Origin of the sequence: Escherichia sp. MOD1-EC6842 (genome assembly GCF_002965705.1) — a bacterium.
Lineage (GTDB): Bacteria > Pseudomonadota > Gammaproteobacteria > Enterobacterales > Enterobacteriaceae > Escherichia > Escherichia ruysiae.
Genome location: NZ_PTRF01000001.1, coordinates 1 through 114,530, shown reverse-complemented (window position 1 = coordinate 114,530; position 114,530 = coordinate 1). Strand labels below are relative to the sequence as shown.

112 protein-coding genes, 1 tRNA gene and 4 pseudogenes (1 of these 117 running past the window's edge) are annotated in these 114,530 nt (G+C 51.5%); 33 read left to right on the top strand and 84 right to left on the bottom strand.

Going from position 1 to position 114,530, the window contains the following annotated elements:
• From A7Z29_RS00590 to hyaA, 10 genes are all read right to left on the bottom strand, one after another.
• On the bottom strand, window positions 1-1,274 hold the 5' portion of the coding sequence (locus A7Z29_RS00590) for an AppA family phytase/histidine-type acid phosphatase (RefSeq protein WP_024212534.1). The gene continues 37 nt to the left of window position 1, outside the view; only the first 1,274 of its 1,311 coding nucleotides appear in the window; the start codon lies at window positions 1,272-1,274; its stop codon lies beyond the left edge, outside the window.
• Window positions 1,275-1,361: 87 nt separating this feature from the next.
• A complete protein-coding gene (cbdX, locus tag A7Z29_RS00585) occupies window positions 1,362-1,454 on the bottom strand; it encodes a cytochrome bd-II oxidase subunit CbdX (protein WP_000270307.1) in 93 nt (30 codons plus the stop codon).
• A 13-nt stretch (window positions 1,455-1,467) separates the two neighbouring features.
• On the bottom strand, window positions 1,468-2,604 hold the full coding sequence (gene appB, locus A7Z29_RS00580) for a cytochrome d ubiquinol oxidase subunit II (protein ID WP_032225462.1): 1,137 nt from the start codon (window positions 2,602-2,604) through the stop codon (window positions 1,468-1,470).
• Window positions 2,605-2,615: 11 nt separating this feature from the next.
• Window positions 2,616-4,160, bottom strand: coding sequence for a cytochrome bd-II oxidase subunit 1 (gene appC, locus A7Z29_RS00575; protein ID WP_000263590.1), 1,545 nt, complete (start codon window positions 4,158-4,160; stop codon window positions 2,616-2,618).
• A gap of 134 nt (window positions 4,161-4,294) precedes the next feature.
• Window positions 4,295-5,152, bottom strand: coding sequence for a hydrogenase expression/formation protein (locus tag A7Z29_RS00570; protein ID WP_105289674.1), 858 nt, complete (start codon window positions 5,150-5,152; stop codon window positions 4,295-4,297).
• A complete protein-coding gene (gene hyaE, locus A7Z29_RS00565; protein WP_105289673.1) occupies window positions 5,149-5,547 on the bottom strand; it encodes a hydrogenase-1 operon protein HyaE in 399 nt (132 codons plus the stop codon). The genes A7Z29_RS00570 and hyaE overlap by 4 nt, the downstream gene beginning before the upstream one ends.
• The gene (gene hyaD / locus A7Z29_RS00560) at window positions 5,544-6,131 is read right to left on the bottom strand and encodes a hydrogenase 1 maturation protease (RefSeq protein WP_085460595.1); all 588 of its coding nucleotides are present in this window, start codon (window positions 6,129-6,131) and stop codon (window positions 5,544-5,546) included. The genes hyaE and hyaD overlap by 4 nt, the downstream gene beginning before the upstream one ends.
• Window positions 6,128-6,838: a Ni/Fe-hydrogenase b-type cytochrome subunit gene (gene hyaC, locus A7Z29_RS00555; protein WP_001156753.1), complete on the bottom strand. Its 711-nt coding sequence runs from the start codon at window positions 6,836-6,838 to the stop codon at window positions 6,128-6,130. Before hyaC ends, hyaD begins: the two co-directional genes overlap by 4 nt.
• 18 nt (window positions 6,839-6,856) lie before the next feature.
• Window positions 6,857-8,650, bottom strand: coding sequence for a Ni/Fe-hydrogenase large subunit (gene hyaB / locus A7Z29_RS00550; RefSeq protein ID WP_105289672.1), 1,794 nt, complete (start codon window positions 8,648-8,650; stop codon window positions 6,857-6,859).
• Window positions 8,647-9,765 carry a hydrogenase 1 small subunit gene (gene hyaA, locus A7Z29_RS00545; protein ID WP_010344442.1) on the bottom strand — a complete coding sequence of 373 codons (1,119 nt, stop codon included), beginning with the start codon at window positions 9,763-9,765 and terminating at the stop codon, window positions 8,647-8,649. The genes hyaB and hyaA overlap by 4 nt, the downstream gene beginning before the upstream one ends.
• A gap of 405 nt (window positions 9,766-10,170) precedes the next feature.
• Here hyaA and A7Z29_RS00535 point away from each other — a divergent pair.
• The 3 genes from A7Z29_RS00535 to tusE all read left to right on the top strand — a co-directional run bounded on the left by A7Z29_RS00535 (window position 10,171) and on the right by tusE (window position 11,544).
• Window positions 10,171-10,258: transfer RNA gene (locus A7Z29_RS00535), tRNA-Ser, on the top strand.
• 206 nt (window positions 10,259-10,464) lie between these two features.
• A complete protein-coding gene (gene yccA, locus A7Z29_RS00530) occupies window positions 10,465-11,124 on the top strand; it encodes an FtsH protease modulator YccA (RefSeq protein ID WP_000375136.1) in 660 nt (219 codons plus the stop codon).
• A gap of 90 nt (window positions 11,125-11,214) precedes the next feature.
• Entirely contained in the window at window positions 11,215-11,544 is a 330-nt protein-coding gene (tusE, locus tag A7Z29_RS00525) for a sulfurtransferase TusE (protein WP_000904442.1), read from the top strand.
• Here the strand turns inward: tusE and yccX are convergent.
• A complete protein-coding gene (gene yccX, locus A7Z29_RS00520) occupies window positions 11,541-11,819 on the bottom strand; it encodes an acylphosphatase (RefSeq protein ID WP_105289671.1) in 279 nt (92 codons plus the stop codon). The two genes, tusE and yccX, sit on opposite strands and share 4 nt — an antisense overlap.
• A gap of 93 nt (window positions 11,820-11,912) precedes the next feature.
• Here yccX and rlmI point away from each other — a divergent pair, with 93 nt between their 5' ends.
• Both rlmI and hspQ read left to right on the top strand, forming a co-directional pair.
• Window positions 11,913-13,103 (top strand): 23S rRNA (cytosine(1962)-C(5))-methyltransferase RlmI, encoded by a 1,191-nt coding sequence (gene rlmI, locus A7Z29_RS00515; RefSeq protein ID WP_105289670.1) that lies wholly within the window; start codon window positions 11,913-11,915, stop codon window positions 13,101-13,103.
• Between the two features lie 57 nt (window positions 13,104-13,160).
• Entirely contained in the window at window positions 13,161-13,478 is a 318-nt protein-coding gene (hspQ, locus tag A7Z29_RS00510; RefSeq protein WP_001295356.1) for a heat shock protein HspQ, read from the top strand.
• A 44-nt stretch (window positions 13,479-13,522) separates the two neighbouring features.
• Here hspQ and A7Z29_RS00505 read toward each other — a convergent pair whose 3' ends face one another.
• The gene (locus A7Z29_RS00505) at window positions 13,523-13,936 is read right to left on the bottom strand and encodes a CoA-binding protein (protein WP_105289669.1); all 414 of its coding nucleotides are present in this window, start codon (window positions 13,934-13,936) and stop codon (window positions 13,523-13,525) included.
• A gap of 172 nt (window positions 13,937-14,108) precedes the next feature.
• On the opposite strand from A7Z29_RS00505, the gene A7Z29_RS00500 reads away from it, so the two are divergent.
• The gene (locus A7Z29_RS00500) at window positions 14,109-14,771 is read left to right on the top strand and encodes a DUF2057 family protein (RefSeq protein WP_105289668.1); all 663 of its coding nucleotides are present in this window, start codon (window positions 14,109-14,111) and stop codon (window positions 14,769-14,771) included.
• Between the two features lie 95 nt (window positions 14,772-14,866).
• The gene (mgsA, locus tag A7Z29_RS00495; RefSeq protein ID WP_000424180.1) at window positions 14,867-15,325 is read left to right on the top strand and encodes a methylglyoxal synthase; all 459 of its coding nucleotides are present in this window, start codon (window positions 14,867-14,869) and stop codon (window positions 15,323-15,325) included.
• 31 nt (window positions 15,326-15,356) lie between these two features.
• Here the strand turns inward: mgsA and helD are convergent, their stop codons facing one another.
• The gene (helD, locus tag A7Z29_RS00490) at window positions 15,357-17,411 is read right to left on the bottom strand and encodes a DNA helicase IV (protein ID WP_105289667.1); all 2,055 of its coding nucleotides are present in this window, start codon (window positions 17,409-17,411) and stop codon (window positions 15,357-15,359) included.
• Window positions 17,412-17,533: 122 nt separating this feature from the next.
• On the opposite strand from helD, the gene A7Z29_RS00485 reads away from it, so the two are divergent.
• Window positions 17,534-17,980, top strand: a complete 447-nt coding sequence (locus A7Z29_RS00485) for a YccF domain-containing protein (protein ID WP_001261238.1) — start codon at window positions 17,534-17,536, stop codon at window positions 17,978-17,980.
• A gap of 9 nt (window positions 17,981-17,989) precedes the next feature.
• The gene (yccS, locus tag A7Z29_RS00480) at window positions 17,990-20,152 is read left to right on the top strand and encodes a YccS family putative transporter (RefSeq protein ID WP_000875049.1); all 2,163 of its coding nucleotides are present in this window, start codon (window positions 17,990-17,992) and stop codon (window positions 20,150-20,152) included.
• On the opposite strand, the gene sxy is transcribed toward yccS, so the two are convergent.
• Window positions 20,115-20,744, bottom strand: a complete 630-nt coding sequence (sxy, locus tag A7Z29_RS00475; protein WP_000839139.1) for a CRP-S regulon transcriptional coactivator Sxy — start codon at window positions 20,742-20,744, stop codon at window positions 20,115-20,117. The genes yccS and sxy overlap by 38 nt on opposite strands.
• A 217-nt stretch (window positions 20,745-20,961) precedes the next feature.
• Here sxy and sulA point away from each other — a divergent pair, with 217 nt between their 5' ends.
• A complete protein-coding gene (gene sulA, locus A7Z29_RS00470; RefSeq protein WP_000288697.1) occupies window positions 20,962-21,471 on the top strand; it encodes an SOS-induced cell division inhibitor SulA in 510 nt (169 codons plus the stop codon).
• 355 nt (window positions 21,472-21,826) lie between these two features.
• Window positions 21,827-22,879 carry a porin OmpA gene (gene ompA, locus A7Z29_RS00460; RefSeq protein WP_024165063.1) on the top strand — a complete coding sequence of 351 codons (1,053 nt, stop codon included), beginning with the start codon at window positions 21,827-21,829 and terminating at the stop codon, window positions 22,877-22,879.
• 75 nt (window positions 22,880-22,954) lie between these two features.
• Here the strand turns inward: ompA and matP are convergent, their stop codons facing one another.
• The gene (gene matP / locus A7Z29_RS00455) at window positions 22,955-23,407 is read right to left on the bottom strand and encodes a macrodomain Ter protein MatP (RefSeq protein WP_000877169.1); all 453 of its coding nucleotides are present in this window, start codon (window positions 23,405-23,407) and stop codon (window positions 22,955-22,957) included.
• Between the two features lie 185 nt (window positions 23,408-23,592).
• Here matP and A7Z29_RS00450 point away from each other — a divergent pair, with 185 nt between their 5' ends.
• A complete protein-coding gene (locus A7Z29_RS00450; RefSeq protein ID WP_105289666.1) occupies window positions 23,593-25,353 on the top strand; it encodes an AAA family ATPase in 1,761 nt (586 codons plus the stop codon).
• Between the two features lie 68 nt (window positions 25,354-25,421).
• Window positions 25,422-25,940, top strand: a complete 519-nt coding sequence (gene fabA / locus A7Z29_RS00445; RefSeq protein ID WP_000227927.1) for a bifunctional 3-hydroxydecanoyl-ACP dehydratase/trans-2-decenoyl-ACP isomerase — start codon at window positions 25,422-25,424, stop codon at window positions 25,938-25,940.
• A gap of 68 nt (window positions 25,941-26,008) precedes the next feature.
• Here fabA and rmf read toward each other — a convergent pair whose 3' ends face one another.
• From rmf to rlmKL, 6 genes are all read right to left on the bottom strand, one after another.
• Complete coding sequence (gene rmf / locus A7Z29_RS00440; RefSeq protein WP_000828648.1) at window positions 26,009-26,176, bottom strand: ribosome modulation factor; 168 nt, start codon at window positions 26,174-26,176, stop codon at window positions 26,009-26,011.
• 255 nt (window positions 26,177-26,431) lie between these two features.
• Window positions 26,432-26,995, bottom strand: coding sequence for a membrane integrity-associated transporter subunit PqiC (pqiC, locus tag A7Z29_RS00435; RefSeq protein WP_000759125.1), 564 nt, complete (start codon window positions 26,993-26,995; stop codon window positions 26,432-26,434).
• Window positions 26,992-28,632, bottom strand: a complete 1,641-nt coding sequence (pqiB, locus tag A7Z29_RS00430) for an intermembrane transport protein PqiB (protein ID WP_000445527.1) — start codon at window positions 28,630-28,632, stop codon at window positions 26,992-26,994. The genes pqiC and pqiB overlap by 4 nt, the downstream gene beginning before the upstream one ends.
• Window positions 28,633-28,636: 4 nt before the next feature.
• The gene (gene pqiA / locus A7Z29_RS00425) at window positions 28,637-29,890 is read right to left on the bottom strand and encodes a membrane integrity-associated transporter subunit PqiA (protein WP_105289665.1); all 1,254 of its coding nucleotides are present in this window, start codon (window positions 29,888-29,890) and stop codon (window positions 28,637-28,639) included.
• A 188-nt stretch (window positions 29,891-30,078) separates the two neighbouring features.
• Window positions 30,079-31,986, bottom strand: a complete 1,908-nt coding sequence (locus tag A7Z29_RS00420) for an ABC transporter ATP-binding protein (protein ID WP_000053066.1) — start codon at window positions 31,984-31,986, stop codon at window positions 30,079-30,081.
• A gap of 11 nt (window positions 31,987-31,997) precedes the next feature.
• Window positions 31,998-34,106, bottom strand: a complete 2,109-nt coding sequence (rlmKL, locus tag A7Z29_RS00415; protein WP_001086527.1) for a bifunctional 23S rRNA (guanine(2069)-N(7))-methyltransferase RlmK/23S rRNA (guanine(2445)-N(2))-methyltransferase RlmL — start codon at window positions 34,104-34,106, stop codon at window positions 31,998-32,000.
• Window positions 34,107-34,203: 97 nt separating this feature from the next.
• On the opposite strand from rlmKL, the gene ycbX reads away from it, so the two are divergent.
• Window positions 34,204-35,313 (top strand): 6-N-hydroxylaminopurine resistance protein YcbX, encoded by a 1,110-nt coding sequence (gene ycbX / locus A7Z29_RS00410; protein ID WP_000224255.1) that lies wholly within the window; start codon window positions 34,204-34,206, stop codon window positions 35,311-35,313.
• Here ycbX and zapC read toward each other — a convergent pair.
• Window positions 35,310-35,852 (bottom strand): cell division protein ZapC, encoded by a 543-nt coding sequence (zapC, locus tag A7Z29_RS00405; protein ID WP_001220665.1) that lies wholly within the window; start codon window positions 35,850-35,852, stop codon window positions 35,310-35,312. The two genes, ycbX and zapC, sit on opposite strands and share 4 nt — an antisense overlap.
• Before the next feature lie 173 nt (window positions 35,853-36,025).
• Window positions 36,026-37,036, bottom strand: coding sequence for a quinone-dependent dihydroorotate dehydrogenase (gene pyrD, locus A7Z29_RS00400; protein ID WP_010344456.1), 1,011 nt, complete (start codon window positions 37,034-37,036; stop codon window positions 36,026-36,028).
• 225 nt (window positions 37,037-37,261) lie between these two features.
• Between pyrD and ssuE the strand changes: the two genes are divergently transcribed.
• Genes ssuE through ssuB form a run of 5 tightly spaced genes read left to right on the top strand, consistent with a single transcriptional unit; the run spans window position 37,262 to window position 41,498 of the window.
• A complete protein-coding gene (ssuE, locus tag A7Z29_RS00390) occupies window positions 37,262-37,837 on the top strand; it encodes an NADPH-dependent FMN reductase (RefSeq protein WP_105289664.1) in 576 nt (191 codons plus the stop codon).
• Window positions 37,830-38,789, top strand: a complete 960-nt coding sequence (ssuA, locus tag A7Z29_RS00385) for an aliphatic sulfonate ABC transporter substrate-binding protein SsuA (protein WP_001244251.1) — start codon at window positions 37,830-37,832, stop codon at window positions 38,787-38,789. Before ssuE ends, ssuA begins: the two co-directional genes overlap by 8 nt.
• Complete coding sequence (gene ssuD / locus A7Z29_RS00380) at window positions 38,786-39,931, top strand: FMNH2-dependent alkanesulfonate monooxygenase (RefSeq protein WP_000056005.1); 1,146 nt, start codon at window positions 38,786-38,788, stop codon at window positions 39,929-39,931. Before ssuA ends, ssuD begins: the two co-directional genes overlap by 4 nt.
• Window positions 39,932-39,942: 11 nt before the next feature.
• The gene (ssuC, locus tag A7Z29_RS00375) at window positions 39,943-40,734 is read left to right on the top strand and encodes an aliphatic sulfonate ABC transporter permease SsuC (protein WP_000235208.1); all 792 of its coding nucleotides are present in this window, start codon (window positions 39,943-39,945) and stop codon (window positions 40,732-40,734) included.
• Window positions 40,731-41,498, top strand: coding sequence for an aliphatic sulfonates ABC transporter ATP-binding protein (gene ssuB / locus A7Z29_RS00370; RefSeq protein ID WP_105289663.1), 768 nt, complete (start codon window positions 40,731-40,733; stop codon window positions 41,496-41,498). Before ssuC ends, ssuB begins: the two co-directional genes overlap by 4 nt.
• A 102-nt stretch (window positions 41,499-41,600) precedes the next feature.
• Here the strand turns inward: ssuB and pepN are convergent, their stop codons facing one another.
• Window positions 41,601-44,213 carry an aminopeptidase N gene (gene pepN / locus A7Z29_RS00365; protein ID WP_105289662.1) on the bottom strand — a complete coding sequence of 871 codons (2,613 nt, stop codon included), beginning with the start codon at window positions 44,211-44,213 and terminating at the stop codon, window positions 41,601-41,603.
• Window positions 44,214-44,478: 265 nt separating this feature from the next.
• Here pepN and pncB point away from each other — a divergent pair, with 265 nt between their 5' ends.
• The 4 genes from pncB (at window position 44,479) to aspC (ending at window position 50,299) form a co-directional block, all read left to right on the top strand.
• Window positions 44,479-45,681: a nicotinate phosphoribosyltransferase gene (gene pncB, locus A7Z29_RS00360; RefSeq protein WP_010344462.1), complete on the top strand. Its 1,203-nt coding sequence runs from the start codon at window positions 44,479-44,481 to the stop codon at window positions 45,679-45,681.
• A 168-nt stretch (window positions 45,682-45,849) separates the two neighbouring features.
• Window positions 45,850-47,250: an asparagine--tRNA ligase gene (asnS, locus tag A7Z29_RS00355; protein WP_000117892.1), complete on the top strand. Its 1,401-nt coding sequence runs from the start codon at window positions 45,850-45,852 to the stop codon at window positions 47,248-47,250.
• A gap of 603 nt (window positions 47,251-47,853) precedes the next feature.
• Entirely contained in the window at window positions 47,854-48,924 is a 1,071-nt protein-coding gene (gene ompF / locus A7Z29_RS00350; protein ID WP_000977930.1) for a porin OmpF, read from the top strand.
• 184 nt (window positions 48,925-49,108) lie between these two features.
• Window positions 49,109-50,299, top strand: a complete 1,191-nt coding sequence (aspC, locus tag A7Z29_RS00345; protein WP_032225483.1) for an aspartate transaminase — start codon at window positions 49,109-49,111, stop codon at window positions 50,297-50,299.
• Window positions 50,300-50,520: 221 nt separating this feature from the next.
• Here the strand turns inward: aspC and gloC are convergent, their stop codons facing one another.
• The 7 genes from gloC to cmoM form a co-directional block, all read right to left on the bottom strand.
• Window positions 50,521-51,168: a hydroxyacylglutathione hydrolase GloC gene (gloC, locus tag A7Z29_RS00340; protein ID WP_105289661.1), complete on the bottom strand. Its 648-nt coding sequence runs from the start codon at window positions 51,166-51,168 to the stop codon at window positions 50,521-50,523.
• Between the two features lie 26 nt (window positions 51,169-51,194).
• Window positions 51,195-51,743 (bottom strand): YcbK family protein, encoded by a 549-nt coding sequence (locus tag A7Z29_RS00335; protein ID WP_001516120.1) that lies wholly within the window; start codon window positions 51,741-51,743, stop codon window positions 51,195-51,197.
• 180 nt (window positions 51,744-51,923) lie between these two features.
• Window positions 51,924-53,771 carry a L,D-transpeptidase gene (gene ldtD / locus A7Z29_RS00325; RefSeq protein ID WP_000926032.1) on the bottom strand — a complete coding sequence of 616 codons (1,848 nt, stop codon included), beginning with the start codon at window positions 53,769-53,771 and terminating at the stop codon, window positions 51,924-51,926.
• 255 nt (window positions 53,772-54,026) lie between these two features.
• Window positions 54,027-58,487 carry a chromosome partition protein MukB gene (gene mukB / locus A7Z29_RS00320; RefSeq protein ID WP_105289660.1) on the bottom strand — a complete coding sequence of 1,487 codons (4,461 nt, stop codon included), beginning with the start codon at window positions 58,485-58,487 and terminating at the stop codon, window positions 54,027-54,029.
• Window positions 58,487-59,191, bottom strand: a complete 705-nt coding sequence (mukE, locus tag A7Z29_RS00315) for a chromosome partition protein MukE (protein ID WP_010344468.1) — start codon at window positions 59,189-59,191, stop codon at window positions 58,487-58,489. Before mukE ends, mukB begins: the two co-directional genes overlap by 1 nt.
• On the bottom strand, window positions 59,172-60,494 hold the full coding sequence (mukF, locus tag A7Z29_RS00310) for a chromosome partition protein MukF (RefSeq protein ID WP_001288859.1): 1,323 nt from the start codon (window positions 60,492-60,494) through the stop codon (window positions 59,172-59,174). Before mukF ends, mukE begins: the two co-directional genes overlap by 20 nt.
• The gene (gene cmoM / locus A7Z29_RS00305) at window positions 60,491-61,276 is read right to left on the bottom strand and encodes a tRNA uridine 5-oxyacetic acid(34) methyltransferase CmoM (RefSeq protein WP_010344470.1); all 786 of its coding nucleotides are present in this window, start codon (window positions 61,274-61,276) and stop codon (window positions 60,491-60,493) included. The genes mukF and cmoM overlap by 4 nt, the downstream gene beginning before the upstream one ends.
• A 135-nt stretch (window positions 61,277-61,411) precedes the next feature.
• Between cmoM and elyC the strand changes: the two genes are divergently transcribed.
• Window positions 61,412-62,191, top strand: a complete 780-nt coding sequence (gene elyC / locus A7Z29_RS00300; protein WP_000899558.1) for an envelope biogenesis factor ElyC — start codon at window positions 61,412-61,414, stop codon at window positions 62,189-62,191.
• On the opposite strand, the gene A7Z29_RS00295 is transcribed toward elyC, so the two are convergent.
• From A7Z29_RS00295 to A7Z29_RS00230, 14 genes are all read right to left on the bottom strand, one after another.
• Complete coding sequence (locus A7Z29_RS00295; protein ID WP_105289659.1) at window positions 62,168-63,061, bottom strand: YcbJ family phosphotransferase; 894 nt, start codon at window positions 63,059-63,061, stop codon at window positions 62,168-62,170. The two genes, elyC and A7Z29_RS00295, sit on opposite strands and share 24 nt — an antisense overlap.
• A gap of 152 nt (window positions 63,062-63,213) precedes the next feature.
• Entirely contained in the window at window positions 63,214-63,960 is a 747-nt protein-coding gene (gene kdsB, locus A7Z29_RS00290; RefSeq protein WP_000011598.1) for a 3-deoxy-manno-octulosonate cytidylyltransferase, read from the bottom strand.
• Window positions 63,957-64,139: a protein YcaR gene (gene ycaR, locus A7Z29_RS00285; RefSeq protein WP_000350069.1), complete on the bottom strand. Its 183-nt coding sequence runs from the start codon at window positions 64,137-64,139 to the stop codon at window positions 63,957-63,959. Before ycaR ends, kdsB begins: the two co-directional genes overlap by 4 nt.
• Before the next feature lie 51 nt (window positions 64,140-64,190).
• Window positions 64,191-65,423, bottom strand: coding sequence for a crosslink repair DNA glycosylase YcaQ (gene ycaQ, locus A7Z29_RS00280; RefSeq protein WP_032225488.1), 1,233 nt, complete (start codon window positions 65,421-65,423; stop codon window positions 64,191-64,193).
• A 35-nt stretch (window positions 65,424-65,458) separates the two neighbouring features.
• The gene (lpxK, locus tag A7Z29_RS00275; protein WP_032225489.1) at window positions 65,459-66,445 is read right to left on the bottom strand and encodes a tetraacyldisaccharide 4'-kinase; all 987 of its coding nucleotides are present in this window, start codon (window positions 66,443-66,445) and stop codon (window positions 65,459-65,461) included.
• Window positions 66,442-68,190, bottom strand: a complete 1,749-nt coding sequence (gene msbA / locus A7Z29_RS00270; protein ID WP_000551251.1) for a lipid A ABC transporter ATP-binding protein/permease MsbA — start codon at window positions 68,188-68,190, stop codon at window positions 66,442-66,444. The genes lpxK and msbA overlap by 4 nt, the downstream gene beginning before the upstream one ends.
• A gap of 36 nt (window positions 68,191-68,226) precedes the next feature.
• Window positions 68,227-70,491 (bottom strand): ComEC family protein, encoded by a 2,265-nt coding sequence (locus A7Z29_RS00265; RefSeq protein ID WP_105289658.1) that lies wholly within the window; start codon window positions 70,489-70,491, stop codon window positions 68,227-68,229.
• A 206-nt stretch (window positions 70,492-70,697) separates the two neighbouring features.
• Window positions 70,698-70,982 carry an integration host factor subunit beta gene (ihfB, locus tag A7Z29_RS00260; protein ID WP_000167328.1) on the bottom strand — a complete coding sequence of 95 codons (285 nt, stop codon included), beginning with the start codon at window positions 70,980-70,982 and terminating at the stop codon, window positions 70,698-70,700.
• 159 nt (window positions 70,983-71,141) lie between these two features.
• Window positions 71,142-72,815, bottom strand: a complete 1,674-nt coding sequence (gene rpsA, locus A7Z29_RS00255; RefSeq protein WP_000140327.1) for a 30S ribosomal protein S1 — start codon at window positions 72,813-72,815, stop codon at window positions 71,142-71,144.
• A gap of 110 nt (window positions 72,816-72,925) precedes the next feature.
• Window positions 72,926-73,609, bottom strand: a complete 684-nt coding sequence (cmk, locus tag A7Z29_RS00250; protein WP_000125014.1) for a (d)CMP kinase — start codon at window positions 73,607-73,609, stop codon at window positions 72,926-72,928.
• 172 nt (window positions 73,610-73,781) lie between these two features.
• Entirely contained in the window at window positions 73,782-74,546 is a 765-nt protein-coding gene (gene ycaL, locus A7Z29_RS00245; protein ID WP_010344473.1) for a metallopeptidase YcaL, read from the bottom strand.
• Window positions 74,547-74,714: 168 nt separating this feature from the next.
• Window positions 74,715-75,998: a 3-phosphoshikimate 1-carboxyvinyltransferase gene (gene aroA / locus A7Z29_RS00240; protein WP_105289657.1), complete on the bottom strand. Its 1,284-nt coding sequence runs from the start codon at window positions 75,996-75,998 to the stop codon at window positions 74,715-74,717.
• A 70-nt stretch (window positions 75,999-76,068) separates the two neighbouring features.
• Window positions 76,069-77,157: a 3-phosphoserine/phosphohydroxythreonine transaminase gene (serC, locus tag A7Z29_RS00235; protein WP_105289656.1), complete on the bottom strand. Its 1,089-nt coding sequence runs from the start codon at window positions 77,155-77,157 to the stop codon at window positions 76,069-76,071.
• Window positions 77,158-77,354: 197 nt separating this feature from the next.
• The gene (locus A7Z29_RS00230; RefSeq protein WP_000642857.1) at window positions 77,355-78,047 is read right to left on the bottom strand and encodes a DUF421 domain-containing protein; all 693 of its coding nucleotides are present in this window, start codon (window positions 78,045-78,047) and stop codon (window positions 77,355-77,357) included.
• A gap of 129 nt (window positions 78,048-78,176) precedes the next feature.
• Between A7Z29_RS00230 and ycaO the strand changes: the two genes are divergently transcribed.
• The 3 genes from ycaO (at window position 78,177) to pflB (ending at window position 83,537) form a co-directional block, all read left to right on the top strand.
• Complete coding sequence (gene ycaO, locus A7Z29_RS00225) at window positions 78,177-79,937, top strand: 30S ribosomal protein S12 methylthiotransferase accessory factor YcaO (protein ID WP_105289655.1); 1,761 nt, start codon at window positions 78,177-78,179, stop codon at window positions 79,935-79,937.
• 405 nt (window positions 79,938-80,342) lie between these two features.
• Window positions 80,343-81,200 (top strand): formate transporter FocA, encoded by an 858-nt coding sequence (gene focA / locus A7Z29_RS00220; protein ID WP_000642546.1) that lies wholly within the window; start codon window positions 80,343-80,345, stop codon window positions 81,198-81,200.
• Window positions 81,201-81,254: 54 nt separating this feature from the next.
• Entirely contained in the window at window positions 81,255-83,537 is a 2,283-nt protein-coding gene (gene pflB / locus A7Z29_RS00215) for a formate C-acetyltransferase (RefSeq protein WP_001292809.1), read from the top strand.
• A gap of 318 nt (window positions 83,538-83,855) precedes the next feature.
• Here the strand turns inward: pflB and ogrK are convergent, their stop codons facing one another.
• The 28 genes and pseudogenes from ogrK to A7Z29_RS00085 form a co-directional block, all read right to left on the bottom strand.
• Window positions 83,856-84,074 (bottom strand): prophage transcriptional regulator OgrK, encoded by a 219-nt coding sequence (gene ogrK, locus A7Z29_RS00210; RefSeq protein ID WP_000468308.1) that lies wholly within the window; start codon window positions 84,072-84,074, stop codon window positions 83,856-83,858.
• Window positions 84,075-84,155: 81 nt separating this feature from the next.
• A complete protein-coding gene (locus A7Z29_RS00205; protein ID WP_001747944.1) occupies window positions 84,156-85,319 on the bottom strand; it encodes a phage late control D family protein in 1,164 nt (387 codons plus the stop codon).
• Entirely contained in the window at window positions 85,319-85,798 is a 480-nt protein-coding gene (locus A7Z29_RS00200) for a phage tail protein (RefSeq protein ID WP_105289654.1), read from the bottom strand. Before A7Z29_RS00200 ends, A7Z29_RS00205 begins: the two co-directional genes overlap by 1 nt.
• Before the next feature lie 14 nt (window positions 85,799-85,812).
• The gene (locus A7Z29_RS00195) at window positions 85,813-88,260 is read right to left on the bottom strand and encodes a phage tail tape measure protein (RefSeq protein WP_105289653.1); all 2,448 of its coding nucleotides are present in this window, start codon (window positions 88,258-88,260) and stop codon (window positions 85,813-85,815) included.
• The gene (locus A7Z29_RS00190) at window positions 88,253-88,372 is read right to left on the bottom strand and encodes a GpE family phage tail protein (protein ID WP_049804398.1); all 120 of its coding nucleotides are present in this window, start codon (window positions 88,370-88,372) and stop codon (window positions 88,253-88,255) included. Before A7Z29_RS00190 ends, A7Z29_RS00195 begins: the two co-directional genes overlap by 8 nt.
• 32 nt (window positions 88,373-88,404) lie before the next feature.
• Entirely contained in the window at window positions 88,405-88,680 is a 276-nt protein-coding gene (locus A7Z29_RS00185; RefSeq protein ID WP_021540560.1) for a phage tail assembly protein, read from the bottom strand.
• A 56-nt stretch (window positions 88,681-88,736) separates the two neighbouring features.
• Entirely contained in the window at window positions 88,737-89,255 is a 519-nt protein-coding gene (locus A7Z29_RS00180; RefSeq protein WP_001251408.1) for a phage major tail tube protein, read from the bottom strand.
• Between the two features lie 12 nt (window positions 89,256-89,267).
• Window positions 89,268-90,458, bottom strand: coding sequence for a phage tail sheath protein (locus tag A7Z29_RS00175; RefSeq protein WP_021534010.1), 1,191 nt, complete (start codon window positions 90,456-90,458; stop codon window positions 89,268-89,270).
• A gap of 129 nt (window positions 90,459-90,587) precedes the next feature.
• Window positions 90,588-91,115 (bottom strand): tail fiber assembly protein, encoded by a 528-nt coding sequence (locus tag A7Z29_RS00170; RefSeq protein WP_001620995.1) that lies wholly within the window; start codon window positions 91,113-91,115, stop codon window positions 90,588-90,590.
• A gap of 3 nt (window positions 91,116-91,118) precedes the next feature.
• Window positions 91,119-91,571, bottom strand: a pseudogene (locus A7Z29_RS23995) (phage tail fiber protein); the annotation flags it as partial.
• 44 nt (window positions 91,572-91,615) lie between these two features.
• Window positions 91,616-91,826 (bottom strand): annotated as a pseudogene (locus A7Z29_RS23990) (s domain protein); the annotation flags it as partial.
• Between the two features lie 1,452 nt (window positions 91,827-93,278).
• A pseudogene (locus A7Z29_RS23985) lies at window positions 93,279-93,899 on the bottom strand (phage tail protein); the annotation flags it as partial.
• A gap of 10 nt (window positions 93,900-93,909) precedes the next feature.
• On the bottom strand, window positions 93,910-94,440 hold the full coding sequence (locus A7Z29_RS00160; protein ID WP_001285334.1) for a phage tail protein I: 531 nt from the start codon (window positions 94,438-94,440) through the stop codon (window positions 93,910-93,912).
• Entirely contained in the window at window positions 94,433-95,341 is a 909-nt protein-coding gene (locus A7Z29_RS00155; protein WP_097743826.1) for a baseplate assembly protein, read from the bottom strand. Before A7Z29_RS00155 ends, A7Z29_RS00160 begins: the two co-directional genes overlap by 8 nt.
• Window positions 95,342-95,345: 4 nt before the next feature.
• Window positions 95,346-95,693: a GPW/gp25 family protein gene (locus A7Z29_RS00150; protein WP_001532465.1), complete on the bottom strand. Its 348-nt coding sequence runs from the start codon at window positions 95,691-95,693 to the stop codon at window positions 95,346-95,348.
• Window positions 95,690-96,325, bottom strand: coding sequence for a phage baseplate assembly protein V (locus A7Z29_RS00145; protein WP_001093748.1), 636 nt, complete (start codon window positions 96,323-96,325; stop codon window positions 95,690-95,692). Before A7Z29_RS00145 ends, A7Z29_RS00150 begins: the two co-directional genes overlap by 4 nt.
• A gap of 66 nt (window positions 96,326-96,391) precedes the next feature.
• Window positions 96,392-96,844 carry a phage virion morphogenesis protein gene (locus A7Z29_RS00140; RefSeq protein WP_001001786.1) on the bottom strand — a complete coding sequence of 151 codons (453 nt, stop codon included), beginning with the start codon at window positions 96,842-96,844 and terminating at the stop codon, window positions 96,392-96,394.
• A complete protein-coding gene (locus A7Z29_RS00135; protein ID WP_001774102.1) occupies window positions 96,837-97,304 on the bottom strand; it encodes a phage tail protein in 468 nt (155 codons plus the stop codon). The genes A7Z29_RS00140 and A7Z29_RS00135 overlap by 8 nt, the downstream gene beginning before the upstream one ends.
• Entirely contained in the window at window positions 97,267-97,530 is a 264-nt protein-coding gene (gene lysC, locus A7Z29_RS23550) for an Rz1-like lysis system protein LysC (RefSeq protein WP_223364218.1), read from the bottom strand. Before lysC ends, A7Z29_RS00135 begins: the two co-directional genes overlap by 38 nt.
• Window positions 97,412-97,837, bottom strand: coding sequence for an Rz-like lysis system protein LysB (gene lysB / locus A7Z29_RS00125; protein ID WP_032152948.1), 426 nt, complete (start codon window positions 97,835-97,837; stop codon window positions 97,412-97,414). Before lysB ends, lysC begins: the two co-directional genes overlap by 119 nt.
• The gene (locus A7Z29_RS00120; protein WP_000736597.1) at window positions 97,825-98,250 is read right to left on the bottom strand and encodes a DNZ54_00345 family protein; all 426 of its coding nucleotides are present in this window, start codon (window positions 98,248-98,250) and stop codon (window positions 97,825-97,827) included. Before A7Z29_RS00120 ends, lysB begins: the two co-directional genes overlap by 13 nt.
• Window positions 98,251-98,264: 14 nt before the next feature.
• Window positions 98,265-98,762 carry a glycoside hydrolase family 24 protein gene (locus A7Z29_RS00115; protein WP_001144101.1) on the bottom strand — a complete coding sequence of 166 codons (498 nt, stop codon included), beginning with the start codon at window positions 98,760-98,762 and terminating at the stop codon, window positions 98,265-98,267.
• Entirely contained in the window at window positions 98,762-99,043 is a 282-nt protein-coding gene (locus tag A7Z29_RS00110; protein WP_000123123.1) for a phage holin family protein, read from the bottom strand. The genes A7Z29_RS00115 and A7Z29_RS00110 overlap by 1 nt, the downstream gene beginning before the upstream one ends.
• Before the next feature lie 3 nt (window positions 99,044-99,046).
• Entirely contained in the window at window positions 99,047-99,250 is a 204-nt protein-coding gene (locus A7Z29_RS00105; protein WP_000846409.1) for a tail protein X, read from the bottom strand.
• Window positions 99,250-99,759, bottom strand: a complete 510-nt coding sequence (locus tag A7Z29_RS00100; protein WP_000988633.1) for a head completion/stabilization protein — start codon at window positions 99,757-99,759, stop codon at window positions 99,250-99,252. Before A7Z29_RS00100 ends, A7Z29_RS00105 begins: the two co-directional genes overlap by 1 nt.
• 99 nt (window positions 99,760-99,858) lie before the next feature.
• Entirely contained in the window at window positions 99,859-100,602 is a 744-nt protein-coding gene (locus A7Z29_RS00095; RefSeq protein ID WP_048228336.1) for a phage terminase small subunit, read from the bottom strand.
• A gap of 3 nt (window positions 100,603-100,605) precedes the next feature.
• Entirely contained in the window at window positions 100,606-101,679 is a 1,074-nt protein-coding gene (locus A7Z29_RS00090; protein WP_001248553.1) for a phage major capsid protein, P2 family, read from the bottom strand.
• A gap of 58 nt (window positions 101,680-101,737) precedes the next feature.
• The gene (locus tag A7Z29_RS00085) at window positions 101,738-102,592 is read right to left on the bottom strand and encodes a GPO family capsid scaffolding protein (protein WP_001543014.1); all 855 of its coding nucleotides are present in this window, start codon (window positions 102,590-102,592) and stop codon (window positions 101,738-101,740) included.
• A gap of 173 nt (window positions 102,593-102,765) precedes the next feature.
• Between A7Z29_RS00085 and A7Z29_RS00080 the strand changes: the two genes are divergently transcribed.
• Both A7Z29_RS00080 and A7Z29_RS00075 read left to right on the top strand, forming a co-directional pair.
• Entirely contained in the window at window positions 102,766-104,538 is a 1,773-nt protein-coding gene (locus tag A7Z29_RS00080) for a terminase ATPase subunit family protein (protein WP_000156861.1), read from the top strand.
• The gene (locus tag A7Z29_RS00075) at window positions 104,538-105,572 is read left to right on the top strand and encodes a phage portal protein (protein ID WP_042036491.1); all 1,035 of its coding nucleotides are present in this window, start codon (window positions 104,538-104,540) and stop codon (window positions 105,570-105,572) included. The genes A7Z29_RS00080 and A7Z29_RS00075 overlap by 1 nt, the downstream gene beginning before the upstream one ends.
• A gap of 1,082 nt (window positions 105,573-106,654) precedes the next feature.
• Here the strand turns inward: A7Z29_RS00075 and A7Z29_RS00070 are convergent.
• The 8 genes from A7Z29_RS00070 to A7Z29_RS23450 form a co-directional block, all read right to left on the bottom strand.
• Complete coding sequence (locus A7Z29_RS00070; protein ID WP_105289651.1) at window positions 106,655-108,931, bottom strand: replication endonuclease; 2,277 nt, start codon at window positions 108,929-108,931, stop codon at window positions 106,655-106,657.
• The gene (locus A7Z29_RS00065) at window positions 108,921-109,196 is read right to left on the bottom strand and encodes a DUF5405 family protein (RefSeq protein ID WP_000027667.1); all 276 of its coding nucleotides are present in this window, start codon (window positions 109,194-109,196) and stop codon (window positions 108,921-108,923) included. Before A7Z29_RS00065 ends, A7Z29_RS00070 begins: the two co-directional genes overlap by 11 nt.
• Window positions 109,193-109,417 carry a TraR/DksA C4-type zinc finger protein gene (locus A7Z29_RS00060; protein ID WP_001113264.1) on the bottom strand — a complete coding sequence of 75 codons (225 nt, stop codon included), beginning with the start codon at window positions 109,415-109,417 and terminating at the stop codon, window positions 109,193-109,195. The genes A7Z29_RS00065 and A7Z29_RS00060 overlap by 4 nt, the downstream gene beginning before the upstream one ends.
• Window positions 109,417-109,707: a DUF5405 family protein gene (locus A7Z29_RS00055; protein WP_000789844.1), complete on the bottom strand. Its 291-nt coding sequence runs from the start codon at window positions 109,705-109,707 to the stop codon at window positions 109,417-109,419. Before A7Z29_RS00055 ends, A7Z29_RS00060 begins: the two co-directional genes overlap by 1 nt.
• Window positions 109,704-109,949 carry a hypothetical protein gene (locus A7Z29_RS00050; RefSeq protein ID WP_105281591.1) on the bottom strand — a complete coding sequence of 82 codons (246 nt, stop codon included), beginning with the start codon at window positions 109,947-109,949 and terminating at the stop codon, window positions 109,704-109,706. The genes A7Z29_RS00055 and A7Z29_RS00050 overlap by 4 nt, the downstream gene beginning before the upstream one ends.
• Window positions 109,950-109,963: 14 nt before the next feature.
• A complete protein-coding gene (locus A7Z29_RS00045) occupies window positions 109,964-110,176 on the bottom strand; it encodes a DUF2732 family protein (protein ID WP_000557709.1) in 213 nt (70 codons plus the stop codon).
• 63 nt (window positions 110,177-110,239) lie between these two features.
• Entirely contained in the window at window positions 110,240-110,740 is a 501-nt protein-coding gene (locus A7Z29_RS00040; protein ID WP_000217671.1) for a hypothetical protein, read from the bottom strand.
• On the bottom strand, window positions 110,737-110,907 hold the full coding sequence (locus A7Z29_RS23450; protein ID WP_001157772.1) for a hypothetical protein: 171 nt from the start codon (window positions 110,905-110,907) through the stop codon (window positions 110,737-110,739). The genes A7Z29_RS00040 and A7Z29_RS23450 overlap by 4 nt, the downstream gene beginning before the upstream one ends.
• 100 nt (window positions 110,908-111,007) lie before the next feature.
• Here A7Z29_RS23450 and A7Z29_RS00035 point away from each other — a divergent pair, with 100 nt between their 5' ends.
• Window positions 111,008-111,202, top strand: a complete 195-nt coding sequence (locus A7Z29_RS00035) for a hypothetical protein (protein WP_001064716.1) — start codon at window positions 111,008-111,010, stop codon at window positions 111,200-111,202.
• On the opposite strand, the gene A7Z29_RS00030 is transcribed toward A7Z29_RS00035, so the two are convergent.
• Window positions 111,180-111,644 carry a hypothetical protein gene (locus A7Z29_RS00030; RefSeq protein WP_001248439.1) on the bottom strand — a complete coding sequence of 155 codons (465 nt, stop codon included), beginning with the start codon at window positions 111,642-111,644 and terminating at the stop codon, window positions 111,180-111,182. The two genes, A7Z29_RS00035 and A7Z29_RS00030, sit on opposite strands and share 23 nt — an antisense overlap.
• Window positions 111,645-111,653: 9 nt before the next feature.
• On the bottom strand, window positions 111,654-112,010 hold the full coding sequence (locus A7Z29_RS00025; protein ID WP_001100582.1) for a Cox family DNA-binding protein: 357 nt from the start codon (window positions 112,008-112,010) through the stop codon (window positions 111,654-111,656).
• Window positions 112,011-112,113: 103 nt separating this feature from the next.
• Between A7Z29_RS00025 and A7Z29_RS00020 the strand changes: the two genes are divergently transcribed.
• The 3 genes from A7Z29_RS00020 to pflA all read left to right on the top strand — a co-directional run bounded on the left by A7Z29_RS00020 (window position 112,114) and on the right by pflA (window position 114,331).
• Window positions 112,114-112,413, top strand: coding sequence for a helix-turn-helix domain-containing protein (locus tag A7Z29_RS00020; protein ID WP_024164825.1), 300 nt, complete (start codon window positions 112,114-112,116; stop codon window positions 112,411-112,413).
• A 93-nt stretch (window positions 112,414-112,506) separates the two neighbouring features.
• On the top strand, window positions 112,507-113,502 hold the full coding sequence (locus A7Z29_RS00015) for a phage integrase (protein ID WP_000023391.1): 996 nt from the start codon (window positions 112,507-112,509) through the stop codon (window positions 113,500-113,502).
• A gap of 31 nt (window positions 113,503-113,533) precedes the next feature.
• Window positions 113,534-114,331 (top strand): pyruvate formate lyase 1-activating protein, encoded by a 798-nt coding sequence (gene pflA, locus A7Z29_RS00010; RefSeq protein WP_000067977.1) that lies wholly within the window; start codon window positions 113,534-113,536, stop codon window positions 114,329-114,331.
• A 122-nt stretch (window positions 114,332-114,453) separates the two neighbouring features.
• On the opposite strand, the pseudogene A7Z29_RS23980 reads toward pflA, so the two are convergent.
• A pseudogene (locus tag A7Z29_RS23980) lies at window positions 114,454-114,530 on the bottom strand (hypothetical protein); the annotation flags it as partial.

The window sequence follows — 114,530 nt, the reverse complement described above, 5'->3', positions numbered from 1 at the left end:
GCTTCATTCACTATTTGCGTAAAATCCGCCAGTGAACACATGCCCTGCGCGTTTCTCTCCTCACATTCTGCCAGTGTCAGTTTTACCTCTCCAGGCGGCGTTTTTAGCGATAGCGGCGTTTTATCACGCATCTGCTGCAAGGTCTGGAATACCAGCGAAACCTGAATCCATTGACTGTTATCACTTAGCCGCCGCCAGCGTTCAAATACCAGTTCACCACCCGGCGGGGTGTTATCCGGTTGACCCGGCAGCGTCCAGTTAAGCTTCAGTGCCCCCCCCAGATTCGCCAGGTTGGTATCATGCCCGGCAATAAACAACAGTGAAGTCGGCAGCGTAATTCCATAGTTCGATTTTTGCGGGTTGTTTGGCGTCAACGCCGTCAGAACTAAATCCAACAGCGGTGTGGCACGACGACGAGCCACATCCGGGGTACGTTGCAGCAAATAAAACTGCGCATTATGCAGGCTTAACAAGGTGTTCCACTGATGTGAATCAGTAATTCGTCCCCAGCCAGGCTCCGGCATTCCCTGTGCTTGTTGCAGGAGAAATATCTCCGTCAGCATGGATGCGAGGCTTACCGCACCCGTTAATGAGACGTTATCAGCACTCACCTTGAGTTCAGAGGGCAATGCCTGCGTGAACGAACAGCTTTCGTCTTGTTTCTCTCGTTTGAGGCACAGACTTGATTGCGGAAAATTGAGTACCCGCTCCAGTTCGTGAAATGCCGTTTGCCGATGATCGGTAAAATCAACGAGAGAGCCGCCTGCCCTGCTGAGAATCGCCTCAGTCACGTTCACTTTATCCAGTTGGCAAACACCGGTTTTCAGGGGATTAAATAACGGATCGGGACGGGAAGTGTCTGACTGAGTATGTACGGTTATTGCACAGTCGGGAGCCAGCCCGGCAGCAAAGGCTTCGCCTGTTTTACGAGTGCGCTCGTCAACATCGGCAATAATCGCGACCTGCCCAGCTTTCGGGCAACCATTTTTTGCCAGCAAACCGTCAGCCACCAGGCGTTGGCGTTGGTAATGTCCGAGATAAGAGATCAGTTCACCGCCTCGTGGTGTCAGCCAACCCAGTTTCACCGGCCAGCCAGGCCAGGTGTCTGGAGTAACGTCCTGCATGATTTGCGTAGATTTGGTGGGTGCTCGCACACCATGACGGCTGACAATCACCACACTTTCCAGCTTCAGTTCCGGCGCCCCCTGAGCAAATGCAGGTAGCGGAGTTAACGGAAGCAAAAGAGAAAAAAAGGGGATCAAAATCGCTTTCATCGCCAGGTTTCCGTTTTTCATGTTTCGCATTATTGCCTGATGCGACGTTGATGCGTCTCATCAGGCCTACGTTTGTTGTGCGTCAAATCAACCTTTCAGACGCGGTTCCAGCCATACCAACACCACGGTGGAGAGTGAACACATCAACAAAATTCCGACGAACCACAATAAATACCACATTGATCATCCCTCCTTAGTACAGCTCACTATCGTGACGGCGAAGCGTTTCAGTTGTCATGCGCCCCCACATTTTGTAGTAGCTCCATACAGTGTAGAGCAACACAATAGGCAAAAATATCAGCACAATTACTAACATAATGCTCAACGTCAGCTGACTGGAGGTGCTGTCCCACAGCGTCAGGCTGGAGATCGGACTGATGCTCGAAGGCATGACAAACGGAAACAGCGTGATGCCCGCCGTGAAGATAACGCCAAATTGCATCAATGAGGCCAGCAGAAATCCCCAACCGGGGCGACCCCGATAAATAGCCATCACCGTCAGTAATGGGCAGAAAAAACCCAGCAGCGGGAAGATCCACAAAATCGGCGATTCAACAAAATTATTCATCCAGGCACCGGGCAGTACTGTAACCAGTTTCATTAACGGATTGGACGGGCCGTTAACATCCTGGGCGAGCAATACAAAGCCATCAATACCCACCCACAGCCAGTACCCCGCCAGCAAAAAGCACAGCATGACCAACAGCGCAGCGCGTTTGGTCGCCAGTTGCGAACGCAGGTGAATAGCTCCGACCGTTTTTAGTTGCAACCAGACGCCACCTTGTAAAATCACCATGCCCAGACTGAGCAAACCACACAGTAATGGGAACGGTGTCAGCAATTGCCAGAAAGAACCGAGGTACTCCACGCGTAATTGCGGCGTGAAGACAAACGGCACGCCAAGTAACAAATTGCCGAACGCGATACCGAAGACTACCGGCGGCACCAGACTGCCGATGACCAGACCGGCATCCCACATTTTACGCCAGCGCGCATCAGCGATTTTTCCACGATAATCAAAAGCCAGCGGGCGAAAGAACAGCGAGCACAGCACCAGAATCATCGCCACATAAAAGCCGGAAAACGCCGCTGCATAGACTCTGGGCCAGGCGGCAAATAATGCACCGCCCGCAAGAATCAACCAGACCTGGTTGCCTTCCCAGTGTGCGCCAACGCTGTTAATCAATACCCGACGTTCATCATCATTACGCGCCACCAGCGGCAACAGACAGCCAATCCCCATGTCAAATCCATCGGAGATCATAAAGACCACCAGGATGACGCCAATCAGCAGCCACCAGATGAAGCGCAATGTTTCATAATCAAACATGATTCTCTCCTTTACCCCTGTTGCTGCGTCGGTTGTTCACTCTGCATCGCGCTCGGCCCCAGACGGGCATATTTCTGCATCAGGTAGACTTCGGCGATTAAGAACAGGGTATAAAGCCCTACGATCATGATCAGTGAGAAAGCCAGTTGTCCCGTGGTTAACGCGGAGTGCGCGGAGTATGTCGGTAAGATGTCCTGAATCGCCCACGGCTGACGACCAAACTCGGTCATAAACCACCCGGCTTCAATGGCAATCCACGGCAGTGGCAAACTCCAGAGCGCCATTTTCAGCACCCAACGATGCTGGTCAATTTTGCCACGCAGCGTCTGAACGAGCGCAATCAGCATCACCAGTAACAGCAGCGAACCGCAGCCCACCATGATGCGGAAACTCCAGAACACCGGAGCAACCTGTGGAATAGCGCCACGCATTGCTGCCTGATACTGCGCCGGTGTGACATGATTCATATCCGGCGCATAGCGGGAGAGCAACATGCCGTAACCAAGGTCGCTTTCCAACTCCCGGAATGCCTGCAACACATGCGGCTCCCGGTTACCTTGCGAGATCTCCTGCATCAGCAGCCAGGCCATACGTCCGCGTTGCAAGCGTGGATAGGTTTCAGCCATCAAATTTTTCAGCCCCGGAACGGGCTTATCTAATGAGTGAGTGGCGAGGATCCCTAACAGTGCGGGAATTTTGATGGCAAAGGCATTACGTTCTTGATCCTGTTCCGGCCAGGCAACGAGATGGAACGGCGCAGGTGCGGGTTCGGTTTGCCACTCCCCTTCCATTGCGGCCAGTTTTACCGGCTGAACGCGTGCGACTTCATAAGCAGAACTGTCTCCAAGTTGCAGCGCGCCGATTATCGCCAGTGTGCCAAAGACCGAACCGATGGCGAACGAACGTAGCGCAACATCACGCTCCCGTCCGCGCAGTAAATACCAGGCGCTGATCGCCATAATAAACATGGCTCCGGTCACATAGCCCGCCATCACCGTATGGACAAATTTCACCTGGCTGACAGGGTTAAAAACCAGATCGCTGAAACTGGTCATCTCCATACGCAGGGTGTCGATATCGAAATGCGCGCCGGTCGGGAACTGCATCCACCCGTTGGCATTCAAAATCCACAATGCGGAGATATTGGAACCGAATGCCACCAGCCAGGTCACCAGCAGATGCTGGTATTTATTCAGCCGTTGCCAGCCGAAGAAGAACAGACCGACAAAGGTGGATTCGAGGAAAAAGGCCATTAATGCTTCCATCGCCAGCGGTGCGCCAAAAATGTCGCCCACATAGTTGGAATAGAATGACCAGTTAGTACCAAACTGAAACTCCATTGTCAGGCCAGTGGCCACGCCGAGAGCGAAGTTGATACCGAAGAGCTTACCCCAGAAACGCGTCATATCGCGGTAGACTGTTTTGCCGGTGACCACGTAAATGGTTTCCATGATAGCCAGCAAAAAAATCAGCCCCAGGGTAAGGGGCACGAATAAAAAGTGGTACAGCGCGGTCAGTGCAAACTGCCAGCGCGATAAATCAATAACATCCCACATGCGAACTCCTGTAGGCGAAGAGAGGGAAATAACCCTTTAATAGTAGATCTCCCTTTTTATCCTTACAGTTTGTAGGTGGTCGTATTCGCTGATTGCGATATTCATAAGACTGAAAGCGACATTTGCCGCCGTTTTCACTGTTGCTCGTTTTCCACCAGCCACTGACACACCTCGCCCAACCGCTGCGCAGAATCAGCCAAATCTTCCGGCGCTGCCAGCACAACTTCCGGTATAGGGCAGATTTCATAACTCTCAAGCAGCGGACCTTTTAGGGTGTCCGTGCAACGTAAATGCCAGACATGGCGTAACCCGGTGGCGTTGATATAGCTCTCGCCATAGCCAATGGTGCGAATCTGAATATTCCCCTCCCCGCAAAGGCGCGACAGAAAAAGTCGGTCAGCCTCGCTGATGGGCAATTGCGTCAGGTTAATACTGTGCGGCTGCGTGTCAGGGTTACGCACATGCGCCAGCAATTCATGAGCCAACGGCAGTCCGTTCATCAGGCCATCGATGGGTGGCGGTAACAGCGAATCTGTCGGCAAGACGTTTTGCGTTGCCGCCTGCCACAAAGGCAGCGGCGCGCAGCCAGTCTCCAGACGGTCTTCCAGTAACTGCTCTCCGCGACGTCTGCGCACTCGCCATAATCCGCAAAAAATTGCCTCCTGAATTTCACTTTCACTGCCATCAACGTGTTGGATGCGAACTGACACTTCCCCTTCCCCGAGAAGCGTATTAATAAAGTGGCGATCGTAAGCGTTGAGATTGAACAGATCGACTGCCAGTACCTCGCCCAAAGGGGGGATACGTTGGCTTAGCTGTTGTTGCAGTTCGTTTAACAGCACAATCACCTGCGGGCTATGAGCACATTGCTCCAGGGCCGCCATGCTCGGTTCATCATTCACCTGGCAGGTGATCGGCAGCGGATTCATACTGAAACTGTCGTCATCAGGTTGCGTTCCTGGCCCCAGTAAATGGAAAAAAGTGTCACTCATGAGGCACGCTCCTGTTGCGGTTCGACAAGCCCACGCATCAGGTTTATCAGCTCCGCCCACGGGTGAATACCATTCAGCACGCCGCGATAGCTACCGCCGGTAAACACCAGTGTGGCGGGAAAGCGAAAAATACCAAAGCGATCGCCGATGGCTTCGCTTTGCTCAAGGTCAGCTACCGCCACCTGCCATGTAAAGTCTGGAAATTCGCGCAATAATTCGCCAATTATTATCGGATTATCACCGACCTCCGGCGTGCGTTTCGGATCGCTGCTTAACAGCACTACGCCGTCTGGTGCCTGCGATAACCAGTCATCAAGGCTGGATTCTGTGACAGGTGTCCAGCCGCGCGCCAGCATACGCTGCCACAACGCATTAAAAGGAGAGTCATTGATCATCCCTGCTCCTCCAGTCTCATCCGGTACTGGCGTAAGCGAACGCCTTCATAATTTTCCATCGACAGACAGTCATAGTTGAGACAGCGTGATTCCTCTGCCAGATGCGGCACGATTCCCCACTCTGCCAGTTGCGCCAGCGCCAACTGTTCTGCTGCTGGCAGTTGTTCACGTGCCAGTTCGCTCAGGCTGCCACCGTAGTCGTCGAGCATTGCCGGTTGCAGCCCGACCAGGGCGATTTGTTCAGGCAAATGTCCACGAATATCCGCCAGCGCCAGCACTTCGGAGAAACTGTTCTGGTGCAGACTCATTTTCTTTGCGCTAAGGTATGCCGGAATGCGCTCTCCGGCATATGTCCGTAGCGTTCCTGGCTCCAGCCCATAATCAATGGCATCGAGGATCAACAAGTGACTGGCGCTTTCAACGTAGCCCAACAAATTCAGCCCCTGAGTGCCGCCATCGACAATCTCCACGTTTTCGGGCCAGTGATAATGTGCATATAGCCGTTCCGCCACCCGCACACCGAAACCTTCATCGGCCCATAGCAGGTTGCCCAGCCCCATCACCACCACGCGCTGCTCGCTCATGAACGCTCCTTGTTGCTTTTGACTTTAAAAAACTTGTGGCTGCGGTAACCGTTCACCATCGTGGAGATCACCGTGTCATCAGACATGATGTCTTCACGCAGCGCCATATAGACATGACCGATCACAAACGCACCAATTAGCCACATCCCCAGCCGATGCCAGCTGTGAATGTCCAGCGAGTTGCCGCCCGTCCAGTAGAAAAACTCCACTACATAACGGAACGGCGCGAAAATGGCATACTGGCTGTGTTCGCTGAACAGCGCAAAACCGGTGACGATCATAAAGACCGACATCAGGAAATAGCCGAACATCGCCGCCTGGGCGATGGGGTTATGACCGATGTCGGCACTCGGGCGTTTTGCCAGAAACAGATACCAGCGGATTTCATACCACACGCCCAGCCACCAGCTTTTACGCCATACCGGCACAATGAAAAGCTCGCGTGAATAGCGATTACCCACGAACGCCCAGTAAATCCGCATCAGCAATATCACGGTAAAAATCATTCCGGCGCTGAAGTGAATTAACCTGATGTAGCCCATATAGAACAGATACGTCGCCTCGCCGCTGACCGAAGGCAGCGGCTTACCGATAAAGTAACCGGTGACCATCAACACCGCCATGCATAACACCGTCAGCCAGTGCCAGATACGGACTGGCGCTTCAAAGACATAGTGGCTGACAACGTTGTCGCTTTTCTCTTGCATGATGATTCTCCTTCGCTGTTAACGCACCTGCACGGAGATAAGCTCGCGACCGTCGTCGCCCAGCACGTGTGTTGAACAGGCGAGGCACGGGTCAAAGCTGTGCAGAGTACGCAGGATCTCCAGCGGTTGCTCGGGGATCGCCATTTTGGTGTTCATCAGCGCCGCTTCATATGCGCCAATCTGCCCTTTGGGATCGCGCGGGCTGGCGTTCCAGGTGGTCGGCACCACGCACTGGTAGAGATCAATCTTGCCATCGCGAATGGCGGCCCAGTGACCTAACGCCCCGCGCGGCGCTTCGGTAAAGCCGACGCCACGGCACTCTTTCGGCCAGGTCGCAGGCTCCCATTTTTCAGTGGAGGCAGTGGCAAGATTGCCGTTTTTCAGGTTGGTAATCAACTTGTCGAAGAAGTATTGCAACTTACTTGCGGCCCACTGCGCTTCGTGCGCGCGGCACAGAATGCGGCCTAACGTCGACTGGATGCCAGAAAGCGGTAGGTTCAGCGCCGACATCATGCGATCGACCGACTCAACGGTCGCAGCATCGCCTTTGTGGTAGGCGATTAACGTGCGCGCCAGCGGCCCTACTTCCATCGCGTTACCGCGCCAGCGTGGCGCTTTGATCCACGAGTAACGTTCCTGTTCATTCAGTTGCTGAATGTTGGTATCGCTGCCTTTGACATCGCCAGGGTTGTACCACGGGTCGGTAATACCATCAAAAGGATGACGCCCAACCTGATCGTTGGGATACCGATACCAGGCGTGATCGACAAACTCCTGCACCTGCTGCGGATCAACCAAATCCACTGGCAGCACATTGTTGAAGTCGCCATTGATTACCGCACCACCTGGCATCAGCAGACTTTTCTCGCCAAAGTCGTTGGCAATATCCGGGAATGCGCCGTAGCTAAGGACGCATTTATCAGAAAGACCAGTGCCGATTTCACTCCACGGTTTGTTGAACTGACCGATGGCTAAGGCGTCGGGGATCATCACGTTGTTAATGAAGTCCGCCGTGCGGGTAATGATCGACTGAACCAGGTTCAGGCGTTCCATATTGACCGCCCCGACCGCGCCGCTTTCGTCAATGTTAATGGCGCACGGCATCCCGCCGACAATCCAGTTCGGATGCGGGTTTTTACCACCAAAAACGGCGTGAATTTTGACGATCTCCCGCTGGAAATCGAGGGCTTCGAGATAGTGGGCAAAGCCCATCAGGTTGGCTTCCGGCGGCAGTTTGTACTGCGGGTGCCCCCAGTAGCCATTGCGGAAGATCCCCAACTGCCCGCCTTCAACAAATTTCTTCAGGCGGTTTTGTACGTCGAAGAAATAGCCAGGGGATGATTTCGGCCACGAGGAGAGGCTTTGCGCCAGTTCTGACGTTTTCCGTGGGTCGGCTTTCAGCGCATCTAACACATCTATCCAGTCCATCCCGGCGAGCTGATAGAAGTGCACCAGATGGTCGTGGCACCAGAGCGTCGCCAGCATAATATTACGGATGATATTGGCGTTGTCCGGCACTTTAATGCCGATGGCATCCTCAATTGCATAGACCGAAGCCAGAGCGTGTACGCCAGTGCAGACGCCGCAGATACGCTCAACGAACGCCCACGCATCACGCGGATCGCGGCCTTGCAGGATGATCTCCAGCCCGCGAAACATAGTGCCGCAGGAAACAGCATTGGTGATCACATTCTGATCGTTAATATTCACTTCGCAGCGCATATGACCTTCGATGCGCGTAATCGGGTCGACCACCAGGCGGCGTCCGGCATTGTTGATGGTGTATCCCTGAGTTTCGTACTGAGTGCTCATGCCTGTTTATCCTCGTTGCCCGGCTGTTGTTCGGCTTCTGCAAGTTGCTGGTTATGACGTCTGCGCTGGTCAACGGCGCTGGCGACTGCATGTACGCCAACAGCCGCAGCCACGACACCAAGCGCGGTTAAGCCCACGGTATCGGCGGTAGAGTGCGTTCCCATCTGCGGAATATCGACCACGCGGCTATAGAACGAACCGCGATCCCAGAAACCATTTTCAGAACAGCCCAGGCAGCCATGACCAGACTGGATTGGGAAAGAAACGCCATCATTCCAGCGTGTGGAGGAACAGGCGTTATAGGTGGTAGGCCCTTTGCAGCCCATTTTGTACAGGCAGTAACCTTTACGCGCGGCGTCATCATCCCAACTCTGGACGAACTCTCCGGCATCAAAGTGAGCGCGGCGATAGCATTTATCGTGGATTCGCTGACCGTAGAACATCAGCGGACGCCCCATTCTGTCGACATCCGGCAGACGATCGAATGTCACCATGTAAGTAATGATGGCGCTCATCACATCCGGGATCGGCGGGCAGCCGGGCACTTTAATGATCGGTTTGTCGGTGATGACTTTGTCGATGGGGGTGGCCTGCGTCGGATTGGGTCGGGCGGCTTGCACACAGCCCCAGGACGCACAGGTGCCCCAGGCAATAATTGCACTGGCTCCGGCAGCTGCACGTTTGAGTTTCTCAATAAACGGTCGACCGCTACTGATACAGAACATCCCCTGCTCGCCCAGCGGCGGGTTACCTTCTACTGCGAGGATATATTTGCCGTTGTATTGCGTGATGATGTCTTCAAAGACTTCCTCTGCCTGAGTGCCTGCGGCAGCCATCAGAGTATCGTCGTAGTCGAGAGAAATAAGGGAAAGAATGACATCCTTCGCCAGCGGATGAGCAGAACGGATAAAAGATTCGGTACAGCAGGTGCATTCAAGACCGTGGATCCACACCACTGGAATGCGCGGTTTATTCTCCAGCGCCCAGGCAATCTTTGGTGCCATCCCCGCGCCTAATCCCAGCGACGTAGCAGCCAGACTGCAATATTTAAGAAAACTTCGCCGGGTAACCCCCTGACGTCGCATAGCCTGGTAAAAGGTTTCCTCGTTATTCATATAGCACGTCTCTTCTCCTTGCGACACCGACTGGAGTGCCGGGCGCTTTTGGTCGGCAAGCGACGTCCCTGGAGCAAGGCAAACCATCGCTTCACGAGAGAGACAGAAAACGAAAGCTCATCCTTCTGCACTGGCGCACGTCGCCAGAAAGTATTGTTAATAAAGCGTAGTGAAACTTTTGCACAAAACAACACAGAGTGTGTGGATTTATCTTTTAGCGATAAAAATGAACCTTATTTTCCTTAAGGCTTGCCGCAGGAAGGTTATGAAGCGATTTTTATGGCGATGGAATGCGCAAATTGCTGTTATTTCACGCAATCAACACGATTTTGTCTGTTTTTCAGGCAAACAAACACATTGGGGGTTTACACGACGCATCGGGATGTTTATAGTTCGCGTCATTCCGGAAGTGTGGCCGAGCGGTTGAAGGCACCGGTCTTGAAAACCGGCGACCCGAAAGGGTTCCAGAGTTCGAATCTCTGCGCTTCCGCCAAATAAGATAAGGGGTTAGCTAAATGCTAACCCCTTTTTCTTTTACCTGTCAAAATCGCCATGCCGTTATGCCATCCCAATGACTTAATCTGTCTTTGCTAAACCTGTTCCAGATCAAATGCGTAAAGATGGGTAAAACCTCTGGGTAGCTTTCGGCAATATCATTATGCTGCTTTATTAATTACACCTGTCATAGAGAGTGACTCCATGGATCGTATAGTTAGTTCTTCACATGACCGTACATCGCTACTTAGCACCCATAAGGTGCTGCGTAATACCTATTTCTTGCTGAGCCTGACGCTGGCCTTTTCTGCGATTACCGCGACGGCCAGTACGGTTCTGATGCTACCATCTCCGGGTCTGATTCTGACGCTGGTAGGTATGTATGGTTTGATGTTCCTGACCTATAAAACGGCGAATAAGCCGACCGGGATTATCTCCGCGTTCGCCTTTACCGGTTTTCTGGGTTATATCCTCGGACCAATTCTGAACACTTACCTGTCTGCCGGAATGGGCGACGTAATCGCTATGGCGCTGGGCGGCACAGCATTAGTGTTCTTCTGCTGCTCTGCGTATGTGCTGACTACCCGCAAAGATATGTCGTTCCTCGGCGGTATGCTGATGGCGGGTATTGTGGTGGTACTGATTGGAATGGTAGCGAATATCTTCCTGCAACTGCCTGCCCTGCATCTGGCAATCAGTGCGGTATTCATTCTGATCTCCTCTGGCGCAATTCTGTTTGAAACCAGCAACATCATTCATGGCGGTGAAACGAACTACATTCGTGCCACGGTTAGCCTGTATGTTTCGCTGTACAACATCTTCGTCAGCCTGCTGAGCATTCTGGGCTTCGCCAGCCGCGATTAATCTCACCCGCTAACACTTTCATAGCCTCGCTTTATGCGGGGCTTTGTTTTTTGTTACACTGCCGCCAGTCTGATTAAGGTAGTAATAATTATGCTGATCTTCGAAGGTAAAGAGATAGAAACGGATACCGAAGGCTATCTCAAAGAAAGCAGCCAGTGGAGTGAACCGCTGGCAGTGGTGATTGCAGAGAACGAAGGGATTTCGCTGTCGCCAGAACACTGGGAAGTGGTGCGTTTTGTGCGTGATTTCTATCTGGAATTCAATACTTCTCCGGCGATTCGTATGCTGGTAAAAGCGATGGCGAATAAATTTGGCGAAGAAAAAGGTAACAGCCGCTATTTATACCGACTGTTTCCGAAAGGTCCGGCAAAGCAAGCCACCAAAATTGCTGGCCTGCCTAAACCGGTAAAATGTATTTAACGGATACGAAAATCGGTTAATTCCCCCGAGGGATGATGCGGCTCGCTAAGCACCCGTTCTACACGCGCAGAACGCGGGCCGCCACTTTTTAACCACTGCATTAATTTTTCCACCTGCCCTTCTTCACCGCTGGCAACCACTTCCACGCTGCCATCGTCAAGATTTTTGGCATACCCGGTTAAGCCCAGTTTTTTCGCTTCGTACTGCGTGGTATAGCGAAAGCCTACCCCCTGAACTCGCCCGAAAACCCAGGCAATTATGCATACTTTCGACATCACCGCTCTCCTTATTCTTATAGCTGCGTTGCAAATCCATGGAAAACTCCGGACAATGGCGCCCATTTCTTTGCATCGACAGAATAGTAAATTATGAGTGTACGTTTAGTGTTAGCCAAAGGGCGCGAAAAATCATTACTTCGTCGCCATCCGTGGGTCTTTTCCGGGGCCGTTGCCCGCATGGAAGGTAAAGCCAGCCTCGGTGAAACCATCGATATTGTTGATCATCAGGGAAAATGGTTAGCACGCGGCGCTTATTCGCCGGCTTCGCAAATCCGCGCTCGCGTCTGGACTTTCGATCCTTCGGAATCCATCGACATTGCCTTTTTCACCCGACGCTTACAACAGGCGCAAAAGTGGCGCGACTGGCTGGCGCAAAAAGATGGCCTCGATAGCTATCGTTTAATTGCCGGTGAGTCTGATGGCCTGCCGGGTATAACTATCGATCGTTTCGGTAATTTTCTGGTGCTGCAACTGCTGAGTGCTGGCGCAGAATATCAGCGAGCGGCATTGATCAGCGCCCTGCAAACGCTATACCCGGAATGTGCGATTTACGATCGCAGCGACGTCGCGGTACGTAAAAAAGAAGGGATGGAGCTGACCCAGGGCCCCATCACCGGCGAGTTGCCGCCTGCCCTGCTGCCGATTGAAGAACACGGTATGAAGCTGCTGGTGGACATTCAGCACGGGCACAAAACGGGCTACTACCTGGATCAGCGTGACAGCCGCCTGGCAACCCGCCGCTACGTTGAAAATAAACGCGTACTGAACTGTTTCTCCTATACCGGTGGTTTCGCGGTATCGGCATTAATGGGCGGTTGCAGCAACGTTGTTAGCGTTGATACCTCCCAGGAAGCACTGGACATTGCACGGCAGAACGTTGAGCTGAACAAACTGGATCTGAGCAAGGCAGAGTTCGTGCGTGATGACGTCTTTAAATTGCTGCGAACTTATCGCGATCGCGGGGAGAAATTTGACGTTATCGTGATGGATCCGCCGAAGTTTGTTGAGAACAAAAGCCAGTTGATGGGCGCCTGCCGGGGCTATAAAGACATCAACATGCTGGCGATTCAGTTACTGAATGAGGGCGGTGTTCTCCTGACGTTCTCCTGTTCAGGCCTGATGACCAGCGATTTATTTCAGAAAATCATCGCGGATGCCGCAATTGATGCCGGTCGTGATATACAATTTATAGAGCAGTTCCGTCAGGCAGCCGATCATCCGGTGATCGCTACCTACCCGGAAGGGCTATATCTGAAAGGGTTTGCCTGTCGCGTCATGTAACTTGAAATGTGGAATTTTACCCTTATATCAAAGGTGAAGATTTCCCGGGAGGTGACTATGATTGCCAGCAAATTCGGTATCGGCCAGCAGGTCCGCCATTCCCTGTTAGGTTATCTCGGAGTGGTCGTGGATATCGACCCGGTTTATTCGCTCTCTGAACCGTCGCCTGATGAGCTGGCGGTGAACGATGAGCTTCGCGCCGCTCCGTGGTATCACGTGGTGATGGAGGATGACAACGGCCTACCGGTTCATACCTACCTGGCTGAAGCCCAGCTAAGTAGCGAATTGCAGGATGAACATCCTGAACAGCCATCCATGGATGAGCTGGCGCAGACCATCCGCAAACAACTCCAGGCGCCGCGTCTGCGTAACTAACCCCCATACAAATACCCGGAAGGCAAAAACCTTCCGGGTATTTTTTATTTAACCAGCCCCAGGCGAGGGATCTCAATTGCCGGGCAGCGATCCATGACTACCTGTAACCCGGCATCACGTGCCAGTACAGCCGCTTGCTCATTAATCACCCCTAGCTGCATCCATAAGGTTTTCGCACCAATGGCGATAGCTTCCTGCGCCACGCCCCACGCGGCTTCCGAATTCCGGAAAACATCGACCATATCGACTTTTTCCGGAACCTCTGCCAGCGTGCCGTAGCCCTGCTGACCCAGCAGCGTTTTACCGGCGACTTTAGGTGAGACCGGAATAACGTGATAGCCCTGATCAAGCAAGTATTTCATCACACGATAACTTGGACGGTCGGGTTTATCACTTGCCCCTACCAGCGCAATGGTATGAGTGGACGTTAAAATGGCTGCAATATCGGTCTCTTTCATCATTTCCTCCAGACTATTTATCAAAGTGTACGACAATCCCAACATACCAACCATGCAGCTAATACGAATGAATGAGAGCAAAAGCGGAAAACATGTCTATATGTTAGTAAGTATGATTAAAGAAAAATTTTGATACATTATTATTCTGGCGGTCATTAGACAGGAGCTATCTATGAAAACCGGCATTTTGACCACCTTGATTGCATTATGTTTGCCGGTATCCGTTTTTGCCACCACGCTACGGCTGTCCAGCGATATTGATCTTCTGGTACTCGACGGCAAAAAGGTTTCAAGCTCTCTGTTACGCGGAGCGGATAGCATTGAACTGGATAATGGACCGCATCAGTTAGTGTTTCGCGTCGAGAAGACTATCCATCTTTCCAGTAGTGAAGAACGGCTTTATATCTCCCCGCCGCTGGTCGTCAGTTTTAATACACAGCTCATTAGCCAGGTGAACTTTCGCCTGCCACGCCTGGAGAATGAACGGGAGGCCAATCATTTCGACACAACGCCGCGCCTTGAATTGTTAGATGGCGATGCGACGCCGATTCCGGCAAAGCTGGATATTCTGGCTATTACTTCAACCGCAAAAACGATTGATTATGAAGTCGAGGTCGAGCGTTATAACAAATCCGCGAAACGCGCTTCTCTACCGCAATTTGCCACCATGATGGCAGATGACAGTACACTGCTCTCTGGTGTTTCCGAACTGGATGCCATCCCACCACAGTCCCAGGTGCTCACTGAACAACGGCTGAAGTATTGGTTTAAACTGGCAGATCCGCAAACGCGCAATAACTTCCTGCAATGGGCGGAAAAACAACCATCTTCCTGAGATTTTTGTGCCTGTGCGCAGGCTTTTTCGGTCTTTATCTTGCAGCGATAAGTGCTTACAGTAATCTGTAGGAAAGTTAACTATGGATGTAAATTATGGAACTGACGACTCGCACTTTACCAGCGCGGAAACATATTGCGCTGGTGGCACACGATCACTGTAAACAAATGCTCATGAGCTGGGTGGAACGGCATCAACCATTACTGGAACAGCACGAGCTTTATGCGACGGGCACCACGGGTAACTTAATTTCCCGCGCTACCGGTATGAATGTTAACGCCATGTTGAGCGGCCCAATGGGCGGTGACCAGCAGGTGGGCGCACTGATTTCGGAAGGAAAAATTGATGTGCTGATTTTCTTCTGGGATCCATTAAACGCCGTACCGCACGATCCTGACGTGAAAGCGTTACTGCGACTGGCGACGGTGTGGAACATTCCGGTCGCTACCAACGTGGCAACGGCAGATTTCATCATCCAGTCGCCGCATTTCAACGACGCGGTCGATATTCTGATCCCCGATTATCAGCGTTATCTCGCAGAACGCCTGAAGTAATATTGCACAGGTGGCAAACGCCACCTGTTTCTTACGGTTTTCTCGCCACCGGCACATCCAGATTTTTCAATATTTCCACAAAGGGAGAGGGATTCTCTTTGTTAAACAGTGCCCATACCCGATGGCGTGCGCGGGTCAGCGCCACGTACATTAACCGCCGTTCTTCAGCGTCCGGGAAATCCTCAACCGGTGGCAGTAGCGCCTCTTCCATAATCGACTCCCGCGCCGCAGCCGGAAAACCATCACTCCCCTCCTGCAAGCCAACGATGATGACGTAATCCGCCTGTTGCCCTTTGCTGGCATGAATAGTCATAAAGTCGATTTGCAACTTCGGCCAACGTGTTGCCGCTTTTTCCAGGCTGGCAGGCCTCATGTGGTGATAACGCGCCAGAACCAGAATGCGCTCTTCCGGTTTGGCATAACCAGAGAGCTTATCCAGCAAAGCGTCAAGCTGGCTCTCATCCAATAACGTGACGGCTTTTTTGTCTCCATTGGTTAAGCTATTTAGCGGCTTTTTCAGCTGGCTTGGGTTCTGCTGAATAAACCGGTTTGCCACCTCACCGATACGACTGTTAAAACGGTAAGTCGTGTCTAAATCACAGCGATCGCCTTCACCAAAGTTTTCATGGAAAGCCGTGGTGAGCGACAGTTGCGCGCCACTGAAGCGGTAAATCGCCTGCCAGTCATCGCCAACGGCAAACAACGTCGTCTGGCTGTTTTGCTTGCGTAATGCCGCTAACAACGCTGCGCGCTGCGGCGAGATATCCTGAAATTCATCAACCAGAATATGCTTCCAGGGGCTGATAAAGCGACCTTTCTCCAGAATCACAATCGCCTGGTGAATAAGACCCGAAAAATCGACGGCGTTTTCTGCCTTCAGCGCACCTTTCCAGGCTTTTAATAACGGTGCCATCAACTTGATACGTTTACTGAACAGATCGCGAATCTCTTCGGGCGCGCTGGCAATCATTTCTGCCTGTGCACCGCCGTGCATCCGCATCAGACTTACCCAGCGATCGAGGCGTGAGGCAAGACGACGCTGTAATTTTTCATCATCCCAGAAGTTACCTTCTGGCACTGACCACTGCATTTCTTCCGTCAGCCATTGCCGCCAGCCCTTCGCCTGCGCTTTCTTCTCGCTGCATTGCTTGCGCCACTCAGCAATAAAGAGTTCATGTCGGGCAGCGGTGTCATTTTCCAGTTTGCTGACTGTGGGTACTTTTTTGCTACATTGCTGAATAATATGTAGCGCCAGTGAATGAAACGTGCGTGCGGTAATGTCTTCGGTATGTAGCCGGTCGCGAATACGCTCGTCCATCTCTTCAGCGGCTTTGCGACCAAACGCCAGCAATAAAATTTGCTCAGAGGACGCTTCACCACGCGCCAGCAGCCAGCCTGCACGCGCTACCAGCACCGATGTTTTACCGCTTCCTGCGCCTGCCAGCACTAACAGAGAATGTTCGCCATTAACGACTGCCCGAGCCTGCGCCGGATTAAGCGGTGAAGATTCAACCTGACGGAAAAAATCCGCATACTCATTAAGCATGGTTTCGGTATACGCCTGATTATGCTGCAACCGAGCGCCTTCAATATCTTTCAACCAGGCCTGACATTTGCGCCACGCCTCACGGCAGTTATCGAATTCTTCCAGTCGATTAACTGGCAACGGCAACGCCGACAAAGCCTGGCGGATTTGTTGCTGCACGCCAGAAGTTTGCTCCCGCGTCAGCCATTTATTATCGTTGGTGCGTGCGGCGATAAGATCCAATTGCTGCTGTAATACGCCAGCCGCAATTTCGCTCATCTCCTCGCTCCAGCGCCGCCAGTGAGCATCAAGATGGCGGTGAAAACGCTGCGTCTCACCCCATTCGGTGCCGTGCAGACGCACGACTTTTTCATCAGGCAGTACAAATTCCAGCTCACCCCATACCAGACCGCGCTTGCAGTGAATTGCCAGTAATTGATTGAAAGGAATGAGATATTCGTGACGATCGCCGGAGACTTTTATCCCGGCATTGAGGATCACCGCCCGATCATAAGGGTGCTGTGCCAGACGTTTGCCAAGAGTTGTCGCTTTCAGTTCCATGACTCTGTAGATCCACACGATGTTATTTCTTATCAGTGTAACCGTCAGAGAAAACGTGCTCCAGCCCAAAAAAACGTTACAATTGCCGCCCATTACTGAAAACCACAGTAAAGCGAGGTTTTATGCGTACCGTTTTGAACATTCTGAACTTTGTGCTTGGCGGATTTGCCACCACTCTGGGCTGGCTGTTGGCAACCCTGGTCAGTATTGTGCTGATTTTTACCTTACCGCTGACACGATCCTGCTGGGAGATCACCAAACTGTCTCTGGTGCCTTACGGCAATGAGGCCATTCATGTCGATGAACTGAATCCGGCAGGTAAAAATGTACTGCTGAATACTGGCGGTACGGTACTGAATATTTTCTGGCTGATTTTCTTTGGCTGGTGGTTATGCCTGATGCACATTGCGACAGGTATCGCACAATGCATTTCCATCATTGGCATTCCGGTTGGCATTGCGAATTTTAAAATTGCCGCTATTGCACTGTGGCCAGTCGGTCGCCGCGTAGTTTCTGTGGAAACAGCTCGTGCTGCGCGTGAAGCCAATGCGCGACGTCGTTTTGAATAATCTAACATTATGGCTTTTATGCTAAGTCCTTTGCTCAAACGCTATACCTGGAACAGCGCCTGGCTGTATTACGCGCGTATTTTTATTGCGCTTTGTGGAACCACAGCGTTTCCGTGGTGGCTGGGTGATGTAAAACTGACGATTCCGCTGACACTGGGAATGGTGGCAGCGGCGCTAACCGATCTCGACGACCGACTGGCTGGGCGTCTGCGTAACCTCATCATTACGCTGTTCTGCTTTTTTATTGCCTCGGCCTCGGTAGAACTCCTTTTCCCCTGGCCCTGGTTATTTGCCATTGGCTTAACGCTCTCCACCAGCGGTTTCATTTTGCTTGGCGGTTTGGGTCAACGCTATGCAACAATCGCCTTTGGTGCGTTGCTGATCGCCATTTACACCATGCTGGGGACGTCTCTCTATGAGCACTGGTATCAGCAGCCGATGTATCTGCTTGCTGGTGCCGTCTGGTACAACGTTCTGACGCTTATTGGTCATCTACTGTTCCCTGTCCGCCCATTGCAGGACAATCTGGCGCGTTGCTATGAACAACTGGCGCGTTATCTGGAACTGAAATCACGCATGTTCGATCCTGATATAGAGGATGAAAGCCAGGCACCGCTGTACGATTTGGCTCTCGCCAACGGGCAACTGATGGCGACACTGAATCAGACGAAACTCTCGTTGCTGACTCGCCTACGCGGCGATCGTGGTCAGCGGGGAACACGTCGCACATTGCATTATTACTTTGTGGCGCAGGATATCCACGAACGTGCCAGCTCTTCCCATATTCAGTATCAAACGTTGCGGGAACATTTTCGCCACAGCGACGTGCTGTTCCGTTTCCAGCGACTGATGTCAATGCAGGGACAGGCCTGCCAGCAACTGTCACGCTGTATTTTGCTGCGTCAGCCTTATCAACACGATCCGCATTTTGAACGCGCTTTTACGCATATTGATGCTGCGCTTGAGCGGATGCGCGATAACGGCGCGCCCGCCGATTTACTCAAAACACTGGGATTTTTGCTGAACAATTTACGTGCCATTGATGCCCAACTGGCAACAATTGAATCAGAACAGGCTCAGGCGCTGCCCCATAATAATGACGAAAATGAACTCGCAGATGACAGCCCGCACGGGTTGAGCGATATCTGGCTGCGTCTTAGCCGTCACTTCACGCCGGAATCCGCCCTCTTCCGTCATGCGGTAAGAATGTCACTGGTCTTGTGCTTCGGCTACGCCATCATTCAGATAACCGGGATGCATCACGGGTATTGGATCTTGCTGACAAGTTTGTTTGTCTGCCAGCCAAACTATAACGCCACGCGCCACCGCCTGAAATTAAGGATTATTGGTACGCTGGTGGGTATTGCGATTGGCATTCCTGTGCTGTGGTTTGTGCCGTCACTGGAAGGGCAACTGGTGCTGCTGGTCATTACCGGTGTTCTCTTTTTTGCCTTCCGTAACGTGCAATACGCTCATGCAACGATGTTCATTACGCTTCTGGTGCTACTGTGCTTTAACTTGCTGGGTGAAGGTTTTGAAGTGGCATTGCCTCGCGTAATCGATACGCTAATCGGATGTGCCATTGCATGGGCAGCGGTAAGTTACATCTGGCCAGACTGGCGGTTTCGTAATCTGCCCCGAATGCTTGAGCGCGCAACCGATGCTAACTGCCGTTATCTCGATGCTATTCTCGAACAATACCACCAGGGGCGCGATAACCGTCTGGCATATCGTATTGCTCGTCGCGATGCACACAATCGTGATGCAGAGCTGGCGTCGGTGGTGTCGAATATGTCCAGCGAACCGAATGTCACACCGCAAATTCGCGAGGACGCGTTCCGGTTACTCTGCCTTAACCATACGTTTACCAGTTACATTTCTGCCCTCGGAGCACACCGTGAGCAGTTAACTAACCCTGAAATTCTGGCGTTTCTTGATGACGCAGTTTGCTATGTGGATGACGCGCTACATCATCAACCTGCCGATGAAGAACGCGTCAATCAGGCATTAGCTGACCTGAAACAACAGATGCAGCAACTTGAACCACGGGCAGACAGCAAAGAACCTCTGGTTGTACAGCAAGTCGGATTATTGATTGCATTACTACCAGAAATTGGTCGTCTGCAGCGCAGAATTACTCAAGTTCCGCAGGAAACTCCTGTTTCGGCGTAAGAGAATCTGCCCATTCTGCAAGCTCCTGGCGGCGTGCTACCGGGAGCGCAGCTTCATGAATACCGAGAATTGCGCCTTCAAGCATAAATAAGATTTTTTCTGTCACCAGACTGTTTTGTTGCCGCAGTCGCAGCCAACACATTTTCGCCCCAAGAATACGTAACGCCCGTACATCCTTAATCCCCACTTCCCCGAGAATAGCCTCAAGATGGTAAGACATATTGGGTAAATCTTTCAGCCGTTGCCGGATATTGCGCGTACTTTTCTCTTGAAGCGCGGCGTCCAGAGAAAATTTCGACAGGCGCACCAGCTTTTGTTGATTTCGCCATAGGCTTTCATCGACCCGGTAGTAATTGAGGGTAACAAACCGCCCACACTTTTTATATGTCAGCCATACTGGCGGATGTTTTACACAGTATTGTGCACTTTGTTCACAAGCCCGAAGATACAACTCGCCATCAGAAACCATTGCAAATACCGTGTCATCAACGGTCAGACTGTAACTACCAAACAATGATCGGTATTCAATGGTGCCCAGCGTAGCCAGGTATTCTTGTGACTTATAGATCCGCTTATAAGAGAGGCTTTTCATAAAATTCCTTTTAAAATCATAATATAAAAGAATGATTCACATTAACGGATCCGTTAAATACGAAAATAGGCAACTTATTATCAAGGGGCAAGATTAATTTAAGTTTTCAGGTCACGAACGACAAAATTTGCGAGGCTCTTTCCGAAATTAGGGTTGATCTTTGTTGCCACTGGATGTACTGTATATTCATACAGTAACTCACAGGGCTGGATTGATTATGTACACTTCAGGCTATGCACATCGTTCTTCGTTGTTCTCATCCGCAGCAAGCAAAATTGCGCGTGTCTCCACGGAAAACACTACAGCTGGGCTAATTAGTGAAGTTGTCTATCGCGAAGATCAGCCCATGATGACGCAACTGCTGCTTTTGCCATTGTTGCAGCAACTCGGTCAGCAATCACGTTGGCAACTATGGTTAACACCAAAACAAAAACTGAGTCGTGAATGGGTTCAGGCTGCTGGGCTACCTTTAACGAAAGTGATGCAGATAAACCAGCTTTCCCCTTGCCACACGGTGGAATCAATGGTTCGCGCTTTACGCACGGGAAATTACAGCGTGGTGATCGGTTGGTTAGCAGATGATCTGACAGAAGAAGAACATGCAGAGCTTGTGGATGCCGCTAATGAAGGTAACGCAATGGGGTTTATTATGCGTCCAGTAAGCACAACCTCTCACGCCACGAGACAACTTTCCGGGGTAAAGATTCACTCTAATTTGTATCATTAAGTAAATTTAGGATTAATCCTGGAACTTTTTTTATCGCCCGTCTGATGATTTCACTCATGGCTAACTTTCCCTGCGGAGGCTTGTCTGAAGCGGTTTCCGCGATTTTATGCTGTAAAGTGTCGTTAACAAAAAAGGTTAAACGCGCCTTATACAAATCTTTTTTTTCATATGCCTGACGGAGTTCACACTTGTAAGTTTTCAACTACGTTGTAGACTTTACATCGCCAGGGGTGCTCGGCATAAGCCGAAGATATCGGTAGAGTTAATATTGAGCAGATCCCCGGTGAAGGATTTAACCGTGTTATCTCGTTGGAGATATTCATGGCGTATTTTGGATGATAACGAGGCGCAAAAAATGAAAAAGACAGCTATCGCGATTGCAGTGGCACTGGCTGGTTTCGCTACCGTAGCGCAGGCCGCTCCGAAAGATAACACCTGGTACACTGGTGCTAAACTGGGCTGGTCCCAGTACCATGACACTGGTTTCATTCCTAACAATGGTCCGACCCACGAAAACCAACTGGGTGCAGGTGCTTTTGGTGGTTACCAGGTTAACCCGTATGTTGGCTTTGAAATGGGTTACGACTGGTTAGGTCGTATGCCGTACAAAGGCGACAACATCAATGGCGCATACAAAGCTCAGGGCGTTCAGCTGACCGCTAAACTGGGTTACCCAATCACTGACGATCTGGACATCTACACTCGTCTGGGTGGTATGGTATGGCGTGCAGACACCAAGGCTAACGTACCTGGTGGCGCATCCTATAAAGACCACGACACCGGCGTTTCTCCGGTATTCGCAGGTGGTGTTGAGTACGCGATCACTCCTGAAATCGCTACCCGTCTGGAATACCAGTGGACCAACAACATCGGTGACGCACACACCATCGGTACTCGTCCGGACAACGGTCTGCTGAGCCTGGGTGTTTCCTACCGTTTCGGTCAGGGCGAAGCAGCTCCGGTAGTTGCTCCGGCTCCGGCTCCAGCTCCGGAAGTACAGACCAAGCACTTCACTCTGAAGTCTGACGTTCTGTTCAACTTCAACAAAGCAACCCTGAAACCGGAAGGTCAGGCTGCTCTGGATCAGCTGTACAGCCAGCTGAGCAACCTGGATCCGAAAGACGGTTCCGTAGTTGTTCTGGGTTACACTGACCGCATCGGTTCTGATGCTTACAACCAGGGTCTGTCCGAGCGTCGTGCTCAGTCCGTCGTTGATTACCTGATCTCTAAAGGTATCCCGTCTGACAAGATCTCCGCACGTGGTATGGGCGAATCCAACCCGGTTACCGGCAACACCTGTGACAACGTGAAACAACGCGCTGCACTGATTGACTGTCTGGCTCCGGATCGTCGCGTAGAGATCGAAGTTAAAGGCATCAAAGACGTTGTAACTCAGCCGCAGGCTTAAGTTCTCGTCTGGTAAAAAAACCCCGCTTCATGCGGGGTTTTTTTCGTCTTCAGTAAAATAAATAACCCTGGCAAGTTATTCCTTTCCGAGTAAAGCCTGCAAATCCTGCTTCAAAGAAGACATTTTATTTGCATATTTCTCTTTGTTTTCCGCATCTTCTATCAGCTGGACAATCGTTTCGGAAAGTGTTTTACCGCGCCGCTGTGCAAGACCAGCCAGCCGTTGCCAGACAATAAATTCCAGATCGATTGATTTCTTACGCGTGTACTGATGTTCCGCATTAAAATGGCGTTTCCGTCTGGCTCGAATAGTCTGCTTCATGCGATTGACCAGCTCTGGATTCATATGCTTGTCAATCCAGCCATTTACCAGCACGGGTTCATTTTCCAGCGATAGCAACACGTCAACGGCTTCCTGGGCGGCACTGGCTTCTACGTAACGGGTAATTAGCTCCCCTTCACGGTGTTTCTTCACCAGATACTTCCATTTCCAACCGCTTTCCAGATTTTCAAGTTGTTGATATTTCATAGCGATCTCAATGTTACCGTGTAACTCTTTACAGAATATCAGTTTTTTAACTGTGTGATGAAAAGAATCTCCATCCTGTGAGCTTTAACGCCCATGCAAGGAGTATTGTCGGTGCTTTCTACGTGTGCTGCAGTGCCGGTTACGGTATAATCGCGGCTTTGACAACAGACTAAAAAACATCAACTTTGACCATTACGAAACTTGCATGGCGTGACCTGGTTCCTGATACCGATAGCTATCAGGAAATATTTGCTCAGCCACATTTGATTGACGAAAACGATCCTTTATTCAGTGATACTCAACCGCGACTGCAATTTGCGCTGGAGCAGCTGCTGCATACGCGAGCATCCTCCTCTTTTATGCTGGCAAAGGCCCCGGAAGAGTCTGAGTATCTGAATCTTATTGCCGATGCCGCACGTGCGCTACAAAGCGATGCAGGCCAACTGGTGGGTGGTCACTATGAGGTTTCCGGCCACACCATTCGCTTAAGTAACGCAGTGAGCGTAGATGATAATTTTGCGACTTTAACGCAGGTTGTCGCTGCCGACTGGGTAGAAGCGGAACAACTCTTTGGCTGCCTGCGCCAGTTTAATGGCGACATTACCTTGCAGCCAGGCCTGGTGCATCAGGCAAATGGCGGTATTCTCATCATCTCTTTGCGTACTCTGCTGGCGCAACCTCTGCTGTGGATGCGGCTGAAAAACATCGTTAACCGCGAGCGTTTTGACTGGGTAGCGTTTGATGAGTCGCGCCCTCTCCCCGTCTCTGTGCCTTCGATGCCACTGAAGCTGAAAGTCATTCTGGTAGGCGAACGCGAATCATTGGCTGATTTCCAGGAGATGGAGCCAGAGCTTTCTGAGCAGGCTATTTATAGCGAATTTGAAGATACTCTGCAGATTGTCGATGCGGAGTCAGTAAACCAGTGGTGTCGCTGGGTGACATTTACCGCCAGACATAACCAATTACCTGCACCGGGAGCGGATGCCTGGCCGGTACTTATCCGCGAAGCAGCACGCTACACCGGTGAACAAGAAACACTGCCGCTTAGCCCGCAGTGGATCCTCCGCCAGTGTAAAGAGGTCGCATCCTTGTGCGAAGGCGATAGCTTTACCGGCGAGCAGCTAAACTTAATGCTACAACAACGGGAATGGCGCGAAGGCTTCCTTGCCGAACGAATGCAGGATGAGATCCTTCAGGAGCAGATCCTGATTGAAACCGAAGGCGAACGCATCGGGCAAATCAATGCCCTTTCGGTCATTGAATTTCCGGGCCATCCGCGCGCTTTTGGCGAACCTTCTCGCATTAGCTGCGTTGTGCATATTGGTGATGGCGAATTTACCGATATCGAACGCAAGGCCGAGCTTGGCGGCAACATACACGCTAAAGGGATGATGATCATGCAGGCGTTCCTGATGTCGGAGCTTCAGCTTGAGCAACAGATCCCTTTCTCAGCATCGCTGACGTTTGAGCAGTCATATAGCGAAGTGGACGGCGATAGCGCCTCGATGGCGGAACTCTGCGCCCTGATAAGTGCCCTTGCCGATGTGCCGGTGAATCAGAGTATCGCTATCACAGGTTCAGTCGATCAGTTCGGTCGCGCCCAGCCGGTCGGTGGTTTGAATGAGAAAATCGAAGGCTTCTTTGCTATTTGTCAGCAACGTGAGTTAACGGGGAAACAAGGTGTCATTATCCCCACCGCTAACGTTCGCCATTTAAGTCTTCACAGTGAACTGGTGAAAGCGGTAGAGGAAGGCAAATTCACCATCTGGGCAGTAGACGATGTGACTGACGCACTGCCTTTATTATTAAATCTTGTGTGGGATGGTGAAGGCCAGACAACGCTGATGCAAACTATCCAGGAACGTATTGCGCAAGCATCGCAACAGGAAGGACGTCACCGTTTTCCATGGCCATTACGTTGGCTGAACTGGTTTATTCCGAACTGATCGGACTTGTTCAGCGTACACGTGTTAGCTATCCTGCGTGCTTCACTAAAATAAGGCTTACAGAGAACATGGTAGATAAACGCGAATCCTATACAAAAGAAGACCTTCTTGCCTCTGGTCGCGGAGAACTGTTTGGCGCTAAAGGCCCGCAATTGCCAGCACCAAACATGCTGATGATGGATCGAGTGGTCAAAATGACCGAGACCGGTGGTAACTTCGACAAAGGCTATGTCGAAGCAGAACTGGATATCAATCCAGACCTATGGTTCTTCGGCTGCCACTTCATCGGCGATCCGGTAATGCCGGGATGTCTGGGTCTGGATGCGATGTGGCAGCTGGTAGGGTTCTACCTTGGCTGGCTGGGTGGCGAAGGTAAAGGCCGCGCACTGGGTGTAGGCGAAGTGAAGTTCACTGGTCAGGTTCTACCTACCGCGAAAAAAGTGACCTACCGTATTCACTTTAAACGCATTGTTAACCGTCGCTTGATCATGGGTCTGGCAGACGGCGAAGTACTGGTAGATGGTCGTCTGATCTACACCGCCAGCGACCTGAAAGTCGGTCTGTTCCAGGATACTTCTGCATTCTGATTTAAACCAGGCTACATATTAAAGGCGAAACCTCCGCATTGCGGAGGTTTCTTTTTAAAGAGACAGAATCAGGCCATTACTACCCTGTCCGCCATGGCTTCTCGCCAGCCTCCCAGCCATTGTGACCTTTGATTCAGCGTCTGATAGGGACACATTTCTTTTGAGCGTCCGGCGATGCCGGCCTGATAACCACGTTGATGTGCCCGTTCCAGGCGATCTCGTTTTTGTCTCTTCATGCCTCGTTTCCCTCATACTGGTTTCTGGTGGAAAAGAAAACAGTGATTACTAAATGTGCAATCACAGTTAAGCAATACCGCGAATCATAACTGCCGTCAATGCGCAAAATTCACGCCACTGTCATATTTGTGAGCCACACGGGCATGTTGGTTGTACAAAAAATGTGAAGCGGAACAAGTTTTTCTCGGTGAATTAAACAAAAAAACCGCCTCAGGCTACACGCCGGAGACGGTTATATTTACAAATATTTATAATTAAGGTAGACGCTTTATCTCTTGCGCAATAGCAGCGGCTTCCTGACTCCAGACACTGGCCAGCACTTTGACCATTTCATCGTAGCCATCCTGATTTTGCACCCCTTCCAGACGGAACGGTCGTTTGATCAATTGTCCCTGGTGATTCAACAACCACTCGCCGCTGACAATGACCTTGCCATCATAGCGACCGTTAAACTCCGTTACGGTTACGTTGAGCGTGTCCTGTGCGCTTCCCAGAGGCTGGGAGGCAACCACCCAACCGGGGAGTTGCGTACTCAGATTCGCCACCAGGGTGTTGCGCAACTGTTGATCCAACGGGCTGGCCCACAGGTTGTTGTTGGCAATCACATACTTCACATCACTGGTCTGATAAACCACCCCATTCCCCGCCAGATAGTCTGGAACAACGACTTGCTCTACCCATAACAGGCGATTGCCCTGGCTGGCGGTACTTTGCGTACCGCTCTGCACAACAGGTAACTGGTAATAGTTTTTATTGATCTCGCCGGAGCTGCATCCGGCCAGCCACAGTGCCGCAATCGTCACTAGCCACTTTTTCATTGTTTCGCCCTCTTCGGCTCTGGATCTTTTTTGTCCTTCGCTTCAAATACCAGCGCGTTACTCTTCTCGTTAAGCGTTTTCAGCACCGGTTGCAGTTCACGCAACACCTGATCAAGCCGCTGCATATCCGCTACCATCTTGTTGTAGGCTGCGGAGCCTGGCTGGAAGCCCTGCATACTGCGATTCAGCTCACGCAACGTTGACTGCATATCCGTTGGCAACTGCTGCATCGACTGGCTGGCGAGGATCTTGTTCATACTATCCAGCGTCGTTTGCAGGTTTTTCATCGTGCGCTGGCTTTCAGACAGCGTACTGGTCGCCTGCTCAATCATCGGATTCAACGGCAGCTTGTTGATCTTATCTAATGCTTCCATCAGACGTTGCTGGATTTGCGCCAGACCGCCGCTAACGGTCGGGATAATCTGATAACCATTAAATTCACGAATACCGGTTATCGCTGGCGTATTTGGATAGAAATCGAGATCAACATAGAGCGCACCAGTGACCAGATTTCCGGTCTTCAGCGATCCGCGCAAGCCACGTTTCAACAACTCTCCAAGGTGCTTAACGACATCCGCATTTTCGCCAAGCTGCATTTTCAGCCGTTCCGGTTCAATGCGAATGAGTACCGGAATACGGTAATCATCATTAAATGTCTGACGCATATTCGGCGCAAAGAAAGGTACTTTACTTACTGTACCCAGGCGAATACCCCGGAATTCTACCGGAGCGCCAGGCTGCAGGCCACGTACCGAATCTTTAAAGAACATCAGATAGTCAATGTGATCGGTGTATAGCGAATCCTGAATGCTCTTCTGGTCGTCATACAAAACGAATGCGGTTTTCGGCGCAACAGGCTGCCCTAAATCCAGACCTTCAGGCACGTCAAAACTGACGCCGCCGCTGAGTAGCGTTGTCAACGATCCCATCTCTACGCGCATTCCCGCTGACGTCAGATCAACCGCAATGCCACTATCTTTCCAGAAGCGAACATTGCCGGTCACCAACCGGTCATAAGGTGCATTGATAAACAGTTGATAGCTGATATTGCGTTTTTGCGTATCGAAGGTGCTGGTTTCAACCGAACCTACCCGATAGCCACGGAACAGCACCGGATCTCCCGGCGAGAGTTGTCCGGCTTTTTTGCTATCAAGAATCACACGAATACCTTTCGCATCAGGCGGTGCCAGCGGTGGCGAATCGAGCAAATCATAACTTGCCTGTTTGCTGCCTTTCGCCCCCGGTTGCAGTTCGATATACACACCGGAAAGCAGTGTGCCCAGGCCGCTAATACCTTCTCGACCTATCTGCGGTTTTACCACCCAGAAGACGGTATCTTTATGCAGCAGCTTCTCCATACCGGCGTTCAGGCGCGCTTTGATTTCAACGTGCGTCAAATCATCGGCTAGCGTTGCGCTCTCGACCACGCCGACGTCAACACTACGGCTTTTAATGGTAGTCTTGCCGCCCTCAATCCCTTCCGCATTCGCGGTGATCAGGGTAACTTCCGGTCCCTGATGGCTGTAATGATAAAAAAGAACCCACGCCCCTATAAGCGCCGTGACGATAGGAAATATCCACACGGGAGACCAGTTCTTCACTTTCTGGATTTTGGCTTCCCCATTATTAGATTCCATACTGTCAGGACTCCTCATGCACTGATTCAGGTTGACGATCCCACGACAAGCGTGGATCAAACGTCATTGCAGAAAACATTGTCATTATGACGACTAAAGCAAACATTAACGCACCCATTGCAGGATAAATACTCATTAAACCTCCCATACGCACCAGCGCCGAGAGCACCGCAATCACGAAAACGTCAATCATCGACCAGCGGCCTACAAACTCAACAACTTCATAAATCAAATGCATTCTTTCGCTGTCACGCTTGCCGTGCCCTTTGGCATCCCAGCACAACCATGCGATGGCGATCATCTTTAACGTTGGCACCATGATACTGGCTAAAAAGATAACTGCAGCTACAGGATAAGAGCCTTCACTCCACAACAGGATGACCCCGGCGAGAATCGTTGACGGCATCTTAGAGCCTAATAAATCAGTCACCATGATGGGTAAAAGATTAGCCGGGAGATACAGCATGATGGACGTAACAAGCAGCGCCAGCGTCCATTGCAGGCTATTTCTGCGCCGAACGTATCCTTTCGTACCGCAACGCGGACACACCGTTTCATCGGCGGGAAGGATCGCCGTACAGCAAGAGCAAGAGCGCAATCCTTGTCGGATACCCGTAATGCCCGGTTTTAACGGCTTAAGTAGCTCTGGCATCGGCGCGATATCATCCCACAACCAGCGACGATCAACGCACTGGAAGGCGCGCAGTTGCAGCACACAAAATAAACACCAGGGGAGAAAACTGCTGCCCACACCAATACTGCCGTAGGCCATCAGTTTGACGAAACTGACCAGCACACCCGCGAGGAAAATCTCTGCCATTCCCCAGGTTTTGAGTTGAAAGAGCACCCGTGCCAGTTGCTCTTTCAGACGTACCGGTAATTCAGCGCGATTCACCAGAAGCAGTATGGTAACCAGGCAAAATGCAGGAACCAGTTGCACAAACAACAAGAAAAAAGTGCCGAGGCTGGCGTAGTCCTCAGAAAACAGCACGCCCGGAATTTCCAGTAATGTAATTTCACTGGTAACTCCTGCGACGTTCATATTCACAAAAGGGAATAAGTTGGACAGCAACAGCATGAAAAGTGCGGCCAACGCATAGGCGGTAGGACGCTGCCGGGGCGCGTCCCACGCAACGGTTAACGTTGTGCCACACCGAGGACATGCCGCTTTCTGACCATGCTCAAGGTGGGGTAATGCCACCAGCATGTCACACTGCGAGCACAAGATATGCTTCGCGGCATGATGATGTTCGCACATTGGTACTCCTTAATGATGCGCTATTCTACAGATTGCTGACAAAGTGTCCTTTTTTCATGCCGGATGCAGCATTGGTGCCTTTACCGGTCTGAGAGAATACAAATGATTTCCCCCATGCCTGATAAGCGTAGCGCATCAGGCAATTTTACCTTTGTCATCAGCCTCTATATCAATCAACTGTTTTGCGATCAGCCACCATTTTTTAACGCTTCAAGATACTCCCAGCGTTCAAAAGCCTGCTCCAGCTCCTGCTCCGCAGCAGCCAGATCAGCGAGCACTTTTTGCGTATGTTCATGAGACTGGCTGAAGAAGGAGGCATCCGCCACCTGCGCCTGTAAGGCTTCCAGCTTCGCTTCCAGATCTTCAAGCAATTGCGGAAGCTGTTCCAGTTCGCGCTGCAATTTATAGCTTAGTTTGCTAGTGTTGCGTTTTACAGTTTCTGCTTTTGGCGCTGCCGCTTCTTCGGTTTTTTTCACCACCGGCTGTTTAAGCGCCACATACTGTTCTTGCTGACCACGGGCATCATGATAACCGCCAACATAACGACCAATTTTGCCGCCGCCTTCAAAGATCCAGCATTCTGTCACAGTGTTATCGACAAACTGACGATCGTGGCTTACTAACAACACCGTCCCCTGGTAGCTGTCGATTAGCTCTTCAAGCAGTTCGAGCGTTTCGACGTCAAGGTCGTTGGTCGGTTCGTCGAGGATCAGTAAATTGCTTGGCTTAAGGAACAAACGTGCTAACAGCAGACGGTTACGTTCCCCGCCAGAAAGCGCACGTACCGGCGTCATCGCCCGTTTCGGATGGAACAGGAAGTCCTGCAAATAACCCAGCACGTGGCGTGGTTTACCGTTAACCATCACCTCTTGCTTACCTTCGGCAAGGTTATCCATCACCGTTTTATCGGGATCCAGTTCCGCGCGGTGCTGATCGAAATAAGCCACTTCAAGTTTGGTGCCAACGTGAATACGTCCGCTGTCTGGCTGAAGTTGCCCCAGCATCAGTTTTAACAGCGTGGTTTTACCGCAGCCATTCGGGCCAATCAGCGCAATTTTGTCGCCACGTTGTACCTGAGCGGAAAAGTCTTTCACCAGTTGTTTGCCCTCAACCTGATAGCAAACATCTTCCATTTCAAAGACTATTTTACCGGAGCGGCTGGCTTCTTCGACCTGCATCTTCGCCGTACCCATTACCTCCCGGCGTTGGCTACGTTCACGACGCATCGCTTTCAATGCACGCACGCGACCTTCGTTACGGGTACGACGCGCTTTGATCCCCTGACGGATCCACACCTCTTCCTGCGCCAGTTTGCGGTCGAACTCGGCGTTTTGCAGCTCTTCCACGCGCAGGGCTTCTTCTTTTTCCAGCAGGTACTGGTCGTAATTCCCTGGATAGGTCACCAGCTTGCCGCGATCGAGATCAACAATGCGCGTCGCCATATTGCGAATAAACGAACGGTCGTGGGAGATGAAAATAATCGTCCCATTGAAGGTTTTAAGGAACCCTTCCAGCCAGTCGATGGTTTCGATATCCAGGTGGTTAGTCGGTTCGTCGAGCAGTAACACGCGCGGATTGCTCACCAACGCGCGTCCCAACGCCGCTTTACGCAACCAACCGCCGGAAAGTGACGACAGCGCAGCATTGGGGTCTAATCCCAGCTGTGCCAATACTTCGTTGATGCGGTTTTCCAGTTGCCACAGATTATGGTGATCAAGCTGCTCCTGGACTTTCGCCAGTTCATTGAGATTTTTCTCGCTCGGGTCATTCATCACCAGGCGCGAAATATCGTGATAGCGTTTCAGGTATTCCGCCTGTTCTTCGATGCCTTCGGCAACGAAATCATAAACGCTGCCCTCAACGTTACGCGGCGGATCTTGTTGCAAACGCGCAACGATCAAATCTTGCTCATAGATTATCCGACCGTCATCCAGCCCCTGTTCACGGTTGAGGATTTTCATTAACGTCGATTTGCCTGCGCCGTTACGGCCCACCAGACAAACACGTTCGTTATCTTCGATATGCAGTTCTGCGTTATCGAGAAGCGGCGCGTCGCTGAACGACAGCCATGCGCCATGCATACTGATTAATGACATTACTATTCCTTTCAGGCTGCGGTAATCAGCCAGCAGTTGTGGATCTGGCGGTTACGGGCGAAATCCTGGGAGAGCGTTTTTTGCGTAATTTCTTGTGCTTTCAGTCCCAGTTTTGCCAGTCCGTCAAGATCCATACGGAAGCCACGCTTGTTGTTCGAGAACATGATAGTCCCGCCAGCACGCAGCAGACGCTTCAGATCTTTCATCAGCGCCAGATGATCGCGCTGAACATCAAACGCATCTTCCATTCGTTTTGAGTTAGAGAAGGTTGGCGGATCGATAAAAATCAGATCGAACTGTTCATTAGCTTCACGCAACCACGCCAGACAATCGGCCTGAATCAGGCGATGCGCACGGCCGGTTAAGCCATTCAGACGCAGGTTGCGTTCTGCCCACTCCAGATAAGTACGCGACATATCCACCGTGGTGGTGCTGCGCGCGCCGCCTAATCCCGCATGCACGGTGGCGCTGCCGGTATAAGAGAACAGGTTGAGGAAATCTTTGCCTTTACTCATCTGACCGAGCATACGACGGGCGATACGGTGATCGAGGAACAAACCCGTATCAAGGTAATCCGTCAGGTTCACCCACAGGTGCGCGTTATATTCGGTGACTTCAAGAAACTCGCCCTTCTCGCCCAGTTTCTGATACTGATTTTTGCCCTTCTGGCGTTCACGGGTTTTCAGCACCAGTTTGTTTGGCGCAATCCCCAGTACCGAAATGGTCGCAGCGATAATATCGAACAAACGTTGACGCGCTTTGTGCGCATCGATGGTCTTCGGCGGCGCGTACTCCTGCACGACCACCCAGTCGGCGTAGCGGTCAACAGCGACGTTGTATTCTGGCAAATCGGCGTCATACAGGCGGTAACATTCAATCCCTTCCTGCCGCGCCCATTTTTCGAATTTCTTCAGGTTCTTACGCAGACGGTTGGCGTAATCTTCCGCCACCATCGCCGGTTTGCTGTCCGGGGTACTTTCGGCAACGTGGTAGTTTTTCTGCACGCAGTCCAGCGGGCCATTTTTCGCCTTGTACTGTTTGTCTGCGCGCAATTGCAGACAACTTAACAAATCCGGCGAGGCGCTGAATAAAGAGAGATTCCAGCCACCGAACTGGTTTTTCATGATTCGGCCCAGCAGGCTATGCAGCGCAATCAGCGCCGGTTCGCTGTCCAGACGCTCACCGTATGGCGGGTTGCTCAGTACGGTGCCATACGGTCCTTTTGGTAGCGGATTGGTCAGTTGCGCGACATCTTTCACCTCAAAAGTGATCAGTTCGCCAATCCCCGCCAGGCGGGCGTTAGTACGCGCACGTTGAATCACCCGCGCATCGCTGTCGGAACCGTAGAAATGAGAGCTGTATTCTGCCAGACCTTTACGGGCGCGAGTTTGTGCTTCCGCTTTCACTTCCTGCCAGATGGCTTCGTCGTGCTGCGCCCAGCCGCTAAATCCCCAACGCCCACGGTGCAAGCCCGGCGCGCGGTCGGTCGCCAGCATCGCGGCTTCAATCAGCAACGTACCGGAACCACACATCGGGTCGAGCAGTGGTGTTCCTGGCTGCCAGCCAGATCGCATCACAATGGCTGCCGCCAGTGTTTCTTTGATTGGCGCAATACCGGCACGGTCACGATAACCACGCAGATGCAAACCATCACCACTTAAGTCGAGAGCGATACTGGCGGTTTCTTTATGCAGCCAGACGTTAACGCGAATATCCGGCGCATCGCGATCAACATTTGGTCGCGGCAGATTTTTACGCGTGAAAGCATCAACAATTGCGTCTTTAACTTTCATCGCGCCATACTGGCTGTTGCGGATAGTGTCATTCAGACCACTAAAGTGGACAGCAAAGGTCGCGCCAGGATTAAACATCTCTGTCCAGTTGATCGCCTGAACGCCGAGATAGAGGTCTAAATCACTGTAAACCTTACACTCGCCCAGCGGCAACATAATACGCGAGGCCAGGCGGCTCCACATCAGGCTCTGGTATACAAGCCGCGTGTCGCCCTTGAAATGGACCCCACCCTGAACCACCTGGCATTCAACGGCCCCCAGGTTTTCCAGTTCAGTTTTTAACAGCTCTTCCAGCCCACGGGCCGTACTGGCAAACAGAGAATTCATATCGTCACTTTTACTCTAAGAAAATTGTTGCGCATTATAGCTAATAAGTCCGTCATGTCATAAAGTTGAGGGCTTATTTTCATTTGGGGACCGCACCGTGGCGACATTAACCCGGCTTTTTATTCATCCTGTTAAATCCATGCGTGGCATCGGTCTGACACACGCTCTTGCAGATATCAGCGGGCTGGCCTTCGATCGCATTTTTATGCTGACAGAACCCGACGGTACATTTATTACCGCCCGTCAGTTTCCACAGATGGTGCGCTTTACCCCATCTCCCGTTCATGACGGTCTGCATCTCACTGCGCCCGATGGTAGTAGTGCGTGGGTACGCTTTGCCGATTTCGCCGAACAGGACGCACCAACGGAAGTGTGGGGTAACCATTTTACTGCGCGCATTGCGCCAGATGAGATAAACAAATGGTTAAGCGGATTTTTCTCCCGCGACGTGCAATTGCGCTGGGTGGGGCCACAGATGACGCGGCGCGTAAAACGCCACAACACTGTACCCCTGTCATTCGCTGATGGCTATCCGTATCTGCTCGTCAATGAAGCTTCATTGCGCGATCTCCAACAACGCTGTCCGGCAAGCGTCAAAATGGAACAATTCCGCCCCAATCTGGTTGTTTCTGGCGTAGCCGCGTGGGAAGAAGACACCTGGAAAGTGATTCGTATTGGCGATGTGGTGTTCGATGTGGTGAAACCTTGTAGCCGTTGTATTTTCACCACCGTTAGCCCGGAAAAAGGGCAAAAGCATCCGGCTGGCGAACCATTAAAAACGCTGCAATCTTTCCGTACAGCCCAGGATAACGGCGATGTCGATTTCGGTCAAAACTTAATTGCCCGTAACAGTGGTGTTATCCGTGTTGGCGATGAGGTGGAAATCCTGGCGACAGCACCGGCAAAAGTCTACGGTGCGGCCGCAGCCGACGATACTTTCTCCGCGACACAACAACCAAACGCGAATGTTGACATCAACTGGCAAGGGCGGGCATTTCGCGGTAATAACCAACAGGTACTGCTGGAACAATTAGAAAATCAAGGGATTCGTATTCCCTATTCTTGCCGTGCCGGCATATGCGGAAGTTGTCGTGTTCAGCTTCTCGAAGGCGAAGTCACCCCGCTGAAAAAATCAGCTATGAGCGACGATGGAACAATTCTTTGCTGTAGTTGCGTACCGAAGACTGCATTGAAACTGAAAAGTTAAACGGCTTGTTCAAGGCTGACGCTGTCATAACTCACATGCGGTCTCAGCCTGTCATTCATAATTTTGATGGCGTCACCCAGTTGCATGGCGCGCCCGGCGATGACGACGCAAGGCTGTGCCAGCAGGCACAGTGCGGCATTTTCGCCAGATTCAATAACCAGTAAATTGACCTGCTCATTGGTGTCGCTTAACCAGACACAGGCAGCATCACCTGACGCTGGTGCCCACATTTCGCCATGAGAAACAAAATGCCAGCTTTTCGGCATTTGCGGTTTGAGATAACGAATCGCTACCAGTGCATTAAGCACCAGTTCAGCTTTTTGTTCTTTTGATAAGTTAAGGTCTCGGCATTTTTCTTCAAACGTGAAATAGAGCGCGGCGTCATCAACGCAAAATCCCGCAGGAGAAAAAGCATCCGGCGTCAACATTTTACGCGCAAAACGTGAGCGAAACAGCATACCATTGGCTAAATCAAGCATCATTCGATCATGCTCTTCATCGTAATACCAACGCCAGTTATCGTCTGGTTTAATTCGCATATGCCTCTCCTCTACCCTATAAATTCACTGCAACACATTCCATTGTCGCTTTGCTTAATAACCTCAACAAGAAAAGTACAAAATGTCTAAATAAGTAACAGGAATGAATATAAAACAACCAGGGCTGAAAATAAAGCCCTGATTATCTTATAAAGAGAAAGTGAAAGAAATAATTAGATATGAGTAACGATTTCTTTAATCAGCGGCGGTCCTTTAAAAATAAAACCAGAATAAATTTGCACCAGTGAAGCCCCCGCTGCTATCTTCTCACGGGCAGCAATAACCGAGTCAATACCACCAACACCAATGATCGGTAAACGACCGTTTAATTCCTGCGACAAGCGGCGAATAATTTCTGTGCTTTTTAATTGCAACGGACGACCACTTAAGCCACCGGTTTGATCGCAATTTTTCATTCCCTGAACTAAAGAACGATCGAGGGTGGTATTAGTCGCAATAACGCCATCAATATTATGACGTACCAAACTATCGGCAACCTGGATCAACTCTTCTTCAGAAAGATCCGGCGCGATCTTCACTGCGATCGGCACATATTTATGGTGCATCGCTTGCAAATCATTTTGCTTATTTTTAATTGCCGTTAATAAATCATCCAGTGCTTCGCCATATTGCAGAGTACGTAATCCTGGGGTATTCGGTGATGAAATATTGATGGCAATATATCCTGCATAGGCGTAGATTTTTTCCATACAAATCAGATAGTCATCTTTGCCTTGCTCAACCGGTGTATCTTTATTTTTACCGATATTAATTCCCAGAACGCCGTCATAATGTGCTTTTTTAACGTTCTCAACGAGGTTATCAACGCCGAGGTTATTAAAGCCCATACGGTTGATCAAACCTTCAGCATCCACCAGACGGAAGAGACGTGGCTTGTCATTTCCTGGTTGTGGGCGAGGGGTGACAGTGCCGATCTCGATCGATCCAAATCCCATTGCGCCTAAAGCGTCAATACACTCCCCGTCTTTATCAAGACCGGCAGCCAGACCAAGCGGATTTTTAAAGGTCAGTCCCATGCAGTTAACCGGTTTCGCTGGAACGTTCTGTCGAACAAGTGCTTCAAACGGCGTTCCGGTAATGCGACGTAATTGCTGAAAAGTAAACTCATGAGCGCGCTCAGGATCGAGCTGAAAAAGGGCTTTACGAACGAAGGGGTAGTACATGAACTCTCCTGGATTCCCGGTGTGCAAACCGGGTGCGTATTATGTGCGAGTTCGGATCAAAAGGGAATTGACCTGTGGCAATAAATAGCAAACGTTTTCTTGTTGTGCTTTTTTTGGCTTTTCTTCATCAGATAAATCATTTCGACTCACAAGCTCTCTCTGTCAGACTGACCGAATTGTTATCAATTTTAACAAAACAAGAACTATTGGTTATAAGGAGAGAGTATGCGTGTCATTACCCTGGCAGGAAGTCCTCGCTTTCCTTCTCGCTCCAGCTCTTTGCTGGAATATGCGCGGGAAAAATTGAATGGCCTGGATGTGGAAGTTTATCACTGGAATCTGCAAAACTTCGCCCCGGAAGATTTGCTTTATGCCCGTTTCGATAGTCCGGCACTCAAGACTTTCACCGATCAGTTGCAAGAGGCTGATGGGCTGATTGTCGCCACTCCCGTCCACAAAGCCGCCTATTCCGGCGCACTGAAAACGCTTCTCGACCTGCTACCAGAACGCGCACTACAAGGAAAAGTGGTGTTGCCGCTGGCGACAGGTGGCACGGTGGCTCATCTACTGGCTGTCGATTATGCCCTCAAACCGGTACTAAGCGCCTTAAAAGCGCAGGAGATCCTACACGGCGTATTTGCCGATGACTCGCAAGTTCTTGATTTCCAACATAAGCCGCAATTCACGCCGAATCTGCAATCCCGTCTAGATACCGCGCTCGATACCTTCTGGCAGGCGCTGCACCGCCGCGATGTCCAGGTTCCTGACCTTCTCTCTCTGCGAGGTAACGCTCATGCGTAATATTTTTAAACTGGTGCTGATGGGATTATTCAGCGTCTCTACGCTCACGATTGCTGCGGAGTCTTCTCCTGAAGCGTTACGGATAGGTTATCAAAAAGGCAGCATCAGCATGGTGCTGGCAAAAAGCCACCAGTTACTGGAAACACGCTATCCGCAAACCAAAATCTCGTGGGTGGAGTTTCCCGCAGGTCCGCAAATGTTGGAGGCGTTAAACGTCGGCAGTATCGATCTGGGCAGTACGGGGGACATTCCTCCAATTTTTGCTCAGGCCGCCGGTGCTGATTTGGTCTACGTCGGTGTCGAGCCACCGAAACCAAAAGCCGAAGTGATTCTGGTGCCCGAAAACAGCCCGATCAAAACTGTGGCTGAACTAAAGGGCCACAAAGTCGCGTTTCAGAAAGGTTCAAGTTCGCACAACCTTTTACTGCGCGCACTGCAACAAGCCGGGCTTAATTTCACTGATATCCAGCCGACCTATCTGACGCCCGCCGATGCGCGCGCTGCATTCCAGCAGGGTAACGTCGACGCCTGGGCTATCTGGGATCCCTACTACTCCGCTGCGTTATTGCAGGGCGGCGTGCGGGTGCTGAAAGATGGCACCGATCTCAATCAAACCGGATCGTTTTATCTGGCAGCCCGTCCGTATGCAGAAAAAAACGGCGCATTTATTCAGGGCGTACTGGCAACCTTTAGCGAGGCCGATGCGTTAACCCATAGCCAGCGCGAACAAAGCATCGCCCTGTTGGCAAAAACAATGGGTTTACCGGCGCCGGTCATTGCCTCATATCTTGACCATCGTCCCCCTACCACCATCAAACCCGTGAACGCCGAGGTTGCCGCTTTACAGCAACACACTGCCGACCTGTTTTATGAAAATCGTCTGGTGCCGAAAAAAGTCGATATCCGCCAACGCATCTGGCAGCCCACTCAACTGGAAGGAAAACAATTATGAGTCTGAATATGTTCTGGTTTTTACCCACGCACGGTGACGGTCATTATCTGGGAACGGAAGAAGGGTCTCGCCCGGTTGATCATGGGTATCTGCAACAGATTGCGCAAGCGGCGGATCGTCTTGGCTATACCGGCGTGCTGATCCCAACAGGCCGTTCCTGCGAAGATGCGTGGCTGGTGGCGGCATCGATGATCCCGGTGACGCAACGGCTTAAGTTCCTCGTCGCCCTACGCCCAAGTGTGACATCGCCTACCGTAGCCGCTCGCCAGGCTGCCACGCTTGATCGCCTCTCTAATGGACGCGCGTTGTTTAACCTGGTCACAGGCAGCGATCCGCAAGAGCTGGCAGGCGACGGCGTGTTCCTTGATCATAGCGAGCGTTACGAAGCCTCGGCGGAATTTACTCAGGTCTGGCGACGTTTATTGCAGGGAGAAACCGTCGATTTCAACGGTAAACATATTCATGTGCGCGGAGCAAAACTGCTCTTCCCGCCGATTCAACAGCCGTATCCGCCACTTTACTTTGGCGGATCGTCTGACGTCGCTCAGGATCTGGCTGCCGAACAGGTTGATCTCTATCTCACCTGGGGCGAGCCGCCGGAGCGGGTAAAAGAGAAGATAGAACAAGTGCGGGCAAAAGCTGCCGCGCATGGGCGCAAAATTCGTTTCGGTATTCGTCTGCATGTAATTGTCCGCGAAACCAACGACGAAGCCTGGCGGGCCGCCGAACGGTTAATCTCCCATCTTGATGATAAGACGATTGCCAAAGCACAAGAAGCATTTGCCCGGACGGATTCAGTCGGTCAACAACGAATGGCGGCGCTGCATAACGGTAAGCGCGACAATCTGGAGATCAGCCCCAATTTATGGGCGGGAGTTGGCTTAGTACGCGGCGGTGCCGGAACGGCGCTGGTGGGCGATGGGCCGACAGTCGCTGCGCGAATCAACGAATACGCCGCGCTTGGCATCGACAGTTTTGTCCTTTCTGGCTATCCACATCTGGAAGAAGCGTATCGGGTTGGCGAGTTGTTGTTCCCACATCTGGATGTCGCCATCCCACAGATTCCCCAACCGCAGCCGCTTAACCTGCAAGGCGAAGCGGTGGCAAATGAGTTTATCCCACGTAAAGTCGCGCAAAGCTAAGGAACAAGATGATGGCAACGCCAGTGAAAAAGTGGTTATTGCGCGTTGCCCCCTGGTTTTTACCGGTGGGCATCGTGGCGGTGTGGCAACTGGCCTCGTCAGTTGGCTGGTTGTCGACACGTATTTTGCCCTCTCCGCAAGGGGTGGTGACGGCGTTCTGGACGCTCTCAGCCAGCGGCGAATTGTGGCAGCATCTGGCGATCAGCTCCTGGCGGGCGCTGATTGGTTTTTCCATTGGCGGATCGCTGGGCTTGATTCTGGGACTGATTAGCGGACTGTCGCGCTGGGGGGAGCGACTACTGGATACCTCAATTCAGATGTTGCGCAACGTACCGCATCTGGCGCTGATCCCGCTGGTGATTTTGTGGTTTGGCATTGATGAGTCCGCAAAGATTTTCCTGGTGGCGCTTGGCACGCTATTCCCCATTTATATCAACACCTGGCATGGGATCCGTAATATCGATCGCGGGCTGGTAGAGATGGCGCGCAGCTATGGCTTATCCGGCGTGCCGCTGTTTATCCATGTTATCCTGCCCGGAGCCCTGCCCTCAATTATGGTCGGCGTGCGTTTTGCGTTGGGTCTGATGTGGCTAACGCTGATTGTTGCCGAAACCATTTCTGCCAATTCAGGCATTGGTTATCTGGCAATGAATGCGCGGGAGTTTCTGCAAACGGACGTGGTGGTGGTCGCCATTATTCTTTACGCCCTGCTCGGCAAACTTGCTGACGTCAGCGCGCAACTATTAGAGCGCCTCTGGTTGCGCTGGAACCCGGCTTATCATCTGAAGGAGGCCACGGTATGAATACTGCTCGTCTGAACCAGGGCACACCGCTGTTGCTCAATGCGGTATGCAAACATTACGCGGATAATATCGTCCTGAACCACCTGGATTTGCATATTCCAGCGGGTCAGTTTGTGGCAGTGGTCGGTCGCAGCGGTGGTGGCAAAAGTACCCTGCTGCGCCTGCTGGCGGGGCTGGAAACGCCAACCGCAGGCGATGTGTTAGCGGGTACAACGCCACTTGCCGAAATTCAGGACGATACACGCATGATGTTTCAGGATGCCCGTCTGCTGCCGTGGAAATCGGTAATTGATAACGTTGGGTTAGGTCTGAAAGGCCAGTGGCGCAATGCCGCGCGTCAGTCGCTGGCTGCGGTAGGGCTGGAGAATCGCGCCGGAGAATGGCCTGCGGCGCTGTCTGGCGGGCAGAAACAGCGTGTGGCGCTGGCAAGAGCGTTGATTCATCGACCGGGTTTATTGTTGCTTGATGAACCGCTCGGGGCACTGGACGCCTTAACGCGACTGGAGATGCAGGATTTGATTGTGTCACTTTGGCAGGAGCACGGTTTTACCGTCTTGCTGGTAACGCATGATGTGAGCGAAGCGGTGGCGATGGCTGACCGGGTGCTGTTAATTGAAGAAGGAAAAATTGGTCTGGATTTGACGGTGGATATACCCCGTCCGCGCCGGTTAGGGTCGGTACGATTAGCGGAGCTGGAAGCGGAAGTGTTGCAGCGGGTGATGCAGCGTGGGCATTCTGAACAACCGATTCGGCGTCATGGTTAATATGCCGGATGCGGCGTGAACGCCTTATCCGGCCTACAAAACCAGCAATTTCAACAGGTTGCCTGATAAGACGCGGCAAGCGTCGCATCAGGCATGTTTGTATCAAGCCAGAGCTTTGGTGATCTTCTCGTACAGATCACCAGAAAGATTTTCCAGTCCTTTTAACTGCTCCAGCGCCGCACGCATTTTCGCCTGACGTTTAGCATCGTAACGTTTCAGGCGAATCAACGGCTCAATCAGGCGCGAAGCCACCTGCGGGTTACGGCTGTTCAGGTCGGTGAGCATTTCCACCAGGAACTGATAACCGCTGCCATCTTCGGCATGGAACGCAGCCGGGTTGCTGCCCGCAAACGCCCCAATCAACGAACGAATACGGTTCGGGTTGCTCATGGTGAACGAACGATGCTGCAACAGGCTGCGCACCGTCTCCAGTACATTCGCCGCCGGACTGGTGGCTTGCAGGATAAACCATTTATCCATCACCAGACCGTCCTGATGCCATTTGTCGTCGTACTCCTGCATCAGCGCATCACGACATGGTAACTGCGCAGCAACCGCCGCCGAGAGCGCCGCCAACGCATCGGTCATATTGTTGGCCTCGTGAAACTGCTTGCTCACCAGCACGTCAGCCAGATGCGTTTCACCAAAAGCGAGGAAACGCAGGCAGGCATTACGCAGAGTGCGTTTTGCAATATCTTCATGCTCAACGCGGTACTCGCTCTGGTAATTCGCGTTATAAATAGCAAGCAACTCATCCGCCAGTTCAGCCGCCAGAGTACGGGTGAGAGCTTCGCGCACTTCAGCAATGGCAATCGGGTCGATGATATCGAACAGTTCTGCCATTTCATTGACGGAAGGCAGCGTCAGGATTTCTGCCGCCAGCGCCGGATCAATCTTCTCATCGAGCAGTACCGCGCGGAAAGCATCGGCAACATGTGCTGGTAAAGACAATGGTTGACCTTGCTGATGACGGGCGACGTTCAGTTTGATGTAGGTTGCGAGCAGGCTTTGCGCCGCATCCCAGCGAGAGAAATCATTACGCGCATGGCGCATCAGGAAAGTCAGTTGCTGGTCGCTCCACTTATATTCCAGTTTCACCGGCGCAGAAAATTCGCAAAGCAGCGCAGGCACAGGCTGGAAGTAGACGTTATCGAAGACAAAGGTCTGTTCCGCCTGGGTGACATTCAATACCGGATTGACCGGATGGCCCCCCTTCTGCAACGGAATCACTTTGCCTTCGTTGTCATACAGTTCGATAGCAAACGGAATATGTAGCGGCTGTTTTTCTGCCTGATCCGGCGTGGCTGGTGTGCGCTGGCTGATGGTCAGGGTGTACTGCTCGTTTTCCGGATTGTAGTCGTCTTTAACAGTCACAATCGGCGTACCGGACTGGCTGTACCAGCGACGGAAATGGGAAAGATCGACATTTGACGCATCTTCCATCGCCTGAACGAAATCGTCGCAGGTCGCAGCACTACCATCGTGACGCTCGAAATAGAGCTGCATCCCTTTCTGGAAGTTTTCTTCACCCAGCAGAGTGTGGATCATACGAATCACTTCCGCGCCCTTCTCGTAAACGGTCAGGGTGTAGAAGTTGTTCATTTCAATGACCATATCCGGACGGATTGGGTGCGCCATCGGACTGGCGTCTTCCGCAAACTGCAATCCGCGCATGGTGCGCACGTTGTTGATACGGTTTACCGCGCGGGAACCAAGGTCAGAACTGAACTCCTGATCGCGGAAAACAGTCAAGCCTTCCTTCAAACTGAGCTGGAACCAGTCACGGCAGGTAACGCGGTTGCCGGTCCAGTTATGGAAATATTCATGACCGATGACACGCTCAATGTCGAGATAATCTTTATCGGTTGCAGTGTCGGTACGCGCCAGCACATATTTGGAGTTAAAGATGTTGAGACCTTTATTCTCCATTGCGCCCATGTTGAAGAAATCCACTGCAACGATCATATAGATGTCGAGGTCATACTCCAGACCAAAGCGTTCTTCATCCCACTTCATGGAATTTTTCAGCGAGGTCATCGCCCACGGCGCGCGATCAAGATTGCCGCGATCGACATACAACTCCAGCGCCACTTCGCGACCGGAGCGGGTAGTGAAGGTGTCGCGAAGTACATCGAAGTCACCAGCTACCAGCGCAAACAGATAGCTCGGTTTCGGGAACGGATCCTGCCACTGTACCCAGTGACGTCCATTTTCCAGTTCGCCTTGCGCAACACGGTTACCGTTGGAAAGCAGGAACGGGTATTTGGTTTTATCCGCAATAATTTTGGTGGTAAAACGCGCCAGCACATCCGGGCGATCAAGATAGTACGTAATATGGCGGAAACCTTCAGCCTCACACTGAGTGCAGAGCGCATCGCCTGACTGGTAAAGCCCTTCCAGCGCGGTGTTGGACGCCGGGCTAATTTCATTAATAATCTTGAGCGTAAAACGTTCCGGTAAATTACTGATGATCAGTGCGCCCTCTTCTTCTTTCCAGGCTGTCCACGGCTCATCATTAATATGAATAGAGACTAGTTTAAGGGCTTCGCCGTCCAGACGAAGCGGAGCATCTGATGCACCATGACGGACAGCCTGGCTGATCGCGGTAACCACCGTCTTTTGCGCGTTCAGGTCAAAGGTCAAGTCAATATCAGTAATCTGGTAATCCGGCGCACGATAGTCGTGACGGTATTTGGCTTGTGGCTGTTGAGTCATAAATAACCTTTAGCATCTTTTATAGAGTCAGGTGTTCAGTCTATTCCTGTTGCATAAATCTCGCTACGCAGAATCTTCATCTTTTCAGGTACAAACGCTTTTATTGCTACATTTTTATAACATAAGGTGCGCAATGCCATCGACCATAAAGGTGGCATATGGTGTGATCGGGGTTCAATAAATTGCGAAACAAGGTATACTCCAGCAGTTCCTGAAGATGTTTATTGTACTAAACGCTCCCGTACGAGGACGCTACTGCGCACCTATGACACAATTCGCTTCTCCTGTTCTGCACTCGTTGCTGGATACAGATGCTTATAAGTTGCATATGCAGCAAGCCGTGTTTCATCACTATTATGATGTGCATGTCGCGGCGGAGTTTCGTTGCCGAGGTGACGATCTGCTGGGTATTTATGCCGATGCTATTCGTGAACAGGTTCAGGCGATGCAGCACCTGCGCCTGCAGGATGATGAATATCAATGGCTCTCTGCCCTGCCTTTTTTTAAGGCCGACTATCTCAACTGGCTGCGCGAGTTCCGCTTTAACCCGGAACAGGTCACCGTCACCAACGATAACGGTAAGCTGGATATTCGTTTAACCGGCCCGTGGCGTGAAGTCATCCTCTGGGAAGTTCCTCTGCTGGCGGTCATCAGTGAAATGGTACATCGCTATCGCTCACCGCAGGCCGACGTTGCGCAAGCCCTCGATACCCTGGAAAGCAAATTAGTCGACTTTTCGGCATTAACCGCCGATCTCGAGATGTCGCGCTTCCATCTGATGGATTTCGGCACTCGTCGCCGTTTTTCCCGCGAAGTACAAGAAACCATCGTTAAACGTTTGCAACAGGAACCCTGGTTCGTTGGCACCAGTAACTACGATCTGGCACGTCGGCTTTCCCTCACCCCGATGGGAACACAGGCGCATGAATGGTTCCAGGCGCATCAACAAATCAGCCCGGATCTTGCCAATAGTCAGCGCGCTGCACTTGCTGCGTGGCTGGAAGAATATCCTGACCAACTTGGCATTGCGTTAACCGACTGCATTACTATGGATGCCTTTCTGCGTGATTTCGGCGTGGAATTTGCCAGTCGTTACCAGGGGCTTCGCCATGATTCCGGCGACCCGGTAGAATGGGGCGAAAAAGCCATTGCACATTATGAGAAGCTGGGAATTGATCCGCAGAGCAAAACGCTGGTTTTCTCTGACAATCTGGATTTACGCAAAGCGGTCGAGCTTTATCGCCACTTCTCTTCCCGTGTGCAATTAAGTTTTGGTATCGGTACACGCCTGACCTGCGATATCCCCCAGGTCAAACCACTGAATATTGTGATTAAGCTGGTGGAGTGTAACGGTAAACCGGTGGCGAAACTTTCTGACAGCCCTGGCAAAACTATCTGCCATGACAAAGCGTTTGTCCGTGCGCTGCGTAAAGCGTTCGACCTTCCGCATATTAAAAAAGCCAGTTAATATCATCAGGGAGCCATAACGGCTCCCTTTTTTGCCTTTTATTCCGAAATCTTTTGTCCCATCTGCGAATTCTGCTTGTCTGATTGCAGATGCCAGGTAACATAGGTATCCCCCCATTGACGGGTGGACAAGTGTTTATTTTTTCCGACTATTAACAGAGAGAATATTATGAGCGTTGTGCCTGTAGCCGACGTACTCCAGGGCCGCGTAGCCGTTGACAGCGAAGTCACCGTGCGCGGATGGGTGCGTACCCGCCGAGATTCAAAAGCTGGCATCTCCTTCCTCGCCGTTTATGACGGTTCCTGCTTTGATCCTGTACAGGCTGTCATCAATAATTCTCTGCCCAATTACAATGAAGACGTCCTGCGTCTGACCACCGGTTGCTCGGTCATTGTGACGGGTAAAGTCGTGGCGTCGCCGGGCCAGGGGCAACAATTTGAAATTCAGGCCAGCAACGTTGAAGTTGCCGGCTGGGTTGAAGATCCAGATACTTACCCGATGGCAGCAAAGCGCCACAGCATTGAGTATCTGCGTGAAGTCGCTCACCTGCGTCCACGTACCAACCTGATTGGCGCTGTTGCGCGCGTTCGCCACACGCTGGCACAGGCGCTGCATCGCTTCTTTAACGAGCAGGGATTCTTCTGGGTTTCAACGCCACTGATTACCGCATCTGATACCGAAGGCGCTGGCGAAATGTTCCGCGTTTCAACGCTGGATCTGGAAAACCTGCCGCGTAACGATCAGGGCAAAGTGGATTTCGACAAAGACTTCTTCGGTAAAGAGTCTTTCCTGACCGTATCTGGTCAGTTGAACGGTGAAACCTACGCTTGCGCATTGTCCAAAATTTATACCTTCGGCCCGACTTTCCGTGCAGAAAACTCCAACACCAGCCGGCATCTGGCGGAATTCTGGATGCTGGAGCCGGAAGTGGCGTTTGCTAACCTGAACGATATCGCCGGTCTGGCTGAAGCCATGCTGAAATATGTCTTCAAAGCGGTTCTCGAAGAACGTGCTGACGACATGAAATTCTTCGCTGAACGCGTAGATAAAGATGCTGTCAGCCGTCTGGAACGCTTCATTGAAGCCGACTTTGCGCAGGTTGATTACACCGATGCGGTAACCATCCTCGAAAATTGCGGTAAGAAATTTGAAAACCCGGTTTACTGGGGCGTGGATCTCTCTTCCGAGCATGAGCGTTACCTGGCAGAAGAACACTTTAAAGCGCCGGTCGTGGTGAAAAACTATCCGAAAGATATTAAGGCGTTCTATATGCGTCTTAACGAAGACGGTAAAACCGTCGCGGCAATGGACGTTCTGGCACCGGGCATCGGTGAGATCATTGGTGGTTCACAGCGCGAAGAGCGTCTGGACGTACTGGACGAGCGTATGCTGGAGATGGGCCTGAACAAAGAAGATTACTGGTGGTATCGCGATCTGCGTCGCTACGGTACTGTTCCGCATTCCGGTTTCGGTCTTGGTTTTGAACGTCTGATCGCCTACGTGACTGGTGTGCAAAACGTGCGTGACGTGATTCCGTTCCCGCGTACTCCGCGTAACGCCAGCTTCTAATTTAGTTTTTCCGAGAGCCAGCGCCCGCTGGCTCTTTTCTATTCCCTTCTGTCAAGTTATCTGTTTGTTAAGTCAATCAATCTATTTGCAACCCTGTCACAACAACCTTCCTGTTACGGAATATTTCCACGTAATATTTATGAACAAAAAAATAATCCGCATTCTTATTGCGGATTAGTTATTTCTTAGCTGATAGCACAATTTTTATACTTCTTATTGGCTTTCTGGACGTCTGAACCTGTGTTTTAGCGAAGCCACTGAGAGGAATTATCAGAGCGAAAATTTTCGTTTAGCTAAATTTAATATAAGGAAATCATATATATAGATCAAACTCTCTGCAAATATCATTAAAGTCTAATGGAAATATGACGGCGTTCACAAAGTTCCTTAAAATTTACCTTTGGTTACATATTTTTTCTTTTTGTAACTATATCTTTATATTTGTAGCACTTTCACGGTAGCGAAACGTTAGTTTGAATGGAAAGATGCCTGCAGATACATAAAGACACCAAACTTTCATCAATAGCTCCGTAAATATTTATTGACGAAACTTATTGACGGCAGTGGCAGGTGTCATAAAAAAAACCATGAGGGTAATAAATAATGATGAAGCGCAACATTCTGGCAGTGATCGTCCCTGCTCTGTTAGTAGCAGGTACTGCAAACGCTGCAGAAATCTATAACAAAGATGGCAACAAAGTAGATCTGTACGGTAAAGCTGTCGGTCTGCACTATTTTTCCAAGGGTAACGGTGAAAACAGTTACGGTGGCAATGGCGATATGACCTATGCCCGTCTTGGTTTTAAAGGGGAAACTCAAATCAATTCCGACCTGACCGGTTACGGTCAGTGGGAATACAACTTCCAGGGTAACAACTCTGAGGGTTCTGATGCCCAAAATGGCAATAAAACCCGTCTGGCGTTCGCTGGTCTGAAATTTGCTGATGCTGGCTCAATCGATTACGGTCGTAACTATGGTGTTGTTTATGATGCACTGGGTTACACCGATATGCTGCCAGAGTTTGGTGGTGACACTGCATACAGCGATGACTTCTTCGTTGGCCGTGTTGGCGGCGTTGCAACTTACCGTAACTCCAACTTCTTTGGTCTGGTTGACGGCCTGAATTTCGCTGTTCAGTACCTGGGTAAAAACGAACGTGACACCGCACGTCGTTCTAACGGCGACGGTGTTGGCGGCTCCATCAGCTACGAATTCGAAGGCTTTGGTATCGTTGGTGCTTATGGTGCTGCTGACCGCACCAACTTGCAGGAAGCTCAGCCTCTTGGCCAGGGTAAAAAAGCTGAACAGTGGGCTACTGGCCTGAAGTATGATGCAAACAACATCTACCTGGCGGCAAACTACGGTGAAACCCGTAACGCTACGCCGATCACTGGCGGCTTTGCCAACAAAACACAAGACGTTCTGTTAGTTGCACAATACCAGTTCGATTTCGGTCTGCGTCCGTCCATCGCTTACACCAAATCTAAAGCGAAAGACGTAGAAGGTATCGGTGATGTTGATCTGGTGAACTACTTTGAAGTGGGCGCAACCTACTACTTCAACAAAAACATGTCCACCTACGTTGACTACATCATCAACCAGATCGATTCTGACAACAAACTGGGCGTAGGTTCAGACGACACCGTTGCTGTGGGTATCGTTTACCAGTTCTAATAGCAGACCTCTTTGTTAAATGCCGAAAAAACAGGACGTTGGTCCTGTTTTTTTTATGCCTTCCAGAGCAATCTCACGTCTTGCAAAAACAGTCGGCGTTTTCATCAGTAATAGTTGGAATTTTGTAAATCTCCCGTTACCCTGATAGCGGACTTCCCTTCTGTAACCATAATGGAACCTCGTCATGTTTGAGAACATTACCGCCGCTCCTGCCGACCCAATTCTGGGTCTGGCCGATCTGTTTCGTGCCGATGAACGTCCCGGCAAAATTAACCTTGGGATTGGTGTCTATAAAGATGAGACGGGCAAAACCCCGGTGCTGACCAGCGTTAAAAAGGCTGAACAGTATCTGCTCGAAAATGAAACCACCAAAAACTACCTCGGCATTGACGGCATCCCTGAATTTGGTCGCTGCACTCAGGAACTGCTGTTTGGTAAAGGTAGCGCCCTGATCAATGACAAACGTGCTCGCACAGCACAGACTCCGGGTGGCACTGGCGCACTACGCGTGGCTGCCGATTTCCTGGCAAAAAATACCAGCGTTAAGCGTGTGTGGGTAAGCAACCCAAGCTGGCCGAACCATAAGAGCGTCTTTAACTCTGCAGGTCTGGAAGTTCGTGAATACGCTTATTATGATGCGGAAAATCACACCCTTGACTTCGATGCACTGATTAACAGCCTGAACGAAGCTCAGGCTGGCGACGTAGTGCTGTTCCATGGCTGTTGCCATAACCCAACCGGTATCGATCCTACACTGGAGCAATGGCAAACGCTGGCGCAGCTTTCCGTTGAGAAAGGCTGGTTACCGCTGTTTGACTTCGCTTACCAGGGTTTTGCTCGCGGTCTGGAAGAAGATGCTGAAGGTCTGCGCGTTTTCGCTGGTCTGCATAAAGAACTGATCGTCGCCAGTTCCTACTCTAAAAACTTTGGCCTGTACAACGAGCGCGTTGGCGCTTGTACTCTGGTTGCTGCTGACAGTGAAACCGTTGATCGCGCATTCAGCCAAATGAAAGCGGCGATTCGCGCTAACTACTCTAACCCACCAGCACACGGCGCTTCGGTTGTTGCCACCATCCTGAGCAACGATGCGTTACGTGCGATTTGGGAACAAGAGCTGACCGATATGCGCCAGCGCATTCAGCGTATGCGTCAGTTGTTCGTTAATACGTTGCAGGAGAAAGGTGCAAACCGCGACTTCAGTTTCATCATCAAACAGAATGGCATGTTCTCCTTTAGCGGTCTGACTAAAGAACAGGTACTGCGTCTGCGTGAAGAGTTTGGCGTGTATGCGGTGGCTTCCGGTCGTGTGAACGTAGCCGGGATGACGCCAGACAACATGGCTCCGCTGTGCGAAGCGATTGTGGCAGTGCTGTAAGCGTTAAAACCAATGAAGCCCGCTGAAAGCGGGCTGAGGTTGCTGACAAACGCAGCATTGCCTGATGCGCTACGCTTATCAGGACTACGCGTCCCCTGCAATATTTTGAATTTGCACGATTTTGTAGGCCGGATAAGGCGCTCGCGCCGCATCCGGCATAAACAAAGCGCACTTTGCCAGAAATCCAGGCCCGCATTGAAAGCGGGCTTTTTTATACGCCTTTACCAGACGGGCATTTCGTCTTGCAGGAAGGGATTATGCAGGCGCTCATAACCAAGAGTGGATAATGGCCCGTGACCCGGAATAAATGTCACGTCATCGCCCAGTGGCAGCAGTTTATCTTTAATCGAAGAGATCAGTTGATTATGGTCACCACGAGGGAAGTCACTGCGCCCTACTCCGCCGTTGAAAATAACGTCGCCAGAAATGAGTAGTTTTGACTGATTATCAAAGAAGACCACATGACCCGGCGTATGCCCAGGGCAATGTAACACCTGTAAAGTCACATTCCCTATGCTGATAGTGTCGCCTTCGTTCAGCCAACGATCCGGCGTTAGTGGCTGACACTCCTCCAGACCGAACATACGGCTTTGCGCAGGCAAGCCTTGCAGCCAGAACTCATCTTCTTTTTCCGGCCCAAGAACCGGCACGCCGTAATGTTGCGCCAGTTCCGCCGCCGCGCCAACATGATCCAGGTGACCATGCGTCAGCAGGATCTGCATTAGCGTCAGGCCGCTGGCATCAACTTCCTGTTTGATTTTTTCCGCATCGCCGCCAGGATCAACCAGTGCAGCCAGGCGAGTTTGTTCACACCAGATCAATGAGCAGTTCTGGGAGAATGCAGTGACCGGAATAATACGATAATTCATACTGCCCCTGTTTTGTTAAGCGATTGTTACCAGTGCCGTGCTGGCCCGGTATCAATATGCACAAAGTTACTACGTGGGTAATATCCTACACCACCTGCACGCATAGATAACGCTGCTTTGCGAATATTGCTTAACGCGACACCTTCAATATGGAAATCCATCGCCTGGCCTTTGGTGTGATAGCTTTTCTTCGCTACCCCACGGCTGTGCGCGCGTAGTTCATTGTTGGTATCAATGGAGCGATAACCGGAAATGAGTTGCACCGGTTTGCGGGTGCCTAACAGCCCTTGCAGGCGATACAACTGGTCGAATAATCCTGGGTCGATGGACTTTATTTTGTTCGCGCGGAAATCGCGGAAAAAATGGTTTAGTTTTGCCAATTCTTCCTGAATATAGCCTCTGCCATCGAAAAACTCCGCTTTAATGGACTCTCCGGTATGGAGATTGTTGAGTGTCAAAATACGCGGACGTGGGGTAGAGAGTGTCGCAAACGCAGGGGTCGGCAAGATGGCGGCACCAAGTGCAACGCCACCAAGCGCCAGCAGTTTACGGCGATTAGCGTCGAATTTGTCCATGATAATCAAGTCTACAGGTCAATGTTATCGTTTATATGCACTTCTGGCGCACAAGAGGCACCTTAACCGCGCATAAAGCTAACGTCAAGATGACTCAATCCCAGCAGTGATGGGGGCTAGCGAGAATAGCCCCCAATTTTGCCAATTATTACGACAACTGATTTACCCGAACTACTTCATTTATCTGATTAATTGTTCCGCTTTCGATACAATTTGCGAGCTGGATCGCGCAGGCAGATCATAATTGTAAATATCTGTACGATATTGAGTACGACCATCTGCACCGACAAAAGCGGTCAGGTAGTAGAGATTAACCGGGATCGACTGACGGATATTGACGTAACGGGTATCTCCCTGCTTCAGGGCGTCGGAAATACGCTTGTCATTCCAGCCTGCATCCTGCAACAGCATATTTGCCAGATCAGATGCCTTATTCACCCGCACACACCCTGAGCTTAACGCGCGTGTATCACGCTTGAACAGATTGTGATTAGGCGTGTCATGTAAGTAGATAGCGTCTGAACTCGGCATATTAAATTTATACCGTCCTAGCGAATTTCGTGGGCCAGGAGCTTGCTGGAAGCGGAACGGTAAATTCGAGGCGGTAATCGTTGACCAGTCAACCTGCCACGGATCAATCGCTTCTTTGCTGTTCCAGCCGCGCATCACCGTATAGCCATGACTTTCCAGATAACCCGGATCGTTACGCACTTTCGGCAGAATATCTTTGCGTGCCAGCGTCGGCGGTACGTTCCACGGCGGATTCACCACCACATTGTTTAAAGCACTGCTCATCATCGGTGTTTTGCGGTCAGGACGGCCGACAATCACCCGCGAGTCCAGCACCTGATTACCGTTCTGGTAATAGACCAAAGAATAGGCGGGTATATTGACCATGATGCCAGTAGAAAGCTCCGCAGGCAGCAAGCGTAAACGCTGGATGTTGAGTGCCAGCACACCTGCACGCTGGGCTGGCGTTACATTTAACCAGTCCCGCGTTGCCGGACCAATAGCGCCATCGGCCCCCAATCCTTGCCATGCCTGAAAACGTTTAACGGCTTCCACCAGCTCATTATCGTAGGCAGCGCGTACGGCTGGCGCAGGTTTACTGCGAGCCGTAGTTTGCCTATCCATCGGCTTAGTTTCTGCTGTTTCGACGGCAACGGCGGACGGACTCACGACTGCATCTGCGGGTGTTTCATCGCCAGGGAGCGCAATTTTCGGCCCGCCTTCGAGCATTCCCGTACGCTGCAAAATCTCGCGCAGTGCTGGTACGTCATTACTCCACTGGCCAGGACGCAGCGTTGCTTTACCGGTCAGTTGTGGCCACGGTTTCGTATCGCTGAGTAAGGTCAATAAAGATTCATGCATCGCGGCATATTGCGGATGCTGCGGAGCCAGTCCTGCAACAAACGTTGGCAACTGACCATTATTTAGCGCCACCTGCCATTGGTTAATGACCGAGAGCGGTGGTGTAGAGAGCGCATAAGGTTTACTGCTGTACAACCAGTGCGTACCTTTGACCGGAATGTTGGCAACGAAATGGAGATAGCCCAGCATTGCATCCGACAGCACTACGTCGCGTGCCAGACCGTTAACGCCAGGATCAGTCAGTAACTCTACCCATTTATTAAACTGCGGCTGAAAACCGGCAATCGCCACTTCCGCCAGTTGCTGCTGGAAGGCTTTTACCGCATCACGGTTTTCCCACATAGGCTGCATGTCACGTGCGGCATACAGCAGTTGAAGCTGGTTAAGATAAACCGGCTTATAACCTGCGGGTAATTGAGATTCGATTTGTGTGCGAGCGTTTTCCGCCGCACCCTCTGGTAGCGGCTGAAGTCCCGCCATAATTGCCGTAGCTTGCGCTTGCGGCAGTGCATCTCCCTGTTCGCTAACAGCCACCGGGCTGTCGCCAGGGATTACTTCAGGCTCATCAGCCTGCACACTGAACAGTGGAGCGAATGTTACGGCCAGACACAAACTTATTGCCGAAAGCCGACGACCACACATCATGTTAAGCAACATCCCTTGCCCCCTGTTTTTATCATACTTTGAATAGCCAGGCTGCTTTTCTCTACTTGCCTGTACAACGCCAATACTCACGAAAGTATGACGAGCAAGCCTGTTACTTATCAGGCTTACCTTCAGTATATAAACACCGATACGTTTTTACACAACCTAATGTAAAGAAGTTTAAAGAAAAGCGCGCCGTAATGCGGCATTTTTTTAGTGCAGAAACGGAGTTTTCTGAAAAAAGGCGACATCGCTGCCGCCTTAATCTTAACTTGCCTGGGAAGACGCTTCGTCAGCCCCTGGAAGCGTTTCTGGAAGCTGCGGCGCAAAGCCACGTAAACCAACCACATGAACGTGCTCGGTATTCTGGAATACCTTACGCACCAGTTTGTAGGTGGTGCCTTTCTCCGGGCTAATATTTTCTGGCGCCGCGATGATGAGCTGCATTTGCAAACGCTCACACAATTCAAACAGCGTGGCGATAGAACGAGCATCCAGTCGCGCTGCTTCATCGAGGAACAGCAGGCGGCAAGGAGAAATGTCTTTACCGCGCAGTCGGCGTGATTCATCTTCCCAGCTCTGTACCACCATCACCAGAATCGACATACCTGTACCAATTGCTTCACCGGTAGATAGTGCGCCCGATTCCGCACGCAACCAGCCATCGGAACCACGGTTAACCTCAACTTCCATCTCCAGGTAGTTGCGGTAATCCAGCAGTTCTTCACCAATGGTCTGCGGTGTGCGCTGGCCCATATCAATCTGCGGGTTAAGACGCTGATACAGTTTCGCCAGGGCTTCCGAGAAGGTCAGACGGTTGCTGTTAAATAGATCCTGATGTTGTTCATGCTGTTCAGAAAGGACATCCAGCAGCATGGCGTGAGTTTCACGCACGTTCACGTTCAGACGCACGCTGTTCACCTGACCGAACGAAACGTTCTGCAATCCCTGGTTGAGCATACGGATGCGGTTCTGCTCGCGCTGAATGGTTTTACGAATGATGTTTGCCACGCTGCGAGAACTGATCGCCAGTTTCTGTTCGCGGGAAGTTAACTCTTCGGTCAGACGGCTAAGTTCGATTTCCATCTGCTCGATAGCTTCAACCGGATCATCGGTACGAATAATATCCTGACGAATACGTTCACGCAGATGCTGGTAAACCGCCACGAAGAACTGAATTTTACGTTCCGGACGTTTTGGATCTTCCGACATACGCAGCACGTCGCGTAGATGTTCGTTATCCGCTACCGCCAGACGCAGCGCACCTAACGCCTTATCCGACATGGAACGCAAATCATCAGCGGAGAGATAAGCCAGCTCGCGACGGTGCAAGCGACGCTCAACACCGTTATCTTTCACCATGCGCATGACTGCACACCAGCCCGCTTTGGCGGTCACCACCTGCTCGCGCATCTCAAAGTAATCACGTTCCAGCTTGCGCAGTTTGCGGGTCAGGTTGTCCATCTCCGCTTCGCAGAAGGTAAGTGCTTTTTCCAGTTGGTTGCGACGAGAACGGTTATTGCTCAGTTGCGCATGTAGTTCGTCACGGCGAATGCGCGCCCGTTCTTCTGCCCCGCTATCGGCACGCACACCGATATCCTGCAATTCGCGTTGCAGATCGTTAAGCAGCTCTTTTTTGGTGTCGTAAGAACTTTTCAGCGAGGCCAGTACCTGGTTGTACTGGCTCAACTGCGCTGCATGACCACGCAACGCTTCACGAGCGCGGGTACGTTCCGCCTCTGCCTGCTCCAGACGTTCACGCAGTTTTTCGTTGAGATCGCTGTTACCGCTGAGCATTTCTGCCGAGTCGGAGTAGCTAAAGTGCGCACGACGCTGCACAACTTCAGTCAGGGCAAATGCCTGCTGACGGGCATCGCGCTGCATCTGCTGGGAGTACGCGTAATCTTCTTTTAACTGTTCGAATTGTTCAGGGTCGCTCTGCAATACTGAAACCATCGGCTCCAGTTTCGCCAGTTGATTACCGAACTGCTGAACAAAACGCGCGGCTTCCTGGGCTTCATCCAGACGTTCGCGGATTTCATCGACGCGATCTGCCAGGCTGTCATCAGCCAGCAGGTTGAGACGCGGCAGAATGCGGTTCAGCGCGGTAACGCCCTCTTTCGCCTGCTCAAACTGAATACGTTGCTGCTGGTTATCATTTTCATGATTACTCAACGCACGCTCCAGCTCGACGCGACGGCTGTTGAGTTGGCGGATTTCGGCTTCCGGATCGGACTCAAACGCCACCGCCAGATGGCTGCCGATAAAGCGGCTAAATGCCTGATGCAAACGCTGGGTTTTCTGTACATCAAAGGAGAGCGTAGCAAAACGTTCAGAGAGCACTTCACGCTCAGCATGAAGGCTTTCAATGCGGCTTTCGCGCGCCGCACGACCAAATAGCGGAACTTCCGGGAAGCGTGAGTAACGCCACTGACGGTCGGCAATTTTCACCACCACCGCTTTTTCCAGCTCATCAACGCTGAACACGCTGTCATCGAACGACTGCGGATCACCTTCGATCAGATAGAGATCTTCCGGGCAATCGGTTAAACCTTCCAGTTGTTCGGCAATCTGCGACAGATCCGGCACGACGATCGCGTGACGAGACGGGCCATATAGCGCAGAGAAGTACGGCGCATCTTCAAGGCTAACGTCGTCATAAATTTCTGACAGCAGCACGCCACCAAAACGTTCTGCCAGCGCATTCAGGCGCTGATCTTCAGAGCCGCCCGGCTGGCTTAAACGCTCAATCTCTTCGTCAACGGCGTTTTTGCGTGCCCCCACTTCGTCACGTTCAACAATCGCTTCGCGCTCACGCTCCAGCAACTGTTGCATGTATTCAGTGACGTCCTGGCTGGAAGTGAACTCTTCACCGCACTGCTCACTCAACTGATTGAGGCTGTTTTGCGCCGCCAGCCAAACCGGCGCACGCTGCATCAGACTCTGAATGCGTGATTGTAGTTGTTCCTGTTCCTGACGCAGCGCCATGCGCTCTTCACGGGCGTTAGACACGCTGTCAGACAGAGAAGCAATGCGCGCTTCCAGCTCCTGATGCAGGGCTTCCAGTTCGTCGATATCGAAATTCTTGCCCTGACGTTTGCAGAATTCTGCCAGCAGGCGTTCGGCTTCTTGCTGCTCGCGCAGACGCTGTTCCAGTTCGCTTAAGCGCATCCGCAGCGGCTGAACCTGTTCTGCCAGGTGGCGTTGATCGACCCCTTCGCGCAGCAGTTCGCGGGCGACCTCCCACGCTTCGTTACGCGCCAGCGGACCGTTGATTGCTACTACCAATTGATAAGCCTGCTCAAACTGGCTGTGCGCGGTTTGCGCCATGCTCATTTTCTGCTCAAGAGAGAGCATTTTTTCGGTCGCTTCCAGCTCTTTCGCCTGGAAGGTTTCCAGCCATTCGGCGGCGCTGTCGGCGGTTAAGTCCGGCAGATGACACAATTCTTTGGCACGATTAAGCGCAGCAATCGCCTGGTTGTACTGGATCGCGCGCGTTTGCTGGACGTCCAGCGCCTGCTGGTAGTCAGCAAGCTGGCTTTTCAGCTCATCCACTTCCAGTTCGGCGGCTTCCGCACGCGCTTCGTTCTCTTCCTGGCGCTCGATGGCTTCTGCCACCACTTCGTTTTGCTCTTCCAGACGGATCTGAAGCTCATCGAGCTCCGCTTCGTAACGTTCGATCTTTTCCTGCTGACGCAGTGCAGTCTGCACCAGGTTCAGGTGATCGCTGGCCGCCTGATAATCCGCTTCCAGATCGCCTTCGGCACCGTTGTGCTCTGCCAGCTCACGCGCCATATCGACGTGTTTGTACTGCTCCGCCGCCAGTTGCTGACGCGAAGTGTGTAGCTCACGACGAAACTCCAGAGCTTTGTCGAGATGGACACGGCGCTCGTTAGCGTGACGCATGTAGTCCGCCGCCACGTAGTTGGTGGCTTCGCTAATCAGATGCTTGAACAAGTCACGGTCAGACTGGGTGACACGAATCGCTTCCAGCGTCATGCGGTTTTCACGCAGCGCCGCTTCCATGTCCTGGAACGCTTTACGCACACCGCTGTTTTCTGGCAGCAGGTAGTCGCGCAGAGAACGGGTAATGGCGCTGGAAATACCGCCGTACAGCGAGGCTTCGATCAGACGATAGAATTTACTACGATCAGAAGCAGAACGCAGACGACGCGCGATGATGCCCAGATCGAACATCAGCGAATGGTAATCGGTGATGGAGTTGAACTGCTTAAACTGCACGCCTTCCATCGCTTCGAGTTTGTCTTTCAGCTCGTTAAGCGGCAGCACGCGCGCCTGACGTTCGTTCAGGGTTTCGGTCACCAGTTGCGTCGGCTGCACCGACATCGGCAGCCCCTGAATGGCAAACGGTTTGATATCAACTTTACGATCGCGCCCGGCAACCTGTTGTAGACGCACACCAACCACCACGCGCTGGTGGCGCGAGTTGATGGTGTCGAGCATTGAATAACAGACACCCGCTTTTAACTTACCGTGCAGGCCTTTATCTCGCGAACCGCTGGTGGCTCCGGCTTCCGTGGTGTTACGAAAGTGCAACAAGGTCAGGTCGGGGATAAGCGCCGTAACGAACGCCGCCATGGTGGTTGATTTACCCGCACCATTACCGCCGGAAAGCGTCGTGACCAGCTCATCAAGGTCAAAGGTACGGGCAAAAAAGCCATTCCAGTTAATCAGCGTCAGTGAGCGAAATTTACCGCGTTCAATCATTATTCTTCCTCTCCGCTATCTGGCTGATTCTCTTCAGTTTCGTCGTTGAGTTGCAGGTGGTTTTCCAGCGACATAGCTTCACCATCGCGAATCAGGCGACGCTGGGCTTCGCGCGGATCGTCGCCCGCACGGACATCCGCACCGAAACGGAACACCGATTCAGTAATGCGGAACTTGCTGCTGTCGTGCCCCATAAACCACACCATGCCTAAGCGGCGCAGACGGTTGAGCGAAGAGCGTACTTTTTCCTGCAACTTCTGGCGATCCACGTCCGAACCGGTAGAACGGTTGTTTACCAGTTTCAGCAGTTTCGCTTCATCAGCCAGGGTGAGCAGTTCATCATACAGTTCCTGCTGAGTAAAAATCCCCTCGTTCGCCAGCCGTTCCGGGCTGAGATAGAGATAACAGAGGATTTTCCCGACCATCATGTCCAGTTCCGACAATACGGAGCGCGGGATAATAGTGGTAGAACGTGGGCGCAAATAGAAAAAACCTTCCGGCGCGCGAATAAGCTCCACGTTATAACGTGCGTAAAACTCTTCCAGATATTCCTGAAAATCCATCAGGAATGCATGATTATCCAGTTCGTCGAGGCCAATATGACGGCCTGAACGTAAGGCGCTATCCAGCGCCGGAAATAACGGATTCGCCAGCGCCTGCGCCAGCTTAACCGGCATCACTTGTTCAATATTTGTCGATGACATGCGCCTGTACCTTGGCTCCGTAATCATTAATCGGCTGCCATTTCGCTGGCAGTCCGGTGAAATCTGCTTGCGCTACGCCGAGGCGTACCGCCTGATCAATAACAATACGCGCAACGTCAAAGTGACGCGCACGTGGATACTGCGCCAGATATTCGCGTACCACCAGACCAAGATCCAGCGGTACTTGTCTGGTTTTGTACACGGCGAGCTGTTCTTCGATGATCGCCGCCAGTTGTTCGCGGATCTCGTTGAACTCTTCGTACTCTAAATCTGGCGGAAGCTCCCCGGTCACTTCTTCGTCGCGCAGCGCCATCTCTTCGTCACGCATATCCAACAGACGATCGGCATTAGCGTAAGTCAGCGCCCACGGTTCATCAAAATAGGTTTGTACCGACTGACGTAACCGCTGAGCAAAGACGCGGTTTTTATCCATATCGATAGCAGTACGGATAAATTTGTGTACGTGGCGATCGTAGCCAATCCACAAGTCGATAGATTGCTGTCCCCAGCTGATAATACGATCGAGCTTACTTTGCAGATCGAACACCAGACTATCGACAAAATGCAGATCGTCATGCGTCATGGTCGCATCCTGGATGCGCAACAGGTTAGCCTGCAATTTGTCACCTGCCGCTTCCAGCGTATCCTGCAATTCACGCAGCGTACCGGAGGTTTCTGAAAGCAACAATTCGCAGCTGGAGATCGCCGCGCGCCAGTCTTTATTCAGCAACTGAGCGATGTCATCTTTCACCTGCTGCTGCTGCTCATCCATCAGACGTTGCGTTAGATCGATGCTGTCGAAAATTTCTGCTACCGAATATTTCAGCGGAGCATAGACATTGCGGTGCCAGTGAAACTCATCGCCGCCCTCTTCTGCCGCGTCCGCCGCACGCTTCAGTTCGCCTGCAACGATCGACAACTGCATAGAAAGACGTAGCGTAGAAAACTCACGCTGACGGATGTAGTAGTCAGTAATGCCGATGCCGAGCGGCGTCAGACGATATATAGCATTCCCTTCCGCCTGCTCACTGGTAAAGCGGTTCAGCAGACGTTGACGCACCATGTCGTTGATCGCGTTGTTGGCGCGCACGCCGATGGTTTCGCTGGTTTGCTCAAACGCATCACTCACATGGCGGAATGCATCCACCAGCTCGCCTTCACTCATCTCACCATCCAGACGCTCGCCATTCAGCGTGGCAACCGCCAGCAGAAAAGAGAGTCGGTCTACCGGCAGCGAGATGGAGAAGTCATTTTTTCTGGCCCAGGCAACCAGTTCGGGGACTGTCTGGGAAAATTCACTCATACTTTATCCTTGCTCTGCGGTTTGCGCGCGGTGACATGAATATAACGCCCCAGGCTGATATACGGTTCCTGACGGCAATAACGCGTTTCTAATTCAAGTAATGCTTCGTAGCAGTCGCGCTGCTGGTGCTTTTCACGCAGATAATCATGAAACACGCGAACGCCGGTTTTACCCATAATTTGCCAGCCAGCTTCTTCCAGCCACTGATATACCTGCGCCGGGTCGCGTGGATAGTCTGGCGAAAGCGTCCGTTTTTTCTTTTTCGGCATTCCCGCCTGCACGTAATCAAAATTCCCTGCGACCATGTTATGCATCAGCAAGCCATGCGCATTGTAGAACATTAATGACAACACGCCGCCTGGGCGCAACACTGACCACAACGTTTGCAATACGCTGCGGGGATCAGCCACCCATTCCAGCACCGCATGGAACAATATCAGATCAACGGGCGTTTCCAAATGCGAAGCAACGTCCTGAGCGGCGCAATGTATAAATTGCATGTTGTCGCTCACACCTTTAGCGTCTGCCGCCTGCTTTGCGCGGTCGATCATCTGGGCGGAGAGATCGCATAAAATGACCTGATGCCCTCGTTCGGCCATTTTGATCGCGGTCTGTCCTTCTCCACCACCGGCATCCAGCACACGCAGTTTTTGCGGTTCCATATCCACCAGCACACGATCGAGATCCTGCCACAGAATAGCCTGTCGAAGCTGTCCTTTGGTGGTGCCGTAAATGTTACGGGAAAACTTTTCCGCAATGTCATCAAAATTGCGATCCTGCATTGCTTTCTCCACCGGTTGGCTAAGACGTTTTCTGATAAAGGCGCTATTTTGTCACAGCCACGGCGAGAATGAACCCGTCTGGTGTAATATCACTGTCGATCCCTCGCTATATGGTTAAAAAAGGAACCAGAAAGGATGCTTTTTACACTGAAAAAAGTGATTGGCGGTATGCTGCTGCCGCTTCCGCTAATGTTGTTGATTATCGGTGTGGGTCTGGTGCTACTGTGGTTTAGCCGTTTTCAAAAAACTGGAAAGATATTTATTAGCGCAGGATGGTTGGCGCTTTTGTTATTAAGTTTGCAACCGGTAGCCGACCGCCTGCTGCGTCCCATCGAAAGCACTTATCCGACATGGAATAATGCACAAAAAGTGGACTATATCGTGGTGCTCGGAGGTGGTTATACCTGGAACCCGCAGTGGGCACCAAGTTCAAATTTAATCAATAATAGTTTGCCGCGCCTGAATGAAGGTATTCGTTTATGGCGCGAGAATCCGGGATCAAAACTGATCTTCACGGGAGGCGTAGCAAAAACCAATACGGTGAGTACAGCGGAAGTAGGTGCCAGAGTGGCGCAATCGCTGGGCGTGCCGCGTGAACAAATTATTACGCTGGATTTGCCAAAAGATACCGAAGAAGAAGCAGCCGCAGTGAAACAGGCCATTGGTGACGCCCCTTTCCTGCTGGTGACATCTGCGTCTCATTTGCCGCGCGCGATGATCTTTTTCCAGCAGGAAGGCCTGAATCCGCTGCCAGCCCCGGCGAATCAGCTGGCAATCGACTCGCCGCTTAATCCGTGGGAACGGGCGATTCCCTCTCCGGTCTGGTTGATGCATAGCGACCGTGTAGGCTATGAAACGCTTGGTCGCATCTGGCAGTGGCTGAAAGGTTCGTCAGGCGAGCCAGGGAAGGAGTGATTTTGATGCCAGATCGAAGTTGCGCCGACTAAACCGTCCGGTATTGACCAGTTGCGCAACTTCATCCCATAACACATACAGCCAACGCCGCCAGATGAAAGACTCCGCCACTGGCGCGCGTTGCAGGTAACTCCAGAGTAAATCTTCTGCCAGAGTGTTATCCATCAACCGGAACAGCTCATACTCACGTGGCGCCCAAAGCATGAGGCCCGGCCCTACCATCGCCAGTAATTGATCGCTACGAGAATCTTTCAACATGCTGCGCAAACAGAAATTGCCATGAATCAGCACACAATTGTCGTTAAAGCCTTCAAATAAGGCCGGAAGACATTCGCGAGTGCGGAACAGGATACGCTTATCCTGCATCGTTAGTCCGGTGTTATGGAACTGATTGAGCGTGGTCCATAGCACTTCAACATATTGCCGATACCAGGAGGGCCAGAAATTTTCCTGAGTGTTGTCGACTGCGCCGACGCAACCTCGACTGTCCTGTCGATGCCAGGCCAGCAGAGCTTCAACAATTTGCTCTTTCAGATGCTCCCAGCGTTCCGGTGTACGCGCGGGAGCTTCTACAGAAACACCACGCATCCGCTCCAGTAACAGGACATCGGGGCCAGGATGTTCTTCATGTGTCATCACGCCATAGATGGTTGGCATACGAACAGTCCCGCTGCGCGCCAGCATGGTGGTCTTCCATGCCAACTGGCGGGCTTGGCCTGGCGTACTAAAGCTTCTCGCCATTAACGGCATTGGGTTTCCCTGGCTGTCATACAAAGCCCACAACGCCGTATCCGCTTTTTCATTGACGCACTCAATACGACTGAGTTTTTCGCCCAGTAAATGGCTTAATTCGGCACGCAGCTGTTCCATTCAGATTACCCTCATAAAAGCTACTGCCTTCATAATGAGCGCCAATGTAAAAGATGTCACCTGAATGAGATCAATTGTTGAAAAGAAAAATGAGGAAAATCGTAACGGTACGACACTCCCCCCAAAATCAGGTGGAGTGTCGTGAAATCAGCTTAGAGCATTTCAGCGCGAACGCGCTCGAGATCTTCAGGGGTATCCACTCCTGTACCAGGAACTTCCTGGGCAACAGCAACGTGGATTTTTTCGCCGTACCACAGTACGCGAAGCTGCTCTAACATTTCGATGTGTTCTAACGGACTTGGCTGCCAGGTGACGTAACGACGGATAAAGCCTGCACGGTAGCCATAAATACCAAGATGACGCAGGAAGTTATCACCAACGGTTTCCAGACCTTTTGCAAAACGGTCACGATCCCACGGAATGGTGGCTCGTGAGAAGTAAAGCGCATAACCTTCAGCGTCAAGCACCACTTTAACCGCATTCGGATTAAAGGCTTCTTCCGCACTGTGGATGGGTACAGCCAGAGTAGCCATGCCTACTTCACGCTGGGCGAGATTATCAGCAACCTGACGAATGATTGTCGCAGGGATCATTGGCTCATCGCCCTGCACATTAACAATCACCGTGTCGTCGCTGAACGCGCATTTTTCGACAACTTCCGCCAGGCGTTCGGTGCCTGACTGATGATCGGCGCGCGTCATGCACACTTCCCCTCCTGCCGCTTCAACAGCGCGGGCAACATCTTGATGATCGGTTGCGACAATGATGCGATCGGCTCCTGATTCGCGGGCGCGTTCAAGAACATGAACGATCATCGGCTTACCGTTAATATCGACCAACGGTTTACCAGGCAGACGCGTAGAAGCGTAGCGTGCAGGAATAATCACCACAAAACTCATGATTTACTCTCATCAGCAGTCAGCACGCGGGCTTCCGTTTCCAACAGCACAGGGATGCCATCGCGCAGCGGGAAAGCCAGGTTATCCAGTTTGCAAATCAGTTCTTGTTTTTCTTGGTTATACCAAAGTTTGCCGTTGCAAACCGGGCAGGCAACGATTTCAAGCAGACGATGATCCATAGTTCCTCCAGATGGATCGGGTTATGAATGCATAAATCTTATCATAATCATTTATGCCCAGGGGGCTATTTCCCAGCCTGTGCGGCAATCACTAAAGAGACCGTGTGGGCAGCGCCCTAATGTCACTCGCGTTGCCTGCTGCCAGCCAGCAAAATCGGTAATCGCCTGGCGTAATCCTTTTTGAAGAGAAGCAGTCAGTTTGATGCCATCCTGTAACCAAAGGGCGATAACTTCAAGGACGCCCGTCTGGCGATGCATTTTAGCATCCATTCGCCCGACTAATTGTCCACGATGCAGTAACGGCAGAACGAAATAGCCATACTGGCGTTTCGGTGCCGGCGTGTAGCATTCCAGCCGGTAGCTAAAATCAAAAAGCTGCTCTGCGCGTTTGCGATCCCAGACGACAGGGTCAAAGGGTGACAGTACAGTGCTATGCGTCGCGGTGAGTTTCCCCGCGAGAGCTGTTTCGAGAAGAGGCAACAAATCAATATGCAGCCAGAGTTGTCCTAACCTCTCCACATTTACGGGGATAATTTTCTGCTGTTCAGCACGCACATCACGCCAGGCAGCCAGCGCCGGGCGTTTAAGGCGATAGTAATCCGCCAGCCACTGTTCGCGGAATATTCCCAGGCTACGCGCACTGTTATCCAGCATAGTGATTTCTGCTTCTGTTTGCGAAACGAGGTCACACTTATCATCCCAGTGCGGCATGACACGATGGGTTAAATCATAAATGCGCTGGAAATTACGCCTTTCAATCACCATAACCTTTCCAGCAGTAAACAGCCCTTCCAGATGGCGTTTATGCGGCTTCCACTCCCACCAACCGCTTGCCCCTTTGCGGGGATGAGCAAAATCGGCTGAACGTACGGGTCCGTTATCCTGAATGTACTGAAGTAACTGTTCAATTTCTTCCGCATGTTCCCGCATCCAGGCGTCTTGATATTTCCAGCCCATTTTTTCTGGCGCCAGCATCCGGTGGCGAATGAGATGAAAATCACTACGCGGCATAAAGCAGGCTTCATGCGCCCAGTATTCCATTAATTCGCCATGCGCCAGCGACTCGTCCAGCCACTGCGGAGGATAATTACCCAGACGACTAAAAAGCACCAAATAAGGGCTGCGAGCAACGATATTGATAGTGTCGATTTGCAGCAAGGACATGCGGGAGATAGCTGCCAGAATATCTTGCGGCAACGCGCGACGACGAGATTTTTTTAACAGACCTTGCGCAGCGAGATGAAGATTACGTGCATCAGCAAGAGAGATATACGGCAGCGTCATTCATGGCTCCATCAATTGAACGCTGCTGCTGCGAATTAGTTGCCAGAAGCCAGCGAGGAAAGTTGCGCGAGCAGTTTCTCTGGCTCAGCGCCCGAAAACTGTGCGTCAACGGGCAAATACCACCAATTTTCTTCTGCAAAGCCCCGGCATTTCACCGCATCTTTTTCAGTCATAACCAGTGTTTGCCCGGCACTTAACAATGCGCTGACATCTGCATGATTCAAAGACTGATGATCGGACAACGGCACACATTTTTCCGGTTGCACACCACACATCTTCAGCGTGGCAAAAAAGCGCGGCGGATGACCAATCCCCGCCATTGCCACCACATGTTCAAGTTGTGCAACATCACAACGAGCACCGGTACGCAAATTCACCGCCTGACCCGGCAGCAGATGCATGGGGATTTCACCGCTGCGGGGGACACCGCCGTTGACGATTACCGCATCAACCGACTTTAAGCGCCCCGCTCGCTCACGCATTGGCCCCGCCGGCAACCACCAGCCATTGCCAAAGCGACGCACACCATCAATAACGACGATTTCCACATCACGCGCCAGACGATAATGCTGTAAACCGTCGTCGGTTACGATGAGCTGCACATCAGGATGTTGCGCCAGAATGGCTTTTACCGCATCAGAACGCACGGGAGAAACTGCAACAGGCGCGCCAGTACGCTGATAAATCAGCACCGGTTCATCACCCGCCTGTGCTGTGGTGGTCTCTGCCGACAATAACATCGGATACGACTCGGCCTTACCGCCATAGCCCCGGGATACAACACCAACACGAATACCACGTTTTTGCAGTTGTTCTACCAGCCAGACAACGACCGGGGTTTTCCCGTTGCCACCTGCGGTGAGATTACCGACCACCACAACTGGCACCGGGGCACGCCATGCGCGCTTCAGTTTTAGTTTATAGCAAAGACGGATAGCGCCACTCACCAGGCCATACAACCAGGAGAGTGGCAGCAACAGCCGCCACAAAGGGGATTCACCAGACCAGATTTTTTCGATCATTGACCAAATTGCATTTTGTGAAGTTGCGCGTAGACACCACGGTGCTCAAGCAAATCATTATGCGTGCCGCGTTCCACAATGACACCATCCTCAACGACCACAATTTCGTCTGCCTTTTCAATGGTAGACAAACGGTGAGCAATCACCAGTGAGGTACGGTTTTTCTGTAGCTCGTCAAGCGCCGCCTGAATCGCACGTTCGGATTCTGTATCCAGCGCCGAGGTGGCTTCATCAAGGATCAGAATCGGGCTGTCACGCAACAAAGCTCGAGCGATAGCGATACGCTGGCGCTGACCGCCAGAGAGCAACACGCCGTTTTCACCAATCACCGTATCAAGACCGTTATCCATCTTATTGATAAAGTCCATGGCATAAGCCATACGCGCCGCTTCTTCAATTTGCTCACGGCTGTACTGGTCTGTACGTGCGTAAGCAATGTTGTTGGCAACCGTATCGTTAAACAAATGGACATTCTGCGATACCAGTGCAACCTGGTTACGCAATGACGCCAGGGTATACTCGCGCAGATCGTGACCATCCATCAGGATTTCGCCTTCATCAATATCGTAGAAACGCGTGATCAAGCTGGCGATTGTTGATTTACCTGAACCAGAACGTCCGACCAGAGCGACCGTTTTCCCTGCCGGAATTTTTAGGTTGATGTTACGCAGAGCGGGAACTTCACGCCCCGGATAGGTAAAAGTGACATTGCGAAATTCGACGTCGCCGATTGCTCGTTCAATCTCGCGTTTACCTTCGTCTTTCTCCTGTTCACTATCCAGAATGGTAAACAGCGTCTGACAGGCCGCCATACCACGCTGGAATTGGGCGTTAACGTTGGTCAGCGATTTCAGCGGACGCATCAGTGCAATCATCGAAGAGAAGACAACGGTAATCGTACCTGCTGTCAGGCTATCCATTACACTTGGGAAGCTCGCTGCATACAGAACAAACGCCAGCGCCAAAGAGGCAATCAGCTGAATGATTGGGTCAGAGATAGAAGAGGCTGATACCATCTTCATTCCCTGCAAACGCATCTTGTTGCTGACCTTATCAAAACGCTTCGTTTCCACTTCCTGGCCGCCAAAAATCAGCACCTCTTTGTGGCCTTTCAGCATCTGTTCTGCACTGGTGGTCACCTGCCCCATGGTGTTCTGCATGTTTTTACTGATGCTGCGAAAACGCTTCGATACGATACGAATCGCAATCGAGACGATCGGCGCCAGCACAATCAAAATGATCGACAACTGCCAGCTGTAATAGAACATCATGGCGAACAGACCGATAATGGAAGCACCTTCACGCACCACCGTAATCAGCGCGCCGGAAGACGACGAAGCAACCTGTTCAGAATCGTAAGTAATACGTGAAAGCAGAGTCCCGGTTGACTGTTTGTCAAAAAATGACACCGGCATTCCCATCATGTGACCAAACAGGCGGCGACGCATAGTCATTACCACTTTTCCTGATACCCAGGAGATGCAGTAACTGGAAATATAACTGGTGATACCACGTAAAATCATCAGCCCAATAACCACCAGCGGCATCCACATCAGCACGGAGCGATCGGTTTTACCAAAGCCATCATCGAGAAGTGGCTTAAGGAGCGATAACATGAAGGTATCGCTGGCTGCGTTGAGAATTAACGCTATGCCCGCCACGATCAGACCCGCTTTAAAAGGCGCAATGGTTGGCCACAGTCGGCGGAATGTCTGCCACGTAGAGAGATCTTTGTCGTTATGCATTCAAAAAACCAGCATTTGTTGAAATAGCCGCATATTCTACCCGTTATCCACTGGCACGCCAAACCACTGATGATACCAACGAGGTAAAATTTGCTCTCTTAGGCTGCGTACCTGCCAGCCTTGCGCTGAAAAATCGACGGTTATTTGCCCCTGATGCGGGGTGTCAACCCATTGATATCCCTGAAGTTGATAGCGTCTTTTAACTTTACTGGAGGGTAGTCGCCATGCGTTATAGCGCGATGCCGATGCCAGTGCCACTTTTCCATTCACACGCTGAATTAATGGCAATGATGATGAGGTATTACTGCCATGATGGGGCACCTGAAGTAATGTTGCCTGCACGTGTTGCCAGTAACGACTTAGCATTTTTTGTTCAGCGAATGCTTCAATATCACCGGTTAAAAGAATGCTATACGTTCCGTCATCAATCTTAACCACACAGGAATGGTTATTTCCTTTATCGTTGCTACCTTGTAAAGGCCAGTGTGCGCTAAAACGTAATCCTTGCCACTGCCACGCTTCACCACGCATACAGGGCTGATGATGTTCCCAGTTTAAAGGACTTCTGACCCATAACGTCGGCCAGACACGTAATATCGAGTCCAGCCCTCCCCGATGATCCAGATGCTCATGACTCAGAATGACGCCTTCCGGTTCAAGGTTATGCCAGCGTAGCCAGGGGACAATCAGTTGTTGCCCGCTGTCACCTTCTGGCCAGGCGAGCCCCGTATCATAGAGAATCGCTTTGCCGTTTCGCGCAATTACCATTGCCAGCCCTTGCCCGACATCAAGCATATACACCTGCCACTCGTCAGACCGTGGTTTTTGCCACAATGGACAACACATCATTATGCCTCCAGCCACGCACAGCGCAGGCAACGTTCGCCATGCGTTTAGTCGCCATCCTACCAGTAATAACCAGGGAAAAAATGATATCCATTGCCAACGTTCAGCAATGTTGACCCATCCTTCCGGCAAGCTCTTTAACAACCAGAAAAGTAAAGCCAAAGATCTGTCGACCAGAAACCATAATCCTTGTTCCACGATTAATGGTCCGCTTAAATGCACTATCATCGCGGCGAGAATCAACGGAACCGTTATAAATGTCACTAAGGGAATAGCGAACAGATTTGCTATAAACGAGGTCAGGCTAATGCCATGAAATATGACTATTTGCACTGGCATGAGCAGAAGCGTTATTCCCAGTTGCAGATGGATGAAGGAAACAATAGCGCGCAATACTGGCGGCAGCGACCAGACCGGACAGGGAAACCACTGATACCAAAAAATCAGCGCCGCCACCGCAGCGGCAGAGAGCCATAAACTTTGCGAGAGAATGGCAACAGGATCCATCAGCAAAATTGCCGCCAGACAACATATCCATACATCCCAGCCACTCCACTGTCGCCCACTTAACTTAAGCATTCCCCACGTAGCAAGCGCCACCACGGTACGCAATGCAGGAGGTTGCATTCCCGTCAACCAGGCATAAAAAGCAGCACAGCAGATTCCGCCAATTAATGGTATTTGCCAGTGGATCCAGCGCCCAGGCAGAAAAATTTGTCCACTGCGAATCAGTCCGGCAGCCAGCAACGCCGCAAAAGCGATGTGCAATCCCGATATAGCCATTAAATGCGCTGTACCAGTATTGCGCATAATATCTTTGATTTCTTTAGGCACAGATAACCGTTCACCCATACCTAAGCCAAGAATCACCGCTTTCCACAGATAAGGTTGCAGGGTCGTTTGCAAAGAGGCCAGATATTGCGCCCGCAGACTACACCCCGGTTCAATGATTCTTGCCTGAAGAAAACGCCCGGTTAGAGTCTGGTGCTGGGCAATAGCATAACGCTGGCTGTCAAAGCCGCCATCATTAAGCTGACCGTGAACCGCACGAACTCTGAGTTTCATTGACCATTGTTGTCCGGCACAAACCGCTTGTGGCAGATACTCGCCATACAGCACGATGCCTGGCGCAGGGAAAAGACGTCGACCTTGTAGATGGGTAATTTGAGCGTAATGAGTGGTCATGCCGTCAGTAGCAGTAATTTCGACAATTGCATCCTGCGTCGCGCCAGTTAAGGTTTCTCCTGCCCACAAAATTTGCTTTGCCGCCAATACGCCCCAAATGAAAAACAGCAATGTTAGCGTGAAATAACGAACGGTTTTTACAGGAATAAATGCCAGTACGCAGGCAAAGACAGTCAGACACGCAAGGGGTAATGTTCCAGGCAATTGCGGCAAAATCAGCAGCGGAAAAATTCCGCAAATAATGCATACACCGACTGTCGTTATTTTCATGCACCCCTCCCTGTTTTTGGAAAGTGTGCAACTTTGTTGAACGGTTGTCTGGCGGGAGTTTTGCGTTCCCCGAGACGGGTTCAGAAGAATTTAACGGAAAGGTGAAAACTACACAAAACTCTGCGAGGCAGCTTCCAGTTCCAGATTACAGAAATGAAAAAAGCACCCGACAGGTGCTTTTCTCGCGTTCAAGTTTGAGTGAAAACTTAACCGTAAATATTGGCGCGATCGCGCAGTTCTTTTCCTGGTTTAAAGTGAGGAACGTATTTTCCTTCCAGTTCTACTTTATCGCCAGTCTTCGGATTACGTCCGGTACGTGGTGCGCGGTAGTGCAAAGAGAAACTGCCGAAACCGCGGATTTCAATACGCTCGCCCTGCGCAAGAGTCGAGGCCATATGCTCCAGCATCTCTTTTACTGCATCTTCAACCGTCTTAGCGGGAATGTGCGATTGCTGGTTGGCAAGTCTTTCTATCAATTCTGACTTGGTCATGATTCCTCCGGTTCCTTAAAGGCAAATTAAGCGGCTGCTGTTGCTGCATTGATTAAGGGCGGCCGTAGCCGCCCTTAGTGCTTGATTACAGGACGAAACCTGCAATCTGTCAAGTAAACTCAACAAACTTCGGAATAAAAATCCCGAAGAGTCAGAGAATTACTCGCCTTTAGCTGCTTTGAAAGCTTCAGCCATTGCGTTGTTGGAGAAGTTTGCATCTTCCTGTTTGTTAACAGTTGCGATTGCATCTTTCTCGTCAGCTTCGTCTTTCGCACGAACAGACAGGCTGATTGCGCGGTTTTTACGATCAACGCCGGTGAATTTAGCTTCAACTTCGTCGCCAACGCTCAGAACCAGGGTAGCGTCTTCAACGCGGTCACGGGATGCTTCAGAAGCACGCAGGTAACCTTCAACGCCGTCAGCCAGTTCTACGGTTGCGCCTTTAGCGTCAACTGCAGTTACTTTACCAGTTACGATAGCGCCTTTCTTGTTCAGAGCAACCCAGTTGTTGAACGGATCTTCTGCGAGCTGTTTAACGCCCAGGGAGATACGTTCACGTTCTGCGTCAACTTGCAGAACAACTGCAGCGATTTCGTCGCCTTTTTTGTATTCACGAACTGCTTCTTCGCCTGCAACGTTCCAGGAGATGTCAGACAGGTGAACCAGGCCGTCGATGCCGCCGTCCAGGCCAATGAAGATACCGAAGTCAGTGATAGACTTGATTTTACCTTCAACACGGTCGCCCTTGTTGTGGGTTTCCGCGAACTGCTGCCACGGGTTAGCTTTGCACTGTTTCAGACCCAGGGAGATACGACGACGTTCTTCGTCGATATCCAGAACCATAACTTCCACTACATCGCCAACGTTAACAACTTTGGACGGGTGGATGTTTTTGTTGGTCCAATCCATTTCGGAAACGTGTACCAGGCCTTCAACGCCTTCTTCGATTTCAACGAAGCAGCCGTAGTCGGTCAGGTTGGTCACGCGACCAGTCAGTTTAGTACCTTCCGGATAACGTTTAGCGATAGCTACCCACGGATCTTCGCCCAGCTGTTTCAGGCCCAGGGATACACGGGTACGTTCGCGGTCGAACTTCAGCACTTTAACAGTGATTTCGTCGCCCACGTTGACGATTTCGCTCGGATGCTTAACGCGTTTCCAGGCCATGTCAGTGATGTGCAGCAGGCCGTCAACGCCGCCCAGATCAACGAATGCACCGTAGTCAGTGAGGTTCTTAACGATACCTTTAACTTCCATGCCTTCCTGCAGGTTTTCCAGCAGCTGATCGCGCTCTGCGCTGTTTTCGGATTCGATAACGGCACGACGAGAAACAACAACGTTGTTGCGCTTCTGATCCAGCTTGATTACTTTGAATTCAAGCTCTTTGCCTTCCAGGTGCAGAGTGTCACGCACCGGACGAACGTCTACCAGAGAACCTGGCAGGAACGCACGAATACCGTTCAGCTCAACAGTGAAGCCGCCCTTAACTTTGCCGTTGATAACACCGGTAACAGTTTCAGCATCTTCGTAAGCTTTTTCCAGCGTGATCCAGGCTTCGTGACGTTTAGCTTTCTCACGGGACAGCAGAGTTTCACCGAAGCCGTCTTCTACTGCGTCCAGAGCAACGTCAACTTCGTCACCTACCTGGATTTCCAGCTCGCCCTGGGCGTTTTTGAACTGCTCAGCCGGGATGGCAGACTCAGATTTCAGACCAGCGTCAACCAGTACTACGTCTTTGTCGATAGCAACAACAACGCCACGAACGATAGAACCCGGGCGGGTTTCGATTTCTTTTAAGGACTCTTCAAAGAGTTGAGCAAAAGATTCAGTCATGTTTAATCTTCAGGTTTATATTTAACGTCCACCTGGCTCCGTGCCGGATGGGGTTGTTTAACATACCCGCTGTCATTCCATTGCAACGGGGGTACTGCAAATTCGGTCGCTTATGCGAGAGCCAATTTTTGGCGCGCGTAGTGTAACGCTTTTTCAATTACTTGCTCAATGCTTAAGGTGGTGGAATCCAACACTAAAGCATCGGCTGCCGGAACCAGTGGCGCTACCGCTCGGTTACGATCGCGGTCATCGCGTTCTTTGATCTCGGCCAAAAGGCGTTCAAAGTTAACACTAAAGCCCTTCTCCTGCAACTGTAGCATTCGGCGATGCGCACGTTCTTCCGAAGAGGCGTCAAGGAATATTTTCACTGGCGCATCAGGGAATACCACTGTTCCCATGTCGCGTCCATCGGCAATCAGGCCCGGCAATTCGCGAAACGCACGTTGGCGACGCAATAATGCTTCACGAACACGAGGAAATGCGGCGACTTGTGAAGCGGCATTCGCCACTTCCTGAGTACGAATTTCACCGCTGACATCTTCCCCTTCGAGGATCACTTCCAGATTGCCATTGGTTGACACAAAACGTACATCCAGGTGGGATGCCAGCGGCACCAGAGCGTCTTCTGACGCCACATCAACATGGTGATGTAATGCCGCCAGCGCCAGTACGCGATAAATTGCACCCGAGTCCAGCAGATGCCATTGCAACGCTTCCGCCATAGCCTTACACAAGGTGCCTTTCCCTGCACCGCTTGGGCCATCAATGGTAATAACCGGGGCAATTGCCGTCATCTTTATCTCCTTAAAACAGGCGTACCGTTAACATAACCGCGCGCATTATACGCGTCGGCGCCACAAATCGTTAACGTTGTGTGCAAAAACCAGTTTTGTCTGTATTCAGATGGGGATTTATTGCGCAATTATAGCGGGCTGGCAGAAGACCAGCCCGAAAGATGACAATGATTTACTTACCAGAGGCGATACGATCACGGATGTGTTGCGCACGCTCTGTTGATGGTGGGTGAGAGTCAAACATGGACTGGGTACGACCGCCATCCAGGCTGGCCAGTTTTTCAAAGCTACCGACCAGTCCCTGGGTGCTGATGCCACGTTTCTTCAGCAGATCAAAGGAGAAATCATCTGCTTCAGACTCTTTATCGCGGGAGTATTTAGCATTGATAGCGCCTTCTGCGATATCACCTAATTGTGAACGGGAAAGCTGGGAAGCAACGCCGCTGGTGGCGGAAATCGCATCACGTGCGGCAACAATCGCATAAGAGGCTTTCATTTCAGCCAGCGAGTGTCCCAATGCGACGTGGCCCAGTTCATGGCCCAGAACCCCTTCAATTTCGTTGTCGTTCATCATGTCCATCAGGCCACTGTAGACACGAACACAGCCGTTCGCCATCGCCCATGCGTTGACGTCGCTGGTCATATAAACCTTATAGTTGACCGGCGTGCCGTTAATATTGTTACCCAATGCTTTAGCGATTTTTGCCAGACGTTTACCGTACTTGCTGGATTTACTTGCGACTTGATTGCCGCTGTCCATTTCGGCACAGCCCTGATTGGCAATCGCTTTTGCATCGGCATCGCTTAACGTTACAGCTTTATAGGCATTTAAACCGGAACTGATGGCCAGATCGGTATTAATACCATGCGTATTCTGACACCCCGTCAGCAATGCTGCAGAGGTCGCAATCGCCAGCAGTAATTTAGTATTCTTCATGTGAATCATCCGTTGATTAATCATATATAAATATTATGTATCAAAAACTTACATTGACAGTTAACGCTACCATCAATAAAAATGGTTCACAATGTCCGAAAAAAAACGCCGACAATATGTCGACGTTTTGATAAAGAAAGATTTGGCTATTTATTGCCCATCGTTTATTCAGGCAGCCTGGCTAATCCGCGCCAGTTGCTCGAAATAATCCGGAAATGTTTTGGCCGTACATTTTGGGTCAAGAATTGTCACCGGCGTATCTGACAAGGCCACCAGCGAGAAACACATCGCCATCCGGTGATCGTTATAAGTGGCTATCTCGGCAAAGTTCAGTTTTTCCGGCGGCGTAATGCGAATGAAATCATGTCCCTCTTCTACTTCCGCACCGACTTTACGCAACTCTGTTGCCATCGCAAACAGGCGATCCGTCTCTTTTACGCGCCAGTTATAAATATTGCGCAGCGTGGTGGTGCCTTTCGCAAAAAGCGCCGTTGTAGCAATGGTCATCGCCGCATCGGGAATATGGTTCATATCCATATCGATGGCGTTCAGTTCACCATGCGTGCAGGAAATATAATCATCGCCCCAGCAAATGGTCGCGCCCATTTTTTCCAGCACATCAGCAAAGCGAATATCACCCTGCATACTGTTGCGTCCAATGCCGGTCACTTTTACAGTGCCGCCTTTGATTGCTGCTGCTGCCAGGAAGTAAGAAGCTGAAGATGCATCGCCTTCGACCAAATAAGTACCCGGAGACTGATAAGACTGCCCGCCTTTTACGACAAATTGTTGATAGTGCTGATTTTCAATTTCAACACCAAACGTATTCATCAGGTTGAGCGTGATGTCGATATAAGGTTTAGAAACCAGATCACCTTTAATACGAATAACCGTATCTTCCGACGCAAGCGGCGCGGTCATTAACAGTGCGGTGAGGAACTGACTGGAAACAGTGCCATCAACTTCTACGTTGCCCCCCACAAAACCCCCCTGTAAACGCAGCGGTGGGTAATTCTCTTGTTCCAGGTAAGTAATTTTCGCCCCGCCCTGGAGCAGCGCATCCACCAGATGACCAATCGGGCGCTCTTTCATGCGAGGCTCACCCGTCAGGACAATATCATTGCTTCCCAGACAAAGTGCCGCCGCCAGCGGACGCATCGCTGTTCCCGCATTACCCAGGAACAACTCCAGCGCATTTTCCGCATGTAATGGACCGCCGTTACCGATGATTTCGCAGCGCGTACGATCGGCAGAAAGCGTATAGCTTACCCCTAACGCTGTTAATGCATTCAGCATATGGCGCACGTCATCGCTATCCAGCAGATTGGTTAATACTGTTTTGCCATGCGCTAATGCCGCCAGCAATAAAGCGCGGTTAGAAACGCTCTTGGAACCAGGCAGATTAATAGAGCCATCGACACGGGCGATGGGGTGTAACGTCAGGGATTCCATGAACTCAACTCTCTACAACAGAAATAAAAACCCCACAGTCTGGCTGTGGGGATTAAGCAAAATTTAGGCATTAGCCGTGACGACGTTCGAACTCAACCATGAAATCTGTCAAAGCTTTAACGCCTTCCAGCGGCATCGCGTTATAAATAGAAGCGCGCATTCCGCCGACCACACGATGACCTTTCAGCGCATGAAGGCCAGCCGCAAAAGACTCTTCAAGGAACAATTTGTCGAGCGCACTGTCCGCCAACTGGAACGGCACGTTCATCCGCGAACGGTTAGCTTTCGCCACATCATTACGGTAGAAATCGCTGTTATCAATCACGCCATACAGCAGTTCTGCTTTTTGCTGATTGATATTATCCATTGCAGCCACACCACCGTTCGCTTTTAGCCATTTGAAGACCAGGCCAGATAGATACCAGGCAAATGTTGGCGGCGTATTAAACATGGAGTCGTTATCGTTGAGGATGGAATAATCCAGAATCGACGGGCAGGCGATATTTGCTTTACCCAGCAAATCTTCGCGAACAATAACGATCGTCAGGCCAGCCGGGCCGATATTTTTCTGCGCGCCAGCGTAAATCACGCCGTAACGGCTGACATCAATAGGACGGGAAAGAATCGTTGAAGAGAAGTCGGCAGCGACCACCACATCTTTACCGAAGTCTGGCGTTTCGTCGATGGCGATACCGTCGATGGTTTCATTCGGGCAGTAATGCATATAAGCAGCATTATCTGAGAGTTGCCATTCACGCATTGGCTTAACCGCGCGCAGGCCATCAACAGTCACTTTGACGTCAAACACATTTGGCGTGCAGTATTTTTTTGCTTCTTTAATGGCACTTGCCGCCCAGTAGCCGGCATCAACATAATCTGCGGTGGTTTTATCACCAAGAATATTCAGAGGTACAGCAGCAAACTGACCGCGACCGCCGCCGTGACAGAATAATACTTTGTAGTTGGAGGGGACGTTAAGAAGATCGCGAAAATCCTTCTCGGCTTCCTCTGCAACCTGAATGAACTCTTTGCCACGGTGGCTCACTTCCATCACCGACGTGCCAAGACCGTTCCAGTCGCGCAGTTCCTGTTGAGCCTGTTTAAGCACCTCTGCCGGTAGCATTGCCGGACCAGAACTAAAATTGAAGATTTGAGCCATTTCCCCTCACCACGTTGCGTTGCTATTAACCCCGGTCAATCGATTGCGACCGCAGGTAATATGTTATTCCTGTGGCTATCGGTTTTATCATTCAGTGACACGCATCGCAATGGGTAAAACCGTTGAGAGCAAAAATGCGGTACGCGTCACACAATAGAAAATCTCGGATTATTGGAAAAAAACCGATATTTTTGCTGTCAGGTCACTCGTTTTGCCCGACTTGCCTTCGTCCATTCTGGATTTGCACAGCGCGGACATAATTGTTTTTCACCCGCCTTCATGTGAATGATTTCACTGCAACGGATGCAGGCATAGTCCGCCGACTCCGGCACCACTTTATAACGCTGGGTACAATCACTGGGTAAAATAAGTAACCCCGGCTTCACCTTGTCATCTTCAAAGAAATAGACGCTGATTTCACCGTTGGTTTCAAGAATAGCCAGGCGTACCTGTCCCAGTTGTTCTACACCACGCAGTCGCAGCTCCATAAAAAACTCAAATTCCGTCATGTTGGAGTTATTGAGTTTCGACCAGGCCAGTTCGCCATCTTCAATAATGACAACCGGCTTGCCCTCCAGCAGATCTTCCAGTTTCTCACTGTGCGCCATCAGCCACATCACAAGGCGGTATAACAACGCCAGGGTAATGAAGACGATAAGCACCGGGATCATCGGCACATCGTCGTAAAACGCCACATCCCCTGCTGCCGACCCCAGTGTCAGAATGATTAACACTTCAAACAGCGACATTTGCCGCACTCCACGCCTACCTGTCATTTTAAGAAACAGAAAGACCAGTACAAAGGTATAGAGACTGCGTAGAGCGACTTCGCCAAGAAAATCCAGCGGCACTTTATCGAATGCCATACGGTGGAGATCGAACGCCTTCATTTTTATGCTCTTATCGTAATTTATCCGCTAAAAGCATAGTCAACAGTTCACCGGCGTGGCGGCGGTGATAGCGCCTTTGAGATAAAACCCGTATTATTGCGCGCTTTCCGTACGACTAAAGTGATTTTCATGACACAAACATTTATCCCCGGCAAAGATGCCGCCCTGGAAGATTCCATCGCTCGCTTCCAGCAAAAACTCTCCGACCTCGGTTTTCAGATTGAAGAAGCTTCCTGGCTGAATCCGGTGCCTAACGTCTGGTCTGTACATATTCGCGACAAAGAGTGCGCGCTGTGTTTTACCAACGGTAAAGGCGCGACCAAAAAAGCGGCGCTGGCTTCTGCTCTGGGTGAATATTTCGAGCGTCTCTCAACCAACTACTTTTTTGCTGATTTCTGGCTGGGCGAAACTATCGCCAACGGTCCGTTCGTCCATTATCCCAACGAAAAATGGTTTCCACTAACCGAAAACGACGATGTGCCGGAAGGCCTGCTTGATGACCGTCTGCGCGCATTTTACGACCCGGAAAATGAATTGACCGGCAGTATGCTAATTGATCTGCAATCAGGTAATGAAGATCGCGGTATATGTGGCCTGCCGTTTACGCGCCAGTCTGACAATCAGACCGTTTATATTCCGATGAATATTATCGGTAACCTGTACGTTTCCAATGGTATGTCCGCTGGCAATACCCGCAACGAGGCGCGCGTTCAGGGGTTGTCCGAAGTTTTCGAACGCTACGTGAAAAACCGCATTATTGCTGAAAGCATCAGCTTGCCGGAGATCCCGGCAGAGGTGCTTGCGCGTTATCCGGCTGTAGTTGAAGCGATCGAAACACTGGAAGCGGAAGGTTTCCCAATCTTTGCTTATGACGGCTCGCTTGGCGGTCAGTATCCAGTGATCTGCGTCGTACTGTTCAACCCGACCAATGGCACTTGTTTTGCCTCCTTCGGCGCGCATCCTGATTTTGGCGTTGCACTGGAACGTACCGTGACCGAGCTGCTGCAGGGTCGTGGCCTGAAAGATCTGGATGTGTTTACTCCGCCGACCTTCGATGATGAAGAAGTCGCCGAACATACTAACCTCGAAACGCACTTTATCGATTCCAGCGGTTTGATCTCCTGGGATCTTTTCAAACAAGATGCCGATTATCCGTTTGTGGACTGGAATTTCTCTGGCACCACTGAAGAAGAGTTTGCCACGCTGATGGCTATCTTCAACAAAGAGGATAAAGAAGTTTATATTGCCGATTACGAGCATCTGGGCGTTTATGCTTGCCGCATTATCGTGCCGGGTATGTCCGATATTTATCCGGCGGAAGATCTGTGGCTGGCAAATAACAGTATGGGCAGCCATTTACGTGAAACGATTCTTTCGCTACCAGGCAGCGAGTGGGAAAAAGAAGATTACCTGAACCTCATCGAGCAACTGGATGAAGAAGGTTTTGATGACTTTACCCGCGTGCGTGAGCTGTTAGGTCTGGCGACCGGGTCAGATAACGGTTGGTATACCCTGCGTATCGGTGAATTAAAAGCAATGCTGGCACTGGCTGGCGGCGATCTGGAACAAGCTCTGGTCTGGACTGAATGGACGATGGAATTTAACTCATCGGTGTTCAGTCCGGAACGCGCCAACTATTATCGCTGCCTGCAAACATTGTTATTACTGGCGCAGGAAGAAGATCGCCAGCCGCTGCAATATCTGAATGCCTTCGTTCGTATGTACGGCGCAGACGCGGTAGAAGCGGCCAGTGCGGCAATGAGTGGCGAAGCGGCGTTTTATGGCCTGCAACCGGTAGATAACGATCTACACGCGTTTGCTGCGCATCAGTCGCTGTTAAAAGCCTACGAAAAGCTGCAGCGTGCCAAAGCGGCATTCTGGGCAAAATAAAATCAAATAGCCTACGCAATGTAGGCTTAATGATTCGGCTGAGTTATATTACGGGGCGTTTTTTTAATGCCCCGCTTTACATATATTTGCATTAATAAAATAATTGTAATTATAAAGTTAAATATCGGTAATTTGTATTTAGTAAATACGATCGATATTGTTACTTTATTTGTCTGATGCTCCCTTTTAATTAACTGTTTTAGCGGAGGATGTGGAAAAAATTCAACTCATTTGTTAATTTTTAAAATTTATTTTTATTTGGATAATCAAATATTTACTCCGTATTTGCATAAAAACCATGCGAGTTACGGGCCTATAAGCCAGGCGAGATATGATCTATATCAATTTCTCATCTATAATGCTTTGTTAGTATCTCGTCGCCGACTTAATAAAGAGAGAGTTAGTGTGAAAGCTGACAACCCTTTTGATCTTTTACTTCCTGCAGCAATGGCCAAAGTGGCCGAAGAGGCAGGTGTCTATAAAGCAACGAAACATCCGCTTAAGACTTTCTATCTGGCGATTACCGCCGGTGTTTTCATCTCAATCGCATTCGTCTTCTATATCACAGCAACTACTGGCACAGGCACAATGCCCTTTGGCATGGCTAAACTGGTTGGCGGCATTTGCTTCTCTCTGGGGCTGATTCTTTGTGTTGTCTGCGGAGCCGATCTCTTTACTTCTACAGTGTTGATTGTTGTTGCCAAGGCGAGTGGGCGCATCACCTGGGGACAGTTAGCGAAAAACTGGCTGAACGTCTATTTTGGCAACCTGGTCGGCGCGTTGTTATTTGTGCTTTTAATGTGGCTTTCCGGCGAGTATATGACCGCAAATGGTCAATGGGGACTAAACGTCCTACAAACCGCCGACCACAAAGTACACCATACTTTTATTGAGGCTGTCTGCCTCGGTATCCTGGCTAACCTGATGGTATGCCTGGCGGTATGGATGAGCTATTCTGGCCGCAGCCTGATGGACAAAGCGTTTATCATGGTGCTGCCGGTCGCGATGTTTGTTGCCAGCGGTTTTGAGCACAGTATCGCAAACATGTTTATGATCCCGATGGGTATTGTAATCCGCGACTTCGCATCTCCGGAATTCTGGACCGCTGTCGGTTCTGCACCGGAAAATTTTTCTCACCTGACCGTGATGAACTTCATCACTGATAACCTGATTCCGGTTACGATCGGTAATATTATCGGCGGTGGTTTGTTGGTTGGGTTGACATACTGGGTCATTTACCTGCGTGAAAACGATCACCATTAATGGTTGTCGAAGTACGCAGTAAATAAAAAATCCACTTAAGAAGGTAGGTGTTACATGTCCGAGCTTAATGAAAAGTTAGCCACAGCCTGGGAAGGTTTTACCAAAGGTGACTGGCAGAATGAAGTAAACGTCCGTGACTTCATTCAGAAAAACTACACTCCGTACGAGGGTGACGAGTCCTTCCTGGCTGGCGCTACTGAAGCGACCACCACCCTGTGGGACAAAGTAATGGAAGGCGTTAAACTGGAAAACCGCACTCACGCGCCAGTTGACTTTGACACCGCTGTTGCTTCCACCATCACCTCTCACGACGCTGGCTACATCAACAAAGCGTTGGAAAAAGTTGTTGGTCTGCAGACTGAAGCTCCGCTGAAACGTGCTCTTATCCCGTTCGGTGGTATCAAAATGATCGAAGGTTCCTGCAAAGCGTACAACCGCGAACTGGACCCGATGATCAAAAAAATCTTCACTGAATACCGTAAAACTCACAACCAGGGCGTGTTCGACGTTTACACTCCGGACATCCTGCGTTGCCGTAAATCCGGTGTTCTGACCGGCCTGCCAGATGCTTATGGCCGTGGTCGTATCATCGGTGACTACCGTCGCGTTGCGCTGTACGGTATCGACTACCTGATGAAAGACAAACTGGCACAGTTCACCTCTCTGCAGGCTGATCTGGAAAACGGCGTAAACCTGGAACAGACCATCCGTCTGCGCGAAGAAATCGCTGAACAGCACCGCGCTCTGGGTCAGATGAAAGAAATGGCTGCTAAATACGGCTACGACATCTCTGGTCCGGCTACCAACGCTCAGGAAGCTATCCAGTGGACTTACTTCGGCTACCTGGCTGCTGTTAAGTCTCAGAACGGTGCTGCAATGTCCTTCGGTCGTACCTCCACCTTCCTGGATGTGTACATCGAACGTGACCTGAAAGCTGGCAAGATCACCGAACAAGAAGCGCAGGAAATGGTTGACCACCTGGTCATGAAACTGCGTATGGTTCGCTTCCTGCGTACTCCGGAGTACGATGAACTGTTCTCTGGCGACCCGATCTGGGCAACCGAATCTATCGGTGGTATGGGCCTCGACGGTCGTACCCTGGTTACCAAAAACAGCTTCCGTTTCCTGAACACCCTGTACACCATGGGTCCGTCTCCGGAACCGAACATGACCATTCTGTGGTCTGAAAAACTGCCGCTGAACTTCAAGAAATTCGCCGCTAAAGTGTCCATCGACACCTCTTCTCTGCAGTATGAGAACGATGACCTGATGCGTCCGGACTTCAACAACGATGACTACGCTATCGCTTGCTGCGTAAGCCCGATGATCGTTGGTAAACAAATGCAGTTCTTCGGTGCGCGTGCAAACCTGGCGAAAACCATGCTGTACGCAATCAACGGCGGCGTTGACGAAAAACTGAAAATGCAGGTTGGTCCGAAGTCTGAACCGATCAAAGGCGATCTCCTGAACTACGATGAAGTGATGGAGCGCATGGATCACTTCATGGACTGGCTGGCTAAACAGTACATCACTGCACTGAACATCATCCACTACATGCACGACAAGTACAGCTACGAAGCCTCTCTGATGGCGCTGCACGACCGTGACGTTATCCGCACCATGGCGTGTGGTATCGCTGGTCTGTCCGTTGCTGCTGACTCCCTGTCTGCAATCAAATATGCGAAAGTTAAACCGATTCGTGACGAAGACGGTCTGGCTATCGACTTCGAAATCGAAGGCGAATACCCGCAGTTTGGTAACAACGATCCGCGTGTAGATGACCTGGCTGTTGATCTGGTAGAACGTTTCATGAAGAAAATTCAGAAACTGCACACCTACCGTGACGCTATCCCGACTCAGTCTGTTCTGACCATCACTTCTAACGTTGTGTATGGTAAGAAAACGGGTAACACCCCAGACGGTCGTCGTGCTGGCGCGCCGTTCGGACCAGGTGCTAACCCGATGCACGGTCGTGACCAGAAAGGTGCTGTAGCTTCTCTGACTTCCGTTGCTAAACTGCCGTTCGCCTACGCTAAAGATGGTATCTCCTACACCTTCTCTATCGTTCCGAACGCACTGGGTAAAGACGACGAAGTTCGTAAGACCAACCTGGCAGGTCTGATGGATGGTTACTTCCACCACGAAGCGTCCATCGAAGGTGGTCAGCACCTGAACGTTAACGTGATGAACCGTGAAATGCTGCTCGACGCGATGGAAAACCCGGAAAAATATCCGCAGCTGACCATCCGCGTATCTGGCTACGCAGTACGTTTCAACTCGCTGACTAAAGAACAGCAGCAGGACGTTATTACTCGTACCTTCACTCAATCTATGTAATTAGATTTGACTGAAATCGTACAGTAAAAAGCGTACAATAAAGGCTCCACGAAAGTGGGGCCTTTTTTAGCAAGAGAGCCTTTTTTGTCAGCTATCTATACTTTAAGGTAACTGCCAAAACAGACTCGACGTAGCCTTCGAGCTGCGCACCAACACGGCCTCAGATGGGCCACATCTGGAGAAACACCGCAATGTCAGTTATTGGTGACATTTTTTGATATCTAATTGCATGAAATAAAAGGATTTATTTCTGGTCACGTCCACACATTGACCACATCGACAAAAAAGCCCCTCGACTGAGGGGCTTCCTGTTTCTAATTACATCCACATAATTTGTTGCCCTGACGGCAACGGGTGCGGCCTTACGGCGTGGACTTCTCCCGGCTTCACGATGTATCGCTGTACCGACTCATAAGTGATGAACGTGGCGCTGCAATTCACGTTCTGACACTGGTGATAACGCTCTTTTGTCGTGTCAGTGATATAGCGGCTTGTACGCGCATGTGCGGCATGCTGGCATAAAGGACAATGAAACATCGCGAGCACCTCTTCCGGTTTTGTTGATGTTGCCATTTTAGTTAATTTATCCTTATAAAACAAACAGATAAATAAAACGCATCACTCATCATCTTCGGTTTCGTACTCCACATCAGAAAGCCTTACCTCAAGCTCTAAGGACGTCGTGAAGCCGCTATTATTCAGAAAATGTGTCACCTTAGTGATTGTCCAGTCCTGCTCGTCTATGACACGCTTAAAGCCTGACACTTTGACCGGTGTTTCCGTGTAAATATCTGCACGACCGGTAGCCAGGCTGATGGAAAACTCCGCGACGCCCCGTTGCAGTTTGTCCCACTTCGCCTGAGCGGCGCGCATGGCCTGCGCTTTCGTGGCATATACCGTGGTCAGTGCAAAAACGTTGTCAGCCTCACCGGCCATGTATTCACCTTCGCGCGCTTCCGGTACTTTTGGCGCTTTCTTCTGCGTGACCGGTTTCGCTTTCGGGTGCTCCAGTGCGCGCAGGTGTTTCTCTTTCTTTTTGCGTTTCAGTTTTACCTTCTGCTTTTGTGGCTTCGGGTCTTTGGTGTGTAACCACTTTGCCGTTACGCCGGTGTAGGCTCCACGGTCAGCAATCGCAAAATGATGACGGTCGCCGTCGCTGCGGGTGATGGTAATCTGCGGGATTTTTTTACCGCTGGCCGTCACCCCCTGCCCCGCTTTGAGAAACAGCAGTTTTCCCATTTTTACCGACACCTCACCGCCGTTGCGTTCAGCAAGACGGGTCAGGAATTTCGCATCAGACTCCTGCGACTGGTCGATGTGCGGAATTTTAATTCCGGCCAGTGACGGAGCGACACTGGCTTCCAGCCTGTTACGGGAGGCTATCGCCTCAACAATCGCACCGAGCGTGGTATCATGCCAGGAGCCTTCCCGGCGGGAATTAAGCGTCCCGCGAAAATCTGCACTTCGGGCGCGGATGGTGACAACATCCGGCGCGCCCCGGTGTTCAACCTCATCAACGGTAAATTTCCCTTTGCATACCAGAGCAAAACCTTTCCAGCCGATATACACCGTCAGGACAGCGCCACGAACCGGCAGCCCGACCTGCCCGTCGGCATCGTTCAGTTCAATATCAAGCTGGTCAGCCTCGAAGCCCCGGTTATCCGTCAGGGTCATGCTCATCAGACGGTCGCTGATATTGCTGGTAATATCCCTGCTGTCGAGCATCAGCATGTAATCCGGCGTCAGCGTACTGCCTGCATCAAATGTCAGTGCATCCAGCATTATCCCGCCCCCGTCATATCCGTGAATTTAGTCGCCATACTGCCAGCCTTACCGATGAGCGATTCCGCCTGTTTACCGATATCGCCATAAAGCGCGGCCAGTGATTCATCAACGCGGGTGAGCGACAGCGTAAAATCAATTTTTCTGGGTGTGCCGTCTGCAAAGAAAATACTCCCTGTTTCACTCACCCTGCTGATGACATACATGCCGTAAATCATGCCGGTGCCATCCAGCAACGGCCACGCCCGGCCTTCCTCTGCCATCAGCCTGAGCGTGGTCATCGTCAGCTTCCCGCCGGTCAGTTCGGGATAAAGCACGCCTGCAAGCGTAATGTTTTCCTCACCCACACCGAGAAACTGAAAGGCATCCCGTTTACCGATACAGGAATTTGACGGCCAGCGATAATCTGATTCTCGCTGCATGGTCTGGTGTGGCAGCGTCTGGCGCATAAAAACAAACATACCTAACGCGAGCATCATTTTTCGTCACCTCCTTAACCGTCATGCATCATGCTGGCACGGGCGCGCGCACGTTTATCCCGCTCGTATTTTTCGAGCGCATCCTGTAACTGGCGGTCGAGCTGTGTCCCCGGCGCAGTACCGCCCGTCAGGTTGATGTGATATTCGTTTTTACTCTGGTCCACATAAGAGCGGCCAGCCGGTGCCGTAACTGGCTGATAAGCCTGATAGCCAGCATAAGAGCTGGTCGCCGGAATATAACCACCGGTGCCATACGTGGCGGCACGAGTTCTGGCGGCGGTCTGGTCAAGCGTGCCTGACTCTTTGTTGATGACGCCGAGTTTTTCCAGTACCCAGTCAATACCGCTGCGCAGTTTGTTGAACGCATTAAGCGGCAGCATCAGCGCGTCAGCCAGTGCCTGCCCGAACATGACGCCCGTGTCACGGCAACGGTTCAGGGTGTCCTGGGTGGCTTTGACCGGGGCAATCAGGTTTTTAAACCACTGCCACGCGGCCTGTAACTTTTCGCCCAGCCAGTCAAACACCGGCTTAAGTGGCGTGAACAGTTCCCCCACCGGCGCAAATGCCGCTTTCAGCCCTTCCACCACACCGCCAAAGAATGCGCTGACAGCCTCCCAGTATTTACGGATAAGCAACGCCCCGGCGACAATGGCGGCCACCACGGCCACAACCGGCCAGCTAATCGCCCCGATGGCCGTCATAACAGCACTGCCAACCGTCGTGAAGACTGCCCCCATTGCGCCTGCTGCCGCGATGATGGCATTGATGCCAGTGATAACCGGCCAGGCTACGAGGCCAATGGCACCGATGACAGCAGTCAGCGCCAGTGCACCACCGACAATGAGGCCGATGGTTGACGCCAGTGATTTGTTTTTCTGGATCCAGCCGTCGAGTTTTAACACATACTTTGTGGCCGTCTGCGTGAGCTTACGCAGTGCGCCTTCCTGCTGGTCAAACAGGTCAGTCCCCACCGCCTCATAAGCAGACTGAAACTCTTTAAAGTCACCGCCTAGGTTGTCCTGCATGATATTTACCAGCTCGGCGGTCTTCCCGTCTGAGGCTTTAAACGCAGCGGTCAGTTTGTCCAGCTTTCCGGTTGAGGCGGCAGTCATCAGCACGGCGGCGGCTGAGCTGGCCTCCTCCCCGAAAATAGTTTTCATGTATTCAGCCTGCTGGGCAGTGCCGAGCCGGTTTTTCTCAAAACTGGCCTGCATTTCTTTCAGAATGGTAAATACTGGCCGGGTGTTTCCTTTGCTGTCTGAGGTTTTCACTCCAAGCTCTTTGAGTGCATCCCATGCTTTTCCCGTCGGTGCCTGCAGGCGGCTTAACACGGCACGGCTTCCCGTCCCCGCCATTGAGCCTGTGATTTTTGCATCATGCAGCGCCCCGACCATTGCGGCGGTTTCTTCAATGCTGACACCGGCATTTTTTGCCACAGGTGCGGCATAGGTCAGCGCATCGCTCATGCCGTCAAAATCGGCGGCGGTTTTGTTCATCGTCATGGAGAGAACATCCCCGATATGAGCGACCTTATCGTTTGAAAGCTGAAAGGCGGATTTCATCCCCATCAGCAGGGCGGCGTTTTCTTCCATCGTGCGGCGGTTCGCCAGCGCCATATTCAGCGTGACCGGCGTTGCCGCCTGAATGGCATCAACATCCCCACCGGCTTTCGCAATGATAATCTGCGCACCGGCCGCATCATCCGCCGAGGCGGCGGTATTGTCGCCGAGCTGGCGCGCCTGTTTGCGGAGCGCGGCCATTTCGGCGGAGTCTTTTGCCACACCGAGCACAGCCTGCAATTCTGAGTTTTTCTGCGCAAACTCATAACCGGGCATCAGCAGCTTAACACCGGCCATCGTTCCCGCCGCCGCAATCCCCACACCGGCAGCGCCCACTGAGGCCATATTTCCGGCCAGTTCTTTTCCGGCCTGATAACGCTGTTTTACTGCGTTAAGTTTTGCCTGTTGCGCACTGACACGCGCCAGCGCGTCGCGCTGACGGTTAAGCTGTGCGGTGGTTTCACTGATACGGTTTTTCAGTCCCTGCTCATCATGTGCAAGATTGCGGGTATTAATTCCCACAACGGCCAGTTCCCGCTGCTGGCGTTTAACGGAATCCGTCAGGCGGTTATATTTCGCCTGTAAGTCCTCCGCCGCACGCTTTGCGGATTCCAGCACTTTCGCCTGAGCACGGGTCGGACGTTCGGTGTTTTTAAACTGTGTGGCAAGGGCTTCGGCTTCCTGCCGTGCCTTTTCAAGTGCATGACCAGTCACGGCAAGCTGTGCGCTGGTCTTGCGAAATCCCTCAATACGGGATGCGTGACCATTCAGCTCGCGCAGTGATTTTTGTGTTTCCCGGATATCCCCCGACAGCGACTTACTCGCTGTGCGGATGGATTTAAACGGGCGGGATGCCTGGTCAACAGCCCTGAGCAATACCTGTAATTTTACATTGTTACTCATTCGTGTTTCCGCTTCGCTGGAGCGCCTTTTCGCGCCATGTGATGAGTTCGGTCAGGCTCATGGGATACAGTTCTGATGGCGGCCAGTGAAATATCACTGCCACATCCGCCATCAGGTCATCTACCGACAGATTTTTCGGAAACGTCACTGCACCGAGTTCGGCGACAAAAAACCGACCACCTTACCGGCCAGTTCCACAAGGTCAGGCAGTTCCAGCGCGGCGACTTCCTGCTCGGTCAGCATCGGTGCCGTCATACGCGGCAGCACCTTAATAAGTGCATCGACTTCGGAGTGTGCGACCGAAGCCAGACTGACACCGCGAAGCGTCCCGGCATTAGGTTTCATCAGCGTGACCTGTTTGATAACCTGCTCACCACGTTTGACCGGATTTTCCAGGGTAATCACATTTTCTTTGTTCATGGTTTTCTCACATCTGAATCGGGGTTAACCGGTCAGTCAGGCTGACCGGATGAAAATCACAGGCCTATATTGCGGCGGTGTTGCTCCAGCCGGTCGACGCCGTTCACCTTCTCAATCATGTTGATGGTGTCGATTTCGACCAGCTCCTTACCGTCCATCGTCAGCCGGAAATAGGTGCAGACCACGGAGATTTTCGACTCGGTGTCTTCTCCCTGTTTACCCTCTCCGGTGTCGATTTCTTTCTGACGTCCACGCATGACCACTTCGACGGCCACCGTTTCGCCGGTATCGTCACGCTGGTAAGAGCCTGCAAAACGAATCGGCACGGCATCCACGCCGGTTGCGGCGTAAAGCTCCCAGATAACCGAATCCGGGAAGCCCCCGAGCGACCACTCCATTGACAGCGCATCGTCATCAAGGCCGAGGTCTACCGGTGCGCTACCGTTCATCCCCGCACCGCGATAGTTTTCGAGCTTACGGGTCAGTTTTGGCAGCGTGACGGACTTCGCGACGCCCTGATAGCTGTAGCCGTTCAGAAAGACGTTCATTAACTTGAGTTTGCGCGGCATTGCCATCGGTCAGGCTCCTTAATTGCTGTTAACCGAGGTGACCAGACTTGCCAGGTATCTTGAAGTAATACGCTGGCGCAGGGTCAGGTTTTCGAGTGGAGGCACCGGGGTATAGTCGTAGTCGATATACAGTTTTCCGGCCTTGAGGGTTTCCGCATCATTGGCTTCTTCACTGAACCAGCATGTGCCATCCACGATATAACCGTTGCTTTTCAGTTCACGGAATTTGGCATTGATGCCGTCAACGATGTCGCGAATCAGCGTTGCGGTGATGGGCTTATCAATAGCCCACATGTGCGCCTCAGCCATCGTGTCAGCCAGTACCTGCGCGGTGCGTGTGTAGCTTTCAAAGAGGAACAGTGGGTCATCGGAGCAGGTACGGTTACCCCAGAAACGGAAACCGTCGCGGCGAACCAGCGTTGTGACGCCTGCCTCGTTCAGCAGGTCAGCATCAGTGCCGGACTTCTGCAAATCCCAGAATACAGATGCGCTGATGCCGGTAACACCGTTTACCCCGACGTTGGACAGCGTTTTATGCCAGCCCTGCTCCTGGTCGATTTTAGCGCGCAGACCCAGCGCACGGGCGGTGGCATACGCGGTGGCGGTGGTGCTGGTGACCGTATCCCATGCGAGGAAATCCGGCCAGATGACCATCAGCTCACGCTGGCTGAAATTCTGGCGGTAGGCTTTCACCTCGGAAATGGTTTTACAGCCCCATGCGCTGATATACCCGAATGCATTCAGTTCCTGGCATACCGATGCCAGTGCGACGGCGACCTCTTTGGTGTCCAGCCCCGGCACACCAAGAATGCGCGGTTTAACGCCGGTAACCGACTCAGCCCCCATCAGGGCTTTCAGTCCGGTGTACTGACCGTTTTCGTCAGTGGTGCCGATGATATTGGAAACGGTCTGCGCGAGTTTCGTTTCTTCGTCGTCGCCGGTGCCGTCTTCCACGCGCACGACAACGGTGACCGGTTTTGACTGGTCGGCGATGGCCTGCAACGATGCCGCCAGCGTGCCTTTTTTACCGGCCTTTGCAATTGCGCTCTGCACATTGGTAATCAGCACCGGTTTATTGAGGGGGAAGGTTTCCGCATCCGCATCGCTGGCCGTGCAGACCATGCCGACAATGGCGGTGGATACGGTGGAAATGACGCGGGTGCCGTCGTTAATCTCCAGCACCTGCACACCGTGATGATAATCACTCATCCGTTTAACTCCGTGGTTAATGGGTGAGTGGTATTTTCAGTTGTACAGGGCATGAGACGCTATTTGTCCTGACTGGTCAATGGATGAAACAACAGATAAAGAAAAGGCGGGCAATCCGCCCGCCTGTATTTATTGTGGTAGTTCCGGCCATTCAGGATTTGCAGGATCCACACGACTGACCAGAACGCTGTAGCGTTCCCATGCCTCCAGTCGGCTGCGCTCCTCATCTGTTGCCATATTCAGCCTGACAGCGCGCTCCAGCGGCAAAATCACGGATTCAGCTTCGGAAAGCAAAGCTGCCTTTTTTGACTCCGCCAGTTGCTGCTGTTCGTCTGCCGTATAAATCCGCTTAATCACGGCACCGTCCTTAAACATCCATTTACCTGAGTCATCAGCTCGTCGGTTGGCGGTAATATCAGGGACTTCAACGACGCTGAACCCCTCTGGATTAAGCGTTGATGCATCTTTGGTAATGGCGACAATAATATTATTCTCATCGTAAACAATCTTTATTGTGTCTTCCTGAAAATGCTTTACCTCTTCATACCAGTTTTTTCCATCCTCTGAAAATAACCAGATAACGTCGAATTTTTTTGTTAGTTGATATTGTTCAATGGTTTTCGGATTTCCTGACCTTATATTTTTTAAATGCTGCATAATTTACACCTGTGCGACGTTATACCATGTGCCATTGATGTATTTTTGTATCGGTCTGAAGATGGCTTCATCATCGCCATCAACTTCACCAATAATTCTTAATCCGGTAAGTGTGTGTCCGGCCATCTCATAACGCCCGCCACGCGCCATCAATTGAACAACACGTGTTCCCAGGCGAACATCCATCACATAACGCCCGTCGAAATTACCGTAGTTACTTGGCACAACTTGTCCGGCAACAGTTAATCCATGGCCAATAGTGACTCCACCAGTGGAATTCTGAATATAGAATGGCCTTAAACTACTCCATCCCCCCATACTGTCACCGGAGTTGGTCAACATGAAATGGGTGAAATTACCATCATTTCGGATAAAGAATCCATAGTTCCCACATACGATGCGATAACCGTTTGCTGACCTTGAAACAACTTCCCCATCAACAGTTAAACCGCCTGTAATAGTGCCACCGGATATCGGTAAAGCACCAACATCACCAGCGGATGGTTTATGTGCTGTCGTATAAAGCTGTGCCCATCCAGACCATTGAGCGTCATCTGTATCCCGCCTTGAACGAATATATGCTGGTGCATGAGCACCGCTGGTTCCACTCCAGCCGATAAGTAACTCACCTTCTCCGGTTGCGGATACCCCCGTAAGATGAAGCACATTGCCATAGGCATAAGGGTAGCCATTGTTATATGCCTCATACATCTGAATACCAGGCACCCCCTTCTCACTCCCGCTTAATGCAGCAACGCGATTCCTGGATACCAGCGTATTAATATTGATATTGCCAGAACCATCAAATTTGACACCATTAATGTTTCGCGCGGTTTTCAGCTTTGTAGCTGTAGCCGCATTGCCGGACAGTTCGCCTGAAAGACCGGCGCTGAAGGTTTGTTTCGCCGCCCATGTCTGAGCTTCGTCGATAATTGGCACACGTCTTGTCGTGATCGTGCGGCTTCCCGGATTTCCTGAAATACGCACCATAAAAAAGCGGTAGTTGGCTTTACTTACAGTGCTGCGCCATACATGCATTGAGCGCCCCGTACCGGAATCATCACTCGGACCAACTGCGATGTTTATCAGGTTGCCATCAATGACACCCCAGTCCATACCGTCGGGAATGTTGGTCATGTTATCAAGCCGAACGGTTATCAGACTGCCCGGCACAAAGTCGCAGGTCTGCCAGTCCAGGCTGGAGAGTTTTGCCACAGCGCCACCGATGCCCAGATTCAGAGGCAACGAAAAGGAGTTATATACTTCTCGCCATTCGGTCCATTTGCTCCCGGCGTAGACGCGCTCAAAAGTGCGTCCCTGTGTGGTTTCTGATTTCCCTGTGGTTGTGTAACGCTGCCAGACAGACACACCATCAAAACGTCTGATTACTTCCAGTATCCCAAGTAGTGTCGCGCCAACGGTGTCCAGCATCGGACCGTTTATTGCCTTTCCTGTAACACTGTAAATACCGGGGTCGGTTAGAACATTTAAATCACCTTCGTAATAACGACTCTCTGACTGATGACCGACTCTTAACCACGGTTCCCACTGCGGATTTGATGCATCCCAGCTTGCCGCAAGGCAGCGGACATACATATTTCCACGGCGAGTGGTATAACGTTGCGTTCTTCCATAATTCCCGCCTTCGAGGATCTCAAGCATCCCCTGAGCAAAGGCGCCTTCCTCTGGATAATTGCGTTCATATGAAGCTATAGCCGAGCTACTGTTACGCCATAAACCAAGATGTTCGGCGGCTCCAAGCGTATTCAGGTCTATAGTCGTACTCAAAGAGCGGGTAGCTGATTGAGTGTGACGCCATATGCCCCACGGACCATCAGAGCCATTCCACTTATTGGCGAGTCTGCGTATGTATACATTGCCGTCTCTCGTGGTGAAGCGTTGCGTACCTGCAAAATTGCCGGCAGCAAAAACCTCAAGCACACCGACAGCATTATCTTCCGGGAAATTTTTCTCCAGTGTTGCGTTAGTTGAGGTAGCTTTAGACCAGATCCCCAGATAAGCCTTAACGGGACCAAATGTATTCAGGTCGGCATCAACCGGCATTTCGCCATTGTTTTTCATAAACGTCAGACTGGTAACGCCAACATTATCCAGAAAAGCTGATTTATCCTGGATATCTGCACCGTTCTGATTTTTCGCCAGACGTGAATTTGCGTTGTCATTTGCTGCCTTGACCGCTTTTGGCGTTGCTGCCAGCTTTTCACTGGTGCTGTTTGTTGCACTGCTTAACTGAGTAAAACCTTTTTCTGTCAGCGTGGCGTCAGGATGGCGGCGGGACTGCTCATGCTCTGCGATTTTGTCATCGACGTAATCCTGCGTCGCCATCACTGTGCTGGCATCAATACTCAGCTCAACAGACGCCACGTTACTGACAATAATAACCATGCGGCAGGTCTGCGCACGTCCGGAGCCTTCAGCGAGTTCAGGCTTATAGCTTTCCGCCATGTTGGCGACCGCAATCAGTGTTCCGGCATCGTCATACAGACCAAGCTCACGCATCCAGAAGCCGCCCACTTCGGGCGGAACAACCAGTTCAGCCACGATATAGTTTTTATTCTTATTATCCACGCTGACTTTATTCAGGGCGTGACGCCAGACCTCATGCACCAGTTTCGTCTGACCGGCATCCGGCACCGGCAATTTGCCATTACCGTCACCCACGGCCATTGCAGACAGGGTTACTTTTTTCCCGCCGGGGACAGTGGCGGCTGCCAGCTTTGCGGCTCCGGCAGTAGTGATAACGGTTTTAAATTTCGTGCTCATTGTTTCTCACTTATCCGGGATAAACAGTAATAACATCACCATCACAGACCACACCGCCTGTATACAGATAGCCGGGAATGTCCTGGATAATGTTCAGACCGATAAGGTGGCGACTTGCGGGTTTGGCATCGGCAATCAGCCGTTCCATTTCCAGATACATTTCCTCTGTGATACCGCTTTCCAGTACGCCGATATCAAGGCGAAAGGTGCCGGGCGGGTCGTTTGTCTCCCACCACTCCTTTACGTTAATGAGATAGCCGAGCGGCTCCACCACGCGTCGGATCGCGCCGACAGTGCCTTTATGACAGTGGATGAAATAGGCATCGCGGATAACGGCGCGTTTTGTCGCTTCCGGCCACTTTTCATCCCACCTGTCGACCGAAAACGCCCACGCCAGCCACGGCAGCAGATTTGCCGGGCAGGTGTCCGGGTTCCACAGCTCACGAATACTGACCGGCGTTTTTTCAATTTCCGCACAGGCTTTTGCGGCGGCAACTTCAAGCGGTGATGAGCCGGTCGGCAGCAGGCGCGAATCACTCATCCGAGCCTCCGGTCACGACGCGGTATTCGGTACAGAAAGACGCCTGCGTACTGTTGAGCACGATGTCAGCCAGTGGTGCAGCCAGTTCGACACGCTGCACGCCTTCCACATGCAAAGCGGCATAAATGGCAGACAGACGGATGTCGCGCCCCAGCCGGTGCTGTGCCGTGATATACGCTTCCAGTTTTTTCACAGCGGCAGCGCGAATGGGTTCGCTTTCGGGACCAGGGTAAAGATACAGCGTGGCGTTTATCTGGTATTCAACAATGGCGGCAGACTGCACGGTCACGCGGTCGGCCACCGGCCTGACGTCCTCGCCATTAAGGGCGTTACGCACCACAGCCAGCAGGTCTTCGGATGCGACGCCGTTATTTTCACGTGACAGCACAGAGATGGTGACACAGGCCGGAGACGGACTGGTGACAGAGATATCCGCGACACGCCCGTCCGCACTGCGACCATGATACTGATAGGCACCTACCGACCCGGCGACGCTTAAACCTTCAAACGCCTGCTGAATACGCAGACGATAATCGGTGTCAGATTCCATCACTGCCGGTGTCGGCGGGATGGTCGAATCATCTGCCGGGGTGATAATCAGGCGCGTGGTGTTGTAATTGGCACCAATCACATCAAGGTCATTACCGGTGGCACAGGCCAGCATCACCGCCCGTGCGGCCTCATTCACACGCTGACGCCAGATAAGCTCACGATAAGCATTTTCCTCCAGCAGTTTGACGAGAGGCTCGGATTCCAGCGTCAGGGTACGGGCGACCGCCTCCTGCTGATCTTCCGGGTAAAGGGAAATCAGTGTCGCCTTGCGTTCGGCGAGAATGGTTTCAAAGTCCAGCTCCTCGACCACATCCGGTGCGGGTAGCTGGTTCAGGTCGATAATCGGCATGGTTTCAACTCACATGGATGGTTAACGAAAGTGGCTGACCGGTGTCGTTGTGCTGACCGGTTAACGTGACCGTCATTCGCCCGTCAAAACTGCGCGCCGTAGTGACGGATGACAGGGTGACGCGGGGTTCCCATTTCAGCACCGCCATGTAACAGGCGACCTTAATCTGCAACTCAAGCGCCGGGGTCTGCGGCTGGTCAATCATTGACGCCAGCAACGAGCCGTAATCACGACGCATCACCCGTGAGCCGACCGGTGTGCGCAGGATATCGCCGATACTCTGGCTGATATGCTCAAGGTCAGTGACAGTCAGGCCATCACGGCGATTCATTCCGAGATAACGCGCTGTCATAGAGGACTCCCGGTTGTGCCGCCGCTGTCGCCGGGGTGTTTATGGGTATGCAGTACCTTACCGTTTGATGAGAGTTCACCGCCGGTGTGTTCAATGTTGCCGCGCATCGTCCCGCCCTTCTGCACTTCCAGCGTGCCGGTAATCAGCCTGTTGGTGCAGACCACCTCCGGTGTGTCCAGGGTGACGCGGGTTGATGCTTTCACCATGACCACCGGCACCGTGGCGGTAACAGAATCAGAAGCCGTTACGCTGGCCGTTTTAATTCCGCTTACCGTGAGTGCACTGGTTTCGGGTTCATACTCAATCACCGCCCCGTCAGGAAAACGGATATGCAGTGCATCCGCCGACGCAGACGGCGCAGGGTTATCGCCGGAATAAATCCCCGGCAGAACAAACGCCGTGTCAAGTTCACCGCCCACGGCCAGAATCAGCACCTGCTCCCCCACGGAAGGTGCCCACCATGTGCGCGAACGCCCGGCACGACAGGTCAGCCACTGAAGCCAGTCGGTGCACATGCCGCCGGTCTGCACACGGCAGCGACCGGCTTTAAGGTTGGTTTCGACGACAAGGCCGGTACGAATCATGTTGCGCAGTGCGCGCGCGAGTTCCTGGATATTTGCGAGAGTGTTCATAACGGGAAGGATGCCTCCGGGTCATACCGGCGGCAATGTAACGATGATGTGTCGGGAATGGCACAACTAACGGTCGAGGTGAGCCAGGATAATCTCTTCAATCATCTGCACATCCTCACCGGTAAAGCCGAGCAGAGGACGCGCCGGATAATCAATTTTCTTACCGTCTTTCCGGGTTTCTTCCGACAGACCGAACTGATGCACACTGGCGATTTTCGGTGACTTCCCGCCGTAAAACTCCATTGATGCCTGTTCAGGGCTGGCGCGGATATGCAAAAAACGACTGGTGATAAGTTTCGCAAACATTTTTCGCTTAACGCGACCGGTCTTTTTTCTGGCGCTCTGCTGCTGGCGTGGTGCGTAGGGTGTGCCGTCCGGGGCTTTCTGTGCCATCACCCGACGCTGCTGACTCTGCCGCAGACGCTTCGCCAGTTCTGCACTCAGTCGCCGACGCCCAGACGGTGACAGCGATTCAATCAGTCCGGTCAGCCGGTCTTCAAAACGCTTAAACTCATTCATCCCACTTGCTCACCAGTTCACCATTGATATAAAGCTCCATCGGGCGATTGACTGGCTCCGGCGGCGGAGGTTCCGGGATATTCTTCACATGCAGCGCACCGTCAACCTCACTGACCAGCGTTCGCTCGGTCAGCATCAGGCTGATGCTGATATCAAAGCTGCTGTCATTGTTGATGTCTGCATAAAACGTGAAACCTTTTTTCTGACCTTCGTCGGTGGTCATGATGTCGGGCTGATTTTCCCGCAGCCACGCCAGCACCGGCACGATGAGCAGGTCAAAATCACCGGTAAAGTCGGTCACAATCACATTGAGCGTGTAACGCTTTTCGAACGACAGCGACGTCGCCAGCGTGGAGGCAATACTCCCGTTATCCACGAATATCCGCAGCATCTCTGGACTGGTTTTCAGCACCGTGACGGCATCAGTCAGCGCCCTGCGCAGGCTGTCGGGTTTGAGCATCGTTTTCGTCCTGACAGTGTTTAATCATTTTTACCTGGCTGGCACAACGTGCCAGCGCGTTCTCAAGCTGCCGGATATCGGCACTTAAATCGCCGTTCGTCTCCGGGTCACTGCCCGGCATCGGGCAAAGGCTCACTTTCGGGCAGGCGTTGGCGACAATCACTGGCGTCGGTGCAGGCGGGGCGCTGGTGCAACCGGCGCACAGCATCAGGCAGGTCAGCACCATACCAGCGGCGAAAATCTTCGTTTTCATTAAGTAACCTCGTGATGGTTTTCTCGCGCTGTGCTTCACGCTTCGCGGCGTTCTCCAGTTCCTGACGCAGTGCCACCTGCGCCAGCTCGTTTTTGTCTGCCCTGGTGATGGCAACATGAAGCTGATTTTTCAGCATGGTGATGGTCGTCTGCTGTTCACTGGCGACGTTATTCGCCCTGTCCAGCGAGGCGCGCAGGCTGGCATTTTTGTGTTTCACCAGAAACAGACCGGTCACCGCCAGCGATAACAACACGACCAGCACAATCATCAGCTTTGACATAGTTCCCGCCCCTCAAAACGCTGACGGCAGGCCGTACGTATCAGCCGGAAGAACACCGATACCACGAGATAAATCAGCGCGGTAAAAATCCACCCGGCAGCGACCAGCGAGATAAACGTCGCCACCATCACCACCAGAGCCGCCGCCCGTCTGCGCCATGGCACCGGCTGCAAAAACAGCGACGTGACAATCTTCACGGCCAGCGATTCCGGCGGCAGCTCCCGCCCGTAGCGTTCCAGCACATACTCCGTGGCATACACGCCGACACCACCGGCAACCACACAGATAACCGTCGCCAGAATCGCCCATGCAGCGACAAAACTGACGGCCACGCTCTGCGGGTAAATCAGGGACAGTGCCAGCATCAGCGCCAGCGACACGTTCAGCATCAGTGAAAGGGATAATTTCTTCATGGTGTTTACTCCGTTTAAGCCGGTACGCCGCCAGCGGTACGCCAGACGGTGACCAGTTTTTCCAGTGAATGCTCACGCTGACCGTAACCGGCACCCGGCAGGGACGCCCAGATATTGCGACAGCGTGAAATGGCGCGCTCAATGCGCCCCGCCCGGATGTCATCCAGCGCACCGCGTTCGCGGATCAACTGAATGGCGAGTCTGTCCTGTGACAACGGACTGAAATCCGGCAGGGCAAGCTGTTTGCGGTAGTGCGGCCAGAACAGGTAAAGCTGCTGATAGCGACCGGAGGCCGTGGATTTTTCACCGCGACGGTTAAACACCTTCGCCGGTCGGCCATGTGCGAACGGGTGGTCACTGTAGTCGGTGAAGATTTCCGGCTTTCCGTCCAGTCCGGTGACTATCACGTCATAGCCCCGGTTTTTCGTCAGCGGATGATTCGCCGTCCCTTCGGACACGGCCAGCATGTCGAGAAAGGCGGCGATATTCTGATGCGTGTTAATTACCGGCATTACGGTTTCCCCCTGCCCTTAAAGCGGCGCTGAATGGCAATCTCAATCACCTGATAACCGGCGATACCCAGCATGGAGCCGATGCCGCACACCGCAGGCAGTGACAGGTCAGGGAACTGCACCAGAACAACACCGGCAACCATCGAGACAAAACCACCGAGCAACATGCGCCCGATAAAAAGACGCGGGGTGATGGGTTCACCACCGGCAAGCACCTTGCCGACAACAATCAGCACCCCAATCATGAAAAGCGACAGGACGCTTTTTTCTTCTGCTGTCATGCGTTACTCCCACAGATTGACAGTTTCAGCCACGGGCGCGGTCTGAACGTCGGGCAGTTCGACGGCGGTGCCGTGCGGCAGCACCGCCCCCAGTTCAGCCAGTCCCGGATTTGCGGCGAGCACGGTCTCAACCACGCCCTCAGTGCGCCCGTAATACCGGACACAAATGGCGTCGAGCGTGTCGCCCTGTAGCGCAAAGGTCTTCATCAGATTTGACTCACGATGCAGCGCGGCTTGTCCTGGATGCGCGCCACTGCCCAGCGCATATCCCGCCACAACTCATCAATGGTGCTGTCAATGCTGTCGGCCTTCTTGTCGCCTTTCGCACTGGCATCCACGCCGCGATAACGCTCATAAAGCGACGCGGTCGCCATCGCACACACGGCGCGCTCGTAGTAAAAAACTTTGATACTTTCACCGTCGATGTCGTCCGCCGGAACGTCCGCCAGACGCGTAAAACCGGCAGCAATTTTCTGTTCGCGGTACTCGTACAGCTCCGCATTCGTCTCTGCCATGCCTGACTTGATGGCCTCACGCAGACGGGCGGGGGCGACGGTCTGCTCAAGGCGCATACGTTCCCGGACGCGCTTCGGGTCGATATCGGGAAAAAAGAACGTGTTTTTAATCACCGGCTCGTCGCCTGCCGGTTGCGGGATGACCACCGTACCCTCACCGGACACGGGAGCCTCCTTTCGCGGAATAATCAGCGTCATCATGACTACCTCTGAAAAGTCGGGCGGTGGACGCCGGTGCAGTGTCAGGTGATTCACCCGCACTGACCGGCGTGCCGCCCTGGCGCGGGGCGCATTCGGTTGTTAACTGGCTTTCTTTTTCGGGCGTCCACGTTTTGCCGGTGTCACGCTCCGGGTCTTACGCGGGGCGCGGGTGACCGCTTTTGGCTGCGGCTCCGGCTTCGGTTTCAGCTCCCGCTCCAGTCGTTCAATCTCTTTTTTGACGCCTGCCTGACAGTCGAGCTGTGTCGCACGTTGCAGGTGAGCCAGCGCACCGGCGGCATCACCACCGTCACGCAGAAACAGACCGGTGATTTTGTGCAGCTTTGCGCGCACTTCATCAGGCATGTCAGCAGCGGCAGTCAGTTCAAGGGTCTCCGTCAGCAGGCGGGTATCCACAGACTCACCGGCAGCGTGGGCGCGCATGGCCGCGAGCGCGACCTCCTCGGTGAACATGTACGGCGGGGTGCGGCGGTGTTTACCCGGCATGGTCAGACCGTACTTCAGGGCATAACGGGCAATCTCCAGCGCACCGGCAATATCGCCGGTATCCAGACGCCATAGCATGACCGTCATCAGAATGTCATCCTGTGCACCTTTGCCCTGCTCCAGCACGCCGTTCACCCACGGCAACCAGAACGGCAGCAGTTCGCGTTTTTTCGCGGCCTTCAGCTCTTTTGAATAAATCGCTTTCAGTGTGCGCTGGTCTGCGGCGAGCTTAACCAGCATCTGCTCATAGACAGTTGCATGTCGCAGCGGGGCGGCTTCCCGCTGCGCGGTCATCGCTGCCGAGACCCGCATCATGTGGCGCTGTGCGGGACTCGTCATCGGTTACGCTCCCGGCTCTGCGGTCGCCTTAGCCGGTGTGGAGAAATCACCGACCTTAATTTTTTCCACCAGACAACCGGCGGCGTAGTCTTCCACCACGTAATCAATGTTCATTGACTCGTAGTTCTCCACGCGGTCGAGTTTCGGGTTTTCCTCAATCACGCGGCGATGGCTGTCATCCATGTAGTAGATGGACAGGTTTTCCAGCTTCGTGATGAGCATCGCATCCGCCGGGAAGTACGGGACGCGTACCGCCGGCAGGTTACCGATGCGTTTCTGGCTGATGATGACGTCAGCGGCCAGCATTTCGCTGTTGTCCTGCTCCTTGTTAACGATGGGGAAATACTTGTCCGCCAGTAACTGACGTCCCACTATCACCACAAGGTCAGGGTCTTCCTGATACCACGGTTCAATCAGGTTGTTGGTCGCATCCATCACCAGTGCATCAAGGCTGGCATAATCACCGCCCTTACCCACGCGGATGACCTCAGAGGTCGTGTGACCTTCCTCGTCAGTGACCTTGCTCATCACGCGCGCCGGTGCTTCATTGCGGTATTTCTGCAGCCAGCCGACTGCCACATCCTGCAGCATCGGATTGCTGCTGCGGTCAGAGGTTTCGGCACGCTTCACGCCGTTAAAACCGGCCATGATGAAATCAAGGGACTGGCGTTTGATAATGGCGTTACGGATACGGAGCTGGAAATCCTGATAACGCGCCCACAGGTCCAGCGTTTTGTAGCGGATATAAAAATCGAAGTTAATCTGGTCGCATTCGTACTTGTTGGACGCCAGCTTCGAGAAGTCCTTCGGCTGACGCTCGGTGCCACCGGCGGTGTCGGTGGTGCTGGCAATGGAGCCGGTGACACCGATGCCAATTTTTTCCCCTTTCATTTCGCTGACCGGCACAATGTTGATGCGGGTCAGAAAGTCAGAGGACTCCTGCATGGTGTTCATCAGGGTCTGGGTGACCGACGGTTCAACGGTGAATTTTTTCGACACATCACCGGCGTCGATGCCGTTCAGTTCGGCAACACGGGACAGGTAGGCATTAAATTTAAAGCGGGTTTCCTGGCGCATAGTTTTTCCTGAAATTAAGGGTTAATCGTGAAGGTTTTCCCGGACTGACTGACGCCGGTCAGCAGTTCGTCATCAGGGCGTCACCGCCACCACCGGTGGCCTTGCTGCGGCGCTGCTGGGTCAGACTTTCGGTGTGGTCGAGACTGTTTTTCAGGCGGCTGAATGCCTGACTGGTTTCATCCGCCCTGTCAGTCACCTCCTGCTTAAGTGCGGAAAAGGCGGTTTCCACCTCAGCGAGGCGCTGCTCAGTGGCGCTCAGTTTTTCCTGCACATGTTCAGCAACAGCGGTCACCGCTTCATGCACGTCATTCAGACGGGCGTCATCGCTGGCCTGTTTGCGGCCAAAAATGGATTTCACCTTTTCGGTCAGAGCGGTGAACACGGTTTCAGGCAGGTCTTCAAATTCCAGCTCAACTGGCGTTGCCACTGAAATCAGGTTTTCAGGGCTTAATTTGAAGCGGTTCAGGGGGTTGTGTTTTGCCGTGCGGCAGAATTCCAGGTATTCCGTACCGAGGCTTGCCGGGTCATCGGTGACGGCCAGCCCCACCAGATAACATTTGCCGGTGTTGGCAAAGTTCGGCTGAATTTCCATTGAGGTATAAACCTTCTGCGCGGCCTTGTTCATCGCGATAAGGTCATCGGTCGGGGTGATTTTCGCAAACAGCGCCCATTTGCCTTTCAGCGCCGAATCATCGTCAATCTTTTCGGCCTTCAGTTCGGCCACATCGCCATAACGCTTAAAAATACCGTCAGGCAGGATGCCGCGCAGATGTTCCAGGTTAATACGGCAACCATAGACACGCGGGTCAAAGGTTTCGGCCATTTCCTGAATATCCTGCGCACTGATGACACGCCCGTCACAGGTGTCACCCTCAACGCCGATACGAAAGAATTTTGAGACTTTTTTTGCCATTGTCAGGAGTCCTGAATAGTGATTAGAGGAGTCACATGTCGGCATCAGTTTCCCGACGATGCGCATCCTCCGCCATCAGTCCCGGATGGCTTATCACTGACACAACAGCACCTTAGCGAATCGCGGGACGCGACTCAGTAGCCTTGCCGTGTATTCATCACGGCGAGGTATTCATGACCATCACCACAGACACCACTCTTTTACACGACCCGCGTCGTCAGGCGGCGCTGCTGTACTGGCAGGGGTTTTCCGTGCCGCAGATTGCCGCCATGTTGCAGATGAAACGCCCGACGGTGCAGAGCTGGAAACAGCGCGACGGCTGGGACAGCGTTGCCCCCATCAGCCGTGTCGAAATGAGCCTGGAAGCGCGGCTGACCCAGCTCATCATCAAACCGCAGAAAACCGGCGGTGATTTCAAGGAAATTGACCTGCTGGGACGCCAGATTGAACGACTGGCGCGGGTCAACCGCTACAGTCAGACCGGCAACGAGGCAGACCTTAATCCGAACGTCGCTAACCGCAACAAAGGCGGGCGGCGCAAACCGAAAAAGAATTTTTTCAGTGACGAGGCCATCGAAAAGCTGGAGCAGATTTTCTTTGAGCAGTCTTTCGACTATCAGTTGCACTGGTATCGCGCCGGGCTTGAGCACCGCATCCGCGATATCCTGAAATCCCGCCAGATTGGCGCGACGTTTTATTTTTCCCGCGAGGCGCTGCTGCGCGCCCTGAAAACCGGTCATAACCAGATTTTTCTGTCGGCCAGTAAAACGCAGGCGTATGTGTTCCGCGAATACATCATCGCCTTTGCCCGTCTGGTTGACGTTGACCTGACCGGTGACCCGATTGTCCTGGGCAATAACGGCGCAAAACTGATTTTTCTCGGCACTAACTCCAACACCGCGCAGAGCCATAACGGCGACCTGTACGTCGATGAGATTTTCTGGATCCCGAATTTTCAGGTACTGCGTAAGGTGGCATCAGGTATGGCCTCACAGAGTCACCTGCGCTCGACCTATTTCTCCACCCCGTCCACGCTGGCGCACGACGCCTACCCGTTCTGGTCAGGTGAACTGTTCAACCGGGGACGCGCCAGCGCCGCCGAACGCGTGGAAATCGACGTCAGTCATAACGCCCTTGCCGGAGGTCTTCTCTGTGCGGACGGCCAGTGGCGGCAGATTGTCACCATTGAAGATGCCCTGAAAGGTGGCTGCACACTGTTCGACATTGAGCAGCTCAAACGTGAAAACAGCGCCGACGATTTTAAAAACCTGTTCATGTGTGAATTTGTTGACGACAAGGCGTCGGTGTTCCCGTTCGAGGAGCTGCAACGCTGCATGGTCGACACGCTGGAAGAATGGGAAGACTATGCCCCCTTTGCCGCCAATCCGTTCGGCTCCCGCCCGGTATGGATTGGTTACGACCCGTCACACCGTGGCGACAGCGCCGGATGCGTGGTGCTGGCACCGCCGGTGGTGGCCGGTGGCAAATTCAGAATACTTGAGCGTCACCAGTGGAAAGGCATGGACTTTGCCACTCAGGCGGAATCCATCCGCAAACTCACCGAAAAATACAACGTCGAATACATCGGTATTGATGCCACCGGCCTCGGTGTCGGCGTGTTCCAGCTCGTGCGCTCGTTCTATCCCGCCGCGCGCGACATCCGCTACACGCCGGAAATGAAAACCGCAATGGTGCTCAAGGCAAAAGACGTCATCCGCCGTGGCTGTCTGGAATATGACGTCAGCGCCACCGACATCACCAGCTCGTTTATGGCTATCCGCAAGACCATGACCAGCAGCGGACGCAGCGCCACCTATGAGGCCAGCCGCAGCGAGGAAGCCAGCCACGCCGACCTCGCCTGGGCGACCATGCACGCCCTGTTAAATGAGCCACTCACCGCCGGTATCAGCACCCCGCTGACATCCACCATTCTGGAGTTTTACTGATGAGCAAGAAAAAAGGGAAAACACCGCAACCTGCGGCAAAAAAAATGACCGCCAGCGCCCCGAAAATGGAGGCATTCACCTTTGGTGAGCCGGTGCCGGTACTCGACCGCCGTGACATTCTGGATTACGTCGAGTGCACCAGTAACGGCAGATGGTATGAGCCACCGGTCAGCTTTACCGGTCTGGCAAAAAGCCTGCGTGCTGCCGTGCATCACAGCTCCCCGATTTACGTCAAACGTAATATTCTGGCCTCGACATTTATCCCGCATCCGTGGCTGTCCCAGCAGGATTTCAGCCGCTTTGTGCTGGATTTTCTGGTGTTCGGTAATGCGTTTCTGGAAAAGCGTTACAGCACCACCGGTAAGGTCATCAGACTGGAAACCTCACCGGCAAAATATACCCGCCGTGGTGTGGAAGAGGATGTGTACTGGTGGGTGCCGTCCTTCAACGAGCCGACAGCCTTCGCGCCCGGCTCCGTGTTTCACCTGCTGGAGCCGGATATTAATCAGGAGCTGTACGGCCTGCCGGAATATCTCAGCGCCCTTAACTCTGCCTGGCTGAATGAGTCGGCTACGCTGTTCCGCCGCAAGTATTACGAAAACGGCGCACATGCCGGATACATCATGTACGTCACCGATGCCGTGCAGGATCGCAACGATATCGAAATGCTCCGCGAAAACATGGTGAAGTCGAAAGGCCGCAACAACTTTAAAAATCTGTTTCTCTATGCCCCACAGGGGAAAGCCGACGGCATTAAAATTATCCCGCTCAGTGAAGTGGCAACGAAGGACGATTTTTTTAATATCAAAAAAGCCAGCGCCGCTGACCTGCTGGACGCGCACCGCATCCCCTTTCAGTTGATGGGAGGCAAGCCGGAGAACGTCGGGTCGCTGGGAGATATTGAGAAAGTGGCAAAGGTCTTTGTCCGCAATGAGCTTATCCCGTTACAGGACAGGATTCGGGAAATAAACGGCTGGCTCGGTCAGGAGGTCATCCGCTTTAAAAACTACTCACTGGACACTGACAACGGCTGAACATCGCCGCCTGCGGGCGGCTTTTTTACACCCTGTCATCACGCCCTCACACGCTCACCACCGCACAAAACATCCCGCAGACACACCAACGCCCCGGCGCACAATCTAAACGCCATCACGACGCGCTCAGACGCTGAAAAAATAAAATCAGCACCACCGCCAGCGCGCAGTGCTTTCCCCGCCTCGCCCGCCCGCTTCACGGGGCGGTTTTAATGCAGTTGCATAGATACTATGGATCCGCACCAGTCCTGACCGCACGCAGCCTGAACGGACATCCCCAACGCATGCAAAAACATTCACTTGTTGCATGCATAGCTTTTTAAGTACGCCATACCGCAACTGTACATTTTTAAGCAATTGGCAACCTTAAAAAATTTACATTGCTTTCAAGACCTTATCATCCGTAGTCTCTGTTTTTTACTTTGAGCTACATCAATAAAATCTCAAACATGTTTAATGCAAAGCCCTTGTTACACAACATAGAATGTATGTCTAGAAACAACGACATACTATATGTTGTGTTTTTCCGGCTCTCTGTTCGGTGATATGCCAAATCACTTTGCGTTTAAACAGAGCATTATTTCAGGGCAAGACTTCGCTCAAAAGTCATTCCACCTAAGAAGCGCATATACCGGTGGAAGTTGCCCTCTACTTACAGGAGGCAATATGAAGAAATGCTATTACTGCATTCTCGTTCTGGCCCTCTTTGGCTATCCAAACGGTAGTCCGAGTGGTTTGTCAGTAAACGTCAGTAATATCAATGTCAGCATTATGCTTTAATATGCTTCAAACAAAAAAACCACCTGCCAGGGTGGTTTTTTTGCGCCCATCATCAATACGATGAAAGACTGACAAGACTTCGCTCAAGACGAATTATGCGTCGACATAAGGTTACCCGCAATGATTTTATTAGACTAAATGGATGGCCTTTTATGACCCGGATCAAACGGCTGTCCTTACCGACATGCTAGTCACTCAATAGCATTTAGCCTTCTAATTCAGCATGCTATTGACCTTCGGCTGCCCCATAACTGCTCCGCATAAGCCATTCAATGCCATATCAAATCACGTTGTGTTTTTACTCAAATGGGTAACGAGAACCCCGGCCACTCATCAGCAACCGGATACGTGAATTTTTTCCCGTCATAATTTACGGTCGCGCCACGCGCCAGCGCCTCAAGCTCCCATCGTTGCGGCCTGATACCGTTCTGAGCGAGGTCAACGCGGATACGGGTAATTTGCAATCGTTCAGACCTGGTCAGTCTGGCAGATGGTGCAATTTCATGCGGTTTTAACGGGATTCCGTTTCTTTGCTGACGATTTGGTGTTCTCAGTCCGTGTTTTAATGCGCCCCTGAGCGCCATCACGACCTCCGGGTCACTCCATTCGATAACACCGTCATCTACCAGATTAAGCACTGCTGCGGCGTGCTCAGAAGGTGTGGGAGCCGGTAACGAAGTATCACCACCGGTGAGCTTTCCACAGTTATTGACAGGACTCCGAGGCGCGGCGATGCCGCTTTTTAAAGTCAAAGGCTCAACGACAGGAACTTTCGGCACAATGCGCCAGTCCGTGGTTCTGGTGATATGAATATGACGCGCGCCGAGATGCGGCGCGTAAATGCCGACCACTCTCTCGACTTCTTCCTCATACTCGTTAACGTCATCCGACGGGCTACGGGCAACCCTGACAGTCTGACAATCGCGCGGGACATTTGCCCCACCCTGCGCGCTGATATACAACGCAAAATCACCACTGTCTGCGGCGGCGCGTGCAGCCTCGACGCGTTCGTCAAACTCATCAGCAATGCTGACGCCACGAGGCAATTTGCGTAGTTCACGGTAAGCCCCCATTGTCGGCAGACCAACCGTTTTAAATTGCGGGATACGCCACGTTGACGCCCATGCGGTAACAGCCGCTGCAGTGTCTTTCAGCGGCCTGCCGGTATCGTTATCGAGCTGACCATCCAGTGCATATCCGTCGATGTTTTTTGAGATGTATTTCGCGATATATCCCGCAGCACCGCCCCGGTTAAGGTGTTTTGCCTGAAAACGGTTTCGCACGGCTCCTCTTTCGTCGCCATCCTCTTTGAGCGCATAGCGACGCATGATTTCAATAATCTGGTTACGCTGGCGTGGATTACAAAAAAGCATCATATGCCAGTGCGGCGTTCCGTCGTGGTGTGGCTCGACGACTCGCAAACCGTAGACCTGTAAATCATTATCCTTGAATGCCGTGCGCATCAGGCTCCAGATACGGCAGAGATAACGCTGCGCGTCCTTTGGATTAAATGCCTCATCGTTCCAGCCGTGATTTAGCTGGACGGTTTTACTTTCACCTTTTCCGACCTGACGTGTCGGGTGATACTTTGACGGCGTGGTCAGCGTGATAAACATCCCCACATCACCCTCTGCTGCGGCGTAACGCTCAATACCGGCAATGGTGTTCATCAGCTCCATCCGGCGAATTTCAGGATTAGAAATACTGCCCATCACCTTACTGATAAGGTCGATGCGTTCGCCGGTTTCCCTGTTTTCAAGGTCACACGATTTAAGAAACTCCAGATTTGCCTGACGGCGCGCACGCACATCACGAATGGCATGTTTACTGGCATAAGGAGAACGGTCTTTATTGACCTCCCCGACAGCTATCAATAACGCCTCATGCCAGCGCATACGCTGGCCTTTAAGCTGATGAGTCCACCACTCATCGTTAAACAGACGGGCAATGGCAGAATATGCCTGCCTCGTGGTCATCTGTCCTTTACGGTATTTTTTCCAGTAAAGCGGGGAAATATTGAAAGCACGTGCAGCGCCAGCAACATGACCATACAGATGCGCCTGCGCCTCATCCGTAAACAGCGATACTTTTTCGCCATGCGCATCCACCCAGGCATCGCTGAGTTCCTCATACATCATGAAAAGCTGCGATGAGATACGGGCGGCAAACTTTTTCAGCTCCTTGTCATTCATTCCCGGCAGGCGCGCATAGTGGTCACGCTCTGCCAGAAACAGCAACGACGCGTCGGTGTTCATTTCATGGCGCTGATTCACACGCTCAATGCGCGGCCATAAACGACGCTGAAAAGTGGATGTGAGGAAATAAAACCCGTGCACCGGGCTTTTATTGCGCCGGATGTAGTCATAGCGTGAAGTAAACAGCGAACGCAAAAAGTAAGGCAGGCGGTTAATCGTGGATAAAACACCTTGCACCTGACGTATCTCGTCACGTGTAAGGGGTCTTTCGCGCCCGACAGCCTCGCGTGGCGCGTTCCATGCATAAGCACCGGTAAACGCCTTACCGGTGCCTGCGGTAAATGCTGACGGAGGGACAAAACGCCCGGAGGCTTTAACGGCCATATGAGCCAAAAGCCTCTGAACAACGCCTGCTGAGTTGCTCAACCTGCGCGTTTAAATCAGCAAAAGACTTTGCGCTTCCGGTCAGAATATCGTGATGCATCAGGCCGGAAACGAGCTGGCTTAATTTCGGGTAATAACCAACCACCGCCAGCCATTCCTGACCGGCGTTTTTACCGCTTTCCGCTCTCTTTTTCTCGTGGAGAATAAACTGAAAGCTGTCACTGGTAACGACATAACGTTCGCCAATTTCAATACGAATACTCATGCCGTTCTCCGGTAATGTTTGTTTTTTGCTTCAAAGACTGACTGACAGGAAACACAACGCGTGGCTGACGGATAAGCCGCACGACGGGCAGCAGGTATTGGTGCATCACACTCTTCGCAAACCAGCGCAGAAGCACCGCAATGTTTTACCCTTGCCGCGTTAATCTGGCGCTCCAGTAATTCAGCCTGTTGTTCCTGAATAAAATCTACGTTGTCCGGCATTACCAGTTCCTTTTGTCGTTAAGGTTTTTAAATTCATCAGCGCAATAGCTGGTGATTTCTGTCGTTAATTTCGTCAGTTCATCCACGGAGGAAATTTGCTTGTGGAATACAGCGCGTTTAACAAGTAAATTGACCACATCAGACAGGAGGTTTAATTTATCCGCATAAATGGCTATAGTTGATTCCACCATATCCCCAGTGTTTTTATCGCGTTTAATATCAGCTAGCGACAAATCACCGTTTTTCATAACTGAAATCTTCAGCCAGTTATTAAGCAATATATTTTTCATTCGCTGTATGCCCTCTCCGCAGAATCAATCATTTCCCGGCCATTATCGGTAATACAGAAACCTTCTCTTGATTTGGTCACAAGTCCCCATTTCCCCATTGCTATAAATGTTTTTTCCACACGGCTAGGCCAGGAGCGGAAGACATCGCTTGAAGGATGTAGTGGAGTCTTGTCATCTAATTTTTTAAGTAATGAAAGTTGATAATCTGTTAAGCGTTTCCTGAACCATTTTGTATTTGTCATTTCCAACTTTCCTGTTATTTATTGAGTCCTAGATTATGGAATTTGGCAGACTCCTGACTGAGCAACTCGACTATCTCCACGCGGGATAACTCCGCCTTTGTGATGTGGCGAATCATGGCGTCAAGATGAGAAGAGAAGCGCGTTGCTGCGTCAGCCTGTGCTTCGGTTCTGGCCTGTTGCAGCATTAATGCGTATTTACCGCACTGATTTTCAGAAACTGTATGCATGACTTTCTCCAGGCAAAAAGAAGCCCCGCACGATTAAGTGCGTTAAAAACTTTGGTTAATTACTTAATGCAGATATTGCTCTGGTTTTACCGACGTCAGAATTGTCGGTGCATACTCAAACAGACTGAATAATTCACGTAATGCACGGAATAAAGCATCACGCCAGTAACATGACTCTTCATTAATTCGCCAGTATGGCTGGTTAAATTCTTTTTCTGTCAGCCGTGCGTGCATAAATAAAGTGCGACGCTGACTGACTGTTAAAAAACTAATATATGCATACTCACTTGCGCCAACCTGACGGCGTTTTGAGAATGCCCCGCGCAATTCATCAATTGCACAAACCAGCCGTTCACGTTCGACGTCGTTCATTTCTTCAAAACGCATCGTTGCGTGACGCTGTTTTAACTGCGCATGAAAGCAAACCGTTAGCCGTTCGCGTTCCATCATCTGATTATAATAATCACATGTATCCTGCCAGCGAGGGACGGCCAGATGCTTACCAATTATCCGGCGCATAGCTGCTGGCTGTTTTTCAACGAGATTAAGCGTCATCACTGTCATTTCCAGACCCTCCGGCTTTTCAGAAAGGTCAGAGCCTTCTTTAACGAACTCTGTTTTTTGGTGCGGATAATGATTCCCTTGCGTCCTTTCCCGTGGGTGATGGTGAAGTCAATCGCCCTAGGGCTTTCGTTACGCAATAACTGAGCAATACAACGAGGTTCCTGCATAACTCCTCCTGAAACAGAGCCGGTTTTTAGCCATGTCCGGCACATGGTCTTGTGGTAAGATCGAATCGCCAAAAACAACCAACCACAAGCGAGGTAATAAATGAATAATCAAAATATTGACGAACTTATAACCACTCTCGAAAAAGCGGTTGCATTAGCAAATACCCTACCAACTCCAATGGGAGATTTTGAGGACGCTAAAAAAGTGGATGAATTAACTATTCAATTAAGAGAGATCATTCACCCTAAAAAGCCAGTCCAACTCAAAGGCTTTATTGATATAAATCATTTTTAAAATAGCATCTTGCATCCGTATGCTGTTTATACGGATGCGTCATCATGTCAAAAATACTTTTCCAGTCATCAAGCCCTATTGACCATTTAATACTATTTATATCGCCTGATTTAGAAATTATCGTTTCACGAAGAGCCTTAGCGAGTTCCATGCGCTCTTGAACGGTCATACCAACGCATTCATATTTAATGCGCAAAAAAGAGTCATGAAATAAAGATTTCAAATTCAGCCGTAGAATTTCTTCATCACCATCTGAACTAATAAAAACAAGTTCATCATTATCCAAAATGATATTTTGTTTTCTCAATTCATCGGCTGATTTATATTCTTTCGTACTATTAGCAAACTCACTATACGTAATAGTCAGGCTGTTAGATGGTGATGCATCTTCAAGGTTTCCTCTGATGATAGTCACCGATGTTTTATTTAAATCTTGCCTCATGGCTCCTCCTTAGGCCGCGTGGCCATGTCTGGATTTGCTGTAACTTATGCGGTTCTTCCAGTCATGCCATTCTGTCGGAGCTTCATCGACTAGTTGAGCTGCATATTTGTCCCACTCACGACGATTAATCCATAACTCAGCGTGACCGCCCGGCTTTAACGGGTCTGTCATATAGAATGCTGGCAGCTTTCCAGCTCGTGCCATTTCAGCCACCGCACGAGGAGTCTTACCGATGTAAAGAGCAAAACCCTCTTTCGACAGTAAATCTGACGGATCCGCAGCCAACTTAATGGAATCACGCTTGTTTTTTTTAAGAGCAGAAACTTCTTGTCTTTTCTCGTCACAAATTTCAGATCCGACATTCATTTTGCTATCCTCACATTGATGTCAGCGATCTAGAGCGATTTAGAGTCGTTAGATGCTGATAAATCATATCAACTATGCAAAAGAATACGAGGTTAGAGAATTTATGTCAACTGACACTAGCGAACGTTTGAAGCTTATCCGTGAGTCTGAACGTCTGAAAATGAAGGAGGTAGCTGAACTAGCTGGCATCAACTACACCACATATGCAGGTTATGAATCAGGTAAGGCTATGATGTCCCTAGAAAATGCTAAGAAGTTTTTTAAAGTAGAAAGGTTCAGAAAATACCGTGACTGGTTCATGTTTGATGAGACAGATCCCGCTGCCGGACAAATAGCCCCGGCGCTCGCACACATTGGGCAAGACTCAACAACCTTGCACCACTCAGACCAAAAGACTGGCTGACGATTTATTCAGCATATGTGTGCAGTAAATGTACGAAAGAAAATTGCATTAATTTTCAAGTAGTAGAAGTAAACAGCGTCATCGGAGGGCTTTATGTCTATTAAAAAGCTCGATGATGGTCGTTATGAAGTGGACGTCAGGCCGCAGGGTGCAGATGGAAAACGTATCAGGCGGAAATTTAAAACTAAAGGTGAAGCCCAGGCATTCGAGCGTCATGTCCTGGTTAACTACCACAACAAAGAGTGGTTGGAGAAGCCGGCCGACCGCCGAACTCTTACAGAGTTGTTAGGCAGATGGTGGATATATCACGGAAAATCACATGAGCGTGGAGATATTGAACGGGGGCGTTTGACGACAATAATTGCCAAATTTGCTGAGATGGGAGTGTCCAGGGCGGACCAGCTAACAAAGAAAACGATAACTGATTATCGCGTTGTAATGATGAACGACGGTCTAAAACCAGCCAGCGTAAATCGGCATCTGGCAATAATGAGCGGGATGTTCACCAAGTTAATTGACGCCGGTGAATATCACTCTCACAACCCGTTCCGTGAGGTGAAGCGGTTACGTGAAGCTGTTACGGAAATGGCTTTTTTGTCCAGTGAAGAGATTACGCGGCTGCTATCCATGCTTGATGGTGATGAATTAAATGCGACTCTGGTCTGCCTTTCTACTGGTGGACGCTGGAGTGAAGTGTCTAATTTAAAAGCTGAACACATCATTAACCAAATGGTTACGTTTATGAAAACCAAAAACGGAAAGCGCAGGACAATTCCCGTTTCGCAGGACTTGATTAAACGGATCAAAACCAAAAATTCTGGCAGGCTTTTTAATGCCAGTTACTACAAAGTGCGCAACGCTCTCAGGGAAGTAAAACCCGATTTACCTGACGGACAGGCAGTGCATGTTTTGAGGCATACATTTGCCACACATTTTATAATGAATGGAGGTAACATAATCACATTGCAGCGCATCCTGGGTCATTCTAACATTCAGCAAACTATGACCTACGCACACTTTGCACCGGATTTCTTACAAGATGCTGTGACTCTTAACCCGGTGTCAGGAATGTCCATAATGCGTCCATAAACCAGAGTTAACTAGAGCCAATTGAAGCGATATGAGTAATTTAACTAATTGTAATACAACAGAAAATACCGCTGCGGCGGGGGCTACCAAGTCAGTTATTGGTCGCATTCACTCCTTTGAATCCTGTGGAACCGTAGACGGTCCAGGTATTCGCTTTATCACCTTTTTCCAGGGCTGCCTGATGCGCTGCCTGTATTGTCATAACCGCGACACCTGGGACACGCATGGCGGTAAAGAAGTTACCGTTGAAGATTTAATGAAGGAAGTGGTGACCTATCGCCACTTTATGAACGCTTCCGGCGGCGGCGTTACCGCATCCGGCGGTGAAGCAATCCTGCAAGCCGAGTTCGTTCGCGACTGGTTCCGCGCCTGCAAAAAAGAAGGCATTCATACCTGTCTGGACACTAACGGTTTTGTTCGTCGTTACGATCCAGTAATTGATGAACTGCTGGAAGTGACCGACCTGGTAATGCTTGATCTCAAACAGATGAACGACGAAATCCACCAGAATCTGGTGGGCGTTTCCAACCATCGTACACTCGAGTTTGCTAAATATCTGGCGAACAAAAATGTGAAAGTCTGGATACGTTATGTCGTAGTACCTGGCTGGTCTGACGATGACGATTCAGCTCATCGCCTCGGTGAATTTACTCGCGATATGGGTAACGTCGAAAAAATCGAGCTCCTCCCCTACCATGAGTTAGGCAAACATAAGTGGGTGGCGATGGGCGAAGAGTACAAACTCGACGGTGTGAAACCACCGAAAAAAGAAACCATGGAGCGCGTAAAAGGGATTCTTGAGCAATATGGTCATAAGGTGATGTTCTAAAACATCATATTTCGACCTGGGCCCCTTCCTTTAGTAGTAATGAGTAAATCAGCGTTGAGAACATGCTCGACGCTGATTTACTGGACTTAATTTCCGAGATTTAACCTTCTGATTCTACCTCGTTACCAGTCGGCGTAAGGTATCAGCGGCTGCGGCGGTAAATCCATGTCGCCCTGCCATCCGGCGGCGGAATACCGCA

Bases quoted from the DNA above. Each gene is read 5' to 3' on its own strand.
- sxy (WP_000839139.1), bottom strand. From the start codon at position 20,744: ATGAAAAGCCTCTCTTATAAGCGGATCTATAAGTCACAAGAATACCTG.
- mukB (WP_105289660.1), bottom strand. From the start codon at position 58,487: ATGATTGAACGCGGTAAATTTCGCTCACTGACGCTGATTAACTGGAAT.
- aspC (WP_032225483.1), top strand. From the start codon at position 49,109: ATGTTTGAGAACATTACCGCCGCTCCTGCCGACCCAATTCTGGGTCTG.
- mukF (WP_001288859.1), bottom strand. From the start codon at position 60,494: ATGAGTGAATTTTCCCAGACAGTCCCCGAACTGGTTGCCTGGGCCAGA.
- A7Z29_RS00080 (WP_000156861.1), top strand. From the start codon at position 102,766: ATGACCATCACCACAGACACCACTCTTTTACACGACCCGCGTCGTCAG.
- A7Z29_RS00150 (WP_001532465.1), bottom strand. From the start codon at position 95,693: ATGACAGCGCGTTATCTCGGAATGAATCGCCGTGATGGCCTGACTGTC.
- A7Z29_RS00055 (WP_000789844.1), bottom strand. From the start codon at position 109,707: ATGAAAAATATATTGCTTAATAACTGGCTGAAGATTTCAGTTATGAAA.
- A7Z29_RS00070 (WP_105289651.1), bottom strand. From the start codon at position 108,931: ATGGCCGTTAAAGCCTCCGGGCGTTTTGTCCCTCCGTCAGCATTTACC.
- elyC (WP_000899558.1), top strand. From the start codon at position 61,412: ATGCTTTTTACACTGAAAAAAGTGATTGGCGGTATGCTGCTGCCGCTT.
- pflA (WP_000067977.1), top strand. From the start codon at position 113,534: ATGAGTAATTTAACTAATTGTAATACAACAGAAAATACCGCTGCGGCG.
- A7Z29_RS00485 (WP_001261238.1), top strand. From the start codon at position 17,534: ATGCGTACCGTTTTGAACATTCTGAACTTTGTGCTTGGCGGATTTGCC.
- ompF (WP_000977930.1), top strand. From the start codon at position 47,854: ATGATGAAGCGCAACATTCTGGCAGTGATCGTCCCTGCTCTGTTAGTA.
- A7Z29_RS00085 (WP_001543014.1), bottom strand. From the start codon at position 102,592: ATGGCAAAAAAAGTCTCAAAATTCTTTCGTATCGGCGTTGAGGGTGAC.
- aroA (WP_105289657.1), bottom strand. From the start codon at position 75,998: ATGGAATCCCTGACGTTACACCCCATCGCCCGTGTCGATGGCTCTATT.
- A7Z29_RS00295 (WP_105289659.1), bottom strand. From the start codon at position 63,061: ATGGAACAGCTGCGTGCCGAATTAAGCCATTTACTGGGCGAAAAACTC.
- rlmI (WP_105289670.1), top strand. From the start codon at position 11,913: ATGAGTGTACGTTTAGTGTTAGCCAAAGGGCGCGAAAAATCATTACTT.
- mgsA (WP_000424180.1), top strand. From the start codon at position 14,867: ATGGAACTGACGACTCGCACTTTACCAGCGCGGAAACATATTGCGCTG.
- pepN (WP_105289662.1), bottom strand. From the start codon at position 44,213: ATGACTCAACAGCCACAAGCCAAATACCGTCACGACTATCGTGCGCCG.
- cmk (WP_000125014.1), bottom strand. From the start codon at position 73,609: ATGACGGCAATTGCCCCGGTTATTACCATTGATGGCCCAAGCGGTGCA.
- ycaR (WP_000350069.1), bottom strand. From the start codon at position 64,139: ATGGATCATCGTCTGCTTGAAATCGTTGCCTGCCCGGTTTGCAACGGC.
- A7Z29_RS00110 (WP_000123123.1), bottom strand. From the start codon at position 99,043: ATGACAGCAGAAGAAAAAAGCGTCCTGTCGCTTTTCATGATTGGGGTG.
- ssuE (WP_105289664.1), top strand. From the start codon at position 37,262: ATGCGTGTCATTACCCTGGCAGGAAGTCCTCGCTTTCCTTCTCGCTCC.
- lysC (WP_223364218.1), bottom strand. From the start codon at position 97,530: ATGGTGCTGACCTGCCTGATGCTGTGCGCCGGTTGCACCAGCGCCCCG.
- A7Z29_RS00115 (WP_001144101.1), bottom strand. From the start codon at position 98,762: ATGCCGGTAATTAACACGCATCAGAATATCGCCGCCTTTCTCGACATG.
- lysB (WP_032152948.1), bottom strand. From the start codon at position 97,837: ATGTCAAAGCTGATGATTGTGCTGGTCGTGTTGTTATCGCTGGCGGTG.
- A7Z29_RS00200 (WP_105289654.1), bottom strand. From the start codon at position 85,798: ATGATGCTCGCGTTAGGTATGTTTGTTTTTATGCGCCAGACGCTGCCA.
- mukE (WP_010344468.1), bottom strand. From the start codon at position 59,191: ATGTCATCGACAAATATTGAACAAGTGATGCCGGTTAAGCTGGCGCAG.
- ssuB (WP_105289663.1), top strand. From the start codon at position 40,731: ATGAATACTGCTCGTCTGAACCAGGGCACACCGCTGTTGCTCAATGCG.
- yccA (WP_000375136.1), top strand. From the start codon at position 10,465: ATGGATCGTATAGTTAGTTCTTCACATGACCGTACATCGCTACTTAGC.
- pqiB (WP_000445527.1), bottom strand. From the start codon at position 28,632: ATGGAATCTAATAATGGGGAAGCCAAAATCCAGAAAGTGAAGAACTGG.
- ssuD (WP_000056005.1), top strand. From the start codon at position 38,786: ATGAGTCTGAATATGTTCTGGTTTTTACCCACGCACGGTGACGGTCAT.
- A7Z29_RS00040 (WP_000217671.1), bottom strand. From the start codon at position 110,740: ATGACAGTGATGACGCTTAATCTCGTTGAAAAACAGCCAGCAGCTATG.
- pyrD (WP_010344456.1), bottom strand. From the start codon at position 37,036: ATGTACTACCCCTTCGTTCGTAAAGCCCTTTTTCAGCTCGATCCTGAG.
- A7Z29_RS00500 (WP_105289668.1), top strand. From the start codon at position 14,109: ATGAAAACCGGCATTTTGACCACCTTGATTGCATTATGTTTGCCGGTA.
- A7Z29_RS00190 (WP_049804398.1), bottom strand. From the start codon at position 88,372: ATGGCGGATGTGGCAGTGATATTTCACTGGCCGCCATCAGAACTGTAT.
- A7Z29_RS00090 (WP_001248553.1), bottom strand. From the start codon at position 101,679: ATGCGCCAGGAAACCCGCTTTAAATTTAATGCCTACCTGTCCCGTGTT.
- hyaD (WP_085460595.1), bottom strand. From the start codon at position 6,131: ATGAGCGAGCAGCGCGTGGTGGTGATGGGGCTGGGCAACCTGCTATGG.
- pncB (WP_010344462.1), top strand. From the start codon at position 44,479: ATGACACAATTCGCTTCTCCTGTTCTGCACTCGTTGCTGGATACAGAT.
- A7Z29_RS00265 (WP_105289658.1), bottom strand. From the start codon at position 70,491: ATGAAAATAACGACAGTCGGTGTATGCATTATTTGCGGAATTTTTCCG.
- zapC (WP_001220665.1), bottom strand. From the start codon at position 35,852: ATGCGAATTAAACCAGACGATAACTGGCGTTGGTATTACGATGAAGAG.
- rlmKL (WP_001086527.1), bottom strand. From the start codon at position 34,106: ATGAATTCTCTGTTTGCCAGTACGGCCCGTGGGCTGGAAGAGCTGTTA.
- A7Z29_RS00045 (WP_000557709.1), bottom strand. From the start codon at position 110,176: ATGCATACAGTTTCTGAAAATCAGTGCGGTAAATACGCATTAATGCTG.
- A7Z29_RS00160 (WP_001285334.1), bottom strand. From the start codon at position 94,440: ATGAGTGATTCGCGCCTGCTGCCGACCGGCTCATCACCGCTTGAAGTT.
- A7Z29_RS00145 (WP_001093748.1), bottom strand. From the start codon at position 96,325: ATGAACACTCTCGCAAATATCCAGGAACTCGCGCGCGCACTGCGCAAC.
- A7Z29_RS00060 (WP_001113264.1), bottom strand. From the start codon at position 109,417: ATGCCGGACAACGTAGATTTTATTCAGGAACAACAGGCTGAATTACTG.
- cbdX (WP_000270307.1), bottom strand. From the start codon at position 1,454: ATGTGGTATTTATTGTGGTTCGTCGGAATTTTGTTGATGTGTTCACTC.
- A7Z29_RS00035 (WP_001064716.1), top strand. From the start codon at position 111,008: ATGAATAATCAAAATATTGACGAACTTATAACCACTCTCGAAAAAGCG.
- pqiC (WP_000759125.1), bottom strand. From the start codon at position 26,995: ATGAAAAAGTGGCTAGTGACGATTGCGGCACTGTGGCTGGCCGGATGC.
- yccX (WP_105289671.1), bottom strand. From the start codon at position 11,819: ATGTCGAAAGTATGCATAATTGCCTGGGTTTTCGGGCGAGTTCAGGGG.
- A7Z29_RS00170 (WP_001620995.1), bottom strand. From the start codon at position 91,115: ATGCAGCATTTAAAAAATATAAGGTCAGGAAATCCGAAAACCATTGAA.
- A7Z29_RS00100 (WP_000988633.1), bottom strand. From the start codon at position 99,759: ATGATGACGCTGATTATTCCGCGAAAGGAGGCTCCCGTGTCCGGTGAG.
- rpsA (WP_000140327.1), bottom strand. From the start codon at position 72,815: ATGACTGAATCTTTTGCTCAACTCTTTGAAGAGTCCTTAAAAGAAATC.
- serC (WP_105289656.1), bottom strand. From the start codon at position 77,157: ATGGCTCAAATCTTCAATTTTAGTTCTGGTCCGGCAATGCTACCGGCA.
- hyaB (WP_105289672.1), bottom strand. From the start codon at position 8,650: ATGAGCACTCAGTACGAAACTCAGGGATACACCATCAACAATGCCGGA.
- A7Z29_RS00140 (WP_001001786.1), bottom strand. From the start codon at position 96,844: ATGAATGAGTTTAAGCGTTTTGAAGACCGGCTGACCGGACTGATTGAA.
- tusE (WP_000904442.1), top strand. From the start codon at position 11,215: ATGCTGATCTTCGAAGGTAAAGAGATAGAAACGGATACCGAAGGCTAT.
- A7Z29_RS00120 (WP_000736597.1), bottom strand. From the start codon at position 98,250: ATGAAGAAATTATCCCTTTCACTGATGCTGAACGTGTCGCTGGCGCTG.
- A7Z29_RS00230 (WP_000642857.1), bottom strand. From the start codon at position 78,047: ATGAAGGCGTTCGATCTCCACCGTATGGCATTCGATAAAGTGCCGCTG.
- A7Z29_RS00065 (WP_000027667.1), bottom strand. From the start codon at position 109,196: ATGAGTATTCGTATTGAAATTGGCGAACGTTATGTCGTTACCAGTGAC.
- A7Z29_RS00095 (WP_048228336.1), bottom strand. From the start codon at position 100,602: ATGACGAGTCCCGCACAGCGCCACATGATGCGGGTCTCGGCAGCGATG.
- A7Z29_RS23450 (WP_001157772.1), bottom strand. From the start codon at position 110,907: ATGCAGGAACCTCGTTGTATTGCTCAGTTATTGCGTAACGAAAGCCCT.
- A7Z29_RS00155 (WP_097743826.1), bottom strand. From the start codon at position 95,341: ATGCCGATTATCGACCTGAACCAGCTACCCGCACCGGATGTGGTCGAG.
- A7Z29_RS00135 (WP_001774102.1), bottom strand. From the start codon at position 97,304: ATGCTCAAACCCGACAGCCTGCGCAGGGCGCTGACTGATGCCGTCACG.
- ssuA (WP_001244251.1), top strand. From the start codon at position 37,830: ATGCGTAATATTTTTAAACTGGTGCTGATGGGATTATTCAGCGTCTCT.
- ldtD (WP_000926032.1), bottom strand. From the start codon at position 53,771: ATGTTGCTTAACATGATGTGTGGTCGTCGGCTTTCGGCAATAAGTTTG.
- hyaC (WP_001156753.1), bottom strand. From the start codon at position 6,838: ATGCAAGAGAAAAGCGACAACGTTGTCAGCCACTATGTCTTTGAAGCG.
- A7Z29_RS00075 (WP_042036491.1), top strand. From the start codon at position 104,538: ATGAGCAAGAAAAAAGGGAAAACACCGCAACCTGCGGCAAAAAAAATG.
- A7Z29_RS00015 (WP_000023391.1), top strand. From the start codon at position 112,507: ATGTCTATTAAAAAGCTCGATGATGGTCGTTATGAAGTGGACGTCAGG.
- A7Z29_RS00195 (WP_105289653.1), bottom strand. From the start codon at position 88,260: ATGAGTAACAATGTAAAATTACAGGTATTGCTCAGGGCTGTTGACCAG.
- ihfB (WP_000167328.1), bottom strand. From the start codon at position 70,982: ATGACCAAGTCAGAATTGATAGAAAGACTTGCCAACCAGCAATCGCAC.
- hyaA (WP_010344442.1), bottom strand. From the start codon at position 9,765: ATGAATAACGAGGAAACCTTTTACCAGGCTATGCGACGTCAGGGGGTT.
- gloC (WP_105289661.1), bottom strand. From the start codon at position 51,168: ATGAATTATCGTATTATTCCGGTCACTGCATTCTCCCAGAACTGCTCA.
- A7Z29_RS00105 (WP_000846409.1), bottom strand. From the start codon at position 99,250: ATGAAGACCTTTGCGCTACAGGGCGACACGCTCGACGCCATTTGTGTC.
- ssuC (WP_000235208.1), top strand. From the start codon at position 39,943: ATGGCAACGCCAGTGAAAAAGTGGTTATTGCGCGTTGCCCCCTGGTTT.
- cmoM (WP_010344470.1), bottom strand. From the start codon at position 61,276: ATGCAGGATCGCAATTTTGATGACATTGCGGAAAAGTTTTCCCGTAAC.
- hspQ (WP_001295356.1), top strand. From the start codon at position 13,161: ATGATTGCCAGCAAATTCGGTATCGGCCAGCAGGTCCGCCATTCCCTG.
- A7Z29_RS00175 (WP_021534010.1), bottom strand. From the start codon at position 90,458: ATGAGTGATTATCATCACGGTGTGCAGGTGCTGGAGATTAACGACGGC.
- matP (WP_000877169.1), bottom strand. From the start codon at position 23,407: ATGAAATATCAACAACTTGAAAATCTGGAAAGCGGTTGGAAATGGAAG.
- yccS (WP_000875049.1), top strand. From the start codon at position 17,990: ATGGCTTTTATGCTAAGTCCTTTGCTCAAACGCTATACCTGGAACAGC.
- A7Z29_RS00025 (WP_001100582.1), bottom strand. From the start codon at position 112,010: ATGAATGTCGGATCTGAAATTTGTGACGAGAAAAGACAAGAAGTTTCT.
- A7Z29_RS00420 (WP_000053066.1), bottom strand. From the start codon at position 31,986: ATGTCATTAATCAGTATGCATGGCGCATGGCTGTCGTTCAGCGACGCG.
- A7Z29_RS00335 (WP_001516120.1), bottom strand. From the start codon at position 51,743: ATGGACAAATTCGACGCTAATCGCCGTAAACTGCTGGCGCTTGGTGGC.
- hyaE (WP_105289673.1), bottom strand. From the start codon at position 5,547: ATGATCAATGACTCTCCTTTTAATGCGTTGTGGCAGCGTATGCTGGCG.
- msbA (WP_000551251.1), bottom strand. From the start codon at position 68,190: ATGCATAACGACAAAGATCTCTCTACGTGGCAGACATTCCGCCGACTG.
- lpxK (WP_032225489.1), bottom strand. From the start codon at position 66,445: ATGATCGAAAAAATCTGGTCTGGTGAATCCCCTTTGTGGCGGCTGTTG.
- A7Z29_RS00570 (WP_105289674.1), bottom strand. From the start codon at position 5,152: ATGAGTGACACTTTTTTCCATTTACTGGGGCCAGGAACGCAACCTGAT.
- A7Z29_RS00185 (WP_021540560.1), bottom strand. From the start codon at position 88,680: ATGAACAAAGAAAATGTGATTACCCTGGAAAATCCGGTCAAACGTGGT.
- appB (WP_032225462.1), bottom strand. From the start codon at position 2,604: ATGTTTGATTATGAAACATTGCGCTTCATCTGGTGGCTGCTGATTGGC.
- A7Z29_RS00205 (WP_001747944.1), bottom strand. From the start codon at position 85,319: ATGCTGGATGCACTGACATTTGATGCAGGCAGTACGCTGACGCCGGAT.
- ycaO (WP_105289655.1), top strand. From the start codon at position 78,177: ATGACACAAACATTTATCCCCGGCAAAGATGCCGCCCTGGAAGATTCC.
- A7Z29_RS00050 (WP_105281591.1), bottom strand. From the start codon at position 109,949: ATGACAAATACAAAATGGTTCAGGAAACGCTTAACAGATTATCAACTT.
- A7Z29_RS00505 (WP_105289669.1), bottom strand. From the start codon at position 13,936: ATGAAAGAGACCGATATTGCAGCCATTTTAACGTCCACTCATACCATT.
- helD (WP_105289667.1), bottom strand. From the start codon at position 17,411: ATGGAACTGAAAGCGACAACTCTTGGCAAACGTCTGGCACAGCACCCT.
- ycaQ (WP_032225488.1), bottom strand. From the start codon at position 65,423: ATGACGCTGCCGTATATCTCTCTTGCTGATGCACGTAATCTTCATCTC.
- ycaL (WP_010344473.1), bottom strand. From the start codon at position 74,546: ATGAAGAATACTAAATTACTGCTGGCGATTGCGACCTCTGCAGCATTG.
- appC (WP_000263590.1), bottom strand. From the start codon at position 4,160: ATGTGGGATGTTATTGATTTATCGCGCTGGCAGTTTGCACTGACCGCG.
- A7Z29_RS00180 (WP_001251408.1), bottom strand. From the start codon at position 89,255: ATGGCAATGCCGCGCAAACTCAAGTTAATGAACGTCTTTCTGAACGGC.
- ompA (WP_024165063.1), top strand. From the start codon at position 21,827: ATGAAAAAGACAGCTATCGCGATTGCAGTGGCACTGGCTGGTTTCGCT.
- fabA (WP_000227927.1), top strand. From the start codon at position 25,422: ATGGTAGATAAACGCGAATCCTATACAAAAGAAGACCTTCTTGCCTCT.
- asnS (WP_000117892.1), top strand. From the start codon at position 45,850: ATGAGCGTTGTGCCTGTAGCCGACGTACTCCAGGGCCGCGTAGCCGTT.
- rmf (WP_000828648.1), bottom strand. From the start codon at position 26,176: ATGAAGAGACAAAAACGAGATCGCCTGGAACGGGCACATCAACGTGGT.
- A7Z29_RS00020 (WP_024164825.1), top strand. From the start codon at position 112,114: ATGTCAACTGACACTAGCGAACGTTTGAAGCTTATCCGTGAGTCTGAA.
- sulA (WP_000288697.1), top strand. From the start codon at position 20,962: ATGTACACTTCAGGCTATGCACATCGTTCTTCGTTGTTCTCATCCGCA.
- ogrK (WP_000468308.1), bottom strand. From the start codon at position 84,074: ATGTTTCATTGTCCTTTATGCCAGCATGCCGCACATGCGCGTACAAGC.
- A7Z29_RS00030 (WP_001248439.1), bottom strand. From the start codon at position 111,644: ATGAGGCAAGATTTAAATAAAACATCGGTGACTATCATCAGAGGAAAC.
- pqiA (WP_105289665.1), bottom strand. From the start codon at position 29,890: ATGTGCGAACATCATCATGCCGCGAAGCATATCTTGTGCTCGCAGTGT.
- pflB (WP_001292809.1), top strand. From the start codon at position 81,255: ATGTCCGAGCTTAATGAAAAGTTAGCCACAGCCTGGGAAGGTTTTACC.
- kdsB (WP_000011598.1), bottom strand. From the start codon at position 63,960: ATGAGTTTTGTGGTGATTATTCCTGCACGCTACGCTTCTACGCGTCTG.